This is a genomic window from Novosphingobium sp., assembly GCF_039595395.1.
Taxonomy (GTDB): Bacteria; Pseudomonadota; Alphaproteobacteria; order Sphingomonadales; family Sphingomonadaceae; genus Novosphingobium.
The window spans coordinates 4,106,519-4,220,140 of record NZ_JBCNLP010000001.1 but is presented as its reverse complement, the minus strand read 5'-3'; the positions used below and the strand labels follow the sequence as shown (position 1 = coordinate 4,220,140).

The window sequence follows — 113,622 nt, the reverse complement described above, 5'->3', positions numbered from 1 at the left end:
CGGCATCCATCACCTTGCCCAGCTCCACGATCAGCGCGGCGGTCAGCGAATCGAGCGTCTGGTTGGGGCGCATCAGATCGAGATCGTGATCCGGCACGATCCCCGCGATGGCCAGCACCTGATCGAGCATGCCGCGATGCTGGGCCGAGACGCAGACCTTCACCTCGAAATGCGGATCGGCTTTCAGGGCAGCCACCACCGGAAACAGCTTGATCGCCTCGGGCCTTGTGCCGAAGATCAGGAGGATTTTGGCCGGATCGGTTTGTGTCATGGATGCTTCCACTGGCGGTCTGAATTTCACGATGTATCTAGAATCGCAGGTGTTAACCACGGCATAAGAGCTTTTGACCTAAAGAACACGCCGATTCCATGGGAGCCCTCGATGGCCCCATCCGCCACCAGAGGGGGCCAGCCTTGACGTCGATGTATCCCGATCTTGCCCAGAGCAGCGCCATTCCCGTGGGGCAGGGCGCGGCCCTTCCCGGCGCTCTGGCGCAGCGCGTGGTGGTGGTGGGGCTGGGCTATGTCGGCCTGCCGCTGGCCGTGGCGCTGGCCGGAAGGTTCGAGACCGTGGGCCTCGATATCGACGCTCGCCGCATTGCCGAACTCAACACCGGCCACGACCGCACCGGCGAAATCGACCGCGACCGGCTGGAAGCCAGCACCCTTGCGCTGACCGCCGACCCGCAGGTCTGCCCGCCCGCCGATTTCTACATCGTGACCGTGCCTACGCCCATCGACGGCGCCAACCGCCCCGATCTGCGCATCGTGGAAGCCGCCAGCCGAACCATCGGCGCCATGCTGGGCGCCGCCGTGGCCGAGGGCCGGGTGCCTGTGGTGGTCTATGAAAGCACCGTCTACCCCGGCGTCACCGAGGACATCTGTGCCCCCATTCTGGAGCAGGTTTCCGGCCTGGTGTGTGGCCGCGATTTCTTCCTCGGTTACTCGCCGGAGCGCATCAACCCCGGCGACCGCGAGCACACGATCGACAAGATCACCAAGGTCGTCTCCGGCCAGACCCCCGAGGTGCTGGAGCGCGTGGCGCATCTCTATGGCGCGATCACCAGCGGCGGCGTGTTCCGCGCCGCCAGCATCAAGGCCGCCGAGGCCGCCAAGGTGATCGAAAACGCCCAGCGCGACATCAACATCGCCTTTATGAACGAGATCTCGCAGATCTTCTCCAAGATGGACCTCTCCATCTGGGACGTGCTGGCCGCCGCCCGCACCAAGTGGAACTTCCTGCCCTTCGCCCCCGGCCTTGTCGGCGGGCACTGCATCGGCGTCGATCCCTATTACCTCTCGCACCGCGCCGAGCAGTTGGGGCTGGACCCGCGCGTGATCCTCTCGGGCCGTGGTATCAATGACAGCATGGCCGGCTGGGTGGCGAAAGAGCTGCACACCGCGCGCAAGGGCAAGCCCGGCAACGTGCTGATGCTGGGCCTGACCTTCAAGGAAAACATCCCCGATCTGCGCAACTCCAAAGTGGCGGATCTGGTCTCGGCGCTGGGGCGGCTGGGCCATGGCGTGACGGTGCATGACGCCCATGCCGATGCCCATGAAGCGGTCGAGGAGTACGGCATCCCGCTGGTGGAAGACGCCTTCAAGCGGAAATACGATATGGTCGTGCTGGCTGTGCCCCATCGCGAGTATCTGGCGCTGGGGCCGGGGCATTTCCGCGCGCTGCTGAAGAAGGGCGGGACTCTGGCGGATCTGAAGGGTGTGTTCGGGCAGGCTGCCGACTGGAGTCTGTAAGAAAAGGAAGATGCGAGGGTGTTACACCCTCGCGCTCCCATGACGTCTTCCGGCGATAAGGCAGTGGCTCCGAAACGGAGCGCTTCAACTCTCCACCAGCGCGGCCTAAGGCGCCGCAGGCAGTGAATCCATGCTCGTTGGGCTTTTAAAGCCTGCGGCACGGCAAATTGAGCGCAACGCCGAACCCGAAGCGCAACGCAGACAGTAAAGGGAGCGCGAGGGCGATGGCCCTCGCATCTTCTTCCTTCCAACCCTTTACCGAACCAGCATGGCCTCCAACTGGGCGAGCTTCTCCCCATAGGGCGCTCTCAGCTTGCCGGGCGCATCCCCGCCCTGCACCGCCACCGCGCGCGCATGGCTGAACCGGCGGAAGCCATGGATCCCATGATAGGCGCCCATGCCCGAAGCGCCCACGCCGCCAAATGGCAGCCCTTCGATCCCGACGTGAGTCATCACATCATCGAACACCAGCCCGCCGCTGGACGTCCGCGCGGCGAAGCTCCGACGCGCGTCCTTGTCGGCGCCGAAATAGTATGCCGCCAGCGGGCGCGAACCGGCATTGATATGCGCCATCGCGGCGTTCTGATCCGCCACGGTCATCACTGGCAGGATGGGGCCGAAGATTTCCTCGCGCATCACCTGCATCGCGGGGGTCACATCGCGCAGGATGACGGGCGCGATCTTGTGGGTGGCGGGGTCGTGTGGCGGCTCGCCCAGTGGGGTGAGCGGCACGAGGGTCGCGCCCTTGGCCAGCGCATCGGCGATCAGGCCGAGCAGGCGATCGTAGTGCCGCTGGCTGATGATGGCGGTGTAATCGGGGTTGCCCTGGATGGTGGGCCAGCTTGCGGCGGCGGCCTCACGCGCGGCGGTCAGGAAATCGCCCTCCTGATCGGCGCCGATCATCACATAGTCGGGGGCGAGGCAGATCTGCCCGGCGTTGAAGCTTTTCACCGCCATCACGCGCTGCGCGGCGCGGGTGATATCGGCGTCAGGCGCGATGACGACCGGGCATTTGCCGCCCAGCTCCAGCGTGACGGGCACCAGATTCTCCGCCGCCGCGCGCATCACCTGCCGGCCCACGGCGGTGCTGCCGGTGAAGACGAGGTGGTCGAGCGGCAGGCGGGAGAAAGCCTCACCCACCGCGGCATCGCCCAGCACCACCCCCAGCTCGTCGGGCGAGAAATAGCGGCCCGCCAGCTCGGCCAGCAGCTCGCTGGTGCGCGGGGTCAGTTCGGAGGGCTTGATCAGCGCGGTGTTGCCCGCCGCGAAAACCCCGGCCAGCGGAGAAAAGGCCAGATTGACCGGGAAATTCCAGGGGCTGATGATGCCCACCACGCCCAGCGGCTGGTATTCGATGCGGCCGGTGATGGCGCTGTCGGGCGTTTCCACCGTTTCGGGCTGCATCCATGCGGCGACATGCTCGGCGGCGTGGGAGAGCGAGCGCACGCTGGCGCCGACATCGGCGGCGAGGGACTGGAAGCGGCTGCGCGTGCCGAAATCGGCGTTGATGGCGCCGGCCAGCGCCTCTCCATGGTCCAGCAGCAGGGCCATCGCCCGGCTGAGCCGGTCGCGCCGCAGGGCCGCATCGGCGGGGCCTGCGGCAAGCTGGGCACGTTGCATGGAACGGACGATCGCGGTCATTTCGACCGAGGCGTCGAAAGGGGTCATTGCTTGCTCATCGCTGAAAGGAAGAGCGGCGAGGCATCGCTTCGGGGGTGGGGGGAAGTGCGATGCCTCGCCGCCATGTAGACCGCGGATCTGGGGGGGGGGAATGATCCAGCGGTCCGACAGGGCAGAATTTCTTGGGCAGAATTTCGTCTGACACCTCTCTAGCCGATCAGGTCCGGTTTGGCCCACAAGCAGGCTGGCGGTGATCCATAAAATAATTTATGGGTTGATGCATGTCCCTGCAGCGCCTGCGCACCTTCATCGAGGTCTATCGCCAAAGGTCGATCAGCGCCGCCGCGCGCAGCCTCGACCTGACCCAGCCGGCGGTGTCCCAGCATATCGCCGGGCTGGAATCCTCGATCGGGCGGCAATTGTTCGAGCGGCAGGTGAAAGGCGTCACCCCCACCGCCGCCGCCGACGAACTGGCCGCCGACATCGGCGACCGGCTCGATGTGGCCGAGGCCGCGCTCTCAGCCGCCCGCGCCCGCTCCAACGATATGGTCGGGGCGATCCAGATCGTGGGCAATGCCGATTTCATGGCCGAGGTCGTCACGCCGCAGCTTATCCCCCTGCTGCGTTCGGGCATCCGCGTGCGCCTGCAGACCGGGGCGCTGGATCTGGTGATCCACAACCTTGTCGAGGGCCATGCGGATCTGGGCATCTCCGCCTTCCCGGTGAATGACCGCCGCCTGCGCACTGACGCTTTCCGCGACGAGCCCGTCATGGCCGTCGCCGCTCCCGAGGTCGCTGCGCGCCTCAACGCCGCGCCTGACCTTGCCGCCGCGCTGGCCGAGGAGCCGGTGCTGGCCTACAATCTGGAGCAGCCGCTGGTCGATGGCTGGCTGAGGCACAATGGCCTCTCCACCACCCCGGTCAGCCCGGCGCTCTCCGGTCAGGACATGCGCGCGCTGCGCCGCCTGCTGACCGAGGGCTTCGGCTGGGCCGTGCTGCCCAATTACCTGTGCCAGCCGCGCATCGCCCGCGGCGAATTGGCCGAGATCAAGGCCCCCGTCGGCCCGGTCCACTACACCTATCACCTGATCTGGGCCCCCACGGCGCTGCGCCATCCGCGTGTCGCTCACGCCCGGCAAACCCTGTTGTGGAGCCTGCGCGCCACCGCGCCGCATCTCTCCGCCCCCGTCCTGTCCGAAAGCCCCTTTGCATGAGTTCCGACACCACCCTCTACGATGCCGTCGGCGGCGCCCCCGCGATTTCCGCGCTGGTCGACCGGTTTTACGCCAACATGGAGCTGTGGCCCGAGGCGCAGGCGATCCGCGCGATGCATCCGGCAGACCTCTCGCACACGGCGCAGGTGTTCAAGGATTACCTCTCCGAATGGCTGGGCGGGCCGGCGCTGTATTCGCCGGTGAAAGGGCATCCCCGGTTGCGCATGCGCCATATGCAGGCGCCCATCGCTTCGGCGGAGCGCGACGCCTGGCTGGCCTGCATGAAAGAGGCGCTGGACTTCGCGGTCGAGGATCGGGCGGCGCGGTTGCAGGTTTATGGCAATATGGAAAAGCTTGCCGACTGGATGCGGAATAAGGAGGATTAAGGGAGAGAATGCGAGGGCCATCGCCCTCGCGCTCCCGTTCATGTCTGCGTTGCGCTTGGGGTTCGGCGTTGCGCCCAGATTGCCGCGCCGCAGGCAGGAATTATAGCCTGCGGCGCCCTGGCTTGTGCAGGTGGATAGCTTATGCGCAACGACGCGGGACCGCTGCCCATGCGTCGGAAGACGTTATGGGAGCGCGAGGGGATAATCCCCTCGCATCTTCTCTTCCTTCCTCCCCGCCCCCGTCCCAAATCCCGACAGGCTGCGCAAAACGCCCCTTCCCCCCGCAACAATACATCTTTACGGAGACAGACTTGTGCCTGCCGGGCGAGTTGAGGCGCGCACGCCAAAGGGGAACTGATGCATATTGTTTTGAGCCTGGCCGGAATCGCGTTGATTCTGGGCGTTGCCTTTGCCCTGTCGAGCGACCGTCGTGCCATTCGCCCTCGCGTGGTGGGTGCGGCTTTTGCGCTTCAGGCGGGTGTCGCGGCGCTGGTGCTCTATGTTCCCGAGGGCAATGCGGCCTTGCAGATGGTGGCCGGCGGCGTCTCGAATCTGCTGGGCTATGCCCATGCGGGGATCGAGCTGCTGTTCGGCCCGCTGGCCGCGCCCGATGTGGGCGGCAAGAGCTTTGCGATCTCCAGCCTGCCGGTGATCATCTTTTTCGCGGCGCTGATTTCGGTGCTGTACTACATCGGCGTGATGCCGCTGGTGATCCGCTGGATCGGCGGCGGGCTTGAGAAGATCACGGGCATTTCGAAGCTGGAATCGCTCTGCGCCGCCTCGAACATCTTTCTGGGCCAGTCCGAAGCGCCGCTGGTCATCAAGCCCTATCTGGCCGGGTTGAAGCCCAGCCAGCTCTTCTGCGTGATGACGGTGGGCATGGCCGGCGTGGCCGGCACGATTCTGGCGGCCTATGCCGGGCTTGGCATCCGCATCGACTATCTGGTGGCGGCCAGCTTCATGTCGGCGCCGGGCGGCATCTGCATGGCCAAGCTGCTGATGCCCGACCCCAAGAACCAGCCGCTGGATTCCGAGGACACCGTCACGCCGCTGCCCGGCGAGGGCCATGACGAAAAGCCCGCCAACATCATCATGGCCGCCAGCGAAGGCGCCCAGACCGGCGTGCGCCTGGCGGTCGCCGTGGGCGCCATGGTGCTGGCCTTCGTGGCGCTGGTGGCGCTGGCCAATGGCATCATGGGCTGGTTCGGCCATTTCTTCGGCTATCCCGACCTGTCGTTCCAGAAGCTGCTGGGCTATGTTTTCGCAGGGATTTTCTACCTGCTGGGCGCCCCCGACTGGACCGAGGCGATGCGCGCGGGCGGCATGTTCGGCACCAAGATCGTGCTCAACGAATTCGTTGCCTTCATCGATCTGGGCCACGCCACGGACCTGTCCAAGCAGACCGTCGCGCTGGTGACCTTTGCGCTGTGCGGCTTTGCCAACTTCTCCTCCATCGCGATCCAGATGGCGGTGACGGGCAGTCTGGCCCCCAACCAGCGCGCGCTGATCGCCAAATTCGGCCTGAAGGCGCTGCTGGCCGGCAGCCTCTCCAATCTGATGAGCGCCGCTTTGGCGGGCCTGTTCCTCTCGCTGTAAGCGATGCGCGACTGGGACGAGGATTGGGAAGCCCTCGTCCCCCGCCGGAAACTGCGCGAAAGCTGCAGCGGCCATATCGCGATGATCTTCGCCGCCGTGCTGGCGCTGATGCTGGCCATGCTGGCGGCGATCAACTGGCGCCAATGGCGCGCGGATCACTCCCCGCAAGCGCTGCCCCTGGCCAAAGCCGCCCCGCATGACACGCTGCGCGCGCGGTTCGCGCTGTGCCGCCACAAGCGCGTGAGTTGCGTCGTGGATGGCGACACCATCTGGTTTCAGGGCGAGAAAATCCGCGTGGCCGATATCAACGCCCCCGAAGTCTCCGAGCCCCAATGCGATTTTGAACAGGAACTGGGCGAAAAAGCCTCCGACCGGCTGGTTCTGCTGCTGAACGCCGGGCCGTTTTCCCTGACGCCGCCTGCGGATCGGGATGCCGATGTCTATGGCCGCAAGCTGCGGGTTATCTCACGCGGGGGGCAATCTCTGGGGGCGGTGCTGGTCAGCGAGGGGCTGGCCGAGCCATGGACAGGGCATCGCAGGGATTGGTGCTATTGATATCCACCTGTTCGCCCCCGGAGCAAAGTCACTGCGCTTCAGACCTTAATTCCATGAAGAAAACTGCCCGCGACGCAGTATCGTAGCGCTAAAAGAGAGTTCGCCCGCAACAATCGGGCGCCACTGCCTTTTTGTCGGGAGACATAATGGGAGCGCGAGGGGGTAACTCCCTCGCATTTCTTCTTAAATCCCTTCTGAAAACCCCAAAATCGCCCATGGGGCGTTTGCCCCGTTGCCGCCGTGCCCCCGGTGTTAAATCCTGCGTGGCAATGAGCGACTCCACACCTGTGTCACCGCGCCCCGCCTTGCCGGGCAGCGTCACGCTCCCCGCCCGGCCTGAGGGTTTGACGGTCAATCCCGCGCAGACGGCGGTGGTGGTGATCGACATGCAGAACGCCTATGCCAGCGAGGGCGGCTATGTCGATCTGGCGGGCTTCGACATCTCTGGCGCGCAGGGCGTGATAGGGCGCATCGCCAAGGTGCTGGACACAGCGCGCGGCGCGGGCATGCCGGTGATCTTCCTGCAGAACGGCTGGGACGCCGATTATGTCGAGGCGGGCACGCCTTCCTCGCCCAATTACCATAAATCCAATGCCTTGAAGACGATGCGCGCGCGGCCCGAACTGTCGGGCCAACTGCTGGCGCGCGGCGGCTGGGATTACGAGCTGGTCGATGCGCTCACGCCCCAGCCCGGCGACATTCGCGTGCACAAGACGCGCTATTCGGCCTTCTTCAACTCGCAGCTCGATTCCATTTTGCGGGCGCGGGGGATCACCACCATCGTCTTTGTCGGCATCGCCAGCAATGTCTGCGTGGAATCGACGCTGCGCGACGGCTTCCACCTCGAATATTTCTGCCTGATGCTGGAGGATGCCACCCATCATCTGGGCCCGGACTTCATCCATCAGGCCACCATCTACAACGTCGAGAAGTTCTTCGGCTGGGTTTCGACCACGGCCGAGTTCTGCGGCGCCGTCAGCCAGATCGCTCCCTAAACCTCCAGCACCATAAACGGAGAGGCCCATGCCGTTCGAGCCGATCAACCCGCCCCAGTTTCCCGCCCCCATCGCCCCCTATTCGGCGGCGGCGCGCGCGGGTGATACCATCTATGTCTCGGGCATGCTGGCACTGGGGGAGGGCGGCGTGGTGCTCTATCCCGGCGATGCGGCGGCGCAGACGCGCCATATTCTGGGCATGATCGCCACCACGCTGCAGGCGGCGGGGGCCAATCTGGGCGATGTGGTGATGAACCATATATTCCTGAAACACATGGCCGATTACGCCGCCTTCAACGCCGTCTATGCCGAACATTTCCCCGGCGCCAAGCCCGCGCGCTATTGCATCCGCGCCGATCTGGTGAAGCCGGAATGCCTCGTCGAAATCGCCTCCGTGGCGCATCGCGGGGGGGCGGTCGTCCTGTGACGCTCACCACGCTTTGCGGCCTCTATCACGAGGAACATGGCCCCCCGGCGGGCGAACCGGTGATCCTGTCGGCCGGGCTGGGCGGATCGGGGGCCTATTGGGCGCCCAATCTGTCGGCGCTGGCGCAGTCGCACCGGCTGGTGGTCTATGACCATCGCGGCACGGGGCGCTCCTCGCGCTGCCTGCCGGACAAGGTGTCGGTCGAGGATCTGGCCGACGACATCCTCATGCTGATGGACGAACTGGGCCTGAAGCGCGCCCATATCATCGGCCATGCGGCGGGCGGCATGGCGGCGCTGGCGCTGGCGCTCAAAGCGCCCGAGCGGGTCGGCGGCATCGTCATCGCCAATGGCTGGATCACCCCGGACCCGCATTTCCTGCGCTGTTTCGAGGCGCGGCTCAACCTGCTGCGCCACGCCGGGCCCGAGGCCTTTCTGCGCGCCCAGCCGATCTTCCTCTTCCCCGCGCCATGGATTTCGCAGCATCACGGCGAGCTGGACCATGAGCTGGACCACCAGATGGCCGCCTTCCCCGGACGCGAGACGATGGAAAAGCGCATTGCGGCGCTGGCCTCTTTCGACATCGCCGACAGGATCGGGCAGATCACCCATCCCATCCTGGCCTATGCCTCACGCGACGACATGCTGGTGCCCTTCACCTGCACCACCGAGGGGCTGAAACGAGCCCCCAATTGCGAGGTCGAGCTGGCGCCATGGGGCGGCCACGCCTGCAACCTCACCGATCCGCTGCGCTTCACCGGCGCGGTGCGCGATTTCCTGTCCCGTCACAAATTGTAGGAGGTTTGGCCCATGCAGGTCGGCGTGTTCGTGCCCATCAACAACAATGGCTGGCTGATCAGCGAGAACGCGCCGCAGTACCTGCCCTCCTTCGACCTCAACAAGCAGATCGCGCAGAGCGCCGAAAAGCATGGGCTGGATTTCCTGCTCTCGATGATCAAGCTGCGCGGGTTTGGTGGGAAGACGCAGTTCTGGGAGTATGGCCTCGAAAGCTTCACGCTGATGGCGGGCCTTGCCGCGGTGACCGAGCGGATCAAGATCTTCGCCACCTGCCCCACCCTCATCATCCCGCCCGCCTTTGCCGCGCGCATGTGCAACACGGTGGATTCGATCAGCCATGGCCGCTTCGGGCTGAACCTGATCACCGGCTGGCAGCCCCCCGAATACACGCAAATGGGCCTGTGGCCGGGCGAGGAGCATTTCCGCAGCCGCTACAAGGTGCTCGGCGAATATGCCCGCATCCTGCGCGAACTCTGGGAAACCGGGGTTTCGGATTTCAAGGGCCAGCACTACCAGATGGACGATTGCCGCGTGCTGCCCCAGCCGCAGGCCGATATGAAGATCATCTGCGCCGGCTCCTCGGACGAAGGGCTGGCGTTTTCAGCGCAATGGGCGGATTATGCTTTCTGCCTCGGCAAGGGTGTGAACACTCCCACGGCCTTCGCCTTCAACAATGAACGCCTCGCCAAGGCGCTGGAGAAGACCGGGCGCGACGTGCAGATCTTCGTGTTGATGATGGTGATTGCCGCCGAAACCGACGAGGAAGCCCAGGCCAAATGGCAGAGCTACAATGCCGGAGTGGACGTGGAGGCCATCTCATGGCTGGCCGAGCAGGGCGCCAAGGACACCGTCAACAAGGACACCAATGTCCGCCAACTCGCCGCGCCCGAGGGGGCGGTGAACATCAATATGGGAACGCTGGTGGGGTCTTACGCCTCGGTCGCGCGGATGCTGGACGAGATGGCAGAAGTGCCGAACACCGGTGGCGTGCTGCTGACGTTTGACGATTTCGTCGAGGGTGTGGAGGCGTTTGGTACACGCATCCAGCCATTGATGAAGAGCAGGCAGCATGTTCAGGTAGAAGCATAAAAGAGAATGCGAGGGTGTTACACCCTCGCGCTCCCATGAATGTCCACCTTGCGCACAGGGTTCGGCCTTGCGCCCAGTTTGCCGCGCCGCAGGCTTTAAACGATAGCAAAGATGCCGAAACTTTCATGCCTGCGGCGCCACAGGTAACACTGGTGGAGAGCCTGAGCGCAACAATGCGGCACCACTGCCCGAGCGTCGGAAGATGTCATGGGAGCGCGAGGGGGTAACCCCCTCGCATTTCCTCTTTAATTCCCTGCCGCAATCACCTGCATGATCTTGTCCATCACCGGCAAAACGGAGGGAGCATCCCCCGGCCGATCGTTGGAATAAATCGCAAAAACCAGTTCCCGCCCACTCGCGGCCGTCACGTAACCGGCCAGAGCATTGCCCGCCAGCAGCGTACCGGTCTTGGCGCGCAGATTGCCCGCCAGCGGGGTGTTCTTCATGCGCCCGGCCAGCGTGCCGTCCACGCCCGCGATGGGCAGGATCGCGCGCCATTGCTGGCCCCAGCTCTGCCCATCGATCCAGTGCAGATAATGCACCATAGCGCGCGGGGTGATGCGATTGTCGGGTGACAGGCCCGATCCGTCATAGAAATCGTGGCTCCAGCGCGGCAGACCGGCGCGATCAAGCTGGGCGTTCAGCACCACCAGCCCGGTGGGGGTGGAGGGTGCCAGCCCCTGCGACAGCGCCAGCTTCTTCAGCCAGAGATGGGCATGCAGATTCTGGCTGCGCTTGGCGGTCAGCGTCAGATCCTCGACCGGATCGGGCGGGGTCAGGCTGGCCAGAGCGGGGGTCTCGGGCGCGGCGGGAGCAGTGCCCAGCAGCGCCTGAGCCGTGATGGCAGCGTGGCGAGGCCTGACCTGACCGCTCACCGCAATGCCCCGTGCGCGCAGCAAGGCGGCAAAGCGGATCGCTGCGTAATCGGCCGGATCGTCGAGATCGAAGCGCACCACCTGCGCCTTGCCGCCCAGCGGCAGCGTGCCAAACAGGCGGATGCTGCGCTGGCCGGGCTCGATCTCGGCATGGATTTCGGCGGGTGTATCGGCGGGGGCGGTGGTCACCTCGTCGATCAGGCGCAGCTCGGGGAAGGGATCGGTCAGGGCGGCGCCTGCCGGAGCGCCCGCCGCGGCGCCGGGGGTGACGGTGATCGCCAGCTCATTGTCGTTGATCGTCAGCGCGGAGATGATGGTGCGGCTGGCGGGGCGCAGGCGGCCCGAGCGCACCCAGCGCTCATCGGGCATGAAGCTGTCGTCGCCGATCACATCGCCCACGCGCTTCACCCCGCTGGCCGCGACGGCATCGGCAAGCTGGCTCAGGCAATCACGCTGGCAGTTGGCGCGGTCGGTCAGCGCGGCGTCGCCCTTGCCGATGAGCGCCACGTTCTGCAGGCCCTTGGCGCCCGGCTCCAGCCTGACCTGCGTGCCTGTGTTGGGCAGGGCGCCGCGCGACAGGGCCTCGAACGCGGCGGCGGTGACGAAGATCTTGGTGTTGGAGGCTGGCTGGAATCGCTCGTCCGGCGCGATGGAGATGATCGGCTGGCCATTCTTGTCCTCCACCTGAAGGCCCCAGTGCGTGCCGGCCAGATCGGGCTGGGCCAGCAGGCTGCGGACTTGGATTTCCATATCGGCAGGCGCGGCGGCGAGCGGCATGGGGAGGGCGAGTGTCAGCCAGAAGGCGGTATTTCGGAGCAGGGACATAGAGGGAGCCTAAGGCAGTTTAGGTTGGAGGAACAAGGGGGAAGAAGGAAGATGCGAGGGGGTTACCCCCTCGCGCTCCCAGAACGTCTTCCGACGAGGGGGCGGGGATGCCGCGTCGTTGCGCCCCGGCTCTCCACCTGCACCACCTAAGGCGCCGCAGGCTATAATTCCTGCCTGCGGCGCGGCAAACTGAGCGCAAGGCCGAACCCTGTGCGCCACGCTGACATTAAAGGGAGCGCGAGGGCGATGGCCCTCGCATTTCCTCTTTCTCCCTAATGAAAATCCCGAGAAGGCGGCAACAACCGAGCATCCCTTGGATGATGCCCCAGCCTCGGCGGCGCGGTGGCGAGGTTTTGCGCCATCCCTTCTTCCAACTGCGCCAGCAAGACACTGGCGTCCACCACCCGGTCGATCATCAGGTGGACGACGCCCTCCTTGCTGTGCTGCACCTTGCCGTGGAGCACCATCAGCCTTGCGGCCATTACGGCGCTGCGCTGCTTTTCGAACGCGCGGGCCCAGAGCAGGCCGTTGACGATGCCGGTTTCGTCCTCAATCGTGATGAAGATGGCGTTGCCTTTGCCGGGGCGCTGGCGGACCAGCACGGCCCCGGCGCAGGCGACGGGCGCGCCATCCTTGGCCGCATTGACCTGAGCGGCGGTGATGATCCCGCGTGCCTCCAGCCGCGCGCGCAAAAACTGCAGCGGATGGCCGCGCAGGGAGAGGCGCTGGGTCTGGTAATCCTCCACGACCTGTTGCGAGAGCGGCATGGGCGGCAAGGCGGGATCGGGCTCTGCGGCGAGTTCGGGGGCATCCATCGCGGCGAAGAGCGAGAGCTGGCGTGGGGGCAGGCGGCGGACTTCCCATCCGGCCTCACGCCTTGCGGCTCCCAGCGACACCAGCGCGTCGGCATCGGCCAGCAGTGCCATGGCGCGGGCGGGCAGGGCGGCGCGGTGGGCCAGATCCTCAAGGCTGGCGAAGGGGCGCTCCTCGCGAGCGCTGACCATCGCTTTGGCCCATTCCTCGCGGAAGCCGTCGATCTGGCGCAGGCCCAGGCGCAGGATGCGCGGGCCTTCCAGCGTGTTGTCCCATGGGCTGATGGTGGCATCGGTGGGGCGCACTTCCACGCCATGCGCGCGGGCGTCCGCGACCAGTTGCGCGGGGGCGTAAAAGCCCATCGGCTGGCTGTTGAGCAGCGCGCAGGTGAAAGCGGCGGGGTGGTGGCATTTCATCCAGCTCGACACATAGGCCAGCCAGCCAAAGGCCTGTGCGTGGCTTTCAGGGAAGCCATATTCGCCGAAGCCCTCGATCTGGGCGAAGCAGCTTTCGGCGAAGTCCAGTGTGTAGCCGTTCTTGACCATGCCCTCGATAAACTGGCGCTTATGGGTCTCGATCTTGCCGTTCTGACGGAAGCTGGCCATGTCGCGGCGCAAGCGGTCGGCCTGAGCGGGGCTGTAGCCCGCGCCGACGATGGCGATGCTCATCGCCTGCTCCTGAAACAGCGGCACGCCCTCGGTGCGTTCGAGCAGCTCTTTTAAGGCGGGGCTGGGGAAGGTGACGGCTTCTTCGCCGGTGCGGCGGCGCAGATAGGGGTGGACCATGCCGCCCTGAATCGGGCCGGGGCGCACGATGGCCACCTGAATGACCAGATCGTAGAACACCTTGGGCTTCATGCGCGGCAGCATGGCGATCTGGGCGCGGCTCTCGACCTGAAAGGTGCCGATGCTGTCGGCCTTTTGCAGCATCTCGAAGGTGGCGACCTCCTTCTCCGGCGGCGTTACCGTGGCCAGCGTGTAATCGCCTTGCCCCACGCCCCGGATCAGATCGAAGCCCTTGCGCAGCGCGGTCAGCATGCCCAGCGCCAGCACATCCACCTTCATCAGCTTCAGCTCGTCGATATCGTCCTTGTCCCATTCGATGAAGGTGCGATCCGCCATCCCCGCCTTGCAGATCGGCACGATCTCATCGAGCCGCTCCTGAGACAGCACGAAGCCCCCGACATGCTGCGAAAGATGGCGCGGCAGATCCAGCACCTGTTCGATCAGATCGCGCAGCCGGGCGATGGCGGGGTTGTCGGCATCGAAGCCGGCCTGCGCCAGCCTTTCCTCGGGCACCGGCCCGCCCCGGCTGCCCCAGATCAGTCCGGAGAGCCGCGCCGTCACATCCTCGGTCAGGCCCAGAGCGCGCCCCACCTCGCGGATGGTGCTGCGCTGGCGGTAATGGATGACGGTTGCGACGATCCCGGCGCGCTGGCGGGTGTAGCGCTCATAAATATACTGGATCACCTCCTCGCGCCGTTCATGTTCGAAATCGACGTCGATATCGGGGGGCTCGTCGCGTTCTTCGGAGAGAAAGCGCGAGAACAGCAGCTTTTCGCGCACCGGATCGATCGGCGTCACGCCCAGAAAATAGCAGACCAGCGAATTGGCCGCACTGCCTCGCCCCTGACACAGGATCGGCGGTGAGAGGCTGCGCGCATAATGCACCACATCGTGGACGGTGAGGAAGTAATGGGCGTAGTTTTTGTCGGCGATGAGGCCGAACTCGACCGCCAGCGCCTCTTCATACTTGGGCGGCAAGCCATCGGGAAAACGCTCCTTCGCGCCTTCCCGCACCCGGTGTTCCAGCCACGCCTGCGCTTCCCACCCCTCGGGCACGGGTTCGTGGGGGTATTCATAGACCAGCTCGTCCAGCACAAAGCCGATCCGCGAAAACAGATCGCCCGTCGCCTCCAGCGCCTGAGGGCAGGCGGCAAACAACCGCGCCATTTCGGTGGGCGGCTTGAGATGCCGCTCGGCATGCGCGGCCAGCAGACGCCCCGCGCTGGACAGCGGCACCCCCTCGCGAATGCAGGTCAGCACATCGTGCAGGGGCCGCTGCGCTGGCACGGCATAAAGCGGATCGTTCGTCGCGATCAGCGGCACGCCGCAGGCTGCGCCCAGCGCCATCCGCTGCGCCAGATCACGCGCATCGCTGCCCCCGCGCGGCATGGCGGCACTCAGCCAGAGATGGGGCGTGGCGGCGCGCAGCCGTTCCAGCAAAGCGGCATCGCCATCCATGGCAATCAGCGCGAGCCCTTCCACATGCGCCAGCAGATCGTCCAGCGTCAGATGGCAATCGCCCTTCTCGACCTCCTTCTTCAGATTGCCATGGCTGAGCAGCCGCGTCAGCCGCCCCCAACCCTTGCGGTCCAGCGGATAGGCGACGATGTCCGGCGTGCCGTCGATAAAACACAGCCGCGCCCCCACGATCAGGCGAAAGCCGCTGCCGGGGCCGCCCAACTCCTTCCACACCTTATACGCGCGCACCACGCCCGCCACCGTGTTGCGGTCGGCGATGCCGATGCCACCCATGCCCAGCGCATGCGCCCGCGCCACCATCTCGCCCGGCTGGCAGGCACCGCGCAAAAAGCTGAAGGCGCTGGCCGCGACAGGTTCGAAAAAGCTCATGAAAACAGCCCGTGGAGATACCATTTGGGATGCGTCCGCTCCTCGAACAGACCATGGCGGAACAGCCAGAAGCGCGTCCCCGCACCATCCTCCACCCGGTAATAGTCACGGGTCAGCAGCGGCGTTTCGGGCAGATGGCCCAGCGGGTGGCGCCACCATTCGGGCGCGATGCGCTCGGGCCCTTCGGCGAGGCGCACCTCATGCGCCCGCCCGCGCCAGGTGAAGCGCAAGGGCGGCCCGTCCGGCACGCCCGCGATGGCGCTGACCTCCTGAGGCGGGTCGAAGAGGAACAGCGGGCGGGGCAGGGCAGGTGGCTGCGTGCGCGTCGCTAGGCCCCGCGCGGCGGGCAGCAGCGCCTGCGCCTTTTCCGGGCTGTGCCGGTCGCGCGGATGGAGGCGCAGGATCGCGCCTTCCCCCAGCCGCGTCGCCAGCCGGTCGAGCAGGGCGGCGATGCTCTCCTCCTCGCGCTCGTCAGCTTGCGTCGAGGTCTGGCGCGCCGCCAGCGGCTCATGGCGCGGCACGGCCAGCGCCACCGCGTCGAAGCCGAAGCCGGGGTCGAGCGGATCGGCCAGCGACTCCAGCCTTTCGCGCAGCAGGCGCACCACCGGCGCCGCCTCACGCGTGGGCAAGGCGGTCTCGATCGCCAGATCGCGGATGGCACCATCGGCGCGCTCCAGCCGCAGCACGAAGCGGCGGCCGCCGATGCGTCGCGCCTCCATCTGGCGGGCGGTGTCCTCGAGCAGGGTTTCGGCGACCTCCAGCACATCCTGCGTGCGGCCGATGGGCTCGGCAAAGCGGGCCTGGGCGCGGATCGGCGGCGGCGCGGCACGGGGGGCGAGCGGACTGCCCGCCTCGCCCAGAATTGCGCGTAGTTTCGTCACCGCCTCCTCGCCGAAACGCGCGGCCAGAGCCCCCATCGGGCGGCTGGCCAGATCGCCCAGGGTCTTCAGGCCCGCCCGGCGCAGGCCGGAGAGCGAGGCTTCGGAAAGCTCCAGCGCGGCAATGGGCAGGGCGCGGATACGCAAGGCTTCATCCCTGCCTGCCTGCCCGCGTTCATACCGCGCCAAAGCGCGCGCAGCAGCGGCATGGTCGGCCAGCGCGGGGCGAGCCGTCAGCCCGGCTTCGGCCATCGCCAGCCGGGCCAGCGCCGCCTCGCCGCCGAACAGATGCGCGCAGCCGGTGATATCCAGCACCAGCCCGTCGGGCGGATCGAGCGCCACCATCGGCGTAAAACGCCCCATCCGCCGGGCCAGCACCGCCAGCAGCTTCGCATCCTCATGCGGATCATGCGGCGCGGTGAGCAGATCGGGGCAGCGCGCCCGCGCATCGGCCAGAGTCATCCCCACCGCCAGCCCGTGGCCCGCGCCATCCGCCGTCAGTGCGGCAAGGCGCAGCGCCTGCCCGACCCTGGCCACCAGCGCGAAGGGCAGGCCCGGTTCAGGCGGCGCGCTCCTGATCGTCCGCTCGCAGGGCAGGAAAGGGAACCACAGCGCCAGACAGCGGCGTCGGCTGCTCTGCATCTTCTGGTTCATGGAAGGCTCCTTCCCATGCCGGGCGTCGCAAGGCCCAGCTCTGCCCCGAAGCGCCGCCGCGCTGGCGCAGCAGCGTGGCGCTCAGCGCGGGATAGCCCGGCGCCTGTCCGGGCAGCGCCAGCGAAGGGCCCGGCTCGATCTGCCAGCGGGTCTGCGCGGCGCTGGCGTGCTGGGGCGCATCGCCGCGCAGCACGATCACCAGCGCGCCCGAACGCTCCGCCGCCAGCACCAGACGGCGGCTGGCGGTCAGGTCGTAGTCGGGCAATGGCCCCCATGTCTCCAGCACCACGGCGGCCAGACCCGGACAGCGCGCGGCATCCAGCCCGGCGCGCAGCAGGCCCAGCGCATCGGGCGCCTCGACCACTACCAGCCGCCGCGGATCGAGCCCGGTCTGCGCCCAGCCCGCGCCGCAAGGCAGCAGGCGCGGGCCGGAGCGTTTCGCACGCACCAGCATGACCGGCTGTTCCCCGGCTGGCCCGAGCGCTGAAAGCACAAAGCCCAGCGCCGCCGCCCAGCCATCGGCGGTGGCGTGAATCTCGTGCAGATGGCCGCGCGCCAGAGAGGGCAATCCGCCGGTCTGCGGGGCAGGAGAAGGCCGGGAAAGGGCAGCTTGGGGCATCATGGCAAGAGTCCTGCGAATCGCATTTCATGTTCCCATTATGTTCTCATGAGGGGCGCCTGTCCATCGCGCCGCTTGATCGCAGTCCCACAGCCTGCCTATAGCTTGGAGCCATGAGCCTTTTTTCTAAGCCCCTCGCTTCGGCGCCTGCCGCCGTCCTTCTCGCTTTGCCTTTGCTGATGGCGCAGATGCCTGCCAGCGCGGCGCCGGTGCGCAAGGCGCCTGCGGCCCACGCAACGGCCCCTGCGGTCGTCAAGCCGACGAGGGACATCATTCCGCTGCCGCTCAATCCGGTGCTGCCCGCCGGCCAGCGTCTGTGCGAGGCCAGGACCGAGGCCGGGCTGGGCTACACCATGCTGCGCCCCGCCGCCGGGCCGATGCCTGCCGAGGCCGATTACGTGCTGGTCAATTACATCGGCTATCTGGCCGCGACGGGCGCCGTGTTCGATCAGGGCAAGGCCGCCAAATTCCCGGTCAATGGTGTGATTCCGGGCTTCTCGAAGGGCCTGCAGATGCTGGGCAAGACGGGGATCGCGCGGTTCTGCATCCCCGCCGCGATGGGCTATGGCGCTCAGGAGTCCGGCCCGATTCCTGCCAATTCCGATCTGGTCTTCCAGGTCGAGCTGGTCGATTACAAGACCGCCGCCGAGATCGACACCATGCGCAAGGCCTATGAGGCCGCCGCCGCCAACGCTGCGCCCGAGGCCAGCACGCCTGAGGCCGCCGCGCCCGAGGCTGCCGCCAAGCCGAAGCAGTAAGGATCGGGACGGGGCGGTCTGCTGGCCGCCCCGTCTTCACCTTTATCACGGCTTGTTAGGGTTTCCCCCTTAATCGCCAGTGGCGATGATACAGAAGATCGACATCATGCGGGAAACGGGGCGCGGCGCCAGCGTGCCCGTTGGTGCCGATGCGGTCTTGATCTTGTCGCCGCTCAGGCGGGGATCGGCGCCTGGACCTGCAATCTGGCCGACAGCGCGCTGAGCTGGACGGCCGGGGTCTATCAGCTTTTCGGCCTGTGCCCCACGCATCGACTCGACCGGCGCGAGGCCGCCGGTTTCTACGCCGAGGAATCGCGCGTGATGATGGAGCGTCTGCGCGCCGAGGCCGTCACCCATGGCCGCCCCTTCGCGATGGAGGCGCGGATCATCCGCCCCGACGGACAGGAGCGCTGGATGCGGCTGAGCGCCGATGTGATCCGCGACAATGGCCGCATCGTGCAGCTCTATGGCCTGAAGCAGGATATCACCGAGGAAAAACAGCGCTGGGAGGCGCTGCGTCAGCGCGCCGAGCATGATGCGCTGACGGGGCTGGCCAATCGCGCCCTCTTCGAGGAGCGCTTTCTGAACGCCCCGTTGGCCCGGCCCGGCCTGACGCCGCTGGGCGCGCTGGTGCTGGTGGATCTCGACAGTTTCAAGCAGGTCAACGATCGCTTTGGCCATGGCGCGGGCGATGCCTGCCTGAAGGCGGCGGCGCAGCGGATCGCGGCCTGTTTCGCCGATGCTCTGCTGGTGGCGCGGATCGGCGGCGATGAATTCGCGGTGCTGACCGGCGCGGACCTTTCGCCCGCGATGCTGGAGGCGCGGGTGGGCCGGTTGCTGGCCGAGCTGAACCGGCCGATTCTGTGGCGCGGGCACCGGCTGACCATTGGCGCTTCGGCGGGCATGGCCATGGCGCAGGATGCGCATCGCTATGATGCCCAGGCGCTTTTCGCGATTGCCGATGAGGCGCTCTATGCCGTGAAGGCCTCGGGCAAGGGGGCGATGATCATGGGTGATCCTGCGTGCCGGGCGATGCGGCAGGCGTCGAGCTTCTGACCGGCAAAAGGGCCGTTTCGGCAGGAAAATGCTTTCGGATCAGGTGTGATCAGCCCTATGGTCGCCGCCATGGACAAGATCGACACCGCGCTCGCCCCTTTCGAAGGCTTTCTCTTCGACATGGATGGCACGCTGCTCACCTCCATCGCCTCGGTGGAGCGGGTGTGGACCGCCTGGGCGCAGCGGCATGGCGTGGATGTCGAGCATCTGCTCAGGCATATGCATGGCGTGCAGGCGATCGAGGTGGTGCGGCGGCAGAATCTGCCCGGCATCGATGCTGAAGCGGAGGTCGAGCAGATCGTCCGTGCCGAGCTTGAGGATCTGGAAGGAACCGAGGCGATTGCCGGCGCGGCGGATTTCCTTTCCAGCCTGCCGGTTGGCCGCTGGGCGATCGTCACCTCGGCGCATCGGCGGCTGGCTCTGGCGCGGCTTCGGGCTTCGGGCATTCCTCTGCCCGAGGTGTTGATCTGCGCCGAGGATGTGGCGCGCAGCAAGCCCGCGCCCGATGGCTTCCTGCTCGCGGCGCAGCGGCTGGGCATCGCGCCCGAACGCTGCGTGGTCTTTGAGGATTCGCCCGCCGGTGTCGCGGCCGGGGAAGCCGCCGGGGCTGGTGTGATCGTGGTCAGCGCGACGCATCGCGAGCCCTGGCCCGCCGATCATCTGGTGATTCGCGATTATCATGATCCGCGTCTGCAAGCGGCGGGGAGTCCGTTGTTTTCCGTTTCGTGACGGGCGGATCGTAAGCGCGAGCCTGCTTTTGTTGCTGGGCGGCAAGGCGATCTGACACTGTCAGGCGGATTGTTCACCGTGATACACGATTTACCATGCGGTCATTGACAGGCCATCCCCATCCACGCATGCCTATGACACCGGTATCAATGTCCTTCTGCCGCAGTGCTCTGCCTCCAGGGGCTGACTGGACCATGAAGGCGGGTGCGGATGCGGTACGTCGCAACAGGATCTCATGCGCTGCGGCTGGCGCTGATCGCGGCCAGGCAGTGCGCCTATGAAGATCGGCACACCGGGCGCGGCATCATCTTTGGCGCGCGCCGCAAGCTGTAAGGCAGACGGGACGGTAAAAACCGCCCCGTAGAACAGGGGAAGAGGACGATCATGACCGGACTGACGCGACGCGGATTGCTCGAAGCGGGAGGCAGCGCCGCATTGGCCGCCGGCATCAGCGGTGAGGCCAGGGCGGTGTCCGTGGGCGCGGCGGGCAGCGCGCCCACCCGCTTCCCTTGGCGGCGCGGCCTCGACGGGCAGCGCATCGCGGATCTGGGCGACGGCACTTTCCTCAACCCGATCCTGTCGGGCGACCATCCCGATCCGGCCATTCTGAAGGATGGCCCGGATTATTACATGACCTTCTCCAGCTTCGATTCCTATCCGGGGCTGCTGATCTGGCATTCGCGCGATCTGGTGAACTGGCGTCCGCTGAAAGCCGCGCTGCACAGGAACATCGGCGCGGTCTGGGCGGTGTCATTGGCCAAGCACGGCAGCCGCTATTACCTCTACATCCCGGTCAAGAGCACGCCCAACTCGATCTATGTGATCTGGGCCGACCATATCGAGGGCCCGTGGAGCGACCCCATCGACCTTGAAATGCACGACCATATCGACCCCTGCCATGTCGAGGGCGAGGATGGCACGCGCTGGCTGTTTCTCTCGGGCGGAGACCGGGTGCGACTGAGCGCCGATGGCCTTTCCAAAGCCGGGCCGGTCGAGCATGTCTATGACCCCTGGCATTATCCTTCCGACTGGATCGTCGAGGGCTTTTCGCCCGAGGGGCCAAAAGTCTTCCGCCGGGGTGACTATTTCTACCTTGTCACTGCCGTGGGCGGCACCGCCGGACCGCCGACCGGCCATATGGTGATCGCGGCACGCTCGCGCTCGATCGACGGGCCCTGGGAGAACTGCCCGCACAACCCCATCGTGCGCACCACCAGCGTGGACGAGCGCTGGTGGTCACGCGGCCACGCCAGCCTGTTCGAGGCGCCCGACGGGGCCTGGTGGTCGGTCTATCACGGCTATGAGAATGGCTATTACACGCTGGGCAGGCAGGCGCTGCTCGATCCGGTGACATGGGATGCCGATGGCTGGTTCCATATGACCGGGGGCGATCTGTCGCGGCCCATCGCCAAGCCGAAGGGCGGCACCGCGCTGACGCATGGTCAGAAGCTGTCCGACGATTTCGCAAGGCTGGAACTCGGCACGAAGTGGAATTTCTTCAAGCCCGGCCCGCAGGAGGCCCAGCGCGCCAGCGTGAGCGGCAATGCGCTGCATCTGGCGGCCTCTGGAACCGCGCCGCATGATTCATCGCCGCTGCTGCTGCTGGCGGGCGATCAGGCCTATCGTTTCGAATGCGATATCGAGATCGACCCCGGCACCACAGCCGGGCTGCTGCTGTACTATGATGAAAAGCTCTATGCCGGGCTGGGCTTCAACAAGGAGCATTTCGTCACCCACCAATATGGCATGGAGCGGGGCAAGCCGCGCAATCCCTTCGGCCAGTCGATGCGGATGCGGGTGACCAACGACCGGCATATCGTGTGGTACGATATGAGCGGGGATGGCGGCAAAAGCTGGTCGCGCTTCGACCGGGGCATGGAGGTCTCGGGCTATCACCACAATGTGCGCAATGGTTTCCTGATGCTGCGACCCGGCCTTTATGCGGCGGGGCAGGGCGGGGCGCGCTTCCGCAACTTCCACTTCGAGGCGCTGTAAGAGTCAGTTTGAAAATCCGGCGGAAGAGCCGGATTTTGCGGCACCGGCCCTCTCGCGTCACCTGCGTTCTTGGCCCGGCCACCCAGAGGATACCACCGCAGGGTAGCCGGGCGGGGGAGAGGGCCGGCGCCGCTGCTGGACAGGCCGGGCGGGGTGCCTATAGGACAGCGCCAACACGCGCGGTTCAGGAAAGGTAAGACAATGGCGTCATCGACAGGGCACAGTCCGCAGGACCATTTCGCCCATTGCATGCAGGTGTTCGGCGGGGTGACCTCGGCCTCGCGCCGGCTGGGCATCGATGAGCGGGCGCTGCGCCGCTTCGTCAATGGTGAGCGCCCGATCAGCACCGGCCTGCTGGAAGACACCGCCAAGGCCCTGCGCGACCTGATCGCCGAGGCGACCGAGGCCGAAGCCGGTCTGGCTGCGGTGCTGAAGGCCGAGCCCAAGGATCAGTAAGGGATAGAGTCCATCGCCGGGTTGCTGCGGCGCCCGGCGGTGACTTCTGCGCGCGCAGCTGAAGTGTGCTGGCTTGCCGCCGTCAGAGCCATATATGTGGGGAGGTTGGTGCCGCAACACTCTGACCGATGCCTGGGCCCCCAAAGGGGAAGGTATGGTTTGTCAGATTGTCCGGGATTTGTCTGGTGCGGTCGAGAAGACTCGAACTTCCACGGGCTTTCGCCCACAACGACCTCAACGTTGCGCGTCTACCAATTCCGCCACGACCGCATCAAGACAACGATGAGGCTGGGCCCCTTCGCTCGGTAGGAGCGGGCCACTAGCAGAGGGTGCGGCACCCTGCAAGCGCTGTTTGGCAAAATTCTTACAAGCTGAAAAACAGCGCGAAAAACGGGCGCTCTTATTCGGCTTTCCAGGTGGTTTTGGTTATTCGGCTTTCCAGCCGATGTCAGCCGAACGTGCCGAGCGGGGGATATCGGTCATCGCCTCGCTGACGGCCAGTGCCTCGCCGGGGGCCAGCACGCGCTTGGCCGGGGTGATCTCCCAGCTATAGACCTTGCGGCCGCCCGCATCGCGCAGGACGACGATCAGCTGGGGCACATTGCGCCGCTGCTTGCCGACATTGGTGATCGAGCCGCTGATGCCGAAATACTCGCCGCCATTGGCCAGCGAGCGGCGATCCTGCCGGTTGGAGGGGAAGGTCAGCACCAGATCGGGCTGGCCCGCCGCGAAGGGCGAATGGCCGAAGGGCAGCCAGCCGGGCAGGCCAAAGCGCCACACCGCGCCCGCCGCCACCAGCGCCAGCAGGCCGAAGGTGACCGCCAGCATCGTCCACATCCGCGCCGGATTGCGGCGGGGGCGGAAGGGCGGCTCATGCGCGAAGCTGGAGGGCGCATCGTCGAAATCATCGGCGGCGCTGGCGGGCTGTTCTTCCGCCACCGGCCTGCCGCGCTCGAAAGCGTAGGTGGGGGCCGGGGCGGCAGTGTCTTCAGCCGGCACCGGTGCGGGAACGGCGTCAGCCCAGCTCTGCGGCACGGCATCCTGCGCAGGCACGTCTGGCGCCACCGCGACGGGTGGCGGAGGCGGAGCGACGGGGGCAGGTGCAGAGGCCGCGGCCATCGCTTCGGCCATCGGCCTTGCCGCCGTTTCAGCGGGCGCTTCACTCAGCCCATGGCCATCCTGAAACCAGCTATGGCGGCATTTCGCGCAGCGCACCGTGCGGCCCTTCGCTCCGATGGCAGTATCCGGAACGGCATAACGTGTCGCACAGGCTGGACAGGCGATAATCATCGTTGCCTGTCATGCATGGCTGTGGCCAGCGCCGCAAGATGGGGGATTCCGAAAGAAGACAGCAGCAGGCTTTTTTCCACCGCCCTTTTTTCTGAGGCGCGGCGCGGTTATAGCAGGAGGGTGATGATATGCCCCTCCGCTGAACCGAGCGCCTTTTTTGCGTCTGCCCGGAACGCCTCTGCTGCGTCAGGTCTTCGCGCATGACCCAGATGGATGGCGAGATCGCCCGCTTCGACAAGGTGGGCCTGCGCTATGGCAATGAGCGCGAGGTGCTGTCCGATGTGGGCTTCACCCTTTTCGCGGGCCGCTTCTATTTCCTCACCGGGGCGAGCGGCGCGGGGAAAAGCTCGCTGCTGCGGATGCTCTATCTGGCGCAGCGGCCCAGCCGGGGGATGATCAGCCTGTTCGGCACCGATGCCATCACCCTGCCGCGCGAACGCCTGCCCGGTTTCCGCCGCCGCATCGGCGTGGTGTTTCAGGATGTGCGGCTGGTGCCTCACCTCTCGGCCTATGACAATGTGGCGCTGCCGCTGCGCATCGCGGGCCTGCCCGAGAAAGAGATCGCCGCCTCGGTCAACGACATGCTCGAATGGGTGGGGCTGGAGGGGCGGATGCATGCGCGCCCGGCCTCGCTCTCGGGTGGTGAGCAGCAGCGCGTCGGCATCGCCCGCGCCGTCATCGGCCGCCCCGAACTGCTGGTCGCGGACGAACCGACGGGTAACGTCGATGCCGATATGGCGGTCAAGTTGCTGCGCCTGTTCGAGGCGCTCAACCGGCTGGGGACCACTGTGGTGGTGGCCACCCACGATATGCATCTGCTGCAGAAGGTGCCCGATTCCCTGATCATGCGGCTCGATCGCGGCAAGATGAGCGACCCCACCGGCGCTCTGCGCTATCCGCCGCGCAAGACCCAGAGCCAGAGCCGCTTCCCGGATATGCGCGATGGCTGATGAGGCGAATCCCGATCTGGTGGAAGCCGCCGCCGCCGAAAAGCGCCTGCTGCGCCTGCCCGGCTTCGGCAACATTCGCGGGCGCGGCGCCGACAGCGAGCTGGTGCCTCAGGCCCGGCTCTCGGGGCCGATGCCCTGGGTGATCGCCATCATGGTGGCGCTGACGGTGATCGCGGCGGCCACGGGCCTTGCGCTGCGCAACATCGCGCTGGCGGCGGCGGCGGATCTGTCGGGCGGGGTCAGCGTGCAGGTGCTCGATGCGGGCGAGGGGCGTGACCGGCAGATTGCCGCCACGGTGAAAGCGCTGCAGGGCGCGCCCGGCGTCGCCTCGGTCAATCTGGTTTCCGCGCAGGAGGTGAACAATCTGCTCGCCCCATGGCTGGGCGGCGCTCAGGAACAGGGCGTCAATGCCGCCGATGTGGTGCCCGTCCCCGCGCTGATCGATGTGAAGACCAGCGGCCCCGCCGATGAGGCGCAACTGGAAAAGCTGCGCAAACTGCTGGGCCGGGTGGCGCCCGCCGCGCGGGTCGATGCGCAATCACACTGGCTGAGCCCCGTGTTCGGCGCCATCGACTCGCTGCAATGGCTGGCCGCCGCCATGGTCGGCCTGCTGGGCGTGGCGATGACCGCCGCTGTGCTGCTGGCCACGCGTTCGGCCTTGGGCCAGCACCGCGAGACCATCGCCATCGTGCATATGATGGGCGGCACAGACAGCCAGATCGCCCGCATCTTCCAGCGCGCCATCGGCCTCGATGCCGTGGCGGGCGCGGCCCTCGGGCTGGCGGTCGCGGTGGCGGCGGTGGTGGTGCTGGGGCAGCGTTTCGCCGGGCTCGGCGCCGGGCTGATCGCGGGCGGGGCGCTGGGCTGGCTCGACTGGGCGCTGATGGTGCTGATCCCGCTGGCCGCCGTGGTGCTGGCGGTGGTGACGGCGCGTGTCACCGTGCTCTCCGCGCTGCGGCGGATGCTGTGAGATGCTGAGGCGTGTGCTCGCCCTGTTGCTGATGGTGTGGGCGCTGGGCTTTATCGCCTTCGCCGCCTTTCTGCCGCGCCCGGCCGGAGACGTGCATGCCGATGGCGTGATCGTGCTGACCGGCGGCGACGGGCGCATCCAGCGCGGGCTGGAAACCCTGCGCAAGGGATGGGCGCGCCAGATGCTGGTCTCGGGCGTCGATCAGGAGGTGACTCAGGCGGAGTTTGCCACGCTCTACAAGATCGAGCCGGCGCTGATGCGCTGCTGCATCACCATGGGCTATGACAGCGTCGACACCCGCAGCAATGCCTCTGAATCCACGCAATGGATCGCCAGCCATCACCTTTCCAGCGTGCGCCTTGTGACGTCGGACTGGCATATGCGCCGCGCCGCTTTTGAACTGACCCATCCTGTGCCAAAGGGCGTGACCATCATCGAGGATGCCGTGCCCACGCGGCCCAGCCTGCGCATCCTCTTCACCGAATATTGCAAATGGCTGGCGCGCCAGGCCTGGTACTTCTGGAAAAAGACATGACTCCCGACCGGGGCTACACATTGGAAGAGAGGCTGCGCAGCATCCTCTTCGCGATTTTCTTCTTTGGCGGCTCGGTGCTGCTGGGCCTGCTGACCCCCATCACCCGCAACTGGAGCGAGGCCGTCAACCGCTGGATGTGCGAGCACTGGTCCGCCTGGCAGCGCTGGTGCACGCGCCATATCCTCGGCATCCGCGTGATTGTCGAAGGCACGCTGCCCACCGGCGCGGTGCTGATCGCGGTGAAGCATGAAGCCATGTTCGAGGCGGTCGACCTGCCCAACCTGCTGGACCACCCTGCCATCTTCGCCAAGGTGGAACTGATGAAAGTGCCCGGCTGGGGCAAGTCCGGGCAGGTCTACGGGCTGGTGCCGGTCGAGCGCGACCAGGGCGCCAAGGCCTTGCGCGCGATGATCGCGGCGGCACGCAAGTTTTCGGCCATTTCCCGGCCTCTGGTGATCTTCCCCGAGGGCACGCGTGTTCACCACGGCAACAAGCCTGAGCTGCAGTCGGGCTTCGCCGGAATCTACAAGCTGATCGGCCTGCCCGTGGTGCCCATCGCGGTGAACAGCGGGCCTTTGTTTCGCGGCTTCTGGAAGCGGAAGGGGACGATTGTCTATCGTGTGGGGGAGACGATCCCCGCCGGCCTGCCGCGCGAGGAGATCGAGGGGCGAGTGCATGCGGCGATCAACGCCTTGAATGATTGAAATTTAGGGGAAAGAAAGATGCGAGGGGGTTACCCCCTCGCGCTCCCATAACGTCTTCCGACGCGCGGGCAGTGGTGCACGATCCTTGTGCCCAGGCTCTCCACCTGCGTGACCTAAAGGCGCCGCAGGCTTTAGACCTGCCAGCGCTGTGCGTGGAATATTGCCTACGGCGCAGCAAGCTGAGCGCAAGGCTGAACCCTTGGTGCCAAGGTCGACATTAAAGGGAGCGCGAGGGCGATGGCCCTCGCATCTTCTCTTCTTTCTTAAACCCCTTACCCCTGCCGCCCGAAATTCGGCGTTGCATCATCCTGACCCTGCTCGATGATCGAGCGGCGGATGGCGCGGGTGCGGGTGAAGTGGTCGAACAGTTTCTCGCCGTCCCCGAGGCGGATGGCTTTTTGCAGTTCGGTCAGATCCTCGGTGAAGACCTGCAGCATGGCCAGCACGGCGTCGCGGTTCGAGAGGAACACGTCGCGCCACATTGTCGGATCGCTGGCGGCGATGCGGGTGAAGTCGCGGAAGCCGCCTGCGGAATATTTGATGACCTCGCTCTGGGTCACTTCCTGCAGGTCGTCCGCGGTGCCGACGATGGTGTAGGCGATCAGGTGCGGCAAATGGCTGGTGATGGCCAGCACGAGGTCATGGTGCGCGGCATCCATGATCTCGACCTTGGCGCCGATGGCCTGCCACAGGGTGGAGAGGCGCTCGACCTTGGCGGCGTCCGTGTCTTCGGGCGGGGTGATGATGCACCAGCGGCCCTGAAACAGGCTGGCAAAGCCCGCATCCGGTCCGGAGTTTTCCGTGCCCGCGACGGGGTGGGCGGGGATCACCAGATGGCGGGGCAGGGCCTCGCCCAGTGCGCGGGCGACGGTCACCTTGCTGGAGCCGACGTCGGAGATCAGCGCGTCGGGCGACAGCGCTTCGGCGCATTCGCGGGCGGCATCACCCATGGCCATCGGGGGGACGCAGAAGATCACCAGATCGGCATCGGTCACGGCCTCGGCGGCGGTGTCCGCGACATGGCCGACCAGCCCGCGCTCGGCGGCGCGGGCGCGGGTGTCGGGGTTGTGGTCATAGCCGGTGGTGGCGATGGCGGGCGCATGCTCGCGCAGGGCCAGCCCAATCGAGCCGCCCTGCAGACCCAGCCCGATGATCGCGACTTTGCGAAACGGCACGTCGCTCATGCGTTGGCCATGGCGCGGATCGCGGCGGCGATCTCATCCATCTGCGCCGCCGTGCCGATGGTGATGCGCAGCGCATCGGGCAGGCCCTGACCGGGCAGCCAGCGGGTGATATAGCCGTGCTCCATCAGGCCGTTGTAGACCGTTTCCGCCGTCAGCTTGCCCTGGAACAGGATCAGCACGAAGTTCGCCTGACTGGGCAGCGGGCGCACACCATGGTTCGACAGGGCATTGAGCTGCTCCACAAAGCGGGTGCGCTCGGCCAGATTGTGGAGGCGCGAGCTTTCCACGAATGCCTGATCCGTCACCGCCGCCAGCCCCATGGCCTGCGCGCTGTTCGACAGGTTGAAGGGCCCGCGAATGCGGTTCAGCGCATCGACCAGCGGCGCCGCGCCGGTGGCCCAGCCAAGGCGCTCACCGGCAAGGCCGTAGATCTTCGAGAAGGTGCGTGTCACCAGCACGTTTTCGTGAGCCTCGGCCAGCGCCAACGCGCCATCCTCGTCTTCGGGCGCGACATATTCGGCATAGGCCTGGTCGATCACCAGCAGCACGTCGGACGGTAGGCCCGCATGCAGGCGGGCGATCTCGCCCTTGGGCAGATAGCTGCCGGTGGGGTTGTTGGGGTTGGCCACAAAGACCACGCGGGTCTTGTCATTCACCAGCGCCAGCAGCGCATCGACATCGGTGCCGTAATCGAGATCGGGCGCCACCACGGGCACCGCCCCGCAACGCCTTGCGGCGATATCATAGACCGAGAAGCCGTAGCGGACATAGATGATCTCATCGCCCGGCCCGGCATAGGCCTGCGCCGCGATATGCAGCAATTCGTCCGAACCGGTCCCCATCACGATGCGTGACGGGGCGATGCCGTTCAATTTGCCCAGAGCCTCGCGCAGATCCTTGCTGTCGGGATCGGGATAGAGCGCCGGGGCGGCGGCATTTGCGCGTGCCTCCAGCGCCGCATGGCTGGTGCCCAGCGGGTTCTCATTGGCCGACAGCTTGATCAGCGGCTTGCCATCTGCGCCCTTGGACTTGCCGGGGACATAGGCGTGGATCGCGCTGATCCATGATTTGGGTTCGGGACGCTTGTTCATGATGCGGGGGCTCTAGCGCAGCTTTGCCACGCTCGCAATTGACAGGGCGGGGGCAAAGTCCCAAGTCGTGCGCCATCATGTCGGACAACAGCGCGATCCTGCCCACCGAGACCAACCCGCTTCACGCAGTCGGCGCAACCTATGACCTCGACCAGCCGCTGGAGCTGGACGGCGGCCAAGTGCTGCATGGCGTGCGCATCGCTTACGAAACCTATGGCAGGCTCAACGAAGCGCGCGACAATGCGATCCTGATTTGCCACGCCACCACCGGCGACCAGCATGTGGCGACGCCGCATCCCATCACCGGCAAGCCCGGCTGGTGGAGCCGCATGGTCGGCCCCGGCCTGCCGATCGACACCGACCGCTTTTATGTGATCTGCCCCAATGTGCTGGGCAGTTGCATGGGCACCACCGGGCCGGGCAGTCTGGCGCCCGATGGCCAACCCTATGGCCCGCGTTTTCCGGTGATCACGATCCGGGATATGGTGCGTGCTCATGTGCTGTTGCTGAATGCTCTGGGGGTGGAGAACCTCTATGCGGTGATCGGTGGCAGCATGGGGGGCATGCAGGCGCTTTCGCTCTCGGTGAACTGGCCCGATATGGCGAAACGCGTGCTGGTGCTGGCCAGCACGGCGGCGATGCCGGTGCAGAACATCGCCTTTCAGGAGCTGGGCCGTCAGGCGATCATGGCCGATCCCCACTGGCAGGGCGGCGCCTATCACGGCACCGGCAACAGCCCCGATGCGGGTCTGGCCGTGGCGCGGATGGCGGCGCATATCACCTATCTGTCGGAAGCCAGCCTGTCGGAGAAATTCGGGCGCCGCTTGCAGAACCGTGAGGCCAAAAGCTTCGGCTTCGGCGCGGATTTTCAGGTGGAAAGCTATCTGCGCTATCAGGGCGAAAGCTTCACCGGGCGTTTCGATGCCAATTCCTACCTCTATATCACCAAGGCGATGAGCTATTTCGACCTCGCCGAAGGCCATGGCGAGGACGACCATCCGGGCCGCCTGGCCGAGGCTTTCAAGGGCGTGCATTCGCGCTTCTGCCTTGTGTCGTTCGACACCGACTGGCTCTATCCCACCAGCGAATCGCGCAGCATTGCCCATGCGCTGAACGCGGCGGGGGCGGCTGTGTCCTTTATGGAGCTGTCCGCGCCTTTCGGCCATGACAGCTTCCTGCTCGACGTGCCCGCGCTTGACCGGGTGATCGAAGGATTTCTGCTGCGATGACGTCTTCCGAAGTTCTCCGCCCCGATCTGGCGGTGATCGCCCAGAATGTCGCGCCCGGCGCCCGCGTGCTCGATGTGGGCTGCGGCGACGGCACGCTGATGGCCGCTCTGCGCGATGGCCGCGAGTGCGACGCGCGCGGGTTGGAGCTGGAACCGGCCAATGTCGCGGCCTGCGTGGCGCGCGGCCTCTCGGCAATTCAGGGCGATGCCGACACCGACCTGTCCTTCTATCCCGACGACAGTTTCGATTACGCCATCCTCTCGCAGACCCTGCAGACCACCAAGCGCCCCGATCTGGTGATGGAGCAATTGCTGCGCATCGGGCGCCGCGCTTTTGTCAGCTTCCCCAATTTCGCGCATTGGCGGGTGCGGGTCTCGCTGCTGTGGGGCGGGCGCATGCCGGTGACGCGGCTGCTGCCGGTGGCCTGGTATGAAACGCCCAACATTCACCATCTTACCGTTGCCGACTTCCGCGATTTTGTCGCCCAGCGCGGCATCGCCGTGGAGGGCGCATGGTTTCTGGAAGGTGACGCGCTAACCGGAGCCGCCGCCGCCAACTGGCGTGCCGAACATGCCGTGTTCCTGCTCAAACGGCATGGCGACTGACGCGGCCTTATTGGTAAGTTGCGCAAGATGATTGCGAATGGGGACTGAAACTCTGCGATAAACCGCAGGCGCTCTATGTAATTTTTATTGATTCTTAGCTTGTGCTTCTGGCATCAGCGCTCCCCAGAGTATTATAGCCGGTCTTCCCCCAAGGCCGGCGACCAACGGGGGTTTCATGCACAAGATCCTGAACGCGGTGACGGCCTTTTCGGCCGCTGTTTCAACGCTCGCGCTGATGGCGCCCGATGTGGCGCTGGCTCAGGCCGCGCCGACCAAGGCGGAAAAGGCCCAGCGTCAGGCGCTCGACGATGTGCCGCATTGCACGCGCAAGCTGGGCACCATCTCGATCGTCGATGGCGACGATGCGCGCGGCTGGACCCAGTACAATCTGGCCCCGCCGCAGAAGCTGCTGAAAGTAATCGTGCAGCGTTCGGGTTGCTTCAACCTGGTCGACCGCGGCTCGGGCCTGCAGGCCGCCCAGCGTGAGCGCGACATCGCGGGCGATCTGGGCCATCAGCGCGGTTCCAACGTCGGCCAGGGGCAGATCAAGGCCGCCGACTATGTGCTTCAGGCCGAGGTGCAGGCCGCCAACGGCAATGCCTCGGGCTCGCGCGTGGGCGGCGGGCTTGGCGGTCTGGTCGGCGGCGGCTTCGGCGCGGTGCTGGGCAACATCCGCACCCGCAAGATGGAGGCCAACACCGTCCTCTCGGTCACCAATGTGCGCACCACCGAAACCATCGCCACCACCGAGGGCTATGCCGTCAAGAACAGCGTCAGCTTTGGTGCTGGCGGCGGCGGCTTCTTCGGCAGCGGCGCGGTGGGTCTGGTCGGCGGCGGCTATGACAACACCGACATCGGTCGCATCGTGACCATGTCCTTCCTCGATGCCTATGCCAAGCTGGTGAACCAGTTGGGCGGCATCCAGCAGGGCGCGACGGGCACCGCCGAAGCCACCCCCGCCAAGACCTTCCAGGCGCTGGCCCCGGTGGTGATGCACAAGACGCCCGCCGCCAACGGCCTGACCGTGCGCAGCCTAGCGCCCGGCGCGATCCTCTATCCCACCGGCAACAAGCAGGGCCTGTGGTGGGAAGTGGCCGACGAGAACGACAATGTCGGTTGGGTGCTGAACACCAAGATCGGGCCGACGCCCTCGGGGCAGTAATCTGTGCCGCCTTCGTCTGACGGCGAAGGCGGCACCGGCCCGCTCCCCCGGCCCGGCCACCCACAGCATACCACGATGGGTAGCCGGGCCGGGGGAGCGGGCCGGTGCCGTGCTATAAAAAACATGCGGGCGGGGTGCGTTAAGCATTCCCGCCCGCAGCTCTTCTGCAATCCTGTGCAAATCCGCTGCGCGTGTTAGCTTGTCATTCAGCGCCGGGCTCCTACATTGGGCTTCTGGAAAGGACCGCGCGATGAATGAAGAGCAGCCCAATGGTAACCCCTGGATGAAGAACCTGTTGGTCTGGGGAGGTATTTTCCTGGCGCTGGTCTTCGCCGTCTCCCTTTTCGGATCGCGCGGCGACGTTGGCGCGACTCAGCTCCAATATTCCGAATTCCGCGCCAAGGTGGCCGACGACCTCGTCGCCGACGCCGCCGTGGGCGAGCAGCGGATTTCCGGCCATTTCAAGAATGGCGACAGCTTCACCACCGTGCCCGTGCCCAATGACGTGTCGCTGCAGCCCCTGCTTCAGCAGCACAATGTGAAGTATGCGGGCAAGGCGCCCGATGATGAGCACAATCTGCTGCTCTACATCATGGCGCAGGCCCTGCCCTTCCTGCTGATCCTGGGCGTGGCCTTCTTCGCGCTGCGTCAGGTGCAGAAGGGCGGCGGCGGCAAGGGCGCGATGTGCTTCGGCAAGAGCAAGGCCCGCATGCTGACGGAAGACCAGATCAAGACCACCTTCGCCGATGTCGCCGGTTGCGACGAAGCGAAAGAAGAGGTGAGCGAACTGGTGGAATACCTGCGCGAGCCGAGCCGTTTCCCCAAGCTGGGCGGCAAGATCCCGAAAGGCGTGCTGATGGTCGGCCCGCCGGGTACCGGTAAGACGCTGCTGGCCAAGGCCATCGCCGGCGAAGCGAAGGTGCCGTTCTTCACCATCTCCGGTTCGGACTTCGTCGAAATGTTCGTCGGCGTGGGTGCCAGCCGCGTGCGCGACATGTTCGAGCAGGCCAAGAAGCACGCGCCCTGCATCATCTTCATCGATGAAATCGACGCCGTCGGCCGCCAGCGTGGCGCCGGCCTGGGCGGCGGTAACGACGAGCGCGAGCAGACGCTGAACCAGATGCTGGTCGAGATGGACGGCTTCGAGGGCAACGAAGGCATCATCGTCATCGCCGCCACCAACCGTCCGGACGTGCTGGACCCTGCGCTGCTGCGTCCGGGCCGTTTCGACCGTCAGGTCGTGGTCGGCCTGCCGGACGTGCGTGGCCGCGAGCAGATCCTGAAGGTGCACATGCGCAAGCGTGCCGCTGGCCGCCGACGTCGACGCCGCGCGTCATCGCGCGCGGTACGCCGGGCTTCTCCGGTGCCGACCTGGCCAACCTGGTCAACGAGGCGGCGCTGTTCGCCGCCCGCCGCAACAAGCGCGTGGTCGCGATGGAGGAGTTCGAGAAAGCCAAGGACAAGATCATGATGGGTGCCGAGCGCCGCTCCATGGTCATGACCGAGGAAGAGAAGAAAGAGTCGACCGCGTATCACGAAGCCGGCCATGCGCTGGTGTCGCTGAACGAGCCGGCATCCGATCCGGTCCACAAGGTGACGATCATCCCGCGCGGCCGTGCGCTGGGCATGGTGATGCGCCTGCCGGAGCGCGACAGTTACTCGTACCATCGCGACAAGATGCACGCCAATTTGTCGGTCTCGATGGGCGGCCGCGTCGCCGAGGAGATCATCTTCGGTTACGACAAAGTGTCCTCGGGCGCCTCGGGCGACATCCAGTATGCCACCGGTCTGGCCCGCAACATGGTCACCAAATGGGGCATGAGCGACAAGCTGGGGCCGCTGCAGTACGAAGACCAGCAGGAAGGCTACCTCGGCATGGGCGGCTCGCAGCGCCTGCTGATGTCGGACGAAACCAGCAAGCTGATCGACAGCGAAGTGCGCGCTCTGGTCGACAATGGCTATGCCCGCGCGATGGATATTCTGAAGTCGCAGGAGGACAAGCTCCACCTGATGGCGCAGGCCCTGCTGGAATACGAAACGCTGACCGGCGACGAGCTGAAGGAGCTGATCGAAACCGGCAAGCTGGACCGTCCCGAAACGCCCACCGGCCCGGCCAAGCCGATCCCCGTGCGCGGCGTGAGCGTGCCCAAGGCAGGCAAGCGCTTCGGCATCGGCGGGCTGACCCCGACGCCGGCGATCTCGGCGAGCTGATTTTCAAGGACAGCGAGGGAAGGCGCTCCGGGAGGTTTCTCGGGGCGTTTTCTTTTGTTCGCGTTTCAGGGGATTAGAAAGGAAATGCGAGGGGGTTACCCCCTCGCGCTCCCATGACGTCTTCCGGCGATAGGGCAGGGGCGCCCGATCCGTTGTGGGCCACCTCTTCGTGGATGAGACTCCCGAAGAATGTATGGCGAGCCTTTCGCTGTGCTGCCATGCTGCTTTGATGAAAACATATGGCTGCTTGAGTTTAGTCATGCTTTTGGGGGCATGCGATCACGATGAGCGGCGGGCTTGCTCACCGCCCAGGGATTACTGGCGCGACCCTGCCAAAGTTGTTCCACTCGAAACATTGAGGAACAGGGTGGCCTTGGGGCGTAATGGCCAGGTCTATTGGAACGGCAACAGCGTCACGCAGGCACGACTTGGCGAGCTTCTAAAGGCTTCCCGAAAGATGAACCCGATGCCAGGCATCTATCTTGAGGCTGAAATGGGCGTGTTATGCAGTGATCTCGATAAGCTTCGGGATCAGATGGACATGGCGCTCGAATGCCACACGGATGGAAGGCATTGCCTAGAGGGATTGCCGGACGGCTTTCCTCATCCCGTGGGGGAATGAAGGCGCCGCAGACAAGTCAATTCACGGATCACAAACTGGGCGGACGATTTAAAAGTCTGCGACGCCACGAGCGCGTGCGGAACGCTTAGTCAGGGCGCAACGCAGACATTAACGGGAGCGCGAGGGCGATGGCCCTCGCATCTTCCCTTTTCTAAACCTGCCAGGAAACCAAACAAAAACCCCGCCAAGGCCAAAGCCCGGCGGGGTCTTGTACAACCACAATCGGCCAAAAATCAGCCGTCGTAATCGCCACCCAGCGAGGTGTTGCGCACCGGTGCGGCAGCGGTGATGCGCAGGGCTTCGGCTTGCTGCGACAGCGAGCCGATGTCATCGACCTCATCGTCGTCATCGGGCAGCACGCGCTGCAGCGAGGTGACGAGGGCTTCCTTGAGCACCTTGGGGGTGACGTTCTCTTCGGCGATTTCGCGCAGGGCGACGACGGGGTTCTTGTCGCGGTCGCGCTCGAGGGTCAGCTCGGCGCCGCCCGAGATTTCGCGGGCGCGCTGGGCGGCCAGCAGCACGAGATCGAAACGGTTGGGAATCTTGTCGACGCAATCTTCGACGGTGACGCGTGCCATAGAGCACTCCGTTAAAAGGGCTGCGAGAATCTCTCGGGAATAGGGCAGCTAGGCAGCGAAGCGCCAAAAGTCAAGGATTCGCTTGGGCCCAGCCCTTACTCATCGTCATCCGGCCCGTAACCGGCCATATCCTCGGGCGCCAGATCGCTGAATTTGGTGATCCGCGCCTCGAAGCGCAGGCGTACCTTGCCGGTCGAGCCGTGGCGCTGTTTGGCCACGATCAGCTCGGCCAGGCCGTTCAGGCGCTCCATTTCCTGCGCCCATTGCATATGCTGTTCGTGCACGGCGGGCGGATCGGTGGGGGTGGGCTCCTTGGGCTCGCGGGCCTTGTGGTAGTAATCCTCGCGGAAGACGAACCACACCATATCGGCGTCCTGCTCGATCGAGCCCGATTCGCGAAGGTCCGACAGCAGGGGGCGCTTGTCCTCGCGCTGCTCGACCGCACGGCTGAGCTGCGAGAGCGCGATCACCGGCACATGCAGCTCTTTCGCAAGCTGCTTCAAACCACGGCTGATCTCGGAGATTTCGTTCACGCGGTTGTCGCCCGCCTTGCCCGTGCCGGACAGAAGCTGAAGATAGTCGACGATGACAAGGCCGATGTCATGGCGCCGCTTCAAACGGCGGGCGCGTGCGCGCAGGGCGGCAATCGTCAGGCCGGGGGTGTCATCGATAAACAGCGGCAATTGCGCCAGACGCTGGCTGGCGAAGGAGAGCTGCTGGAAATCCTCGCGGCTGATCTTGCCGGTGCGCAGGCTTTCGGAGGAAATGCCCGATTGCTCGGCCAGCACACGGGTGGCGAGCTGGTCGGCGCTCATTTCCAGCGAGAAAAACGCCACCGGTGCGCCCACCGATTTCTCGGGCGCGACGCCGATCGCCATATCGTTCTGGTAACGATCCGCCGTGTTGAAGGCGATGTTGGTCACCAGCGAGGTCTTGCCCATGCCGGGACGGCCCGCGAGAATGATAAGGTCGGAATCGTGAAGGCCGCCGATCTTGGCGTTCACGCTGCTCATGCCGGTGGTCTTGCCCGAGACATGGCCACCCGAATTGAACGCCTTTTCAATCGAGAAGATCGCGGTGCGCGTCGCCTGCGAAAAGCTCTGCGCCTCATTCACCGATCCTGCGCCCTCGGCCACCTGATAGAGCGCGGCTTCGGCGCGTTCGATCTGGGCCAGCGGCTCGATCTCCTGCGAGGTGTCGATGGCATTGTCGACCAGCTCGCGGCCCACGCGCACCAGCTCGCGCAGCATGGCCAGCTCATAGATCTGCTCGGCCAGCACGCGCGGCGCGACAAGGCCCTGCCCGTCGGCGGTCAGGCGCGCCAGATAGGCGGTGCCGCCCAGCGCCTTCAACGCCTCATCGGTCTCGAAATAGGGGCGCAGCGTGACCGGCGTCACCACCGCCTTGCGGTCGATCAGTTGCAGCATGCGCTCATAGAGGCGCTGATGCACCGGCTCGAAGAAATGGGTCGCGGCCAAAGGCGTGGAGAGTTCCTCGACCACGCGGTTGTCGATCAGCACCGCGCCCAGGAAGGCCGCCTCGGCCTCGAGGTTGGCGGGCATGGCGCGGCCGGGGGCTGCCGAATCGCCTTGCGACTCAGGATTGGCGGCAAAGGGGAAAAGAAGGTCTGGAGAGGGCATTCACCGGCTCATGCGCGCCTTGATGGCTGCTGTCCATAAGGGCGTAAGACCCTGCCCCTGTGGATATCGGGGATGCAATCGTGGCCCACAGGGCGGATCGCTCCGATTGCGCAGCGTTTGCCTCTTGCGGGGGGGCAGCGCATTTGCGACAGGCTGATATATGGACCAGCCCACCGGCCAGCCGCGCATCAGCCATATCGAGCTCGACGAGACGAGCATCCTCAAGCGCAACGCCGATATCGAGCAGGAACGGCGCGTCGCGATCTTCGACCTGATCGAGGAGAACAGCTTCAAGCCGTTGCGCGCCTGGGATGCCGGGCATCAGGGCCCCTATCGCCTGCGCATGGCGGTGGATGACGGGCGCCTGTCGCTGGAGCTGTCGGATGAGGGCGGGCAATTGCTCGAAACCTTCATTCTGGCGCTGGGGCGCCTGCGCCGCCCGATCCGCGATTATTTCGCCATTTGCGAAAGCTATTACCAGGCCGTGCGCCGCGTCTCCGCCGAGGAGATCGAGACCATCGACATGGCCCGCCGCGCCACCCACAACGAAGCCGCCGGCCTGTTGATCGAGCGGCTGGAGGGCAAGGTGGAGACCGATTTCGCCACGGCGCGGCGGCTCTTCACGCTGGTCTGCGTGTTGCATCTGCGGAGCTGAGCGATGGCCCGCACCGTCACCAGAGCCCGCCAGCGCAAGCCCGGCGGAAAAAACGCCCATAAAGGATGGGTGGGGCGCTGGTTCAGTGCCCGCATGCTGTGGCGCTGGGCGGGCGCGCTGGCGCTGATCGCCATGGTGGGCGGCGCGTGGAGCTGGTGGACGATGCGCCACTGGATGCCGCCACGCACCACCTATGGCGTGCAGGGCGTCGAGATCGGCCAGGGCGACGGCGACATCGACTGGACGGCGGTGAAGGCCATCGGTGCCGATTTCGCCTATGTCGATGCCTCGGCCAGCGCCTTTGCCCGCGACCCCAATGTGGTGCATAATCTGGATGGTGCCCGCGCCGCCGGGCTGCAGGTGGGGGCGGTGCACCGCTATGACCCCTGCCAGCCCGCCGACAAGCAGGCCGCCAATTTCGTCACCGTGGTGCCGCGCGATGCGAAAATGCTGCCCCCCGCCGTGGCGCTGGACGATGTGGCCGACAATTGCCCGGTCAAGGTCAGCGATGCCGCAGTGGTCAGCGAACTGATGACCTTCATCAACCAGATCGAGACTCACACCGGCAAGCCCGCGATCCTCAAGATCGGCTCGGCCTTCGAGGCGCGCTATCATGTCGCGCGCGGGCTCGACCGCAATCTGTGGGTCGAGGGTGACCGTTTTGCCCCCGATGTGGGGCGCCCCTGGGCGATCTGGACGGCCAATCACGCACTGGCCAACAATGCCGGTGACGCACCCCTGCGCTGGGTGGTGGTTCAGCAATAGGAATGACGAAGATGAAGCATGTTCCCCTCACGGTCGATCAGGCGACGCTGATCGCCGCCGCGCGCGATGCCTCGGCCAAGGCCTATGCGCCCTATTCGAAGTTTCATGTCGGCGCGGCGCTGGCCTTTGCCGACGGCAGCGTCGTCACTGGCGCCAATGTCGAGAATGCCTCCTATGGCCTCGCGCTCTGCGCCGAGACGGTGGCGGTGTCCAAAGCCATGGCCGATGGCGTGCGCGGCGGTCTGATGGCCGTAGCGGTGATCGGCGGCGCGCCGGGCGAAGATGGCGCGGCCAGCCCCGGCGCGGCCCCTGTCACGCCCTGCGGCCGCTGCCGCCAGGTGCTCAACGAGATCGCCCAGCTTGGCGGCACCGACCCGGTGGTGTGGAGCCTTGGCGCTGACAGCGTGGTGGAGATGCGCCTGTCAGCCCTGCTGCCCCATGCCTTCGGGCCTGCCAATCTGGGGTGATTCCGCACCCCGATCGGGTAGCTTGACCATGCCGCGATTCACGCTCAATCCCTTGGCAGGCAAGCATATGGGGTGGGCCTATGGGGCGTTTTCTTGCGGGCATGGTCGGGGGCATGGGCTTGCTGGCCGCGACAGTTGCGGGCGCTCAGCCTGCCGTGGACACTCAGGCGTCCGATGCGCGGCCTGACGGCAAGCGCCAGTCCGCCACGGCCCCCGACAGCATCGTCGTCACCGGCAACCCCCAGCGCAAGGCCATCATCAAGCGGATGACCAGCGCCATATCCCGGCCGCATGACCGGCAATTGGCCCGCTTCGACGGCAAGGTCTGTTTCGAGGTCGGCGGGGTCTATGCCCCCTATGACCGGATCATGGCCGAGCGCATGATGCAGGATGCCCGCGACGCCGGGGTGGAGGTCGGCAAGCCCGGCTGCCGCCCCAACATCGTCGTCGTGCTGGCGGACCATGTGCAGGCCGAACTCCAGCGGCTGGCCAAGGAAGGCCACACGGCGAGCAGCCTTGGCCTTGAGGACAAGGCTCTCGATCAGGCGGCACAGGGCCCCGGCCCGGCCTATGTGGTGACCGTCACCGAAATACGCAGCCGCGATGGCCGCTATATGCATCCGGGCAAGATGGGCGATCTGGGCGACAGGCCGATGATGATCGTCGACGATGCCTCGATCATCAATCCGCCCACCCGGCAGGATATCGTCACCGTGCTTGTCGGGATCGAAAGCGCCGCCACCATGGGCAAGACCCTGCGCCAGCTCGCCGATTATGCCGCGCTGCGCTCACTGGCCGACATCCGGGGCACGCCCGCGGTGGCGGGGGCCGAGCCCACGATTCTGGGGCTTTTCGACGGATCCCCACAGATCACCGAGCTGACATCCTATGACCGGGCCTATCTCAAGGGGCTCTATCACGGCCCCGCCGCGGTGACCGCCGCAACCCGCATGAATGAAATTGTGACGAAGGCCACGCACAAGGATGCTCCGTAGAGTTACCTGCCCTGGCCATCCAGGCTTGGTTACGCTTCCTGCCTAGGTCTGAAACGGCTTAATTCCGCCGTTTTTGCGCCGTTCTGACCTCCTGCGAAAGGAGTCTTGCATGAGCTACGCCGTCAATGCCGTCACTGCTGACGGACCGGTCAATTATCAATCCTCCTCGGTCGCCGCGGTGCGGGTGGATCTGGTGGCGGTTCGCCAGCAAGGTGCCACTGCCATCAACCTGTCGCAGGACGGGAAGCCCATCGCCGAAGCCCAGCTCGCCGAACTGGCCAGCAGCACCGCCGCAACCACCACATCGGTGGCCAGCGCTGTTGCCGCCAGCCCGGCAGCCGCCGCACTCGGTGGGACCGTGACAACCTACGCCTGAGGGGTTCAGGCGGCGTTCGCGCGTCGCCTGAACCTTTCCGGTTTTTCGCAAGATTGTTAAGGGAATAAAGTGCGAGGGGGTTACCCCCTCGCGCTCCCATAACGTCTTCCGGCGAGAGGGCAGCGGCGCCCGATCCTTGTGCCGGAACTCTCCACCTGCGCAGCCTAAGGCGCCGCAGGCATCAAATTCCCTGCCTGCGGCGCGGCAAACTGGGCGCAAGGTCGAACCCTTGGCGCAACGCAGACATTAACGGGAGCGCGAGGGCGATGGCCCTCGCATCTTCACGTCCTTCTTAAAACCCCTGTCAGGCCGAAGCCGGAACGTTATGCACCCACTCGGCCAGAGCGGCGATGCATTCCTCGCCCAGCCGCATCGAGCGTTCCGCGCTCCAGCCCTGCAGCATATCGGGCAGGGGGTCATGCTCCTTGAAGGGCATTTCCAGCGTCATCGACACCGCGCCATAGCGCTGCGCGAGCTGGTTGGTGGACATGGTGAGGTTGGCCTTGCCCGCAGGCGCCTTGGGATAGCCCAGCCGCGTCTGGAAATCGGGCGTGCGGCGGTCGAGCAGCTCGATATAGCGGTCATAGCCCGCCTGCTGCCCCGGCTTGAGCGCGGGGATGCCGTCGAAGCCCGCCATAAAGACGGCGGCGATGGCCTCGTCGCCATGGACATCCATGGCGAAATCCACGCCGGTCTCGTCCATGGCGTTGCGGATCGCCAGAACCTCGGGGCTGCGTTCGGCCGAGGGCTCGTGCCATTCGCGGTTGAGGTTCACGCCCACCGCATTGGTGCGCAGATGGCCGCGCACCGAGCCGTCGGGGTTGGCGTTGGGCACGATATGGAAGCGGCAGCGCTGGCGCAGCAGGCGGCCATGCGGATTGGCGGGATCGACCAGCGCTTCGAGCGCGCCTTCCATCCACCATTCGGCCATGCTCTCGCCGGGGTGCTGGCGGGCATAGAGCCAGACTTCGAGCGGGCCCTCGCCCAGTTCGAGGCAGTCGATCGGCTGGCCGTCGAGGCTGCTGCCCAGGCAGCGATAGCTCACGCCCGGCTGGCTGGCCATTTCGGCGATCAGATCGTGGTGCCGCTCCATCGAATAGGGGGTGAAATAGGCAAACCAGGCGATGTTGCTGTCGCTCTTGTAGGTGATGGTCAGTGTGCCGCCGTCTTCGGTGGCGTCATAGCTGGTGTCGGCGCGGGTCCACAGGCGGCGGTCGGTCGAGACGCAGGCGCGGTAATGCGGCCAGCCGCCGGGATAGGCGCTGGTTTCCAGCCCGCGGATGCGCAGGGTGACGGTGCGCCCGGCGATGCCGCTGGCGCGGAAGTGAAACCATTGGAAGAACTCGCTGTCCTCATCGTGGCGGATGGCGAGGGTGAGCGTGTCACCATCACGACCGAGCAGCTCGATGTTGCCGGAGTCGAAATGGGAGTCGATCTGAATGGGCTGGGTCATGGCACTCTCGATAGATCGCGCCCGACCGGCTGTGAAGGGGGTCATCCCACCGCGAGGGTGGATGGTGCCGAAGGCGCGGGCGAGGGATCTGCCACAGGCGCGGGTGCCGGAGCTGAAGGGGCGCGATGCGGCACTTGCGGGAATTTGGCGAAGATCGCGGCGGCCAGGCGGTTGGCGATCTTTTCATCGGTCCAGCGCGAATCGCCTTCGCGGGTGGCGATGCGGGCACGGCCCTCGAACAGGGGCTTGCCGGTGGCGCGGTCGCGGATGCGCAGGTCCAGCCGCGTCTCGATCAGCGCGCCGCGCGGCTTGCTAGCATCGTAATTGAGCGCCACGCCAAAGGCCGAGCCGTAATTGGAGACGCCCGCCGCCACTTCGCCCGAGATGGGGCTGTGCTTCTGCTCGGCGGGGACGAGTTCGTCATGGATGATGCCGATCTCGGTGATCTGGCCGCCATTGGGATCGCGCGTCACCGTGTCATAGCCCGATTTGGCGAGCTGATCGATGACGGCGGCCTCGAAGGTGGCTTCCTCGCGGCCCTCGCCCATCGAGCCTGCCATGGAGGCGACCGTCACATGGCCGTTGCCCAGCAGGTCCCCGGCATCGGGGGCTGGGAAGCCCTCGGCGTCGAGCTTGCCCTCGCGATCGTCGCGGGGAGAGGCGGAGGCATAGCTGCGCCCGAAGCCGCCGCCGTAACCGCCGAAACCACCGCCATAGCCACCCCAGCCGCCGCCATAACCGCCCCAGCCGGGCTGGGCACTGGCCGATCCAGCCGAAAACAGCAGCAGCGCGCCGCCAATGCCGAGCATCAGGCGGGAAGGGGTTCGGTTGGACAAGGGCATGGGAAACTCCGTGGGGCGCGAGGGCATGTGGAGCATGGCTCAGGCGCGCTTCCAGCGCTAGGCCGCCGGGGCTTTCTGCAGAATGAACCGGCGTGGATGCAGAACATGCCGCAGCGCGGCATAAGCGCTGGACCGGGCGGCTGGTCGGTTTATGAAGATGACAACTGGGCAGGCGAAGGGATGCGTATGAGCAAGAAAGTTCCGGTGCTGGTGACGGGCGGGGCGGGCTATATCGGCAGCCATGCCGTGCTGGCGCTGAAGGATGCCGGTTGGGATGTGGCGGTGATCGACAATCTGGTCACCGGTTTTGCCTTTGCCGTGCCCAAGGGTGTGCCGCTCTATCAGGGCGATATCGCGGATGGCGATCTGCTCGCGCGGATTTTCGCCGAGCGCGGCATTCAGGCGATCATGCATTTCGCCGGATCGGTGGTGGTGCCCGAATCGGTCGAGAACCCGCTGAAGTACTATCACAACAACACCGCCAACAGCCGCGCCCTGATCGAGGCGGCGGTGAAAGGCGGGGTGAAGCATTTCATCTTCAGCTCCACCGCCGCGACCTATGGCATCCCCGAGGTCTCGCCGGTGACCGAGGACAGCCCCAAGCAGCCGATCAATCCCTATGGCATGTCCAAGCTGATGACCGAGATCATGCTCAAGGACGTGGCCGCGGCGCATCCCGTCAATTATTGCGCGCTGCGTTACTTCAACGTGGCGGGCGCCGATCCGCAGGCGCGCACCGGGCAGAGCACGGCGGGCGCCACGCATCTGATCAAGGTGGCGGTGGAAGCCGCGCTGGGCAAGCGGGAGAGCGTCAGCGTCTTCGGCACCGATTTCGATACGCCCGATGGCACCGGTGTGCGCGACTATATCCATGTCAGCGATCTGGCCGCCGCCCATGTGCTGGCGCTGGAGGCCCTGACCGAGGCACCCGGCCAATCGCTGACGATGAACTGCGGCTATGGCACGGGCTTCTCGGTGCTCGATGTGCTGGACGCGGTGGACCGGGCCACCAACATCAAGATCAGCCGCGTGCTGGAGGGCCGCCGCGCGGGCGACCCCGATTCGCTGATCTCCGACAACAGCCGCATCAAGGCCACCCTGCCATGGGTGCCGCGCTATGCCGATCTGGATCTTATTGTCGCCCATGCCCTGGCGTGGGAGCGCCGTTTGGGCGAGATTCGTGAAGGATGACGCCATGCAGGGCCGGCGAATTGCCTGACCGGCCTTGACTTCCCCCGCCGCGCCCCTTATCGGCCCGGCTTCAATTTCCGGCGGACAGAATCAGCAAGACTGGTCGCCCCACGACAAAGAGACGACCCATGAAGATTCGCAACAGCCTGAAGTCGTTGAAGGACCGTCATCGCGATAACCGCGTGATCCGTCGTCGCGGCCGCACCTATGTCATCAACAAGACGCAGCGTCGCTTCAAGGCCCGCCAGGGCTGAACGCGACAGGCAGGCGCCATGCCTGCCTTTGCCGTCTGATGCGCTTCACCAGCCCGCTGTTGCCCTACCAGGGTGACAGCGGGCTGGCGGCGTTTGGGCTGTCCTCTCTTCCTCCCCAACACAGCAAGGCGATTCCATGACTCAGCAAGCCCCCGCCACCCAGCCCCATGTGGTGGTGTTCGACATCGGCCATGTGCTGATCGACTGGGATCTGCGTCTGATCTACGAAAAGCTGATCGAGGATCCCGAGAAGCTCGACTGGTTCCTGACCCACGTCGTGACCAAGGACTGGCATTTCGAACACGACGCCGGCAAGCCCTTCGCCCAGATGGTCGCCGAGCGCAGCGCGCTCTACCCCGCCGAAGCCACGCTGATCGAGGCCTATGCCGACCGCTGGATCGAAAGCATCCCCGGCCCGATTCCCGGCACCCCCGCGCTGGTCGACCGGCTGGCGGCTGGCGGCGTGCCGCTCTACGCGATCACCAATTTCGGCGATGAGGCCTTCGAACTGTTCCGCCCGACCCTGCCGCAGCTCGGCCATATGCGCGATATCGTCGTCTCCGGCGTGGAGAAGATGGTGAAGCCTGACGACGAGATCTTCCATCACGCGGCAGCGCGCTTCGGCCATGCGCCGGAGGAGATGCTGTTCGTGGATGACAACGCCGCCAACATCGCCACGGCGCAGCGGTTGGGGTGGCATACGCATCATTTCGTCGGCGGTTCGGAGGCTCTGGAGGCGGATCTGGTGGCGTGGGGATTGTTGAAGGGGTGAAAAGGAAGATGCGAGGGGGGAGTCTTTGTTGGTCGCATTCCTCAAGAGGAATGCTCCGGGCCCTCGCGCTCCTATGACGTCTTCCGGCGATAGGGCGGGGGTGCCGAAATGGTGCGCCTTGGCTCTCCACCTGCATCACATAAAGCGCCGCAGGCAGTGGTCCCATGATCGATAGGCTGCGCTGGCATTTCTAAAGCCTGCGGCGCGGCAAGCTGAGCGCAAGGCTGAACCCGAAGCGCTGAGGTTGACAGTAAAGGGAGGGCGAGGGCGATGGCCCTCGCATCTTTCTCTTACTATCTTCCCTGAATGCTGAAACGAATCGCCCTTCTCACCCTGCTCCTGACCACCCCGCTCACGGCAGCCCCCGTGAGGCACGCAGCCGCCCCGGCAGCAGCCCAGCCCAAATACGCCCCGCCCCCGGCAATCCAGCTTCAGGACACAGAGCATGTGGTCCTCACCACCACCGAGGGCGAGATCGTGCTGGAGCTGGACGGCAAGCATGCGCCGATCACCACGCTCAATTTCCTGCGCTATGCCCAGAGCAAGCGGCTGGACGGCATCTTGTTTTACCGCGCGATGCATCTGCCCTGGGGCGATCCGCCCAGCGGTCTTATTCAGGCGGGCACGCAGGGCGATCCCCGCCGCTTGCTGCCGCCCATCGCGCATGAGCCGACCACGGTGACGGGTGTGCATCACAAGGCAGGGGCGATCAGCATGGCGCGCTATGCGCCGGGCACGGCGACGGGGGATTTCTCGATCCTGCTGTCGGATATGGACGGGCTGGACGCCAACCCCAAGGCCGAGAGCGAGGATGACCGGCAGGGCTATGCGGCTTTCGGCCATGTGGTGAAGGGGATGGATGTGGTGCGCCGCATTTTCGATGCGCCGCTCGACCCCAACAAGGGCGATGGGGTGATGAAGGGGCAGATGCTCAGCGTGCCGGTGAAGATCGTCACCGCGCGGCGTTGGGAAGGGCCGTGGGAGGCCCCTGTTTCCGCGCCGACGCCTGCTGCCGCGCCGGCTCCGGCGCCGTGACGGTTCGGGCGTTTTTCATGCTGCACCTGCTCAATCTACGATGAGCTGAGGGGCCGCTGCTTGGCAAGCCCCTATTATATCGCTATGATTTCTTTACCGCTTGTGCATGTTGCGCATGCGGGCTGGCCGCATGGGTGTTTGAGTGCGGGCTGTGGGGTGAGCGCGTTGCATGTCCGGGGAGCAGATATGAAGGCGCCCACATTGACCATCGGCGGCCTGCCCGTGACCAGGGCGACGCGCGGCGATCTCTGCGCCATCATGCTTGCCGATGTTCGCGCGGCGCGGGCCGGGGAACTGCCTTTTCCGCGTTTTGTCACCTCGGCCAATGGCAGTGTGGTGGCGGTCTATCATTCCGATCCGTTTCTGCGCAGCGCCATCGACCGGGCCGATATCGTCGATGCCGACGGCATGCCGCTGGTCTTTGCCAGCCGCCTGTTCTGCCGCGATCCGCTGGTGGAGCGCACGGCGACCACCGACTTCGTGCTCGACGCCTCACAGATGGCGGCGCGCGAGGGCATCCGCTTCTATTTTCTGGGCGCCCGGCAGGGCGTGGCGGCGCGGGCCGCGGAAAACATGCGCAGCCGCTATCCCGATCTGCAGGTGGTGGGGGTGCGCCACGGCTATTTCTCGGATGGCGATATTCCCGCGATCTGCGCGGCGGTGCGCCGTTCGGGCGCCGATGTGCTGTGGGTGGGCACAGGCACCCCGCGGCAGGAGCATTTTGCGGTGAAGGCGCGTGAGCATCTGGCGGGGGTGGCCTGGGTGCGGACCTGTGGAGGGCTTTTCGATTATTACGGGGGGGGCGTGTCGCGTGCGCCCGAGTGGATGCAGGCGACGGGGCTGGAATGGCTCTATCGCGCCGCTCGGGAGCCCTTGCGGCTGGGGGTGCGTTATCTGGTGACCAATCCACGCGCGGCTTACCACCTCGCGACCAAGACGCACGACTGACGTCGGCCAGGCCGATGTCATGATTGTTCCATCAAGCTGCCTCAATGTCAGGAATATTATGCCGACATCCAGCCGCCGCGATATAAGTTATGCCCAATTCGTCAAACCGCGCAGCCGTCGTCGGCCGTGGATTTTGCTGGGCCTGCTTGTCTTGGAAATCGCCGGGGCCGGGACGCTGTTCTACAACACCGAGCAGGTCCATGCGCGTCACGCGCCGCCAAGCCCCCTGTCGAATGCTGGTGGGCCGGTGGCAGGCGAAACCTATCAGTGGAGCCATGTAGCGGTGGGCGGCGGCGGTTTCATCACCGGCCTGTCGCAGGATGCGGGCGGCAACACGCTGGTGGCGCGCACCGATGTCTATGGCGCCTATATCTGGTCGCCGGAGGGCAATCGCTGGGTCCAACTGGTCAACGCCGATGCCATGCCCGCGGGCGACCGCGTGCAGGGCGGGCTGGCGGCGGGGGTCTATGAGATCGCCGTGGCGCCCTCGAAGCCCGACCGCATCTATATGGCGATCAAGGGCCGGGTCTATCGCAGCGATGATCGCGGGGCGCATTGGGTGGCGGCGGGATCGGGCAGTCCCTTCCCGCTGACCTGGAACGCCAACAGCGATTTCCGTCTGGGCGGCCCCTATATGGCGGTCTCGCCAGAGAATCCCGATCTGGTGCTGCTGGGCTCGCCCGAGGCGGGGCTCTGGAAGTCGAGCAATGCCGGCGCATCGTGGAGCCGTGTCGATTCGGTTCCCGCCAGCCTCGATCGTGATCCCGGCACGCCCGGCATTCAGGCGCCCGGCGCGATGATCTGGTTCGAAAGCGGCGAGAAGGGCAAGGCGACGGGGCGCATCTGGGCGATGTCCTCGGGTCATGGCATGTATGTCTCGCAGGATGGCGGCAACAGCTTCCATCCGCTGACCGCCTCGGGCCTGCAGCCGATGATGCTGAAGCGCGGGGTCTTTGATGCGCATGGCAATTTCTTCGGCGTGGACGCCGCCAGCAAGTCGGCCTGGCTCTATCGCGATGGCCAGTGGCGCGATCTGACCAGGGAAGCGGGCCTGCCGGTGACCGACTGGTCGGCGGTGGCGGCCGATCCGCACGGCGATCTGGTGATGGTCTTCGATGCGGGCGGCAATGGCTTCCAGTCGAGCGATCAGGGCAAGAGCTGGAGCCATCTCTCGCACAGCGCCGCGGTGGGGGCGGGCGATCCGCCCTGGCTGCATCTGGGCGATTCCTCCTATTTCCCCACCGCCGACGTGCATTTCGACCCCAAGGTGGCAGGGCGCCTGTGGGTGGCCCATGGCATGGGCGTGTTCTATGCCGATGTTCAGCCGGGCAGCACGGTAACCAACTGGATCAGCCAGGCGCGCGGCATCGAGGAGCTGGTCGCCAATGACGCGATCCAGGCCCCCGGCCAGTCGCCGGTCTTTGCCGGCTGGGATTTCGGCATGCATGTGAAGGACAATCTCAACGCCTTCTCCACCACCTTCGGCCCCAATGAGCGCGCGCTGATGTCGGTGCAGCAGGTGGACTGGACGCCCGCCGATCCCTCCTTCCTGGTGACCAATGCCTCCGATCAGCGCCATTGCTGCGCCGAGGACGGCAATGCGGTGATGGCCGGATACAGCACCGATGGCGGGCGTAGCTGGACCAAATTCGCCAGTTTACCGACCCCGCCGGGAACCAAATCGGATGATCCATGGCGCATGGCCTATGGAACCATCGCGGTTGCCTCGGGCGACACCAACAACATCGTCTGGGAGCCTTCGGAGAACCGCAAGCCCTTCTACACCACCGATCGCGGCCAGACCTGGCAGCCGGTGCAATTGCAGGGCGAGGTCGGCGATAACACCGGTTCCTTCGAACACTCATGGTATCAGCGCAAGACGCTGACCGCCGACAAGAGCGAGAGCCGCACCTTCTACCTCTATCACAGCGGGGAAGGGGCCAATGCTGCACTGCAGGGTCTGTGGCGCAGCGGCGACGGCGGTGCGAGCTGGAGCCGCGTCTTCGCCGGAGAAATCGCGCCCGACAGCAAGGCGGCGGCCAAGCTGCGCTCGGTGCCCGGTCATGCGGGGCATCTCTTCTTCACCTCGGGCACGCAGGATGCCAGCGACACCCGTTTGCGCCGCAGCATGGATGGCGGCAAGAGCTGGCAGATGGTCGACCACGTCGATCATGTCGACGACGTGGCCTTCGGCAAGGCGGCGAAGGGCAAGGACTACCCGACGATCTTCATCTCGGGCCGGGTCTCGGGCCAATATGGTGTGTGGCGCTCGGTCGACAATGCCGCCAACTGGCAGCAGATCGCCCAGTTTCCGGCCGGTTCGCTCGATCAGGTCAGTGTGATCGGCGCCGATCCGGATGTCTTTGGCCGTGTCTATCTTGGTTATGTCGGGTCCGGCTGGATCTGGGGTGAGCCCGCGCCTTGTCGGACGCCGAAACCGGTTGATGGCAAGATCTGCCAGAAGATCCGCTGAAGGTTGCCGAAGGCGTCATCGGCGCCTCGGTATAAATTCTTATCTCATTGGCCCATGTTGCGACTGCGAAGGGCATGAAGTCGCCTTGGTGGCTTTGTGGCCATGAATGTGGGCGGGATTAAAAGATGAAGAGAAGTAAACGATGAAAGGCGATATGGGTATTTATTTGATCATTACAGGATGTAATGAAAAAATATCGAAAGTCGTCTCGATTTAATTGACCTGTTAAACGGCGTTATCGAAAAGTCATGGCTTGAAAATCGATAGATCTCTTCATTTTTTGCTCCTTGTTTTCTCATGATGTATTGGAGTCTTGCGCCTTGATTGGATTGCTGCACTGCGATACGGTTGAGTGGTCTAACTTGATAGATGGGGTGATGGCGGGTGAGTAAGCGGTATCTTCTGAGCTTGTGCCTGATTCTGTCTTCTCAGATGGCCCTGTCCGCATCTGCCCCGGCCTATGCGAAAGGCGCGGGCAAAAGTGCGACCATTAGCTCTGGCGAACGTTTCAGCGCCGGTGACACGGTGGCCGAGCATTATCGGCTGGGCGCCGGCGACAAGGTGCGGCTGACCGTCTTCAACGAGCCGCAGCTTTCCGGGGAATTCCAGGTGGGGGCCGATGGTTCGGTCTCGCTGCCGCTGGTGGGCACGCTTCAGGCGCTGGGCAAGACCCCGGCCGAGGTGGCCGATGGCTTTCAGCAGTTGCTGGGGCAGGATTACCTGCGCGACCCGCATGTTTCCGCCGAAGTCACGCTCTATCGCCCCTTCTTTATCGTGGGTGAGGTGCGCCTGCCCGGCCAATACGCCTATTCGGCGGGGCTGACGGTGTGGAATGCCGTGGCGCAGGCCCAGGGCATGACGCCGCGCGGACGCGAATCCTACGTCTTCATCCGCAAATATGGCAAGGCCGAGGAGGAGCGCTTCCTGCTCACCCCCGATCTGCGTGTCTGGCCCGGCGATACGATCCGGGTGGCCGAGCGATTCTTCTGAGCTGACGACGCTTGGCTCGGAACATGGTCTTGAAGAGAAGGGCGCTGTCTCGGATGACGCTGTCACGGGCCATGGTATCGCGGCCGGTGATGGTGCGGGCCGCGCGCGCTTTTCCGTCGCTCGCCGCGCCCTCGGGCGTGATGCTGGGCGTGGCCTGCGCGCTGGGCCATCCGGGCACGGCGCTGGCACAGACCAGCGTGCTGGGCCGCCTCGCCTCGACCGCGCCGGGGTTCAACACGCTGATCGAGCCGGTGCTCGCGCCCGATTACATGCGCGACCACAACATTGGCGTGCTCGATGAAGAGCATCCCGATTACGATGCGGTGGGCGCGGCGATCGGCTCTTTCACCCTGAAACCTCAGGTGACCCTGGGCGTGGTGGGGGATAACAACGTCTTCCTCACCGACATCGCTCACAAGGGTGACGTCAGTGCGGTGCTCAAGCCCGGTTTTTTGCTGGCATCGGACTGGTCGCGCCACTCGCTGCAGTTGCAGGGCAACGCCGATCTGCGGCGCTATGCCAGCCAGACCGTGGCCAATCAGAATGCGTGGGACATTTTCCCCTCGGGCGAGATGAATCTGGGCCGGAATTTCGTGCTGCATGCCGAAGGCCGTGTCGGCAATTACGGCGAAAGCCCCTACAGCAGCGACCAGAATCCCGAGGCGCAGGTGCTCTCGCGCTTTTTCCGCACCGGCGAACTGCTCAAGGGCACCTACACGCGCGGACGGGTCCGGCTGACCGGCGCCTATGACCATTCGGCCTATTCCTATGCCACGCTGCGCTACCCCGACGGGCGGACCGCCGACCAGCGCTATCGCAACCGCAACATCGATCGCGTGTCCGGCCAGGTCGAGGTGGCGCTCTCGCCCAGCCTCGCGCTTTATTCGGCGGTCTCGGCGGACAAGATTTCCTATCCGGTGGTGCAGGCCGGCAGCGTGTCGCAAAACTCTTCGGGGCAGCAGATCCTGGCCGGGGTCAGCTTCGATCTGGCCGGGGTGATGCGCGGCATGATCGGCGCGGGCTTTACCCATCGCGACTATCAGGCGGCGGCCCAGCCCACGGTCAGTGCCTTTTCGGCGCAGGCACGGGTGGATTTCTTCCCCCTCAAGCGCACCACCGTCACCTTTACGGGGCAGCGGCTGGTGCAGGATTCGACGCTGGGCTCCGCGCCCTATATCGACAGCCGCGTCACCGCCGAGGTCGACCAGTCGCTGCGCCAGAACCTGATCGCCAGCCTGGAAGTCATGGCGGTGGACCAGAGCTATATCGCCTCTTCGGCCAGCCGCACCTCCAAGCAGGCCCATGCCACGCTGCGCTATCAGGCGTCGCGCTGGCTGGGGTTCCAGGCCGAGACGATCTACCGCACCTCCAAGGTGAACAGCCTGGCGGTGGGCGCGGGCTACAGCGACATCACGATGGGTTTGTCGATGACGGTGAGGCGCTGATGGGCCCCCGTTCCGATCATTTCCGTCTCGATCATTCAACCGGGCATGCAGGTCTTTCCCAAGGGCAAGGGTTCAAATCATGAAAGTCTCGACAGCCTCCTATGAAGCCCGCCTGGCGGATGTGATCGCCAAGGGAAAAGACGTGCTGCAGCGGCGCTGGAAGATGCTGCTGGCGGTGACGCTGCTGGTGACGGCGCTGGGCGTGGGGGCGACCTTCCTGCTCAAGCCTTATTATCAGGGCATTGCCCGCCTGCAGATCGATCCCAAGCAGAACCCGCTGAACCACACCAACAATGATGCCCAGGCGCAGCTCGGCAGCGAGGCGATCGAGACCGAAGTGTCGGTGATCAACTCGCTGGACACCGCGCGGCAGGTGGTGCGCCGGCTGAAGCTGGATCAGGACCCGGAATTCTTCAAACCCGCCCCCAGCGGCCCGCCGCTGACGGCTGACCAGAAGCTGGACGCCGCGGCCACCCAGCTCTCGCAGGTCACCGATGTGGCGCGCGAGAAGCTGACCTACATCATCGCCATCAAGGTCGCTTCGCTCAATGCCGACAAGGCCGCGAAGATCGCCAATGAATACACCTCGGCCTATATGGACGGCAAGGTGGGCATCGATATCGGCACCGCTGCGCGTCAGGCCGCCTTCTTCGACCAGCAATTGACCAAGATGGGCGACGATGCGCGTCAGGCCGACGAGAAGATCGCCAAGTTCGAGGCCGATAATGGCATCGTGCGCAGCAACAACAAGGATGGCGAAACCATCACCGACCAGCAGATTGCCCCGCTGGCGATGCAGTTGGCCACCTCCGAGGCGCTGTCGGCCGAGATGCGCGCCAAGCATGTTGCGGCGCAGCGTCAGCTTTCCGCGGGCAAGCTGGACGCCATCACCGAGGTTCGCAATTCGGTGACCATCCAGGATCTGCGTCGCCAGCGCGCCCTGCAGGTGCAGACGCTGACCGACATGGCGAACCGTTATGGTCCGCGCTATCCCGATTACATCAAGGCCAGCAAGCAGTTGGCCGACATCGACCAGCAGTTGCAGCAGGAAGAGATCCGCGTGGTGCAGTCGCTGCGCGCCGATGCCGACGCCGCCGACGCCCAGGCCGGCAGCCTGCGCGGCAGCATGGCCCAGTTGCAGGCCAAGCAGACCGCCGACGCCCGCGCCTCGGTGACGCTGGCCAGCCTGCAGCGCGACGCCGACAGCAAGCACGCCGCCTATGACCGTATGGCCGCCACCACCATGGATGCCCGCCAGGCGGCGCAGAACTCCATGGCGCAGGCGCGCGTTATCGATGTCGCCAAGGTGCCCATGAAGCCCTATTGGCCGCGCCGCGACCTGATGGTGCTGGTTTCGCTGGTGCTGGGTCTGGGCATTGGCGTGGGCGTGATCACCGCTCAGGAACTGATGGTCACGGGCATGATGACGGTGGCGCAGGTGGAGGATGAGCTGGGTCTGCCGCTCATCACCGCCATCCCGCTGCTGCGCGGCAACGACATGCCCGCCGACATGCTGATGGACAAGCCGACCTCGCAATTCGCCGAGGCTCTGCGCAACGCCCGCGCCACGCTGATGGGCGTGAAGGGCGAGCTGCAGCCCAAGATCATCGCCATGACCTCCTCGCTGCCCAGCGAGGGCAAGACCACCACGGCGCTGGCTCTGGCCCGCACCATGGCGCTCAACGGTCAGCGCACGATCATCGTCGACGTCGACGTCCGCCGCGCCCAGATGCGCAACATCATCGACGCCGATGTCTCGGGCCCCGGCACGGTCGAGCTGCTGCGCGGCGAGACCACGCTGGACGAGGCGATCCAGCCCACCCGTCTGGAGCTGCTGCATTCCATCGCGGTGCAGAAGCCCTATTTCACCTCGGACAATCTGTTCGGCACCCAGGCCATCCACGACATTCTCGAAGGTCTGTCGGCGCGTTACGACGTGGTCATCCTCGACCTTCCGCCGCTGGTGGGTCTGGCCGACGGCCGCTTCCTGGCCGCGCTGGCCGATGCCACCGTGCTGGCCATCCGCTGGAGCTACACGCCGATGAATGCGGTCAGCTCGGCGGTGGGCTGGCTGCGGGCCGATGGCACCAATCTGGTGGGCGCGCTCTACACCATGGTCGACCAGAAGTCGCAGGCCTATAACTCCTATTATTACTATTCCAACAAATACACCGACTACTACGAAGGCCCCGCAACCAAGGGCTGACCGGCAGGATCAGGGCGGGGAACGGCTGTTCCTCGCCCTTTTTCCTTGCTACGCGCGCCATGCGCCTCATGCGGCGGGGCGCTGATCGCAACCATGGTTGGAAGGGGCGGTCTCTTCGCGTTATTGTTGTCGCATCGTTTTTGCAAAAAACCGGTTCCCACTTTTTTGCACGATGCTCTGAAAGGATAATCGGTGCATCATGGCTGACACGAAACCGGCGCTGAACCTTTTCGAGCAGTTCGGGCAGACCGAGGCGGAGGAGTCGTTCGACCTCGTCGCCTGGTTCAAGCAGGATCTGCGCTGGCGCACGATCAGCCTGTGCTTCTTCATGCTGGTGCAGCTGGGGCCCTTTATCGCCCTCGTGACCTCGGGCGGCGCGGATGAGGGCAGTATCTTCCGCCAGTTGGGCTATGTGGCCTTGCTGGGCTGGGCCCTCTGGGCGGCGGCGCCCTGGCAGAACGGCACGCGTACCGTGATGCTGCCGGTGCCGCTGATCGTGGCGCTGGCCTGGTTCCTGCTCAGCCTGACATGGTCGGCGGTGCCCGGCATCGGCCTGCGCCGCCTGATTCTGACCGTCAGCGTGGTGTGGTCTGCGGTCATCATCGTGCGCAACACCGGCTATCGCATGACGATGGACAATCTGCGGCTCGCGCTCAGCGTCGGGCTGGTGCTCAACATCATCACCGTTTTCGTCGCGCCCTCGATCGGCATCCACTCGCTTGAGGCGGATCGCGGCTGGTCCTCCGATCAGGTGATCGGAAGCTGGCGCGGCATCATGACCGACAAGAATCTGGCCGGCGCGGCAACCGCGATCTGTTTTCTGGCCTTCTTCTTCGATGCCAAGCAGATCAGGCTGCCGTTTCGCCTGGGCGTCCTGCTGCTTTCCGCGCTGTTCCTCTACAAGACCCATTCCAAGACCTCGATCGGTCTGGTCGGGGTGGGCTGCGTGCTGGGGCTGGCCTATGAGCGGGTCAGCTATCGCTTGCGGATGTATCTCATCCCGGCGGGGCTGGTGATCGCCAGCGCAGCCTCGATGGCGCTGCGCGGGTTGAAGGGTGACACGGGGGGTGAGGGCGTGAGCGCCAGCGCCTTCACCGGGCGCGGCAGCATCTGGCAGATGCTGTTCCATTATGCGCAGGACCATCTGTGGACCGGCGCGGGCTTCGGCTCCTTCTGGAACGTGGGCGATGAGAGCCCGGTGTACAAATATGGCCAGGGCTTCTCCACCCTCGTGGCGGTGGGGCACAATGGCTATCTCGATCTGCTGGTGACGGTGGGGCTGCCCGGCCTGATGCTGGCGGTGATCGCGGTGTTCATCTGGCCGATGATGCGCATGCTGACCACCCACAGCCTGCGTCCGGCCAAGGGCGGTTTGATCTGCGCGCTGCTGGTCTTTTGCATCGGCCATAATTTCACCGAGAGCAGCCTGCTCGACCGCGACGCGCTGACCGGCATGGTGGCGATTCTGGTGGTCGGCTTCATCCTGTATGCGACGCAGGGCCGGGGTTCCTCCTCGCGCTCGCGCAAGCGCAGCCGCAAGCAGAGCGAGGCGGGTGACGAATTGCTTCAGACGATGAAAACGCGCCGGCGGTCACGAAACAGGGCATAACGCCCCCCGGCGTTCTTTCGCCCATATGGACGCGGCGCGGCGCTTGCGTTTAGAGGCGGCCGCCAGACATGACCGCAAGCAAAGACAGGAGGCCTCGTGGACAAGACCATCACCCTGAAGCTCACCGAGGATGAAGCTGAAATCATCATCGACGCGCTCGAAGAGGATATGCAGGGCTACGTCGATTCCGCCAAGGAAGCGCGCGGCAACAACAACCGCGAGGATGTGAAGACCTTCGACGAGGCCGCACAGCGCATCAACAGCCTGATCGAGCGCATCCGCACGCTGATCGACTGAAGGCAGGCAGCATGGCGGGGCGGGAGAATATCCCGCCCCCGGCTCCTGCTGCCTTTCCCGTCCCATGACCCCGGACGGACAGGAAGGCGTAAAGGCGGGCCGAACGGATTGATCCTGCAGGCACGCAGGCTTGCCGCGGCCCCTTTTCGACAGTATCGCAGCACCCGCGCCGGGTTGTTCTTGCCGTTTGGAACGCTGCGGAACTTACCGGGCAAGATCTCACGCAGCATCGCGAATGCCGGGCCATGTGCTTGCCGCATCCGTGGTCTTTTCGTTTCCATCGCATGATTTGGGTCTGAAGCGTCATGAAGGGACTGGCATATATCGATCGCGGCGCGGTGCTGTTCGTCGGCATCGCGGTCGGAGCGGTGTTGCTCTATTCCTTCCAGCATGACGGCAAGGTGCTCGAACCCCTGTTCGTGAGCGGCAATGCCCCGCTGGCCAGCCCGGCCGTGGCGGCGGCGGTGCCGGGCCCCGGCGTGCCCCAGCAGGCAGCGAACCCGGCGACGCCCGCGAACCCTGCGAACCCCGCCAGCATCCCGGCGGCCAATCCGGCCCGATGCACCGATGATTTCCCCCGCTCGCCCCGCGTGATGGCGGCTTTGCGTGAGAACCGCCCGCTGCGCATCGGCGTGCTGGGCGACAGTTTCGGTGATGGCATCTGGGCCGTCACCAACCAGAATTTCCTCGGCAAGAAGAACTTCGCCGTCTCGAAATGGTCGAAGGAGGGGATCGGCTTCACTCGCTATCGCAGCCTCAATCTGCTCGATGACGCGAAGGCCCGCTTTGCCGATCAGCCGATCGACATCGCCATCATCGACTTCGGCGCCAATGACACGCAGGGCGTGTGGGACGGCGGCCATGGCTCGGCCTATATGGCGCCGGGCTGGCAGAAGGTGATCGGCGGCCGGGCCGAGGCGCTGGTCAGCTATCTGCAGGGCGAGGGTGTGGCCGTGGCCTGGATCGGCCTGCCGCGTATGCGCAAGCCTGACTATGACAGTCAGGTTCAGGCAATGAATGGCTTTTATAAGGGCCTGATGTGCCGCCTGCATGTGCCCTTCACCGACCCGGTGAAGAACAGCGAGGACAAGGATCATCACTTCTCCAAGGAGCTGATCGATCCGGCCACCAACAAGAGCTACAACGCGCGGGCTGAGGACGGAATCCATATGACCTTCCATGGCTACAGCGTCATCGCCCGGCCGGTGTGGCAACGCATCGAGGCGCTTGCCGCCCAATCCGGCGTTGCCCAATCCGGTGCCGTTCCGTCCGGCGCTGTTCAGTCCGGTAAGGCGAAATGAGGGTGCGGCGCGGCATGCACAAACTCTCGCGCGAAGATATGGGCCACCGCACGCTGGCACAGCGGCTGGCCGCAAGGCGCGGGCTGCGCCATCTGCTGCTGACCCCCGCCGCCATGCTGTTGGGCACCTGCGTCTATGGGCAGACGATCTACAACCTGCCGCCGGGCACCTATGCCTCGCCGGTGGTCCAGCCGCTGCCCGCCACCCCGGCGGCGCCGGTCGCGACGATCAGGCCGATGCAGGGGCAGTTGCGCAACCCTGCCGCCATCGCCTCCTTTCTGGTCAAGCTGCCCTTTGCCACCGGCTCGGTGCCGCCGCTCTCCATCGTGCAGATCGGTGACAGCCATACGGCGGGCGACATGCTCACCAATGGCTGGCGCCAGCGCTGGCAGGCCGAATATGGCGCGGGCGGACGCGGGGCTCAGGCGGTGGGGCGGCCCTATCCGGGTTATCTGAGCTGGGGCGTCACCGCGCGGCAGAGCCCGGAGTGGAGCGTGAATGCGCTCTTCGGGCGCCAGCGCACCGGTGACACGCCGCTGCTGGGCATGGCGGGTTTCACCCAGACGGCGCAGCATGCCGGCGCCTCGCTGAGCCTGAGCGCGGACAGCGTGGCCTATCAGTTCGATCATTTCAGCCTCTGCGGCCTGACCGGCCCCGACAAGGGCGTGGTCCATGTCGCCATGAGCGGCACCGAGCGCGACTGGTCCTTTGCCGCCGCCACACCGGGCGCCGCCTGTTTCGACCTGACGACGCCCTTGCCGGTGCCAGGCGTGACGGTGACGACGGTGGACGACCGCCCGGTCAGCCTCACCTCATGGGAGAGCCGGCATCAGGCGGGCGGCATCACCCTGGCCAATCTGGGCGTGGTGGGCGCGCGGCTGCTCCATTTCACCCGCAATGACGACAAGGTGCTGGGGGTGGAGCTGCGCCATGCCCATCCCGATCTGGTGGTCATCGCCTTTGGCACCAATGAGGGTTTCGATCCGGGTCTGAAGCTGGATGAGGCCGAGACGACCATGCGCAGCCAGATCACGCGCATCCGCGGCCTGCTGGGCCGCAATGTGCCGATCCTGCTGCTGGGCCCGCCCGATGCCGCCAGCACGCGCGCCGATGTGGCTTTGCCGGGGATGAGCGACACCGCGACCTGCGGCAATGGCTGGATGGTGCCGGGCAATCTGGCGCGGATCAGGGCGATGCAGATCCGGTTGGCGCAGGAGATGAACCTGGCCTTCTGGGACTGGCAGGGCGCGATGGGCGGACGCTGCACCACCATGAACTGGGTGGAGCAGGGGCTGCAGCGCGGCGACCATGTCCATTTCACCGCCGAGGGTGGCAAAAGGCTGGGTGAGGCGCTGGCCGCCGATCTCGACCGCGCGCGGCTCGATCTGACGAAGTAAGCCCGCCCCATGCTGTTTCCCACGCTGGTCTTCCATGGCTTCTTCATCATCGTCTTTGCCCTCAACTGGCTGATGCGCCGGGCGGGGGACTGGCGGCAGATCATGCTGCTGGTCGCCTCGTGGATTTTCTATGGCTGGTTCGATTCGCGCTTCGTGCTGCTGCTGCTGGGCAGCGCCTTCCTCAACTGGGGCGCGGCGCGGCTGATTCTGGCCGATCCGGCACGCGGCAAGGCCTGGCTGAGCGCGGGCGTTGTCGCCAATCTGCTGATTCTGGGCTTCTTCAAATATTACGGCTTCTTCACCCATGAGGTGAATGCCGCGTTCGACAGTCTGGGGTGGAACGCCAGCCTGCCGGTGGTGGATGTGATCCTGCCGGTGGGCGTGTCCTTCTTCACCTTTCAGGGCATCAGCTATGTGGTGGATGTCTACAAGGGGCGCAGCGAGCCCGCGCGCCTGCTCGAACTGACGGTGCTGATGAGCTTCTTCCCGCATCTGGTGGCGGGGCCCATCGTGCGGCCAGGCCATCTGCTGCCGCAATTGCGCGAGACGCCCTGGCTGAGCCGGGGCGCGGCCTCGACCAGCCTGGTGCTGATCGGCTGGGGTCTGGTGAAAAAGGCGGTGATCGCCAATGAGCTGGGCATGCAACTGGTCGATCCGGTGTTCAGCGATCCTTCCAGCCATTCCGCCCTCGATCTGGTGATTGCCTCCTATGGCTATGCCATCCAGATCTACTGCGATTTCTCGGCCTACAGCGATATGGCGATCGGCTTTGCGGGGCTGCTGGGCTTCCGCTTCCCGCGCAATTTCGACCAGCCCTATCGCGCCGCCACGCTTCAGGATTTCTGGCGGCGCTGGCATCTGAGCCTCTCGTTCTGGCTGCGCGACTATCTCTACATCGGCGTGTTCGGCGGATCGCGTCAGGCGCTGTGGCGCACCTGCCTTGCCCTGTTCGGCACGATGGTGCTGGGCGGGCTGTGGCATGGCGCCAGCATCAATTTCGTGATCTGGGGCGCGCTGCACGGCGGCATGCTGGTGGCCGAGCGCCTGTGGCAGCAGTTCCGCCCCGAGGGCTGGCCGCGCCTGCCCGCATGGGCCGGGTGGTTCGTGACCTTCCATATGGTGACGCTGGCGTGGATCTTCTTCCGCATGCCCCAGTTTCAGGATGCGACGGCGCTGATCGGGCGCATCGCCACCTGGCAGCCGGGCGCGCTGATCGCCTCGCCATGGACTGTCGGGATGATCGTGCTGGGCATGGCCTGCCAGTTCGGGCCGCCCGACGCGATCCAGCGGTTGGGGCGGCGGTTGCAGGTTCTGCCCTTCTGGGCGGTGGGTCTGGTCGGCACGCTGCTGCTGCTGCTGGTCGAGGGTCTGCGTGGTGCCGGTGTGGCGCCCTTTATCTATTTCCAGTTCTAGGGATGGTGCAATGAGCCAAGGATTGCCCTGGGGAGCCTCCCCCATCGATCTGCCCGAGGAAGAGCCCGGCGAGGTGAAATTCCTGACGCCCGAGGAAGCAGCCGAACTGGAAGAGCTTGAGCCCGAGCATGACGCCGATATGGGCCCGCATGAGCGCAGCCACGTCTGGCAGGTGCCGGGGGTGAGGGCTGGGCTTGGCTGGGTCTCCGGCGCGGTGGTGGTGAGCACGCTGGCCCTGCTGGGGCTCAATTCGCATGCTCTGGCCAATTGGGCCGATCAACTGCCCGTGGCGTCGGTGACGGCGCCCGTGGTGAACGCCGCCGACGGTTGGCACGATGCTGCGGGGCCGCTGGGCCTCAACGCCGTGGTCGATGCTGTGGAGGGGGCGGCCAAGGCCATGCGCAAGGCGCCATGGCCCGGCCAGAAGAAGCCAGGCGGGGATTCTGAAACCCCCGAACCCGAATAGTGGTTTAGCGCGTTTTCGGACGTCACCGGGTGTTTCACCCGGCTTGAAAACGCTCAGCGATAGAAGATGTGGTCGTCGATCTGGGCGACCTGGGTGCGACCATGCATCGGATGGCCGACGGTGTGGAAGAACATCGCGCCGGGGACGACCTCTTCGCCTTCACCCTTCAGGGTCTGCGTGGCGATGACCACCGCGTCGTGCCAGACTTCGCTGGTGCGGGCGGGGTTGTAACGGTCGACGTTGAAGAACTGACCGGGCTGCTTCACGGTTTCGCAGGCCTGGGTGCCGGCGGCCTTCATGCGGGTGCGGATGACCTGGGCGACGGCGATCTGGCCGCGGCGCACCTGGTTGCCGGCTTCGTGAACGATGACCTTGGCCACGCATTCGACCTGACGCATGTTCGGGCCGTCTTCGGCCGAAATGGTGTCGATGGGGGCGAGGGGGCTGACGGCAGCCGCAGCGGGCTGATCACTGTCAGACTGGACTTGAGCGGAAGAAGGTTCCGTCTGCTGTCCTGCGGCATGAGCCACTGAATTGGCCGGTATGAAGCCCGTCAGAAGGGCAATCGCCGGCAGGGCGAACATGGCGCGGGATACAGTAAGAGACTTCATTCCATCTTGTCACAGGGGCGCGGGGTCACCCTGCACACGCGGAAACGCAAACATGCGCGTGCAGACTTCACTCACGTCTCGCTTTGAACCGGCGGGGTCGGACGACCTTGCCATGTGCTTGGCTATGCCGGGCATCTGGCGGCAATCCGCCGATGAGTCAACCGCGATAAGCCCAAACGAGGCTGGGCCAAGGGGACCGGTGGAACCTTATTGGCCCGGCGCAAAGGCGAATCGCGGGGCGTCGAGAGGGCCGTTGGAAGGGCCACCAGATCGGTTCAAGCTGAATCAAGGATTTGGGAAGCAAGCATCGCTTTGCGCGGTGAGAATCACCGCGGGTTCGAAGCATGGTCCATGTCTGGCGGGGGTTCCCCCTTGGGGGAGTGTCTCAATGTTGAGATGATGGTGCCCAGGAGAGGACTCGAACCTCCACGCCCTTGCGAGCGCTAGCACCTGAAGCTAGTGCGTCTACCAATTCCGCCACCTGGGCAACCTGTTTGGCTTGGGGCGTTTCCGCGTCCGCGCCGGGTAGGAGGGCGCCTCTACGGGTGAAGCGTGAGCATGTCAACGCGAAAAATGCGCCGCGCATGCGCGCTGGCATCGCAGGTAAGTCGTCTGATTTCAGGGATTTGTTTCCCCCTTGGGGGAATGTCTCAACGTTGAGATGATGGTGCCCAGGAGAGGACTCGAACCTCCACGCCCTTGCGAGCGCTAGCACCTGAAGCTAGTGCGTCTACCAATTCCGCCACCTGGGCAACCTGTTTGGCAAAGGTCACGTTTCCGTGTCCCCGCCGGGTAGGAGGGCGCCTCTAAGGGGGATGCGCAGAGGTGTCAACGCGAAAACATGGTGATGTGAAAAGTTTTTGACAGTTTGGAGGAAAAGGTCGGGAAACAGGGAAAAGGAAGGTGCGAGGGGGGAGTCTTTGTGGATCGCATGTCTCAAGAGACATGCTCCGGGCCCTCGCGCTCCCATGACGTCTTCCGACGCAAGGGAAGTGGTACCGCATCGGCCCGCTGAGGCTCTCCACCAGCGCAACGAAAAGGCGCCGCAGGCAAGAAGCTCGGCGCCTTACACTGGCCTGCAATTCAAAGCCTGCGGCGCTGCAAGCCGGGCGCAAGGCCGAACCCGGGGCGCGACGTAGACATTAACGGGACCGCGAGGGTGTAACACCCTCGCATTTATCCCTTCTTCAAACCTTCAGGCATTCACATCCGCATAATGCGAAGGCGGCTGGATCACCTCCATCCGCTCGGCGAGCAGGGGCCGGAAGGATGGCCGCGACTTGAACACCGAGTACCACGCCCGTGCCTGCTCATGGCCCGACCAGTCCAGCCCGCCCAGATAGTCCGCCACGGAGATCTGCGCCGCGGCGGCAAGGTCAGCCAGACTCATCGTGGGGCCCGCTAGCCAGGGGCGGTGATCGACAAGGTAGTCGATATAATAGAGATGCTCATGCGCCAGCTTCATGGCCTCGCGCAGCATCCGTGAATCGGGCGACTGGCGATAGACCAGCCGTTTCATCATGCGCTCGTGGATCAGCGGCCCGGTGACATCGGCATAGAAGTTCTCGTCGAACAGCGCGACCAGACGGCGAATCTCCGCGCGGGTGGTGGCGGTGCCGCTGATCATCGGCAGGCGGTCGACCGTTTCCTCCAGATATTCGCAGATGGCGCGGCTGTCGCAGAGGGTGATGCCTTTTTCCGCATCATGCATGGTGGGGGTGCGCGCGGCGTGATTCATCTGCGTGAAGCCCTCGCGCCGCTCCCACGGGTTTTCGCGCCAGAGTTCGTAGGCAATACCCTTTTCGCTCATCAGCAGGCGGACCTTGCGGGAAAAGGGGCACAGGGGAAATTGGTAAAGCTGCCACATGGCCTTGTTCCTTGCGCCTTGGCGCGGGTCGCGTCCACCCGGCGCGGCGGGCGCGCACGGGCTTAGGGGTGGAAAACTGCGATTTGGCGGCTTGCGGCGAAAAGAGCCTGCGTCAGTCGCTGTCGATTTTGCGATAGATGGCGGCGATGTCCTCGGGCGGGTCGACATAGCCGGGGGCCAGCGGGCGGCCCAGTTGCAGCGACCAGCGGCCGATCCAGTCCAGCCCCTTGGGATTGGCATAGGTCTCGGGCGTCTTGTAGGCCGGGTCGCGCATGGCCTTGGCCAGCGGCACGGTGCGCAGCCCGGCGCGGCGATAGATCGCCACCAGATCGCCGATCGTGTCGGCATTGAGGCGCGAGGCATGGAGCAGCGCCACCAGCGGAATATCGCGCCCGAACACCGATTGCGCGCTGGCGCGATACCATTTCACCATGGTGGTGGTGTAGGTCAGATAGGACTGGCGGATATGGTTGGCTTCGGCGGTGTCATGGCGGGCGAGGGCATCGTCATAGGTTTCCGAAAAGACCCAGTCCTGACTGACCAGCGTGATCGGCGCGACGCGATAGCGGTGGTCGGCGAGGAACTGGTTGACCTTGTTGACGTCCGCAAGGGTCGATCCGGTTTCCAGATAGGGATGGCGGAACCAGAGCGGCGTTTTGGGCGGGCAGCGGGTCAGGCTGCAGAGCAGGGTCTGCCCTTTGAGAATATCGGCGTTGTAATCGTCGACGGGGATGCGGCTGGGCGATTCATGGCTGTAGGTGTGGTTGCCCAGCGTGAAACCGGCATGCACCCACAGCGAGAGCGCGCGGCGCATGCGGCGCTCGTCGAGATCCTCCAGCTTGCCCGCGACGATAAAGCCGGTGGCGGGCACGCGGTGGCGTTTCAGCCCATCGACAAGCTGGCGGTTGAAATGGGCGATATAATTGCTGTCGTCGCTCAGCATGATGCCGGGCAGGTCGTCGAAGGTGAGGGCAATCTGGCCGGGATGGGGCGCGGCCTGCGCCTGTGAGGCGAGGGTCAGGGTGAGGGCGGCAAACAGGAAGCAGGAGAACGTGGAGCGCAAAGACATCGTGGGCAGGAAACCGCATCTGGATTGGAGTGGATGAGACTGTATCGCATGGGGCCGGCCGATACAGTGGTAATTCTCGCAGATGCAGCAAAAGGCGCGTGCTGTGGCCCCGGTGCCACCCCGATCCGTGCCGGTCCTTCAGGCGGTGATCGCCGCCGGAATGGCGCCCAGCAGATCAACGGCATCGCGTGGCGCCAGGCGCACCTGCAGCCCGCGCTGGCCGCCATTGATATAGACATGGGGCTGCTTCAGCGCGTCGGCCTCGATGGCGACGGGCACGCGCTTCATCTGGCCGAAGGGGCTGATCCCGCCGACCTTGTAGCCCGAAATCCGCTCCGCATCGGCGGGTTTCATCATCTGCGCCGATTTGCCGCCCAGCGCGGCGGCGAGCTTCTTCATCGCCACCTCGCGGTCGGAGGGGACGATGGCGCAGGCCGGTTTGCCGTCGAGCAGCAGCATCAGCGTTTTCAGCACCCGTCCCGGTTCTTCACCCAGAGCGGCAGCGGCGGCCAGACCGATGGAGTCCGCATCGGCGTCATAATCATAGCTGTGGGTGGTGAAGGCGATGCCTGCCTTGCTCAGGGCCATGGTGGCGCGGGTGGACTTGGACATGACAGACTTTCCGGAAGCGAAACGGCGAAGATCATCGGCAGGGCGAAGGCTTGGGCAGGCTGATACGATCTACAAAAATGTATCGTCAGCGCGACAGCTTATTTCGAAAATTCATATATCTTATCTATTATTCGGATTGATATCGGAAAATCCGGGGCTAGGCCCTGTTTTTCGCGGCTACGCTGTTCGGGCACCGCCTCTTTCGCAGGCGCGGCATCGTGCTATGTAACCTGCGGACAATGCATGTTAGTGGAGATTTCCATGCGGTCGATCAAATTGCTGTTGAGTGGCCTGGTTCTGGCCGGGGCTGTTGCGGTGCATGCCGCCACGCCTGATGATGCGGTCAATGCCCGCAAGCAGAATTTCAAGCAGATCGGCGGCGCTGCCAAGGCCGTTGGCGACACGCTCAAGACCCCGGCCCCCGATCTGGCGACCATCAAGAAGAGCGCGGCGACCATCGCCGGGCTGGCTCCCAAGGTTCCCGGCTGGTTCCCCGCCGGCACCGGCCCCGACAAGGTGAGCGTCAAGACCGGCGCCAAGGCCGAAATCTGGAGCGACAACGCCGGTTTCAAGCTGGCCGCCGCCAATTTCGCCAAGGCCGCCGGTGAGTTCAAGGTTGCCGCGGATTCGGGCAATCTCGATGCGATCAAGGCCAAGATGGGCGCGCTGGGCGGCACCTGCAAAGGCTGCCACGAAAAGTATCGCAACAAGGACTCGTAAGAGCCGTCTGGAACATGCGCGAAAGCGCATGTTCAGAGCGGCACCAGCCCTCTCCCCCGCCCGGCCACCCTTGGAATACTGCCGTTGGGTGGCCGGGCGGGGGAGAGGGCTGGTGCCGCAAAATCCGGCTCTTTCGCCGGATTTTCAAACAGACTCCTAAAAAACCAACGATCAGGGCCGCTGCATGACCGGGACTCAGACCACCATCCGCCTGTGGGACTTGCCTTTGCGCCTGTTCCACTGGGGCGTCGTTATCCTGATCCCGCTCATGTGGTGGACCTACAAGCAGGGCAATATGGAGCGCCATGCCACCTTCGGCCTGGCCCTGCTGTTTCTGGTGATCTTCCGCCTGATCTGGGGGCTGATCGGTAGCGAAACCTCGCGTTTCATCCATTTCGTGAAGGGGCCCTTCACGGTCTTCGGCTATCTGACCGGCAAGCACAACGGCAAGGTCGTCGGGCATAATCCGCTCGGCGCGCTCAGCGTGGTGGCGCTGCTGACGGTGCTGCTGGCGCAGATCGGGCTGGGCCTGTTCTCGCAGGACACCGATGCGCTGTTTTCCGGCCCGCTCAATCATTACATTCCGGCGGACAATCTCGATCTGGGCGATCAGGTGCATCACTGGCACAAGCTGGGCTTCAATGTGATTCTGGCGCTGGTCGGCGTGCATCTCGCCGCGATCCTGTTCTACACGCTGGTGAAGAAGGACCGGTTGGTGCCGCCGATGGTCACCGGCCGCAAGACCTATGACGAGCCTGTGGCCCAGCCTGACATCGCCCCGCTCTGGCGGCTGATTCCGGCGCTGGCGATTGCCGGGGCCGTCACCTGGTGGGTGGCGCATGGGGCCAATTGGCCGCCCTTTGGCTGAAGGCCGAAAAAGCGGTGGGGAAGCCCGGCTTTGCGGGCTTCAATAAACTCTACTGATCTTCTGGGAATTAGGCCTTGTGGGTTTGGCGGGCCTTCCTGTATCGCCAGCATGACGGCGCCGTGCTTGCGCCATCTGGCCGGAAAGGAGCACCCCCATGGCTCAGGATACACGCCCGCAGACCCCAGTGCCGCATGCCACCTTGCAGGACGAAGCCCGCGCCGGGCAGCCGCCGCTGGTGCTGACCGTGCCGGGGCTCCACAATTCCGGCCCCGGCCATTGGCAGACGCTGTGGGAGCAGCAGCGCCACGATTGCCACCGCGTGGAGCTGGGCATGTGGGACCAGCCGCATCGCAACACCTGGGTCAACCAGCTCAATCTGGCGATCCGCGCCGCTGGCCGACCTGTGGTGCTCGCCGCGCACAGCCTTGGCGTGATCGCCGTGGTGTGGTGGGCGCAGCTCGAGCGCGAGGCCGCGCAACTGGTCAAGGGCGCACTGCTGGTCGCTCCGCCCGAGGTCGATTTCTTCCCCCGCGACCCGCGTGTGGGCACTTTTGCGCCGGTGCCGACCGGTCCGCTGCCATTCCCCTCGATTCTGGCCGCCAGCCGCAACGATCCATGGATCGGCCTGCATGCCGCGCGCCGTCTGGGCAAGGGCTGGGGATCGCGTTTCGAGGATCTGGGCGAGGCGGGCCATCTCAACGCCGAATCCGGATTGGGCCTGTGGCCGCGCGGACAAATCTGGCTCGATGAGCTGATCGCCCGGCCTGTTGGCGCCTCTCTTGATGGCAGCCCTCTTGACGCGCCCGCCGCGCAGGGCGATTCCCGCTCCGATCCATCGATATCCCGCCTGCGTCCCTGATCGGAGAGACCCATGACGAAAGTGCAATCCGTCCTCGAAACCATCGGCAACACGCCGCATATCCGTCTGGCGCGCCTGTTTCCCGACCACGAGGTCTGGGTGAAGAGCGAGCGCACCAATCCGGGCGGCTCGATCAAGGACCGCATCGCGCTGGCGATGGTCGAGGCGGCGGAGGCTGATGGCATCCTCAAGCCCGGCGGCACGATCATCGAGCCGACCAGCGGCAACACCGGCATCGGCCTGGCGCTGGTGGCGGCGGTGAAGGGCTACAAGCTGATCCTCGTCATGCCCGAGAGCATGTCGATCGAGCGCCGCCGCGTGATGCTGGCCTATGGCGCCAGCTTCGATCTGACCCCGCGTGAAAAGGGCATGAAGGGCGCGCTGGAACGCGCTCAGGAACTGGCCGCCAGCATCGAGGGCGCGTGGATTCCCCAGCAGTTCGAAAATCCGGCCAATGTCGATGTGCATGTGAAGACCACGGCGCAGGAAGTGCTGGCCGATTTCGCCGATGCGCCTTTCGATGCGCTGATCTCGGGCGTGGGCACCGGCGGCCATCTGACCGGCACCGCGCAGGTGCTTAAAGGTGCATGGCCCGAGCTGAAAGCCTTTGCGGTGGAGCCCACCCTCTCGCCGGTGATCAGCGGCGGTCAGCCGGGGCCTCACCCCATTCAGGGCATTGGCGCGGGCTTTATTCCGGGCAATCTGCACACCGAACTGCTCGACGGCGTGATCCAGGTCGAGGCGGAAGACGCCAAGAACTGGGCCCGCAAGGCCGCCAGCGTGGAAGGCCTGCTGGTCGGCATTTCGAGCGGCGCGACGCTGGCCGCCATCGCCAAGAAGCTGCCCGAACTGCCCGCCGGCGCCAAGGTGCTGGGCTTCAACTATGACACGGGCGAGCGCTATCTCTCGGTGCCCGATTTCCTGCCCGAGCCCTGATCGATGATTCCGGAGCGGCGCGGGGCCGGACCCCGCGCCGCGCCATGATTGAACATTGCATCGCGCATCGTATGGCCTCGGCGGCTTGTCGCGGTGATATTCCATGCTAACATAAATCATGCCCTTGACCGATCTGATCGACCACAGCGCCGTGGCTGCCATCATCTGCGATGCGCGCGATCCGGATATGCCCATCATCTCCTGCAATTCGGCTTTCATCGCGCTGACGGGCTATCCGCGCGAGGAGGTGGTGGGGCGCAACTGCCGCTTTCTGCGCGGCCCCGACACCGATCCGGCGGTCTCGCGCCAGTTGCGTGAGGCGATCCGCGCGGGCCAGCCGATGATGGTGGAGATCCTCAATTACCGCAAGGATGGCACGCCGTTCCGCAATGCGGTGATGGTGGCGCCGATCTTCGATGCCGAGGGCAGGGTCGAGTATTTCCTGGGCAGTCAGGTCGATGTCACCGACCGCGGCACCGTGCCCGAGGTGCGCGAGAGCATGCGCGCCGCCGCGCAGGACATCATCGCGCGGCTCTCGCGCCGCCAGCACCAGATTCTGGTCGAGATGGCGGCAGGCAAGCTGAACAAGCAGATCGCCTGGGACCTCGACCTGTCGGAGCGCACCATCAAGATGCACCGCTCGGCCATGTTCCGCGCGCTGGGGGTCAAGACCAGCGCCGATGCCATCAGGCTGGCGGTGGAGGCGGGGCTTTAGAGCATCGCGCGGAAAAGTGGGCACCGGTTTTCCGCGAAAGCGATGTGACAACAAAAACCGAGGCCCCTTTCCATCCCCACGCTCTGTCGTAATCGGGCTCTTGCACCCTGCGTTTCACGCTTGCCTGATACGCCAGATCGCTTAGAGCGCAGCGTCCGAAATGGGGAGACGGCATGCGCCATAGACCGGAAAGCTGGGCCTGGGCGCTGGGCCTGATTGCCCTCTGCGCCTTTTTGCTGCGGCTTTATGCGATCAATTTCGGCCTGCCGGGCCTTTATGATCCCGATGAGCTGATGTTCGAGCTGGGCGCGATCCGCATGCTCAGCCATGCCACGCTCAATCCGGGCTGGTTCGGGCACCCGGCCACCACCACCATGTACGGGCTGGCGCTGGTCAATGTGTCGGTGTTTGGCGTGGGGCACCTGGCGGGGTGGTATCCCACGCTGAAAAGCTTTGGCGAGGCTGTCTATTCCAATCCGGGGGTGATCGTGCTGCCGGGCCGTGTGCTCATGGCGCTCTTTGGCGCGGGGACGGTGTGGCAGACGGGGAAATTGGCGCAAGAGCTTTTCGACCGCCGTGCCGGACTGGTCGCTGCGGCGCTGGTTGCGGTCAGCCCGGTTTGTGTCGCCTGGTCTCAGGTGGTGCGTTCGGACATCATGGGCAGTTTCTTCGTGCTGCTGGCGCTGCGTGCGATGCTGCGCGTGGAGCGTCGGCCCGACTGGCGGACCGATGTGGCCGCGGCGGGCTGGATGGGGGCCGCCATCGCCACCAAATGGCCGATGGGGCTGGCTGCCATCGGTATGGGGACCATGGTGTTGCGGGCGGCGTGGCCTGATCTGCGGACTGGCGCGCCGATTCTGAGGCTTGCCCGTTTCGGGGCGATGATGATCGGCTTTACCTTGCTGATCTCGCCCTATTTGCTGCTGGCGCATGATGTGGTGGCGAGCAACCTGCATGGCGAGGCGCAACTGCATCATCTGGGCGCGACCGGTGGTACGCCTCTACAGAATCTGGTCTGGTATCTGCGCGGGCCTTTTGTCGATGGTTTAAGCGCCCTGGGGCTGGCTTTGGCCGGTGGCGGGGTGATTCTGGCCTTGCGCGGCGCGGATCGGCGAGCGGCATGGCTGCTGGGCCCGGTCATGCTGGGCATGGGCGTGGTGATCTGTTTCCAGCATATGGTTTGGGAGCGCTGGGCGCTGCCCTTGCTGCCGTTCCTGGCCATTCTGGCGGCGCGTGCCCTCACTGGACTATCCCGCCAACTCCGCGATCGGTTGGGAGGCTGGCAGGGCGAATCGTCGATGGGTTTGATGCTTGTTGCGGTGCTGTTGCCACTTTTGTGGCAGGATCTGGCCCAGGCACGGGCGCGCATGCATGACACGCGGGCCCAGGCCTCGGCATGGGCTGTTGCTCATGTGCCACAGAATTCGACCATTATGATCGAACATTTCGGATTCGATCTGTATCGACAGCCGTGGCCGGTGTTGTTTCCGCTCGGAGATGCGGGCTGTGTCGATATACGAGCCTTGCTGCAGGGCAAGGTGAGCTGGAGTGTGATTGATGCCGTGCGCGGTTCACGCGCCAACATCGACTATGGCACCATGGGTGTGGCGCGGGCCGCTTCCTGTCAGGTCGATTATGCCATCATTACCCAATTCGACCGCTATGCGGCGGAAAAGAATTCTTTTCCGGCTGAATATGAAGCCTACAAGCAAATGTTGGCACGAGGCACGCAGGTCGCTTCTTTCTATCCTCAGGCCGGGGTCAGTGCCGGACCGGTGGTCAGGATCGTCCGTTTTCCGCGGCCTGTGCGGCGGCGGGGAGGGCGAGATGACGGAGATTTGTCGCCGGGATAATCCGCAATTTGATAAATTGACCATTGTGTCGCGCTGCCATAAGAGCACTGCCGAATGCGTCCGGGCGCTGGATATTGCCATTTCATCGCTCATTCAGGTCGCACGTATGATTGTATCCGGCAAAGTTTGGGCGGAATTTGTAGGTTTGCGACAGGCCTGAGCGGCCATGATGGAATAGCGCGTTTGCCATAGCGGGCGTTTCTTGGAATCCTCTAAATCGAGTTTAGGACTGACGTTGACCAAGGCAGTATTATTGGCGGGCGGTTTGGGCACGCGGCTGGGCGAAGAAACTTCGGTGAGGCCCAAGCCGATGGTTGAGGTCGGCGGCATGCCGATCCTTTGGCACATCATGAAGATTTACGCCTCGCACGGCATCACGGACTTTGTCATTTGCCTTGGCTACAAGGGCTATGTGATCAAGGAGTTCTTCGCCAATTACTTCCTGCATCTGGCCGATGTGACGATCGATCTTGGTGCCAACAGCATCGAGGTTCATGCCGCCAAGAGCGAGCCCTGGCGCGTCACCCTCGTCGACACCGGTGCCACGGCGCAGACCGGTGGACGTCTGCGTGCGGTGCGGCAGTATCTGGATGAGGGTGAGCCCTTCTGCTTCACCTATGGCGATGGCGTGGCCGATATCGACATCACGGCCCAGCTCGAATTCCACCGCGCCCATGGCAAGCGTGCGACGATCACGGCCGTCTCGCCTCCGGGCCGTTTCGGCGCGCTGGAGTTCGAGGGCGATCTGGTCCGCAGCTTCAAGGAAAAGCCGGCGGGCGATGGCGGCCTGATCAATGGCGGCTTCTTTGTGCTGGACCCCAGCGTGGTCGATCTGATCGACAGCCCCGACAGCATCTGGGAACAGAAGCCGCTCGAAACGCTTGCGCATAATGGCGAACTCGTCGCCTGGCATCACAAGGGGTTCTGGCAGCCTATGGATACGCTGCGCGACCGCCAGCATCTGGAAAAGCTGTGGGTGGACGGGGCTCCCTGGAAAGTATGGTGACCTCTGTGGACAGCGTGAAGGACGCGGCGGCAGGTCTTGCCGGCGCGGAGGTGCTCTCGGCTGATTTCTGGCGTGGTCGCCGGGTTCTGCTCACCGGGCACACCGGTTTCAAGGGAAGCTGGCTGGCGCTCTGGCTGGTGGGCATGGGCGCGAAGGTCACCGGCCTTTCCCTGCCCGCCGAAGAGGTCAGCCTGTTCCGCCAGGCCCGCATCGACGAGCTGGTGACCCATATCGAGGGCGACATCCGCGATCTGGCGGCGGTTGAGGCCGCTTTTCAGGCCGCCGATCCCGAGGTGGTGTTTCATCTGGCGGCCCAGCCGCTGGTGCGCCTGTCCTATGAGACGCCGGTCGAAACCTATGCCACCAATGTGCAGGGCACGGTTCACGTGCTCGACGCCTGCCGCCGCGCGGCGGCGCTGGGGGTGACGGGGCTGCGCTCGATCATCTGCATCACCTCGGACAAGGCCTATGAGAACCGCGAATGGGTCTGGCCCTATCGCGAGAGCGATCCGATGGGCGGTTACGATCCCTATTCGAGCAGCAAGGGTGCTGCCGAGCTGGTGATCGCGGCCTATCGCCGCAGCTATTTCGGCGGTGAGGGCCAGCCTCTGTTGGCCTCGGTGCGCGCGGGCAATGTCATCGGCGGTGGTGACTGGGCGCTCGACCGCCTGATCCCCGACATCGTGCGCGCGCTGGTCGACGGTCAGCGGCCGTTCATCCGCAATCCGCATGCTGTACGCCCTTGGCAGCACGTGCTGGAGGCGTTGGGTGGCTATCTGATGATCGCGCGGCATCTCTTCGAGGGGCATCAGTGGGCGGCTGAAGGCTGGAACTTCGGCCCGGCCGACGATGATACGCGCGCTGTCGACTGGATCGCTGATCGCATGGCCGCGCTGTGGCATGGTCGAGAGCCGACCGAGGCCGATCGCGGCTGGGACCGGCCCGAGGGCCATGTGCCCGCGCTGCATGAGGCCACCCTGCTCAAGCTGGATTGCGCGAAGGCGCGCTCGATTCTGGGCTGGCGCCCGGCCTGGGGGCTGGGCGAGGCGCTGGACCGCATCGTGACCTGGCATCGCGCCCTGGCCGATGGCGGAGACGCCCGTGCAATCAGCCTGCAACATTTGGATGATTATCGGGCCGCCATTGCGCGGGCCCTGGCAAAGTAGGAATGACGATGACTGGCGATGACACTCTGATTGACCTCCAGCATCTTTCCAAGGATCTGGACGAGGCCGGCATGCGCGATCTGATCGTGTCGCTGACCGGCGAATATGCCAAGCGTTTCCATGGCCCCCGCACTTTCGTCCCCGGCGAGAGCGCCGTGCCGGTGTCGGGCAAGGTCTATGGCCCGCAGGACATGCAGAATCTGGTCGATTCCAGCCTGGACTTCTGGCTGACCACCGGGCGCTACAACACCGCTTTCGAAGAGCGGCTGGCCAAGCGCATCGGCGTGCAGCACTGCCTGACCACCAATTCGGGTTCTTCGGCCAATCTGCTGGCCTTCTCGACGCTGACCTCGCATTATTTCCGCAGCGAGGCGCTCAAGCCCGGCGACGAGATGATCACGGTCGCCACCGGCTTCCCCACCACCGTTAACCCCGCGCTGCAGTATGGCGTGAAGCCGGTGTTCGTGGATGTCGACATCCCGACCTACAACATCAAGCCCGACGCCATCGAGGCGGCGGTCAGCGACAAGACGCGCGCGATCATGGTCGCCCACACGCTGGGCAACCCCTTCGACCTCACCGAGGTGATGCGCGTCGCCGAGAAGTACAATCTGTGGGTTGTCGAGGATTGCTGCGACGCGCTGGGCGCCACCTATGAGGGCAAGGCTGTCGGCACCTTCGGCCACATCGGCACGCTGTCCTTCTACCCCGCGCACCACATCACCATGGGTGAGGGCGGCGCGGTGTTCACCGACAAGCCCCGTCTGAAGCGCGTGATCGAATCGATGCGCGACTGGGGCCGCGACTGCTGGTGCGCGCCGGGTGTGGACAACACCTGCGGCAAGCGCTTCTCGCGCAAGCTGGGCACGCTGCCCGAGGGTTACGATCACAAGTACACCTATGGCCACGCCGGTTATAACCTGAAGATCACCGACATGCAGGCGGCTGTGGGTCTGGCCCAGCTCGACCATCTCGATGGCTTCATCGCCGCGCGCCGCCGCAACTTCGACACGCTGACCGCGCTGCTCAAGCCGCTGGAAGACGTGTTCATCCTGCCGCAGGCGACGCCGAAGTCGGAAGCCTCGTGGTTCGGTTACCCGATCACGATCCGCCCCGAGAGCGGCGTGAACCGCGAGGCGCTGGTCCAGTATCTCAACGAGAAGAAGGTGGGCACCCGCCTGCTGTTCGGCGGCAACCTGCTGCATCAGCCCTATATGAAGCGTTACGATGTGCGCGTGTCGGGTGATCTGACCAACGCCGATCTGGTGACGACCAACACTTTCTGGCTGGGTGTCTACCCCGGCCTGACCGAAGACCACCTGGCCTATATGGTGGAAAGCCTGAAGGCGTTCCTGGCTGGCAAGGCTCTCTGATCGATGGTCGGGGGGATGATCCTGCAAGGTCGTCTCCCCGGCACCACCGCTGCGTTGCGCGGTCGGTCGGAGATATCCATGCCGATCCGGCGAAACCGCGGGAGAGTAGACGCGTTAAGCGATTGATGCATGGAAGCAGCGGGGGAGCTGCAGGGGGCTCCCGCGGGACTGCATACGATAACACTGGTGTTCGGGCCCAATGCAGAGCAGACGATTCTGCGCCGAATCCGGTCGATGAGGACCATGGCCAATGGAAGTTAAATTTGTTCTCGATTTTGACGGCGTGCTGTTCAACAGCGCATTCGAGGCCTATTCGGTGGCGAATGCGGCGGTAGCAGGCAGGCCGGGCTTTCGCCATGACGTGACCTATGAGCAATTCCTGGTCTTCCGTTCGGTCGTGACCGATGCATGGCAGTACAACCGGCTCTACAGCCTGGCGAACCCCACCGAACCGGCTCAATTGCCCCAGGAAAAGCCCAATGATGATGACTGGGCTTTCTCGGCTGACTTTTTCGCGGCGCGCAAGGTCATCATGGCCGATCCCACCTGGCCCAAGGTCATGCCGGCCTATGACTTCTTCTTTCTGCTGAAGCCGCTTTTCCTGAAGCATCCGGACCGGTTTGCGATCCTGTCGACGCGCAATGTGCAGTCCATCCGGGAGGCACTGGCCTATCACGGTGCCGATGTGGTGCCGGTCTTCGGCCAGGAGGACATCCGGCGCCATGGCAACAAGATCAACGTCGCACAGAGTCAAGGCTGGCTGGAAGCGAACAAATGGTTCATCGTCTATGTCGATGATATGAACAGCCACCTCGAACCGTTCGAGGGACAAGTCCATCTGCCACTTCATGCGGATTGGGGCTATGACGCGGTTCATACCGAAAGCATGACGTTCAAACAAATCTACAACATCATTTCGTCATTGCTGGCGATTGCGAGGTAATCCGCCATGAAATACAGCGATCAGATTGGCGCCTGGCTCAAGGCAGCGGGCTATACCCATTACTTTTACGTCGGCGGGGGCAACATCATGCACCTGACGGAAAGTCTGGACCGTTATCTCACAGGCGTGCCCGTCGTGCATGAGGTCGCCGCAGGGATCGCTACGGAATATTTCAACGAGATCGCCGCGCCGGCCAAGGCGCTGGCGCTGGTGACCGCCGGGCCGGGGCTGACCAACATCGTCACGGCCATCAGCGGCGCCTGGCTGGAAAGCCGCCAGTTGCTGGTGATCGGCGGCCAGGTCAAGACGGCGGATCTGGCGCGCCAGAAGCTTCGTTCGCGCGGCATTCAGGAGGTCGACGGGATCGAGCTGGTGAAGTCGACCGTGAAGCTGGCCAAGCGGCTGGAAAAGCCGGTCGGTGCGGCGGAGTTCCTCGAAGCCATCGAGCAGAGCTGGACCCCGCGCAAGGGCCCGGTTTTCATCGAGATGCCGCTCGACGTTCAGGCCGCCGATGTGGTCGAACAGCCGCTGCCCGCGCTGGCGGCGCCGGTGCTGCCGACCGCCAGCGACGATGTGATCGACCATGTCGCCGCGCTTTACGCCAAGGCGCAGCGCCCGATCCTGCTGATCGGCGGCGGCATTGAATACAACACCGCGATGCGCCTGCATGACCGTCTGGCCAAGCTGCGCATTCCGGTGATGACCACCTACAATGGCGCGGACCGTTACGATGGCGATGCCCCCAACTATCTGGGCCGTCCCAACACCTGGGGTCAGCGCAGCTCGAACATCATCATCCAGCGTTCGGATCTGATCATCGCCCTGGGCACGCGCCTGGGCATGCAGCAGACCGGTTTCAACTGGCAGGAATTCGGGCGCGACGCGCAGGTCGTGCAGGTCGAAATCGATGCTCAGGAGCTGAACAAGGGTCATCCCCGCGTCGATTTCGGCTATCAGGTCGAGGCCAATGATTTCCTCCAGCGCCTGCTGGAGCATGACCTGCCCGCCAAGGACGAATGGCTCGATTTCGCGCGCAGCGTGCGCGCCGCCGTGCCGCGCGTCGAGGCGGTGAACAACACCGGCGAGGGTTACCTTTCGCCCTATGACTTCATTCTGAAGCTGGAGACGGTGACCAGGCCCGACGATCTGGTGATCCCCTGCTCGAGCGGCAGCGCCTTCACGCTGTCGATGCAGCTCTATCGCCAGAAGCTGGGCCAGCGCATGCTGACCGACAAGTCGCTGGCCTCGATGGGCTATGGCCTGTCGGGCGCGATCGGCGCGGCGATTGCCGGCGATGGGCGCCGCACCATCCTGATCGAGGGCGACGGCGGCTTTGCCCAGAACATGCAGGAGCTGGGCACGGCGGCGATCAACAACCTCAATCTGAAGATCTTCATCTTCGACGATCAGGGCCATGCCTCGATCCGCATGACCCAGCGCAGCTATTTCAAGGGCAAGTATCTGGGCTGCGACACGCGTTCGGGCCTGGGTCTGCCGCGCTGGGAAAAGCTGTTCGCCGCCTGGGATCTGCCGGTGATGCGTCTGCCGCTCGATTTCCTCGATGATGCGGATTTCCAGAAGAGCATGGCCGCGCCGGGCGTCAGCGCCTTCCTGGTGCCGATCGATCCGGAACAGACCTATTTCCCCAAGATCAGCAGCCGCATCACCGCAACCGGTTCGATGGAATCCAACCCCATCGATCGCATGAGCCCGGAAATCGATTATCTGGAAGAGATCAACGCGCTGGCCGACGAGCGCATGTGATGCCTGCCCAGACCTGGAATGATGGGCGCAGCATGCGCCTGCCCGATCATGTGCGCGCCGCATTGCTGCGCAGCGAGCGTCGTATCGTGATCGTGGGCGGGCGTGGCTGGATCGGACGCACGCTGCTGGATCTGCTCGACGAGGCGCTCGAGGGGGATGCCCTGCATGAGCGGCTGGTCGTGTTTGGCTCGGGCGATGCCAGCATCACGCTGGCATCGGGGCGTGTGGTCGAACAGAAAGCTTTGTCCGGCCTGGGGGATTTGCCTCCCCGGCCCACCATGCTGTTCCATCTGGCCTTCCTGACCAAGGACAAGGTCGCCGGGATGGCGGAGGCCGACTACGTGGCGGCCAATCGGGCGCTCTCGCAGCAGGTGATCGATGCGCTCGATCCGCTGGGGGTGGACAGGGTTTTCGTCGCTTCTTCCGGGGCGGCCGCTTTCGCGCAGGATGCCTCTGCCGCGCATGACTTGCGGCTGTATGGGGCGCTCAAGCAGCAGGACGAGGATCGCTTTGCTGCCTGGGCCATGGCCGATGAGGCGCACCGCCGGGCGATTGTCACCCGCATCTATGCCGTGTCCGGGCCGCATATCAACAAGCATGAGACCTATGCCCTGGCCAATTTCATCCTCTCCGCCTTGAAGGGGGAGACGGTCGAGGTTCGCGCCCCCATTCCGGTCTATCGCGGATATGTGGCGGTGCGTGACCTGCTGTCGCTGCTGATTGCCCTGATGGAATCCTCCGCCGGAGCGCCGGTACAGCGCTTTTCCACCGGCGGTGAGGTGCTGGAGCTGGGTGATCTGGCGCGGCGCGTGTCAGCCTTGTTGCCTTGCTCCGTCACGCGTCGCCCGATCACGGGGGAAGGCGAAAATCGCTATGTCGGCGATGATGCCGCCTGGACTGCCCTGATGGCGGCGCAAGGCATTGCAGGCCTGGCGCTGGACGATCAGATTCGTGAAACCGCGCGCTTTCTTGCGCAGCAGGCCGGACTTGGCGTGGATCACGCTGGTCTTGCCTGACACCGGCTGCTAGGGGCTGATCCCGAAAGCCGGTGATTGGCTCATTTTATGAAAGTAAGGTTCCGGAAAGGGACCAAAATCCGTGAAGGAACCCATGTTGAAGAGCTCTGCCCACCTGCGTGGAACCCTGCGCTGCGCCACTGCAGCCCTGGCCCTTGCGCTGACCTTGTCGAGTGGTGTTCACGCCCAGACGCTTGGCAGCACCACAAGCGGGAACGACAATCGGCAGAACTCGAACAACAATAACAACAACAACCAGGGTAACGGTACATCCGACCCGAGCATGTCGGATTCCTCCTCGAGCGATACCGGGTCGAACCCTTTCGGATCGCTTCAGACGTTTCAGCCAAAGTCGCTGGGCGGGACAGCCGCGGACGGCATCGCGCAGGAAGAAATGCTTCGCCTGCAGCAGAGCCTGCTGTTCCGCGCGCAGGGCAATGGCGAGAATGCCAAGCCCACCCCTCCCGGTGAGTTCGAAGTCTATGTCGCCAGCGTGCTGGGGCGTCCCCTGCCGCGTTACGGCGCGAATTTGCTGGTGACGGCCGCGCGGGACTTTTCGCGTCCCGCAACGGTCACCGTGCCGCCTGACTACATCATCCAGCCCGGTGACAAGGTGGTGATCGCCCTGAATGGCTCGGTGACGGGCAGCGTGCAGCGCGAAGTGGGCACCGACGGCAAGATCTATCTCGAGAGCGTCGGCGCGATCAAGGTCGCCGGCCTGCGCAACGCCGATCTGCATGAAGCCATCGCCCGCGCGGTGGGCAAGCAGTACAGCGGCTACACGGTTTCGGTGAATCTGCGCGAGCTGCACGGCATCCGCGTCTATGTCACGGGGCTTGCCGCGCATCCCGGTGCGATCAACGTCAACAATGTCACCTCTTTGGCCAATGCCGTGCTGCAGACCGGCGGTCCGGCGGCCGGAGGCAGCTTCCGTTCGATCAAGCTGTATCGCAATGGGCAGGAAGTCGCCGACTTCGATCTGTACAAGCTGATGCGCGGTGGCAGCCGCCTGGACGATGTGGTGCTGCAGAATGAGGATGTCATCTTCATTCCGCCGGCTGGCCCCCAGGTCGCGGTGATCGGCAGCGTCAATGAAGAGGCGATCTACGAAACCCGTCCGGGCGAAAGCGTTGCCGACATGCTGGCGGCGGCAGGCGGCCCCAACACGCTGGCCGATCCGGCCCGTATCGTGGTCTATCATCAAAACGATCCGCAGGGGCAGGGCCCGACCCAGTTGAGCCGCGCCGAAGCCGCGGGCGTACCCGTCCGCCAGGGCGACATTCTCCAGATGGTTTCGGTGGGCAGCCTGGCCATGCCGACCGATCACCAGAAGGTTCTGGTGCGGGTCGAGGGCGAAGTCCGCAATCCCGGCGTCTATTACGTCGAGCCGGGCACGAATTCGGGCGCGCTGCTGGCGATGGCCGGCGGCCTGACTGCCAATGCCTATCCTTATGGCACCAAATTCACCCGCCAGAGCGTGAAGATCCAGCAGCAGGATGCCTTCCGCGAAGCGATCCATCAGATGCAGGTCGTGGTGGCCGGTACGCCGCTCACCTCGGATTCCTCGGTGGCCGTCGATCAGAAGAATTCGCAGCTCGCCGCCGCGAAGGAACTGATCAGCCGGCTTGAGGAAAGCAAGCCCGATGGTCGCCTGGTGCTCGACGTGGCGCCCATGGCCACCAATCTGCCCGAGGACATCGTGCTGCAGAACAACGATGCCCTGATCGTGCCGCGCCGTGAAAACACGGTGGGCGTGTTCGGTGCGGTTCCGCGTCCCACCTCGTTCCTGCTGGCGGCCGATCATCCGATGGAGGCGCGCGATTACATCGAGCGTGCCGGCGGTGCCTTGCGGATTTCCGACCTTCGCAACACCATCATCGTGCGCGCCAATGGCGAGGTGCTGTCGCGCCATCACCAGGCGCTCAAGACCAAGATTCTGCCCGGCGATGTCGTTTTCGTGCCGGTGCGCACCCAGGCCAGCACGTTCTGGCCCAAGTTCAAGGATATCGCGCAAATGCTGTTTGGCCTCGGCCTGTCGGCGGCGACGATCGCGGTGCTGGCGAAATGACCCCGCCGCGTTCGATCATCGGCACGCTGGCCGCTCTTCCGCAATTGCGCAGCTTTCGGCGCCGGGCCCTGATCTTTGCTCCGGTGATCGCCATTGCGGCGGTGCTGTCTTTCTTTCCGGAGCGCTATCGCGCGGCCGAAACCCTGACGCCTGCCGACCCCTCCACCCTTGGCCTGAGCGGTACGCTGGGCCAGTTGGGGGCCATGAACAGCGTGTTCGGCAGCCAGGCCGCCGTCGAGGTCGCCCTGCGTATCGCCAACAGCGTCTATGCGCGCGATCTGGTGATCAAGCGGCTGCATCTCGAACAGCGCACCGGCAAGGACCGTATCGAGCTGCAGCGCTGGCTGTCCAGAAGGGTCGATATCCGCTCGCTGCGCGGCGGTATCATCCAGATGGAGTTTGAGGATCGCGATCCGAAGTTCGCGCGTGACGTGATCGATGCTTTCGGCGCCGCCATGAAGGAGCGCCTTGCCGAGATCAGCCGGAATCAGACCGCCTACAAGCGCGACGTGCTGGTCGAGCTGGCCGAAGGCGCGTCCAAACAGTTGGCCGAGGCGCAGGGCCGTTACGACGCCTTCCGTATGACCAACCGCGCCCCGCTGCCATCGATGACGGTGCAGACGGTCAGCCAGCGCATTCCCGCGCTGGAATCGACGCTGAAGGTCAAGCAGGTGGAAATGGCCTCCGCGCGCGAGATGCTCGGGCCTGACAACCCGATGATGCGCCAGCAGGCTGCCGAAGTCGCGGCGCTGCAGAAGCAGCTCGCCGAAGTGCGCGCCACCGCCGATACCGATGAGTTGAGCGTCGGTCGCGCGGTCGACACCTCCAGCAAGCTCTTCAAGCTGGAGCGTGACCTGACCATCGCGCGCACCCTTTACGACAATTACCTGCGCTATCTCCAGGGCACCACCGCCGAGGATATGACCTCCACGGCGAATATGCGCATTCTGGAACCGGCGTTTGTCGATACCGAGCGTCAGGTGAGGTGGCCGCTGGTGGCTTTCGCGGCGGCTTGCGCGCTGTTGTGGCTGGCGATCGAATTCTATCGGCTCCGTCCGCCGGTCGGCGTTCATTTCGTGCAAGAGGGCAAGCATGACTGATCGTCCCGACGTCTCCGTTGTCATTGCCTGCCGCAATGAAGAGGACAATGCCGAGGCCATCGCCGCAGCCGTGATCGAGCAGCTCGACACCACCGGTTTGCGCTTTGACATCATCTTCATCGACAATGAATCGCAGGATCGCACGGTCGAGATCATTCGCGGCATGTGCGCCCGTGATTCGCGTATCCGGCTGATCGTGAACACCCGCAATTTCGGGCAGATGCGATCGCCCACCCATGGCATCTATCAGGCCGGTGGGCGCTCGATCATCTCGATGTGCGCCGATTTCCAGGATTCGCCGGCCCTGCTGCCCGAATTCGTGCGGCGCTGGCAGGCGGGCACGGACATCGTTCTGGGGGTGCGGGCCAGCGAGAAATCCGGCTTCATGCTCAGCGTGATGCGCGACATGTCCTATGCGCTGCAGAAGCGTTTCGGCGATTACCAGATCATCCCCAATGCCACCGGCTTCGGCATTTATGACCGCCGCGTGGTGGATTCGATCCGCCAGCTGAACGAGCCGCAGCCCTTTTTCCGGGGGCTGCTGGTGGAAACCGGCTATTCGATCGAGACCATCGAATTCCAGCGCCCGCCGCGGGCCGGGGGCCGCTCGAACAACAATTTCTTCACCCTGCTCGATTTCGCGCTCAGCGGCTTGGCGGGCTCATCCAAGAATCTGTTGCGTGCGCCCTTGTACATCGCCTTTTTCATCGGCCTGCTGACGGCGATTTCGCTGATGGGCGCCGTGGCGGCCGCTTTTACGGGCCATTCGGTGCAGCTCTGGCTGTTTTCGGCGATGCTGGAAGGGCAGTTTGCGCTGCTGTTCGCCGGGCTTGGGCTGCTGGGGGTGCAGGTCGCGCTGATTTCGGAGCGAACCCGCAACCAGCCGCTGGTGCTGGAGCATGAGCGCATCAACTTCCCCGAGGATTACTGACGTGCTCGATTGGCGCTCGCCTGCCGAATGGAAGCGGATCTTTCGGTATTACCAGGCCGGTATCATCAATACCCTGTTTGGTTATGGCGCCTTTTCGCTGTTCCTGGCGCTGGGCATGAACATGTATGCCGCGCAGATCGTCTCGACGGTGGTTGGGGCCATGTTCAACTATGTCACCTACAGCCGCTATGCATTTGCCGGGCATGCCACGTCGAAATGGCGTTTTTTCCTGTCCTATGTGGTGAACTATCTGCTGAGCCTGGGCATTCTGTTCCTGGTCGCCAAGGCGATCGCTTCACCCTATGCCGCAGGGCTGGTTACGACGGTGATCGTCTCGGCCTTCAATTACCTGATCCTGCGTAATCTGGTGTTCCGGAGCGAGCAGGCATGACCATGCCTGCCCCTCCGGTGCGGCGTGAAGGTTTGTGGATCGAATGGACCTTTGCGCTGATCACGCTGGGCAGTGTCATCTACAGCCTGTGGTTCCTCAACCATAACAACTACCTCCCGCAGCCCTTTTTCTACGAACCGAACGACATTTTTGCCGATTGGTTCAACACCGCCTATTGGGCGCGTGACAAAGGCACCTACGATGTATGGACGGCACTCTATCCGCCGGCCTCCTTCGTGTTCCTGCGCCTGCTGGGGGTGGACCGCTGTTATGTGGTCAACCGCTTCACCGACACCAGCCTGGGCTATGATGCCCGCGATTGCGACTGGCTGGGGCTGGGCAGCATCTTTGCCCTTTATGTCATCGATGTGGCGCTGATCTACATCACCTTCCGCAAGCGCGACAAGGTGACGGCGCTGCCCCGCACGATCTGCCTGGGCCTGGGATGGGCCCTGCTGGATGGGGTGGAGCGCGGCAATCTGGTGCTGGCGGCGTTTCTGTTCCTGATGCTGGCGGTTGGGCCGCTCCTGCGCTCCAGCGCGGCGCGGGCAGGCTTTGCGGGGCTGGCGATCAACTTCAAGATCTATCTCATCGCGGCTTTCGTGCCCTTGCTGCTCCAGCGCAAATGGCGTCGCTTCGAAGGCATCGCGATCGCAACGATCCTGATCTATCTGGTCAGTTATGCCATTCTGGGCCGTGGCTCGATCTTTGAAATTATCCGGAATGTCAGCAGTTGGGGCTCCGCGGCATCGGGCGATCCTCTCGATCTGTGGACGGCGACGAGCTATGCTCCCTGGCTGGCCCTGCTCAATGGCGGCAGTTTTCCGACCCTGCTGCTGCTGGGGTCACGTCTCACGGAGACTTTGGCTTTCTGGATTCCGCTGCTGCTGAACACGGTGCGGGCGATGATCGTTTTCGCTGCATTCCTGTCCTGGTTGCGGCCGGAGGCTGTACCCACAACGCGTGTGATCAATCTGGGACTGATGATGGCACTCATCACCTCGGATTCCGGGGGCTATACGCCGGTTTATTTCACCTATCTGGTGTTTATGGAGCCGTGGAAGCATTGGGAGCAGAAGGTGGCCCTGTTGATCTGCATGATCATGGGGCCTTCGCTGGACATCCCGCTCGAACGGGTCATGACGGTGGTGCGCGACACCTATGTCAGGCACTCCACCACCGTGGTGGATTTCCATATTTCGGTCTGGCCGCTGATACGCCCCTTCGTGATCCTGATGGTCGCCGCGATGATTTCGCTGCGCACGATCCGTCAGGTTCTTGCCGATATTGACAAGGATGGCTGGGCGCAGCGCTGGCGTTTCCGGGATGACGTGGCCTTTGTGCCCTGGGCCCTGTCGCCCCGCGCGCTGCTGCAGCGCCGCAAGGCCATTCCTGCGCCGCCGGCCACCGGTGAACCGCTGGGAGACTAAGGGGCGCACGCTCCGCACCGTGGAGCGTGCCGCCAGGTTTCAGCCTGTCACGCCGCTGGCGATGCAATGCCGGCCAAATGTGGCGCCATTCACGGCACTGCCGTTGAAGGACAGCCTGGCCCCACCGCCGGTCAGGGCGCTGGCGGCGATGGTGGTCAGATGGCACTCCGTGCGCTCGATGCCGTTGCCGCTCAGGGCAATCCCGGTGCCGAAGGTCTGGCCGACCGCCTGCACGATCGGCGCGATCAGACCGTCGGTGATCTGGCCGGAGGCGGCAACCGCATTCCCGGCCTTGACGAAGCGGTTGAGGATCGAGGGACGCAGGCGAAATGCGCTGACGTCCTGAAGGACCGCCGGATAGCTGCAATCGCGAATGCGCAACCCATCGACATCGAAGCCCGACGAGGCGCGGGCCTTGAAGCCGGTCGAACCGGTCGGCCCCAGGATTTGGCCACCGGTGACGGTGAGCGCCGCCGCGCACAGATCCAGCCGAATGCCCGCCGCCGAGCCGGTCGGCGCGATATAGGGATCGACGATCCCGATGCTGGCGGAAGCGTTGAGCCCGCGCAGATCCATCCCCGCAAACGAGCAGCCATCCAGAATGGGGTGATGAATGCTGATATCCTGCCCGGCCTCCTGATCGCCCCGCCCCTGTCCGTCGATGCGAAGCCCCGTGGCCAGCAGCGCGGTTTCCATGTCGGCCAGAAAGGTGTCGCCCAGAAAGTCCTTGAGCAGGATGCCGACCGTATCAGTCAGCGCATTGTTGCCCACGGCCAGACAGCGCCGCGCGTAGATCGAGGCATTGGCGCCGATATAGCCGTAATTGGCACGCGGGCCGCCGAAGAGAAAACCGATGTAGGTGTCAGCGGCGGGATTGGCCCCATTGCCCTTGATCGAGCGGTTGACGATGCAGTCGTCCAGTGTGGAATGCACCGCGCCATGGGCCCAGATGCCCACCTGGCTTTCCGCGACATGCACACGCGACAGGCCGGAATGCACCACGCCGCCGAAGATCACCCCGGCCACGCAGCGATAGTCGTCGCGCGGTTCGGGCGGGGTTACCGGATAGAGGCCGGCGTCGCGGATGATGGCGATGTCCTCGATCCGCAGGAACCAGACGGCCTGTGTCTGACTGGCGGGCACCGGCCAGGTGCCTGCGATCAGCTGCGGCGCGGTATGGGCCGCGGGGCCGGTCAGCACCAGGCGGGTGCCGCGGCCAGTATCGCTGTAATCGCCGTAATGGCCGCGAATGGTGCGATAGGAGACGTTGGCGACCCAGGTGTCGTGGAAGAAATAGTCGGCATTGTGCAGCCGCATCAGCGGGCAGGCCTGAAGACAGGCGGTGAAGGCTGCCCGATTGTCGGCGTTGCCGTCGTTGGTTCTGGCGCCCCACCATTCCGGATAGCCTTCCAGCGGGGCGGCACCGGTTGGGAAGGCGATGCTGCCGGGGCCCTCGAAAATCTGGAGCGGCGCGGCGCTCAAGCCGCCCGCCAGCGTGACCGTGACGCCAGCCGCCAGCCGCAGCCGGGCACCGGGCAGAAAGCTCAGATGGTGGGCGATGGTGATGCTGGCGTCGACGCGGTAGGTGCCGGGTCCCAGGGTGACAGGACCGGCTTGCCCCGCTCTGGCCAGGGAAGCGCTGCTGTCGCGCTGGCCGCTGGCGTCCGCCTGATCGCCCGGCAGAGGCGCCGCCTGGGCAACCGAGGGGGACAGGATGGCCATGGCACCCGCTTGTGCCGTGGCCGCTGTCAGCAGGTAGCGTCGGCTGATGATATCTCCGGGTGAGGGCTGATTCTCTTGAGATTCATGAGGAAATTTGGTCATGCCTGTCCGCTCGCTGCAAGGCCGGTGGGGGAGGTTGAGGGGGGCGTTATGAACCTTCGCTGACAGTTTCGGGATTCGCCCTCCTGATCAGCGCCGGGCCTGCGCCGCGAACCAAGGCACCATCAGCGCGATGGCTTCCTCCACCAGAGCGGTCGAGACCGCGAAGGAAAAGCGCATGAAGCGGTGCCCTTCGAGCGGGTCGAAATCCACCCCCGGTGCGGTGCAGACGCCGGTGTCCTCAAGCAGGCGGGTGCAGAAGGCGATGCTGTCATCGGTCAGATGGGCGATGTCGGCCCAGATGTAGAAGGCGCCATCGGGCGGAGCGATGCGCGCCAGCCCCATCGCGGGCAGGGCGGCCAGCATCAATTCGCGGTTCTGCGCATAGGTGGCGATATGGCCTTCCAGCTCGTCCTTCTCGTCGAAGGCGAGCAGGCCCGCGTGCTGGCTCAGCACATGGGGGGTGAGGAACAGGTTGCTCATCCGCGCATAGGCGGCATCGACCAGATCGAGCGGCGCCACCAGCCAGCCCAGCCGCCAGCCGGGCATGCTGAAATATTTGGAGAAGCTGTTCACCACCAGAGCATCTTGCGTATGCGCCAGCATGGTCTGCGTGGGGCCGGTGTAGGACAGGCCATGGTAGATCTCATCCGAGATGATGCGGATGCCGCGCTTGTGGCAGACCTGCGCAATCGCTGCCAGCTCGGCGGGCGGGATGATCGTGCCGGTGGGGTTGGCGGGGCTGGCAATGATCACCGCATCGGGGGCCGGCTCCAGCGCTGCAAGCGCGGCGGCGCTGATCTGATAGCCTTCATCCGCGCCGCAGGGCAGTTCGACCGCCTCCATATGCAGCGTGCGCACCGTGTTGCGATAGGCGACATAGCCGGGCCGCGCCATTGCCACGCGGGCGCCGGGGGCCAGAGCGCTCGACAGCGCCAGCACTAGCGCGGGCGAGGCGCCGCTGGTCAGGATCACCTGCTCCGGGCGGATGGTGACGCCTTGCGTTTCGGCATAGTGCCGGGCGATGCGTTCCTTCAGCGGGCGGCTTTCCCAATAGCCCAGCGCGTCGCTGTCCAGCACGCGATGCGCGGCGGCGATGGCGGCGGCAGGGGCGCTGGTGGAGGGCTGGCCGAACTCCATATGGATGATGCGGCGCCCCTGCGCTGCCAGTTCATGAGCACGCAGGCTGATCTGCATGGCGCGGAAGGGTTCGATAAGGGCGGTCATGCCCGCGCCCTAGCACAGCGGTGACACGCCCCCAAGCGGCGCGGAATCAGGCGGGTGTTCTAATTTTGCGGCGACATCGCGCATCAGATTGAGGGTTGACGCTTGGGCTTACCCTGTCCAACCGAAAGCATCTTCTGACCGGAACACTCTCCCCTATGTTCGCGCGCATCAAATCTGCCCTTGATCCTTATATTCTTGCGCTGCTGGCCACTGTGGCGCTGGCCAGCCTGCTGCCTGCGCGCGGCGCGGCGGCGACAGGGTTCGAATGGGCGGCCAATGCGGGCATCGTGCTGCTGTTCTTCCTGCATGGCGCCAAACTGTCGCGAGAGGCCATTGTGGCGGGCGCCGGGCATTGGCGGCTGCATCTGGCGGTGATGGCGGTGACCTTTGCGCTCTTCCCGCTGCTGGGGCTGGCGGTGAAGGCGATTCCCGGCCTGCCGGTGCTGATCGCCAGCGGCATGCTGTTTCTGACGCTGCTGCCCTCCACAGTGCAGAGTTCGATTGCCTTTACCTCCATCGCGCGGGGTAATGTCGCGGCGGCGATCTGCTCGGCGTCGTTTTCGAACATTCTGGGGCTGGTGATCACGCCGCTGCTGGCGGGTGTGCTGATGGGCGGAGCTGGGGCGCAGCTTTCGATCGGCTCGGTGGAGAAGATCATCGCGCAATTGCTGCTGCCCTTTGTGGCGGGCCATCTGCTGCGCCCGGTGGTGGGCGGTTTTGTCGCGCGGCACAAGCAGTTGGTGGGCTATGTCGACCGCGGCTCGATCCTGCTGGTGGTGTACACGGCCTTCTCGGCGGCGGTGGCGCCTCCCGGTGGTGGCCTCAGCATCTGGCACAAGCTGCCGCTGCCGCAGTTGGGGCTGATCCTGTTGCTCAATGTGGCGTTACTGGCAGTCGCGCTGGCCTCGACCTGGGGGCTGGGCAGACTGCTGGGTTTCAGCCGCGAGGATCAGATCGTGCTGCTGTTCTGCGGCAGCAAGAAGAGCCTGGCCAGCGGCGTGCCCATGGCGGGCGTGCTGTTTCCGCCCGCCGCTGTCGGCGTGGTGATCCTGCCGCTGATGCTGTTCCACCAGATCCAGCTCATGGCCTGCGCGGTGATCGCCAAGCAACTGGCGGGGAGCCATCCGGGCGAGGAAGACTGAATGTCCGTTGCTTTGTGATACCGGTGTCATTATTGGTGAAACAAAGCGACGTCTGCATGGGCCTGAACATAGGGTAAGGCCTGTTTCGAAGCATGTTCACGGGAGAGTTAGGAATGCGCGTTCGCAAGGGCCATGTGGTCTGCTTTGGTGAGGTGATGCTGCGTTTGGCCACGCCGCCTGGGCGAGTGATTGCAGCAGCTCAATCGCTGGATCTGACCATTGGCGGGGCGGAAGCCAATGTCGCCGTGGCCTTGACCTCCCTGAGCCATGAAGCCTGGTTTCTGGGCCGTGTGCCCGACAATGCGCTGGGCGCCAAGGCGCGCGCCGCCATTGCCGCGACGGGGGTGGACGTGCGCCATTTCGGCGCGGGCCCAGGCCGTATGGGGCTCTATTTCCTCGAGATCGGCGCCAGCTTGCGCCCTTCGGCCATCACCTATGATCGTGCGGGCAGCTCCTTCGCGGTTGCCAAGCCCGAGGACTTCGATTTCCGCGCCCCGCTTGAGGGCGCCAGCCTGTTCCATATCTCGGGAATCACCGCCGCGCTCAACGAAGGGGGCGCTCATCTGCTGCGCGCGGGGATCGATGCTGCCGTGGCGCTGGGCGTGCCGATCTCCTTCGACTGCAATTTCCGCGAAAGGCTGTGGGGGGCCTGGGACAGCAATCCGCGCGATATTCTGATGGACCTGATCGCCGATGTGAATGTCCTCTTCGGCAATCATCGGGACATGACGCTGCTGCTGGATCGTCCTTTCTCGGGCGATGGGCCGGAGCGGCGGCGGGAAGCGGTTCAGGCCGCCTTCGACACATTCCCCAAGCTGGAAGTCATGGCCTCGACCGCGCGCACGGCCCTGACGCAGACTCACCACCGTCTGGCCGCGCGCGTCGATACGCGCGATGAACAGTTCCAGACGCCGGAAATCGAGATCACCGATATTTTCGACCGGTTGGGCACGGGCGATGCCTTTACCGCCGGTGTGCTGGCCGCATGGCTGGAGGGGGGTAACACGCAGCGCATGGCTGAACTTGGCCTGGCCTGCAATGCGCTGAAGCATTCCTTGCAGGGCGATTTCTTCCGCCTGCCGCGGGGGGAGATCGAGGCCTTTACGGGCATCGGCGGCGACGTTCGCCGCTAACGACAGACACCGGCGACGTTCGCCGTTGATGTGAAAACCGGCGCCTCCTGGTAGAGGCGCCGGTCTTTCCGCTTAAGGGCAGGGGTCGGGCAGGATCTGATAGACCTCGGCGATGGCCTTCAGGGCCTCTTCGGGCAGTCTGGTCAGGCTGCCCTCGATGTTTTCCTTGAGCTGCTCCACGCTGGTCGCGCCGATGATCGAGCTGGTCACGAAGCCACGCGAATAGACAAAGCCCAGCGCCAGTTGCACCGGCGTTAGCCCCAGCGCATGGGCGATGCCGACATAGCGCGCGGTCGCCTCGCGCTCCTGCGGCACGACATAGCGCAGGAACTGCTTGGCCACGTCCAGCCGTGATCCAGCGGGCACCGTGCCGCCCAGATACTTGCCCGACAGATAACCCGCCGCCAGCGGCGAATAGGCCAGCAGGCCCACATCCTCACGCAGGGCGAACTCCGACAGGCCCGCCTCGAAGGTGCGGTTCAGCAGCGAATAGGCGTTCTGGATCGAGGCCACGCGCGGCAGACCCGCATCACGCGCCAGACGCAGCGCCTCACCCACGCCCCAGGGCGTCTCGTTCGACAGGCCCACGGCGCGGATCTTTCCGGCCTTCACCAGATCGGCCATCACGCTCAGCGTCTCTTCCAGCGGGACCACCTGCGCGTCATCGTTCAGCCCCTGCAGCCCGCGCGCGCCGAACATCGGCACGCCGCGATCGGGCCAGTGAAGCTGATAGAGGTCGAGGTAATCGGTCTTCAGCCGCTTCAGGCTGCCGTCGATGGCTTCCTCGATGTTGCGGCGGTCCAGCCGGTTGCCGCCGCGCAGCTCGTACCAGCGCGCCGGGCCCGACACCTTGCTGGCCAGCACGATCTTGTCGCGCTTGCCGCTCTGCGCCAGCCAGTTGCCGATCATTGCCTCGGTATGGCCGAAGGTGTCGATGCTGACCGGAGTGACCGGATACATCTCCGCGGTGTCGAGGAAGTTGATGCCGTGATCGAGCGCGAAGTCGATCTGGGCATTGGCTTCATCCTGCGTGTTCTGCGAACCCCAGGTCATGGTGCCAAGACAGACGGCGCTGACCTGCATCCCGGTCTGGCCGAGAGGACGGTATTCCATGGAAATGCCTCATAGATAGGGGTGGGGGAGCAATTTATACCGCTTGGTATAGCCAGCGGAGATCGCCCCCGCAAGCCGCCCCCAAACTGCTCACGCGCGCCCCTTCTCAGGCGCCCCTCTTCAGGCGGTGGCCAGCAGCTTGCCGGGCAGGGTGGCCTGCCGCCGCAACCATGTGTTCACCGCCGCGATGGCCAGCAGCGCCACCCCCGCGCCCAGAATCATGTCCGAGAGATAATGCACGCCCTCGATCGGCGTTGCCATCAGCATGGCGATGTTGACCGGCACCAGCAGCCAGCGCAGCCGGGGCGATTTCCATGCCCAGGCGAGGTAAAGCACCGCGCTCACCGTATGGAAGCTGGGCGCGCAGACCAGACCCTGCAGCGCCCCCAGATCGATCTTCAGGATCGAATGGGCGCGCAGTTCGGGGATGATCAGCCCCTGCCAGCGCCCGCTGGTCGGCATATAGGGCACCGGCCCGTCGGTCAGGAAATCCAGCGCGCCCTTGGCGGGCATCAGCGGGAAGACCAGCAGGGTCATCACCACCGCCACCCAATAGGTCAGCAGGAAATGGCGCGCGCTGGCCTTCTCGCCATGCCACGCCATCGACAGGAACAGGATCGCCGGGGTGATGTAGATGTTCGAATAGGCCGCCTGCCCCAGATGCTGAAGCAGCGGAGAGGCCGCGACCAGATGGTACAGCGCCAGCCAGTCGAAATGCAGCATCCGGTCGGCATGATAAAGCTCGGCATCGACGAAGCCCTGCGACGACCCCGCCAGCGCATAGCTGGCCAGCACGCCCAGCAGGCTGATGCCCATGAAGGTCAGCACATATTCGGCGAAATCGCGCAGCTTCTCGGCCCCGCCGCCCACTGCGTCGCGCAGCAGCCAGCGCAGCACCGCCAGCCCCACGAACCATGCCGACAGCGTCCAGAAACGCGGCACGGCCGGATCGATCATCAGGTCGATATGGATCAGCAGAGCGGCCACCACCATCACGCTGGCCCCGATCGCGCCCACCATCACCCTGCCGGGAATAAAGGGCGCCGACAGCAGAGGCAGGCGAAGCTTGGCGAAACGCGGATCGTAAGGCTGGTCCATGGGCCTCGGGAATCACTGGATGGAGCGGCCTGCTTCATGTGACGTTTTCATGAAAATGCAAGCGGCACCGCGACGAAACGAGGGGCAGGCGGGCTTCCCGGCGCGCTTTCATCAGCAAGTGATGCAGCAAATCCCCGTCCGTTGGTCCCTCAACCCCGGCCCTAGGGATTTTCCCGGTATGCCACTAACCGTTTTTGCGCGGGCTGCGGGCATAAGGGGCCCTACATGCCAGCGACAGGTTTCCTTCGAACGTGAATCGCCTGATAAGTAGCTTGCGCGGGCTTTCGGACCTCTACCGACTGCAGACACGCGATGCCGACCTGATGCGCGCCCAGTTCCGGGCGCTGATCGGGCAATTGCCGATTCTCTATTTCGTGGTGGCCTGCAGCACGCTGGCGCTATGGCTCAGTGTCACCGGGCCGGGGCATGGCGTGGTCGACGGCATCTTTCCGGTGATGCTCTGCCTGATCTGCCTGTCGCGCGGCGTATGGTGGTCGCGGCGGCGCCTGACCTATTTCTCCGACTCGCAGATCCGCCGCCATATCCGCAACACCGGCCTGCTGGCGGTGGTGATGACCACCGCCTTCATGGCCTGGGGCGGGCTGCTCTATCCGCCGGCCGATACGGTGCAGCGCGGGCAGATCGCCTTTTTCGTGGCGCTGACTCAGGTGGCCTGTGTGATCTGCCTGATGCCGCTGCCCTCGGTCGCGCTGGGGCTGGCGACGGTTTCGACGCTGCCCTTTCTCACGTTTTTCCTCATCGCCTATCCGCAGGGCATGGTGGTGCAGGCGATCAACTTCGCGCTGGTGTCGAGCGCCGTCGTGCTGATCATGTTCCGCCAGCATCGCTCCTTCGTGGCGCTGGTCCGCTCGCGCCGCGACCTGCGCCGCCGCCAGAGCGCGATGCGCCAGCTCTCCGAGGAAAACCGCCGCATCGCGCTCACCGATGCGCTCTCCGGCCTGCCCAACCGGCGCGCGCTGCTCACGCGGCTGGATGCCTCGCGCGGGAAGGGCGCCGCCAGTCAGGCGGTGATCTTCATCGACCTCGACGGCTTCAAGGACATCAACGACACCCACGGCCATGATGTGGGCGACGCGCTGATCCGCGAGATCGCGCTGGTGCTGGGCAAGGTCTGCCGCGACCGCGCCATGCTGGTGCGCCTTGGCGGCGACGAATTCGCCGTGCTGGTGCAGGGCACAGACGCGGCAGCCACCGCCAACGCTTTGGCGCTGGAGGCGCTCACCGCGCTCACCCGCACCATCGTGCTCGACGCGCATGAGGTCCATATCGGGGCCAGCATCGGCGTCGCCCATGATGAGGGCGGCGCGATCAGTTCCTATGAGCTGATGCGTCGCGCCGACACCGCGATGTATCGCGCCAAGAGCGACGGCAAGGGCGGTATCCGCCACTATCACGCCAATTTCGACGCCGACCGCCGCCACCGCCGGCAGATCGAGATCGACCTGCGCCAGGGCCTGGCCCGCGGCGAGTTCGATGTCGCCTACCAGGGCCTGATCGACGCCGACACCGGCCGCCTGCTCGGCGTCGAGGCGTTGCTGCGCTGGCCCGGCCGCCCCGAGGGTATGCTCGGCCCCGACCATTTCATCGAGATCGCCGAGGCTTGCGGGTTGATTCACCCCCTCGGCCAGTTCGTGCTGCGCCGCGCCTGTCAGGAGGTTGGCCCGCACGGGCTGATGCTCAGCGTCAATGTTTCGCCAGCCCAGTTCCGCCAGCCCGGCTTCGAGGCCGATGTCGCGCAGGTGCTGGCCGAAACCGGCTTCGATCCCACCCGACTCCAGATCGAGATCACCGAAACCTACCTCATCGATCACCCCGAGCGCGCCCGCCACGCCATCGCCGCCTTCCAGAAGATGGGCGTGGCCGTGGCGCTGGACGATTTCGGCACCGGCTTTGCCAGCATCGGCTATCTGCAAAGCTATGGCTTCGATTGCGTGAAGCTGGACCGCACGCTCAGCGCCGGGCTGGGGCGCGACAGGCGGGCGGCGATGCTGGTTTCGGGCATGGTGCAGATGGCGCGCGGGCTCGACATGCGTGTGGCGGCGGAGGGTGTGGAGAATGAGATGCAGGCCAGCATGTTGCGGCTGGCCGGGTGCGATGTGTTGCAGGGGTACCATTTCGGGCGACCTGCTCCTTTGGCGGTGCTGCTGGAGCGGGGGATGAGCGAGCCCTGGGTTCGGGTGAATTAAGAAAAGAAAGATGCGAGGGGGTTACCCCCTCGCGCTCCCAGACCGTCTTCCGACGAAAGTGCAGCGGCACCCCACCCTTGCGCCCAACCTCACCGCGCCGCAGGCAGAAATTACACCGCTTCGCGGGAGTTTACGCGGCACGATGCGGCACAACCAGCGCTTCGCCGGGAGACGTAACGGGGGTGCAGGGGGCGATGGCCCCCTGCCTTTTAACCTTCAATCTTGCCCCGACCATCGATTGCCCATGGCGGAATGCCTCGTTTTCCGCTAGGGGGCGCGCACTTTCGCTGTTGGTCCGCTGTTTCGGGGGCCGTTTTGGCGATGCCCTTTCCTTAGCGGCGTTCATGGCGTCCCTCGTCCCGAGGGGCTGCTACGCCCGTGCAGACCAGTAGAGATAGATGCCTTTTTCTTCACTTCCCAAAGCCATTGCCGACGCCCTTGCTGCCAAGGGTTATGAGGCCCCGACTCCGGTTCAGGCCGCCGTCATCACCGAGGAGGCCATGGGCCGCGACCTGCTGGTGTCGGCCCAGACCGGTTCGGGCAAGACGGTGGCCTTCGGCATGGCCATGTCGCGCGACCTGCTCGGCGAGAACGAGCGCCTGCCCTATGCGGGCAAGCCGCTGGCGCTGGTGATTGCCCCTACGCGCGAACTGGCCCTGCAGGTCAGCCGGGAGCTGGAGTGGCTGTTCCAGCAGGCTGGCGCGCGTATTGCCACCTGCGTTGGCGGCATGGACCCGAGCCGCGAGCGCCGCACCCTGTCGCAGGGCGCGCATATCGTGGTGGGCACGCCGGGCCGCCTGCGCGACCATCTGGAGCGCGGCGCGCTCGACCTCTCCAGCCTGCAATTCGCCGTGCTCGACGAGGCCGACGAGATGCTCGACATGGGCTTCCGCGAAGACCTTGAGCAGATTCTCGACGGCACGCCCGAGGGCCGCCGCACGTTCCTGTTCTCGGCCACCATGCCCGCGCCGATTGCGGCCCTGGCCCGCCAGTATCAGCACAATGCGCTGCGCATCAGCACGATCGACACGCGCGAATCGCACAGCGACATCACCTATAACGCCATTGCCGTCAGCCCGTCTGACATCGAGCATGCCGTGGTGAACCTGCTGCGCTTCCACGAAGCGGAAACCGCGATGCTGTTCTGCGCCACGCGCGACAACGTCCGCCACCTGCACGCCACGCTGGTCGAGCGCGGTTTCTCCGCGGTGGCCCTCTCGGGCGAGCACAGCCAGAATGAGCGCAACCACGCGCTTCAGGCCCTGCGCGATGGCCGCGCCCGCGTCTGCGTCGCCACCGACGTGGCCGCGCGCGGCATCGACGTCGCCACGCTGAGCCTCGTCATCCACGTCGAGCTGCCGCGCGATGCCGAAACGCTGCAGCACCGCTCGGGCCGTACCGGTCGCGCCGGTCGCAAGGGCACCGCTGTGCTGGTCGTGCCCTATCCGCGCCGCCGCCGCATGGAAATGCTGCTGCGCTCGGCCCGCATCAACGTCGAATGGGTGCCCGTGCCCAGCGCCGAGGCGATCCGCGCCAACGACCATGACCGCCTGCTGGCCACCCTGCTCGAGCCCGTCGAGGCGACCGAGGAGGACAACACCCTGGCCGAGGCCCTGCTGGCCCAGCGCACCCCGCTGGAAATCGCCGCCGCGCTGGTCCGCGCCCATCGTGCCCGCATGCCCCAGCCCGAGGAAATGATCGAGCAGAGCGGCAATGCCGCCGATGCCAACCGTGGCCCGCGCCGCGAAGGTTTCGACGATGTGGTGTGGTTCCGCATGGACATCGGCCGCCGCCAGAACGCCGATCCGCGCTGGCTGCTGCCGCTGCTGTGCCGCCGTGGCCACATCACCCGCGGCGAAATCGGCGCGATCCGCATCGGCGCCAATGAAACGCACTTCCAGGTGCCCCGCGCCGTGGAAGCCCGCTTCCGCGACGCCCTCGCCAAGACCGCCCGCGAAGGCGCCGAGGACGAGAGCGGCATCCGCATCGAAACCGCGCCCGAGGCGCCGCGCGAAACCGCGCGCCGCAACGCGCGCTCTGGCAATGACGGCCCCCGCACCCCGCATCGCAAGGGCCCGCGTCCGCCCCATGCCGGTGGTGGTCATGCCGGTGGCGGCAACCGCGAAGGCGGCTGGCAGGGCAAGAAGGGCCCGCGCGAGCGCTATTGATGCTTCAGCCCGCCGCGCCTTCCGATCCGCATGATGTCATCGTGCTGGGCGGCGGCGCGGCGGGGCTGATGTGCGCCCGCGTCGCGGGCCAGCGTGGCCGCCGCGTGCTGCTGGTGGACCACGCCGAAGCTCCTGGCGCCAAGATCCTGATCTCTGGCGGCGGGCGCTGCAACTTCACCAATCTGGCCACCGCGCCCGACCGCTATCTGTCGAGCAACCCGCATTTCGCCCGCTCGGCGCTCAGCCGCTACACCCCGCGCGATTTCCTCGAACTGGTCGAGGCCTATGGCATCGCCTGGCACGAAAAGACGCTGGGGCAGCTCTTTTGCGATGGCTCAGCCAAGCAGATCGTGGCCATGCTGCTGGAAGAATGCGCCATCGGCGAGGTCGAGATCGCCTGCGGGCGCGGCATCGGTGAGGTGCGCCATGCCGATGGCCTGTATCACGTCACCTTCGGCGACCGCACCGCCAGCGCATCCTCTCTGGTGATCGCCACCGGCGGGCCTTCGATTCCCAAGATGGGCGCCACCGGCTTTGCCTATGATCTGGCCCGCCAGTTCGGCCTGAAGGTGGTGCAACCCCGCCCCGCGCTGGTGCCCCTGACGCTGAGCGGCGAGGAAGCCCTGTTCCGCGACCTTTCCGGCGTCGCCACCCCGGTGATCGCCGAGGCTGGAAAAGCCAGCTTCCGCGAGGCCGCGCTCTTCACCCACAAAGGCCTTTCCGGCCCGTCGATCCTGCAAATCTCCTCCTATTGGAAGCACGGCGAGGCGATCTCCATCGACCTGCTGCCCGATGCCGCCCCCGGTGCGCTGGTCGCCGCCAAGCAGGCCAGCCCCCGCGCAGGCTTCGCCCGTACCCTGTCGCAGCATCTGCCGGAACGTCTGGCCGCCGCTCTGGCCGAAAGGCTGGCGCTGACAGGCGAACTGGGCACCATGACCGACAAGGTGCTGAACGCCGCGCAGGATCGCCTCCACGACTGGCGCTTCACCCCCAACGGTACCGAAGGCTACGCCAAGGCCGAAGTCACCGCTGGCGGCATCAGCACCGCCGAACTGTCGTCCAAGACGATGGAGGCCAAGAAGATGCCGGGCCTGTACGCGATTGGCGAGGCCGTCGATGTGACCGGCTGGCTGGGCGGGTATAACTTCCAATGGGCCTGGGCCAGCGGTTGGGCTGCGGGGCAGGTGGTTTAAGGTTTAGGTAAAAAGGGAAATGCGAGGGGGTTACCCCCTCGCGCTCCCATGAATGTCTACCTTGCGCCACGGGTTCAGCCCTGCGCTTAGCTTGCCGCGCCGCAGGCAGGTAACTCTTTGAGCGATAGGCTGCGCCAGCAATGTTAAAGCCTGCGGCGCAGCGACCTTGCTCTTTGGCCGAACCCGAAGCGCAACGCAGACAGTAAAGGGAGCGCGAGGGTTATGACCCTCGCATCTTCACTTCACCTTCTTAAAACCCCTTCCGCCAGGACCATGCCATCCCGCTGTCATCCGGCATTCCGGCATAATTCCCCGGCTCCTTGCGCCAGAACACGCTGATCGACCCGTCGCCCCGGAACATGGGCGCATGCCACGCCAATTCAGCGGCGATCTCCCGCCCGGTAGGGGCCAGATTCAGCCGATGCATCGACCACAGGCTTTCCTGCGTGGCGTAATCATAGCTGTCCGGCAGATACAGGTTCACGCCCCCGCGCGCCACGCGCAGGGGCTGGCTGACGCGCAAGGACAGGCTGTCGCCCCACATCAGCGCGTTGATCATCCCGGCATCCAGCGCCCAGCCATAGGAGGTCAGCCGCGATCCCGAACCGATCAGCGTGCCGCCTCGGGCGTGGGTGAAGGCCTGCCGCCATGCCGCGCCCAGATACCAGCCGCCCTCGGGCCGCCAGCCCAGCGAGCTGTCGAGGAACAGCGAATCGGCCCCTTGAGCGCCGAAGGTGTCGGCAAGGCGGGCGCCCAGCAGCGTGTGGTCCTCGCTCATCCAGCTTGCGCCGAAGCTGGTTTCCACCGTGCCGAAGCGGCGGTCGACGGCCATGGCGAGGCGCGTCGCATTGTCGCGCTTTTGCAGGGCGGCGGGGATGGCGCCCTGGTGCCATGGGGTGGAAAGCTGGGTGCGCCCGTTTTCCGCCGAGACGGTCAGGCCCCAGGCGCCGAGCTGATGGCGCACGGCAAGGGCGCTCTGGCCGGTGCGGACGAAGCCGGTGTCCTCCAGCGGGTTGGTGGCGATCAGGAAGGCGGGGCGGCTCTGGCCTTGCAACTGGGCGGTCAGGCCATCGGAGCCCTGCGCGAAGGCCATGGCCAGCGTGGCGCCGGGCGTCAGATGCGCGACGACGCGGGCGGCCAGCACGCGGGCGGCATTGCTGTCGCCGGGCGTCAGCCGCATCTGGCGGGCAAAGCCCGAGAGGCTGGAGGGCAGGTGCTGTCCGTCGATGGTGAAGGCCAGCGACAGGGCGTCGGTGCCCAGGGTTGTGGCGGTGCGGTTGGTGTCGAGCGCGCCGAGCAGGCGCGGCTGGACCATCGCCTGCCGCATCGAGGCCCCTAGATTGACGCTGAAGGCCCGGTTGTAGCTGTCGAGCACCACGGCCTGCAGGCTTGTGCCGCGTGTGGCATCGCCCATGGCGGGGGAGGTGGCGATGGTGGTGTCGCCCAGCGCGACCTGCGATGTGGAGGTGCCCATGGTGGTCTTGCCCTGGGCGGTGAAGGCGGTGGCGATGTTGAGCACGCCCGCGCCATAGGTGGTGTCGCCCGCGCCGGAGCCTTCGCGCGTGGCGGTGTTGAGCAGCAGGGCGACCGCTTGTTTCGCGGTCAGATTGGGGAAGTACTGCATCAGCAGCGCAACGGCGCCCGCGATCTGCGGGGCGGAGAAGCTGGTGCCGGAATAGACGGTGACATAGGTCGCGCCATTGGTGGTGGTCGTCTTGATCGCGCCATTGGCATATTGGCAGCAGATGCCCTCGCCCAGCGCGGTGAGGTAGTTGGCGGCCTCGGTCCCGGCCTTGTCGGAGAAGCTGGAGATCACATTGCTGCTGTTCACCGATCCGGCGATGATGACATTGCCATTGCCTGCCGCACGCACGCCCGCGGCGAAGGGATCGGGGTTGGCGGTGCCGTCATTGCCGGCGGCGACCACCACGACCACGCCCGCGCTGGCGGCGCGACTGATGGCGGAGGTCACCGCGCTGCTGGGAGCGCCGCCGCCCAGCGAGATGTTGACCACCTTGGCCCCGGCCGTGATCGCGGCGTTGATGCCGGTGGCGATGTCGGTGTCGTTGAAGGTGCAGCCGCCACTGCTGGCGCAGCTTCCCGCGCTATCGGCGCGAAAGGCGGCGATGGTGGCGCCATAGGCGATGCCCATGATGCCCGAATTGTTGCGCGCCGCCGCCGCCACCAGCGCCACCATCGTGCCATGGTCGCTGTCGGAGTTGATGAGCCCGCGCGTGCCCGCGACATCGGTCGAGGCGGCCGAGATGCGCCCGCTGAACTCGGGGTTGGAGGTGTCGATGCCGGAATCGACGATGCCGATCGTCACCCCGGCGCCGGTCGCGCCCATCGTCCAGGCGGTGATCGCGCCATGCTGCGAGGGGCCGGTCGAGCGGTTGTATTCCGCCGTGATGAAGGTGGAGGTCGGCGTGGTCGTCGGCGTGGCGGTCGGCGTCGGGCTGGCGCTGGTGGTGGGTGTCGGCGTGGGGGTGGAGCTGGGCGCGGGGTTGCTGCTCACCCCGCCGCCGCCATCGCTGCCGCAGGCCGCCAACAGCGCGATGGCCGAAAGCGCCACGCCGCCCAGCGCCAGACGCTGGATCAGCGAGCCGGGCAGAGCGGCATCGGCTGGGTGGTCGTTCCGGCTGGTGGTGGTGCCCTCAGGATCGTTGTGCATGGATGTTCGTGTCCCCCGCATGGCGGGCGGTGCCCTCTGCCCGGCCAAGCGCGGTTCTTATGGCATGGTTATGGTCGCCAAGTGGTGAAGGCGCCGGCGGGCGCGCCTGCGTGAAGTTACGGTATGCGGCGGGAAAGAAGGTTAGGGGGCCGATGAGCCAGAGCCCCGGTTGCGCTTGGGGCCAAGTGGCGATAGGCGGGTTCGCGAAACGGGCGCTCGCTTGGCGGTGGCCCGCCACGCTGTTCAGCTTTGCAGGAAGAAGACCCATGACCACCGATGTCGCCACGCTTGCCGCCACCATCGAAGCCGCATGGGATGCGCGTGACACCGTGACCCCCGCCAGCGCCGATGTGCGCGTGGCCGTCGAGGCGGCCTTTGCCCTGCTGGAATCGGGCGAGGCCCGCGTCGCCGAGAAGATCGACGGCGAGTGGGTGGTCAATCAGTGGCTGAAGAAGGCCGTGCTGCTCTCCTTCCGCCTGAACGACAATGGCCTGCTGGAGAACGGCATGGGCGGCGCTCCCGCCTGGGACAAGGTGGCGATCAAGACCCAGGGCTGGGGCGAGGACGATTTCCGCGCCGCCGGTTTCCGCGCCGTGCCGGGCGCCGTGGCGCGCGTCGGCTGCCACATCGCCAAGGGCGTGGTGCTGATGCCCAGCTTCGTCAATCTGGGTGCCTTCGTCGATTCGGGCACGATGGTCGACACCTGGGCCACGGTTGGTTCGTGTGCCCAGATCGGCAAGAACGTCCATATCTCGGGCGGTGCGGGCATCGGCGGCGTGCTGGAGCCGCTGCAGGCCGGCCCGGTCATCATCGAGGATGGCGCCTTCATCGGCGCCCGCAGCGAAGTGGCCGAGGGCGTGATCGTGGGTGAGGGCGCCGTGCTCTCGATGGGCGTCTATCTGGGCGCCTCGACCAAGATCATCGACCGCGCCACCGGCGAGGTCCACATTGGCCGCGTGCCGCCTTACGCGGTGGTCGTGCCCGGCTCGCTGCCCGGCAAGCCGCTGCCCGATGGCACGCCCGGACCGTCGCTGTACTGCGCCGTGATCGTCAAGACGGTCGACGCGCAGACCCGCGCCAAGACCGGCATCAACGAACTCCTGCGCGACTGATCGCGATGCGCGGGTCTGTGAAGCAGGCGCTGCTGGGGCTGGCTCTGACGCTGGTCCCGCTTGCGGCATGTCATGCGGCACAGCCCGCGCCTTCCAGTGCCTCGGCGGAGCTTCCGGTGGTCAAGCCCGTGGTGGTGCGCAAACTGCCGCACGACCCCAAGGCATGGACCGAGGGCCTGTTCTTCGATTCCACCGGCCAGATGTTCGAAAGCACCGGCGAGCTGGGCCGCTCGACCCTGCGCCGTGTCAATGTCGAGACCGGCGAGGTGATCGCGCGCGCCGATGTGCCCCTGCCGCTCTATGGCGAGGGCAGCGCGCCGGTGGGCGACGAGATCTATTCGCTGAGCTGGCGCAACGGCATCGGTCTGGTCTGGGACAAGGCGACGCTGAAGCGCAAGGGCCAGTTCTCCTATATGGGCGAGGGCTGGGCGCTGACCCGCCTCGGCCCCAGCCTGGTGATGAGCGACGGCAGCAGCAATCTGCGCGTGATCGATCCCAAGAACTTCCGCCTGGAGCGCGTGATCCATGTGACCGCGCAAGGCCAGCCGGTCGATCAGCTGAACGAGGTCGAGCTGGTCGATGGCGAGATCTGGGCCAACATCTGGCTGACCGACCGCATCGCCCGCATCGATCCGGCCACCGGCAAGGTGAAGGGCTGGATCGATGTGTCCGACCTGCATAAGGCCGCGGGGACGACCGGGCCGGATCAGATTCCCAACGGTATTGCCTATGATCCGGTGCATCACCGGATCTATGTCACAGGCAAGGAATGGCCGGTGATGTTCGAGATCAAGGTGCCGGGGGTGAAGTAAGGATTATCGATGCCGCCTGCTGCCATAGGATTGGCGCAGGCGGGCGCGCAGCGGTTCGTCATAGGCGAGCAGGGTTGCGTAGGACAAGGCGGCGATCAGGGCCATCTCCAGGCCGTACAGGCTCCAGCCGGGCATGAGGCCCAGATGCAGCAGCCATGGCGTCAGCAGCCCGGCCAGCGGCACATGCAGGATATAGAGCGGATAGGACAGGCCACCGCTGAAGCGTGAGAGGCGGGGCGAGAGCGGTTTGCTGCCCGCCGCGGCCAGCAGCAGCAGCGGAAAGCCCAACACGATCATCGCCATATCGTAGAGCAGGCTGACGATCCCACCTGCGGGGAACAGGAACAGCGCGACAGCCAGCAGCGGGGCGATCCACCAGCGGATCCCGCCATGGCGCAGCAGGCCATCGCGATGCAGCCGCAGCAGCACGATGCCCAGCATAAAGCTGAAACCCATGCGCGGCCCGGCCAGCGGGAGCTGCTTGGTCCGTCCGCCCATATCGATGTTGTGGCGAAGCGCGGCGATGGCCACCATCGCCAGCAGGCACAGCCCCGCGCCCATCAGCAGGCGCCGCGTGGTGAGATAAGGCGAGGCGCAGGCGAAGAGGAGGTTGAGCACCACCTCCCAGAACAGCGACCATGTCGGGAAATTGACCGGGAAGGCCGAATCCATGCCCGGCAAGGGCAGGGCCAGTGCTCCGGCCACGGTGTAGGCGGCAAGGCGTGGGGAGGAGACGGCGCTCCACGCGGGCGAGAGCAAGGCGGCCAGCGCTCCGATGATCGCGCCCAGAACCAGCAGCGGATAGAGGCGGATGATGCGGTCGCGGATAAAGCCCGGTCGCGCGCCGGGCAGGGCCAGCCTCGCCTCATAGGCATGGGCGATCACAAAACCGCTGAGCAGCAGGAAGAAATCCACCGCGAGATATTGATGCCGGTCGATGATGACGCCCTGATCGCCGGCCAGCGCGAAAAAGCGCAGGTGGAGCGAGACGACGCAAAGGGCCGCGAGGCCTCTGAGCCCGTCAAGTTCCAGATAGATATGGGGGGAGGCGGCGGTTGGGGGCGGGGAGGCCGTCAGCGCTGGGGTGTCGATGCTGGCCATGGTGGGTCCCGTCCTGTGTTGCGTTGCAGCGTATGTGTTCGGGAGGGGAGGGGCAAGGAAGGAAAAAGGGATAATGCGAGGGTGTTACACCCTCGCGCTCCCATTAGTGTCTACGTTGCGCAAAGGGTTCGGCCTTACGCTCAACTTGCCGCGCCGCAGGCCTTAAAAATTCACTGCCTGCGGCGCCCAAGGTGGCGCAGGTGGAGAGGTTGGGCGCACCGATGCGGTGCCACTGCCATGTCGTCGGAAGACGTTATGGGAGCGCGAGGGGGTAACCCCCTCGCATCTTCCCTTTATCCCTTAAAACGCAGTCGCACTTTCAATCGGCTTGTCGTCCTTATGCGCCGCCGCGTAGACTTCGGAGGCCTTCAGAACCCGCAAAGTGTTCAGGCTGGCGACCTTTTCCAGATCCAGCTTGGTGTATCCACGCTTGGCCAGTTCCAGCAGCAGCGCCGGATAGGCCGACACATCCGGCATCCCCTGCAGCCCGATCGAGCCGCCATCGAAATCGCCGCCCACGCCGACGTGATCGATGCCGATGCGCTTCACCACATAATCGATATGGTCGGCGACCTGCTGGATGGTCGCCACCGGCTTGGGGTTGGCTTTCTCCCATGCGTCGAGCGCGGCCTTGGCGAGGTCGGGGCGGTCGGGGTGCAGGGCTTTCTGCTCGGCCTGCTGGCCGGCGCGGGCGGCGCTCCATTTGTAGAGCGCGTCGGAGACGTAGGTGGGGTAGAAGTTGCACATGACGATGCCGCCGTTGGCCTTCACCTTGTCCAGCACTTCATCCGAGACGTTGCGCGGGTGGCCGCTGACGCCCTGAGCGCCGGAGTGGCTGAAGATGATCGGGGCCTTGGCCACTTCCAAAGCATCCAGCATGGTCTTCTGGCTGACGTGCGAGAGGTCGACCAGAATGCCCAGGCGCTGCATTTCGCGCACGACATCCTTGCCGAAGGGGGTGAGGCCATTGTGCTCGGGCGCGTCGGTGGCGCTGTCGGCCCAGGCGTTGTTCTTGAAGTGCGACAGCGTCATGTAGCGGGCGCCCAGCGCATAGAACTGGCGCAGCACGCCCAGCGAATTGCCGATGGAATGGCCGCCCTCCATGCCGATCAGCGAGGCGACCTTGCCGGCCTTCCACGCCTTTTCGACGTCGGCGCTGCTGGTCGCCAGCACGAGGTCATTGGGGTATTGCGCGACGAGGCGCTTGACCACGTCGATCTGCTCCATGGTGGCCTGCACGGCCTGCGGCTCGGGCAGGCTGGCCGAGACATAGACCGACCAGAATTGCGCGCCGATATGGCCCTGCTTCATGCGGGTGAGGTCGGTCTGCATGCCGGTGGGGGTGCCCGCCGGGAAGAAGGCGGCCATGCGGCGGTCCGACAGCGGCTCGTTGACGGTGTTGTGGAAGTCGAAACCGGCCAGCACATCCTTGCGGCGGTCGCGGAGCTGTTCGGGCACGTCATTGTGGCCGTCCCAGACGGGGGCTTCCTTCAGCGCGGCGGCGACGGTCTGCTCGGGGGTGAGCGCCGGGGCGGCAAGAGCGGGGGCAGCCAGCGCGGCAGTGGCGCAGACAGAGAGCAGGCGGGCAAGGTGACGTGACGTCATGAGGGGCATTCGTCCTGTGCTGTTTGGCCACAACAAAGGACGAGACGCGCCCCCATGCAAGGGGGTGAATGGCGGTAAATTATGAGTTCCCCTCAAGATTCGGCATCAGCCGAACTCTTGAGCACGTGATGGGCTCTCAGGCTGCGGCGTGGCGGCGCTCGACCAGGCTTTCGTAATCGGCGAAAAGCGCCTCGAAATGGCCCTGTGTGCTGGCGGGCAGGGCAAAGGGCCCGCGCGGCGGATGATGCAGCAGCCGCAGCGTGGCCTGCGCCGCCGCCAGGGCCGAGCCCGAGCGATAGGTGAGCCCCGCCCCGCCACGCGCATGGTCGGCGGCGCCGCCCCGGTCGGGCACGATCACGGGGACGCCGCTGGCCCGCGCCTCGGCTGCGGCCATGCAGAAGGTTTCGGCTTCGCAGCCGTGGATCAGCGCGTCGGCGCTGGCCAGCAGCGTGGCGAATTTCTGGCGGTCCTTCTCCACACCCAGCAGGCGGATATGGGGGTTGCCCTGGATCTGCTTCTCGATGCGCTTGCGGTGCCCGCCCTGGCCCACGATCACCAGACCGATGGGCAGCGACTGGCTGGCGGCGGTGACGGCATCGACCACCATGGGCCAGCGCTTTTCACCGGACAGCCGCCCCACGCCGATCAGCAGATGGGCGCTTTCGGGCAGGCCGCAGGTGGCCAGCAGGCGGCGGCGCAGCACGGGGTCGCGCCGTTCGGGGCTGAACAGGCCGGCCTCGATCCCCATGGGGTGAAGCACGGTGTTGGCCACGCCACCCCTGGCGAGGCGGTCGCGCAATTCGCCGCTGGCGCAGACGACGCGGTCGAAGCTCTGGCCCAGATCGCGCAGATGCTTCCAGAAGGGTTCGAAGCGGCGGTCGATGGCCTCGCGGCTCATCATCGGGCGCAGATAGCGGTAGGCATAGGCCGACAGCGGATCGGCATGCATCACCAGCGAGCGCGGCGCATCGCCCTGCCAGCGCGCCACCATCGAGGGGCTGCGCCAGGGGCTGGAAACCTCCACCAGATCGGGGTTCAGCCGGTCCAGCTCGGCATGCAGCGCGGCCTCGTCGCCGAAATACCAGTATTTGCGATCCAGAGGAAAGCGGGGGGACGGCAGGGTGATGAGGCGGGCACCCGGGCCTTTCTCGATCACCTGATAGCTGTCGCCGGGGGCGAGGATGATGATCTCATGGCCCAGCGTGGGGCCGATCTTCAGCTTCTGCTCGACATAGGTTTTCACGCCGCCGCCATGGGGCGTGTAAAAGGCGCAGACGTCAACGATGCGCATGGCTGTCCCCCGAAAGCTCGCACACGATCCTGGCGCGCGACATACCCTGTTCGGGGGTGGCGCGGCAAGTATCATGCGCAAGGGAAAGGGCAGGGCGCATCGTCATGCTCAATGCGCCGCGATCGGCCCCACGCTCATCAGGCCATTGCGATAGTTCATGACGATGGTGGAGCGCGTCAGGCCCGCCCCGGCATCCAGCCGGGTCGCGGCGGCCTTGGGCTTGGACCAGCCCAGCTTGGGGTTGGCGGTGAAGCCGATGCCGTCGACCGAGAGGCCGAACTTGCGGTTGCCGTCACGATCATGCAGCACCATCACCGAATAGGCGCCGGGGCCGGGAATGCGCGCGCAGATCACGACAGGACCGCTCTGCGGCACAGCCTCTTCCACGCGGCGGAAGGTTTTGCCGTAATAGATCAGCGCATTGTCGTCGCGCAGGAAGTCCTCATCGTTGCTGGGGTAGATCTCCAGCTTGATGTTGCCCTTGCGGTCCTTCAGCCCGTCGATGGTCAGCAGCAGGGCGGGGCCCTGTTCGCCGGGGCGGCAGCGCGCCTCGGCCTTGCCCAGATCGGGGGTGGAGGGGATCGGCACCCGCTCGCCCGCCTGTGCCGGAGCGGCCACAGTGCAAGCCAGCGCGCAGGCCAGACCCAGCCCCGCCGTGAATTCCGGCAGCCTGCGGAGGGGGGTGGCACTCATGCATCGGTTCCTTCTCTGGATGCGAAAAGGTCGAGGGTAGCAAAGATCGTGCCCACGACAATATGCGAGACGGGCAGCAGCATGGCCATCATCGCCATCAGATTCTGCACCTGCGTGTCGCGGCCCAGGATGAACACGGCCAGCCCCGCGAAGATCACATCCTTGTTGGGCACCAGCGGCAGACGCGACACCAGCATGCGCAAGGTGGCCAGCACCAGCCACAGGTCGAGGCCGACATCGGGCAGCACCACATGCCACAGCAGCGCCGACAGGCCGATAAAGCCCAGCGTGCGCGCGAAATGGATCAGCGTGATGATCACCAGCTCGCGCCGGGGCAGGGTGAACAGCTTCTGGCGGAACAGCAGGATGATGAAGGAGGTGAACAGCACCACGCCCAGCGACAGGAACGTCGTGCGGCCCTCCATCCCGAAAGCGCCGGAAGAGATCAGCCGCCACGCGCCCGCCAGCATCACCAGCGTGACGATGTTGCCGGTCAGCGCCGAAAGGATCGTCACATCCTTGATCGCGCCGAAGGGCGCCGCCACCATGTTGAGCCGTGCGCGCGCCCAGGCGTAGAACTGCACCTCGCCCAGATAGCCCAGCAGCAGCTCGTTGGAGACCAGCTTGCGCAGCAGCGCGCCCAGCCCGGAGAAGGGAATGCGCCAGAGATGGCGGTAGATCACCCATTCGGAGACCGGCCCGACCATATAATAGGCAACAAAGACCATCCAGAACAAAGGCTTGTGCGGGATCAGCTCGATGATTTCGCGGAACTGCAGATGGCGCACTTCCAGCACCACGGCGGCCAGCATGGCGATCGACACCATGGCCGAGAACAGCTCGCCCAGCTTGGCAGCGGTGCTCTTGCGGTTCTTGGGCAAGGCCAGTTGCATATCGGGGATCGGTTCGCCGGGGGCAAAGACCGTGGTGACCATCGGTTCAGAATCCATGCGGCCACCGCGGTTGCCCGGCTGGCTCGAATCAGTGTGGGGCGATGCGGCGCCGCTGCTTGTGGAAGGCTGGCCGCCGCTGTCCTGTTCGCTCATGCCGGTCCCTCCGCAAGGGCGTGGAAAGAGGCAGGAAACATGGGAAAAATAGCGGGGCGAATCATAACCATTGCTGAACCGTTCACGCCGCGGCTCCTCTCGCAGGGCCGTGCGCGGTGTGTGCGCTGTCCAGCAGATCGGCATAGCGGGCGATGCGCCGCCCGCGCGCGAAAGCGGCATAGGTGGCGTGGATGGAGGAAATCAGTGCAGGCACGGTGACATCGCCGGGATGCACCGCCACACGCGCCTTGGGCAGGAAGCCGAGCGCATGGCGCGCCAGCCCCGCGAAAAACCGCGAGGAGCGCTGCCGCCCCACGCTGCGGCTGGCCCATGTCACCACCGGGCCGCGTGCGAGAATCTCGCCCGTGTCGGGGCGCCAGACCTTCATATGGTCCTCGGCCAGCTTGAAGCCGCTTTGCGCCAGCGCCTCCTGAGCGCCCGCGCCATAGAGCCACGCCGGGGCGATAAAACCCGCGCTTTCGCGGCCGATGATGTCCTCGATCAGCTTGCGGCCGTCGGCCATGCGGCGCGCGGCCTCATCGCGCGACAGGCCGAGGAACTCGCCCTCGCTGGCGGTCATATGCTTGGCCTTGATGGCGGCCATGCCGGTGTGCTCGGCCAGATCCTTGTGGAACCAGCCGTGGACGAACATCTCCACGCCCTGGTCGGCCCAGCCACGCAGTTTCGCCTGAAACGCGGGATTGCTGGCCAAGGGCGCCTCGCCCCAATGGTCGGGCACCACCAGCATGGCGAAGTTGAGCGCGCCCAGATGGCTGCCCAGAATATCGCACAGCTGATCGACCGCAGCTTCGCTGCGCGGGCCGACATCGTGGATCGAGGCGAGAAGCAGCTTGCTCATTCAGCGCGCCTCGCCTTTCCGGCGGGCACGGGGCCCAGCAGCGCAGGCTCGAAAATCAGGGCGCAGACCAGCGTCCAGATCAACGAGATCATCAGGATCAGACCCATGCTGGCTGTGCCGGGGTGATGCGAAAACCATAGCGCTCCAAAAGCGCTGCCTGTCGCCAGCGCGCTGCAAACCACGGCGCGGGCCAGGCTGGTCTGCAAGAGATCACCCACGCCGCGGCGCCACGCCATCACGAAATAGATGTGAAACGCGACACCCACACCGAACAGCAGCGGAAATGCGATGATATTTGCAAAATTCAAGGGCTGGCCGATCAGAACGCAGGACCCCAGCGTGAGAAAGCCCGACAGCACCACCGGCGCCAGCGTAAAAGCAACCTCGCGCACGCTGCGCAGCACCAGCCACAGCAGCAGGCTGACCAGCGCCAGCGCGATCACGCCCGCCTTCACAAAAGCCCCGGCGACGGTGCGCGCGGCCTCCTGCGTGGCCACGGGAAGCCCGGTGGCATGCGGCGCCTCGGCGCGGACGGCCTGGGTGAAGCGGGCCAGCACCGCATTGTCGGTGCTGTTGCCGGCGGGGGTGACCTGCACCAGCGCCTTGCCGTCCTTGCTCACCCAGTCGGCGGCGATTTCGGGCGGCAGGCTGGCGCGGGTCACCTCGGTGGCGGTCAGCGAGGCGCGGATCGTGTCGAGCGTGACCGTCAGCGGCGGGATCAGCATGGCTTCCACGGCGGCGCGCTGGGCGGGGCTGGCGGCGGCCAGATGGTCGAAGCTGGTGGCCAGACCCTGCGCGGCCTGCCCCAGATCGCCGCCCTTGGCGACCAGCAGGCGCAGCGAGGTGGCAGCCTTGGTCAGCGCGGCGCGGGTTTCGTCATCGCCATGCGCGGCGGGCATATCGAAGGGATTGACCGCCGAATCCAGCAGCAGCGAGGCGTTCTGGATATAGGGCAGCTTGGCGGCCTGATCCTCGGGCACGAAGCTGTCCACGGTGATGGCATGGGCCACCTCCGGGTGCTTTTCCAGCTTGGCCGCCAGCGCATGGGCGGCGTCGGCGTTCGGCGTGAGGATGGTGATGGTGTTGGGGGTGCGGTCGGCATCCTTCATCAGCCCGGCCAGCTCATGCATGGCGGGTGCATTGGGATCGCGCAGATGCAGCGGGTTGAAATCGAACACCACCCATTTGAGCAGCGCGATCGAGCCAATCATGGCGACCACAAAAGCCCAGAGGATCGTCTTGCGGCTACGATGCAGCCAGGCGTCGAAGGGCGCGGCGCCAGCCCAGCCCACACGGGCGGCGGGCACGGCGGGGCGCATCAGGATCAGCAGCGCAGGCAGCAGCGTGATGTTGAGCGCAAAGGCCACGATCATGCCAAGGCCAGCGATCACGCCCAACTCGGCGATGCCGGTGTAATCGGTGGGCAGGAAAGCCCCCAGCGCGAGGAAGATCGCCGCGGCGGCCAGCATCAGCGGCTCGCCAATGGCAGAGCCCACGCCTTTCAGCGCGCCCATGGGATCGGCGCCGCCATGGCGTTCGGCGTTGAAGCGCACCGCGACCTGAATCCCGAAATCGACGCCCAGACCCACAAACAGCGGAATAAACGCCACCGAGATCACATTGAGCCGATGCACCGCCAGCAGCCCCAGCGCCAGCGTGATCACCAGCCCGGCAACGATGGTCACCATGATCGCGGCGACCATCCGCCCGCTGCGCGTCGCCAGCCACAGGCAGACCAGCATCGCCAGCGCCATGGCCGCGCCGATGATGCCGATGTTGTCCTGAATGGTGGCGAATTCCTCATCCGCCAGCGGCACCTCGCCGGTGATCCCCATGCGAAGCCCATGCGCCGCATCCAGCCCCAAAGCCTTCGACTGCGCCTTGATCGCATCGACCGCCACGCCGCCCGGCTCCAGATCGCCGAAATGCAGCACGGGGTGGACCATCAGCAGACGGCGCGTCGGCGGGGCCAGCGGTCCCTTGGCGTCGGAGAACAGCCGCTGCCACGAGAACCACGTCGCCTTGCCCGAAAGCTTGCCATCAATCGCCGTGGAGAGCGCGCGCAAGGGCGCGGCCAGACGCGAGGCATCCTGCGTGCCATTGGCCGCGCCGCTGGCCATGGTGTCCATGGTGGTGGCCAGGCCATGCAGGCTGGGATCGCCCGCCAGACCGCCGAGCAGCGGCTGGGCATCGACCAGCTTCGATGTGGCGTCCTTCACCTCATCGGGGTCGGCGAAGAGTAGGCCGTTGGTGTCGAAGAAGGGGCCGCCATCGGGGCGTTCGACCGATCCGACATGGGTCTTGTCGGCCTGCAAGGCCTGCATCAACCGTTTCGCGCCATCCTCGGCCAGCTCGGGGGTCTGGCCGTCGATCACGACGATGATCGAGTCCTTCTGCTGCGGGAAGGCCGCCTCCACCGCCAGACCGTCCTGCCGCCACGGGGTTTTCGCGCTGATCAGCTCGCCCGTGTCGGTGGTCATGGTGAAGGTGAGGGTGATGCTGACCACGGCTGCCACCACCAGCACGGCGGCCAGCGCCACCATACGCCAGGGCGCCCGCGCGGCGGCGAGCAGAATCGCCGTCAGGCGCGCGGGAAAGGCAGAGGTCGGCTCGTTCATCTTGTCGGTCCTCTGGCGGAAAAGCGCGCGCGCGGCAATGCCCTCTTGGGCTGGTTTCGGGGAGCCGTGTGCCAGGATGGACACACCGTAACGCCACCTGTTTGACCATCCGCCATCGGTGAGCCTAGAGGGGCGCCATGGATCAAACGCTTGCCCCGCCCGCCAAATCCGCCAGCCCCGCCAAACGCTGGGCCGCGCTGGCGGTGCCCTTGCTGATTCTGGCCGGGCTGGCGGCAGGCGTGCTGGCCAACCCCGGTCTGCGAGAGCTGTTCGTCGATGCCATCCATCGCATCGACCCATGGGCGGTGGCGGTGACGCTGCCGGTGCAGTTCATCGCCATTCTGGTCTGCACTTGCGCTCAGCAGGCGCTGAAGGTGGGCATTCCCTTCCGCGCCAGCCTGATCGCGCGCCTGACCCGCGATGCCGGGCATAATCTGCTGATCTTCCCCCCCCGGCCTTGGCGAGGCGATCGGCGCGCGCGTTGTCGTGCTGCTGGGCGGGCGGGGGCGTTCGGCGGTGGCGCTGCGCGTGCTCGATGTCGCCGCCGAGGTGATCGCCGAGATCCCCTATATGGCGCTGGCGGGCTGGGTGCTGTGGGGCTGGTGGCATCGCGGCGGCGCGAAGCAGGGCCTGGCGATCGGGCAGGCGCATCATGGCGGATCGGGCGCGCTGTGGGTGCTGGGCGCTTTGGCGGTGCTGCTGCTGGCATGGCGCCTGTGGCGGCGCAGCGACCATCACACCCGTTGGCGCAAGACCCGCATGGGCCGCCGGGCTGCTGCCGAGATCCATCTGATGCGCCGCGAATTGCAGCGCCAGCGCATGGGCCTGCCGATGGCGATTGCGCTGCATGTGGTGGGCTGGGGCCTGTCGGGCGTGCAGGTGTGGCTGGCGGCCAAGGTGATGGGCGTGCCGCTGCCCTTGTTCAACGCGCTGGCGATCGAGAGCGCGGCGACCTCGGCCCGCGTGATCCTGTTCTTTGTACCCGGAGGCCTTGGCATGCAGGAGGCAGGCGCAGTGCTGGCGGGTCTTGCGGTGGGCATCGACCCGGCGACGGCGCTGGCGTTCAGTCTGGTGCTGCGCCTGCGCGATGTGTGCTTTGGCGCTGGCCTGCTGTTCTGGCCCTGGCTGGAATACAAGCGGGGCCAGACGGCGAAACCCGCTGCGAAGCAGCCCTAAAATCCGACGGCACCACCGCAGCGAGCAAGTCGCCAAAATAAAGGGATTGCAAAGGGCCATGGCCCTTTGCCCGCCGGAGGCTCCCTTACTTGGCTGAACTTTGATCCTTCGCCGGACTCTGATCCGGTGTGGCGGGCAGCGGATGATCAGGAGTGCTGGGCGCAGCCGGATCGGCCAGCGGATCGTCGAAAGCGGCGACCGGGGCGGCCTGGCCGTCCTTGGCCTTGATCGCGGCGATCTCGGCCTCGCGGTTTTGCAGATAGGCCTCGCGCAGCGCCACATAGGGATCGACCGCCGAGGCCTTGAGCGCCTTCAGCTCCGCATCGGCCTCCGCGCGGCGATCCAGCGCGCTGAGCGTCGCCAGCACCACGCCGAAGGTGGAGAGCGAGAGGGCGGAGCTGAAGCTGCTCACCTTGCGCGGGCGCAAGGGGTTGCCCACGGTGCGTTCCTGCCTGCTGTAGACGCGGTTGACCAGCAGGGGCTGGGCGAAGGTGTCGCCGCCCGCGCCGAGCATGTCGCGGAAGCTGCTGGGGCCGATGAAGGGCAGATAGAGATAGGGGCCGGAGGTCATGCCCAGCATCGCCAGCGAATTGCTGAAGCTGTTGGTGTGGCCCTGCAGGTGGAAGGGCTTGCGCTTGGCGATGTCGAACAGGCCGCCGATGCCCAGCGTGGAGTTGATCAGGAAGCGCCCCAGCGTGTTCAGCGCGCGCTTGGGGCGCAACTGGACGACATCGTTGAGGAAGGTGACCGGCGAATAGATGTTGGAGAGCGCATTGCGCACGCCTTCGCGCGCCGGGCGGGGCACCACTGCCTTGTAGACCATGGCGGGCGGGCGGAAGATGAAGCGGTCGATCGGCTGGTTGATGGCGTAGAACACGCGGTTCATGCCGATCAGCGGATCGCGCGTGGCATAGACCGGTCCGCAGACGTGGCAGGTGCCCAGCGGCGCGGGATTGGCGGTTTCGGCCTTGAGCGCGGTGACAGCGGGGTTGGTTGCCGGATCGGCCGGAGCGGGGGGCGCATCGGCCGGCGTTACGGCGGCGGCGGGCGGTGTCGCCTCGATCGTGGGGGCGGCCGGTGCCGGCGTTGCTGGTGATGCCAACGTCGGGGCCGGTGCCGTCACGGCGGGCGGCTCGGTGCTTGCCTGCTCCGGCAGCGGGGCGTTGGTGGGCGTCAGCATCAGGCCCAGCCCGGCGATCGGAGCGGTAAAGATCATCGGGCGGCTTTCCGGACTGAAGAGCGTTGGTCGATATCTTCCCCTTCGCCGAGCGCAACGCTCCGGGCAAGCCTCCCGTTGGTCTTGGTTGGCAGAAATTTATCCTGAAAACAGGCGAAGGGACCGATGTTTGCCCCATTGGCAGCCAGCGCCTGATGCGTCGTCGGGGCGATCAGGGC

Annotated in this window: 101 protein-coding genes, 3 tRNA genes and 2 pseudogenes (2 of these 106 only partly in view); 70 read left to right on the top strand and 36 right to left on the bottom strand. The window is 65.4% G+C overall.

Features of this window, described 5'->3' with window-relative positions:
* Positions 1-271, bottom strand: partial view of a UDP-N-acetylglucosamine 2-epimerase (non-hydrolyzing) gene (gene wecB / locus ABDW49_RS19220; protein WP_343614025.1) — the 5' end (the start) only. It extends 872 nt beyond the left edge of the window; 271 of the gene's 1,143 nt are visible here — the first part of the coding sequence; the start codon lies at positions 269-271; its stop codon lies beyond the left edge, outside the window.
* A gap of 152 nt (positions 272-423) precedes the next feature.
* Between wecB and ABDW49_RS19215 the strand changes: the two genes are divergently transcribed.
* A complete protein-coding gene (locus tag ABDW49_RS19215) occupies positions 424-1,752 on the top strand; it encodes a nucleotide sugar dehydrogenase (RefSeq protein WP_343614391.1) in 1,329 nt (442 codons plus the stop codon).
* Positions 1,753-2,007: 255 nt separating this feature from the next.
* Here the strand turns inward: ABDW49_RS19215 and ABDW49_RS19210 are convergent, their stop codons facing one another.
* Entirely contained in the window at positions 2,008-3,420 is a 1,413-nt protein-coding gene (locus ABDW49_RS19210; protein ID WP_343614023.1) for a coniferyl aldehyde dehydrogenase, read from the bottom strand.
* 233 nt (positions 3,421-3,653) lie between these two features.
* Between ABDW49_RS19210 and ABDW49_RS19205 the strand changes: the two genes are divergently transcribed.
* The 8 genes from ABDW49_RS19205 (at position 3,654) to rutA (ending at position 10,431) form a co-directional block, all read left to right on the top strand.
* Positions 3,654-4,586, top strand: a complete 933-nt coding sequence (locus ABDW49_RS19205; RefSeq protein ID WP_343614022.1) for a LysR family transcriptional regulator — start codon at positions 3,654-3,656, stop codon at positions 4,584-4,586.
* Positions 4,583-4,972 (top strand): group II truncated hemoglobin, encoded by a 390-nt coding sequence (locus ABDW49_RS19200; RefSeq protein WP_343614021.1) that lies wholly within the window; start codon positions 4,583-4,585, stop codon positions 4,970-4,972. Before ABDW49_RS19205 ends, ABDW49_RS19200 begins: the two co-directional genes overlap by 4 nt.
* A gap of 357 nt (positions 4,973-5,329) precedes the next feature.
* On the top strand, positions 5,330-6,568 hold the full coding sequence (locus ABDW49_RS19195; protein WP_343614020.1) for a NupC/NupG family nucleoside CNT transporter: 1,239 nt from the start codon (positions 5,330-5,332) through the stop codon (positions 6,566-6,568).
* A 3-nt stretch (positions 6,569-6,571) separates the two neighbouring features.
* The gene (locus ABDW49_RS19190) at positions 6,572-7,123 is read left to right on the top strand and encodes a thermonuclease family protein (RefSeq protein ID WP_343614019.1); all 552 of its coding nucleotides are present in this window, start codon (positions 6,572-6,574) and stop codon (positions 7,121-7,123) included.
* A gap of 269 nt (positions 7,124-7,392) precedes the next feature.
* Positions 7,393-8,118, top strand: a complete 726-nt coding sequence (rutB, locus tag ABDW49_RS19185; RefSeq protein ID WP_343614018.1) for a pyrimidine utilization protein B — start codon at positions 7,393-7,395, stop codon at positions 8,116-8,118.
* Positions 8,119-8,146: 28 nt separating this feature from the next.
* Positions 8,147-8,545, top strand: coding sequence for a Rid family hydrolase (locus ABDW49_RS19180; RefSeq protein ID WP_343614016.1), 399 nt, complete (start codon positions 8,147-8,149; stop codon positions 8,543-8,545).
* Positions 8,542-9,342, top strand: a complete 801-nt coding sequence (gene rutD, locus ABDW49_RS19175; RefSeq protein WP_343614014.1) for a pyrimidine utilization protein D — start codon at positions 8,542-8,544, stop codon at positions 9,340-9,342. Before ABDW49_RS19180 ends, rutD begins: the two co-directional genes overlap by 4 nt.
* Before the next feature lie 12 nt (positions 9,343-9,354).
* Positions 9,355-10,431, top strand: a complete 1,077-nt coding sequence (gene rutA, locus ABDW49_RS19170) for a pyrimidine utilization protein A (RefSeq protein ID WP_343614011.1) — start codon at positions 9,355-9,357, stop codon at positions 10,429-10,431.
* Between the two features lie 245 nt (positions 10,432-10,676).
* Here the strand turns inward: rutA and dacB are convergent, their stop codons facing one another.
* From dacB to ABDW49_RS19150, 4 genes are all read right to left on the bottom strand, one after another.
* Positions 10,677-12,131: a D-alanyl-D-alanine carboxypeptidase/D-alanyl-D-alanine-endopeptidase gene (gene dacB, locus ABDW49_RS19165; RefSeq protein WP_343614009.1), complete on the bottom strand. Its 1,455-nt coding sequence runs from the start codon at positions 12,129-12,131 to the stop codon at positions 10,677-10,679.
* Positions 12,132-12,403: 272 nt separating this feature from the next.
* The gene (locus tag ABDW49_RS19160) at positions 12,404-15,577 is read right to left on the bottom strand and encodes an error-prone DNA polymerase (RefSeq protein WP_343614007.1); all 3,174 of its coding nucleotides are present in this window, start codon (positions 15,575-15,577) and stop codon (positions 12,404-12,406) included.
* Positions 15,574-17,109 carry a DNA polymerase Y family protein gene (locus ABDW49_RS19155; RefSeq protein ID WP_343614005.1) on the bottom strand — a complete coding sequence of 512 codons (1,536 nt, stop codon included), beginning with the start codon at positions 17,107-17,109 and terminating at the stop codon, positions 15,574-15,576. The genes ABDW49_RS19160 and ABDW49_RS19155 overlap by 4 nt, the downstream gene beginning before the upstream one ends.
* Positions 17,015-17,731 (bottom strand): hypothetical protein, encoded by a 717-nt coding sequence (locus ABDW49_RS19150; RefSeq protein WP_343614002.1) that lies wholly within the window; start codon positions 17,729-17,731, stop codon positions 17,015-17,017. The genes ABDW49_RS19155 and ABDW49_RS19150 overlap by 95 nt, the downstream gene beginning before the upstream one ends.
* A 110-nt stretch (positions 17,732-17,841) precedes the next feature.
* On the opposite strand from ABDW49_RS19150, the gene ABDW49_RS19145 reads away from it, so the two are divergent.
* Entirely contained in the window at positions 17,842-18,486 is a 645-nt protein-coding gene (locus ABDW49_RS19145) for an FKBP-type peptidyl-prolyl cis-trans isomerase (protein WP_343614000.1), read from the top strand.
* A gap of 69 nt (positions 18,487-18,555) precedes the next feature.
* Here the strand turns inward: ABDW49_RS19145 and ABDW49_RS19140 are convergent, their stop codons facing one another.
* Positions 18,556-18,843: a hypothetical protein gene (locus ABDW49_RS19140; RefSeq protein ID WP_343613998.1), complete on the bottom strand. Its 288-nt coding sequence runs from the start codon at positions 18,841-18,843 to the stop codon at positions 18,556-18,558.
* Here ABDW49_RS19140 and ABDW49_RS19135 point away from each other — a divergent pair.
* The 5 genes from ABDW49_RS19135 (at position 18,742) to ABDW49_RS19115 (ending at position 22,722) form a co-directional block, all read left to right on the top strand.
* Positions 18,742-19,542 carry a diguanylate cyclase gene (locus ABDW49_RS19135; RefSeq protein ID WP_343614389.1) on the top strand — a complete coding sequence of 267 codons (801 nt, stop codon included), beginning with the start codon at positions 18,742-18,744 and terminating at the stop codon, positions 19,540-19,542. The two genes, ABDW49_RS19140 and ABDW49_RS19135, sit on opposite strands and share 102 nt — an antisense overlap.
* Positions 19,543-19,587: 45 nt before the next feature.
* Positions 19,588-20,271 carry an HAD-IA family hydrolase gene (locus ABDW49_RS19130; protein WP_343613996.1) on the top strand — a complete coding sequence of 228 codons (684 nt, stop codon included), beginning with the start codon at positions 19,588-19,590 and terminating at the stop codon, positions 20,269-20,271.
* Positions 20,272-20,481: 210 nt separating this feature from the next.
* Positions 20,482-20,604, top strand: coding sequence for a hypothetical protein (locus ABDW49_RS19125; RefSeq protein ID WP_343613994.1), 123 nt, complete (start codon positions 20,482-20,484; stop codon positions 20,602-20,604).
* Between the two features lie 51 nt (positions 20,605-20,655).
* The gene (locus tag ABDW49_RS19120; RefSeq protein ID WP_343613992.1) at positions 20,656-22,266 is read left to right on the top strand and encodes a family 43 glycosylhydrolase; all 1,611 of its coding nucleotides are present in this window, start codon (positions 20,656-20,658) and stop codon (positions 22,264-22,266) included.
* Between the two features lie 201 nt (positions 22,267-22,467).
* A complete protein-coding gene (locus ABDW49_RS19115; RefSeq protein WP_343613990.1) occupies positions 22,468-22,722 on the top strand; it encodes a helix-turn-helix transcriptional regulator in 255 nt (84 codons plus the stop codon).
* Between the two features lie 183 nt (positions 22,723-22,905).
* Here ABDW49_RS19115 and ABDW49_RS19110 read toward each other — a convergent pair.
* Positions 22,906-22,992, bottom strand: a tRNA-Leu gene (locus ABDW49_RS19110).
* A gap of 156 nt (positions 22,993-23,148) precedes the next feature.
* A complete protein-coding gene (locus ABDW49_RS19105; RefSeq protein ID WP_343613988.1) occupies positions 23,149-24,012 on the bottom strand; it encodes a zinc-ribbon domain-containing protein in 864 nt (287 codons plus the stop codon).
* Positions 24,013-24,212: 200 nt separating this feature from the next.
* Between ABDW49_RS19105 and ftsE the strand changes: the two genes are divergently transcribed.
* The 4 genes from ftsE to ABDW49_RS19085 are packed head-to-tail and all read left to right on the top strand — an operon-like array spanning position 24,213 to position 27,171.
* Positions 24,213-24,962 carry a cell division ATP-binding protein FtsE gene (ftsE, locus tag ABDW49_RS19100; RefSeq protein WP_343613986.1) on the top strand — a complete coding sequence of 250 codons (750 nt, stop codon included), beginning with the start codon at positions 24,213-24,215 and terminating at the stop codon, positions 24,960-24,962.
* The gene (locus tag ABDW49_RS19095) at positions 24,955-25,932 is read left to right on the top strand and encodes a cell division protein (RefSeq protein WP_343613984.1); all 978 of its coding nucleotides are present in this window, start codon (positions 24,955-24,957) and stop codon (positions 25,930-25,932) included. Before ftsE ends, ABDW49_RS19095 begins: the two co-directional genes overlap by 8 nt.
* Position 25,933: 1 nt before the next feature.
* A complete protein-coding gene (locus tag ABDW49_RS19090; protein WP_343613983.1) occupies positions 25,934-26,467 on the top strand; it encodes a YdcF family protein in 534 nt (177 codons plus the stop codon).
* Positions 26,464-27,171 carry a 1-acyl-sn-glycerol-3-phosphate acyltransferase gene (locus ABDW49_RS19085; RefSeq protein ID WP_343613981.1) on the top strand — a complete coding sequence of 236 codons (708 nt, stop codon included), beginning with the start codon at positions 26,464-26,466 and terminating at the stop codon, positions 27,169-27,171. The genes ABDW49_RS19090 and ABDW49_RS19085 overlap by 4 nt, the downstream gene beginning before the upstream one ends.
* A gap of 272 nt (positions 27,172-27,443) precedes the next feature.
* On the opposite strand, the gene ABDW49_RS19080 is transcribed toward ABDW49_RS19085, so the two are convergent.
* Entirely contained in the window at positions 27,444-28,346 is a 903-nt protein-coding gene (locus ABDW49_RS19080; protein ID WP_343614387.1) for a prephenate/arogenate dehydrogenase family protein, read from the bottom strand.
* A gap of 5 nt (positions 28,347-28,351) precedes the next feature.
* Positions 28,352-29,446, bottom strand: coding sequence for a histidinol-phosphate transaminase (gene hisC / locus ABDW49_RS19075; RefSeq protein WP_343613979.1), 1,095 nt, complete (start codon positions 29,444-29,446; stop codon positions 28,352-28,354).
* Between the two features lie 77 nt (positions 29,447-29,523).
* Here hisC and ABDW49_RS19070 point away from each other — a divergent pair, with 77 nt between their 5' ends.
* From ABDW49_RS19070 to ABDW49_RS19050, 5 genes and pseudogenes are all read left to right on the top strand, one after another.
* Positions 29,524-30,675, top strand: coding sequence for a homoserine O-acetyltransferase (locus ABDW49_RS19070; RefSeq protein WP_343613977.1), 1,152 nt, complete (start codon positions 29,524-29,526; stop codon positions 30,673-30,675).
* Positions 30,672-31,280 (top strand): methionine biosynthesis protein MetW, encoded by a 609-nt coding sequence (gene metW / locus ABDW49_RS19065; protein ID WP_343613975.1) that lies wholly within the window; start codon positions 30,672-30,674, stop codon positions 31,278-31,280. Before ABDW49_RS19070 ends, metW begins: the two co-directional genes overlap by 4 nt.
* Before the next feature lie 175 nt (positions 31,281-31,455).
* Positions 31,456-32,442: a CsgG/HfaB family protein gene (locus tag ABDW49_RS19060; RefSeq protein ID WP_343613973.1), complete on the top strand. Its 987-nt coding sequence runs from the start codon at positions 31,456-31,458 to the stop codon at positions 32,440-32,442.
* Positions 32,443-32,692: 250 nt separating this feature from the next.
* Positions 32,693-34,653: pseudogene (ftsH, locus tag ABDW49_RS19055) on the top strand (ATP-dependent zinc metalloprotease FtsH).
* A 169-nt stretch (positions 34,654-34,822) separates the two neighbouring features.
* Entirely contained in the window at positions 34,823-35,275 is a 453-nt protein-coding gene (locus tag ABDW49_RS19050; RefSeq protein ID WP_343613971.1) for a hypothetical protein, read from the top strand.
* 233 nt (positions 35,276-35,508) lie between these two features.
* On the opposite strand, the gene rpoZ is transcribed toward ABDW49_RS19050, so the two are convergent.
* Both rpoZ and ABDW49_RS19040 read right to left on the bottom strand, forming a co-directional pair.
* Complete coding sequence (rpoZ, locus tag ABDW49_RS19045; RefSeq protein WP_068085599.1) at positions 35,509-35,853, bottom strand: DNA-directed RNA polymerase subunit omega; 345 nt, start codon at positions 35,851-35,853, stop codon at positions 35,509-35,511.
* A gap of 95 nt (positions 35,854-35,948) precedes the next feature.
* Entirely contained in the window at positions 35,949-37,493 is a 1,545-nt protein-coding gene (locus tag ABDW49_RS19040; protein ID WP_343613964.1) for a replicative DNA helicase, read from the bottom strand.
* 160 nt (positions 37,494-37,653) lie between these two features.
* Between ABDW49_RS19040 and ABDW49_RS19035 the strand changes: the two genes are divergently transcribed.
* From ABDW49_RS19035 to ABDW49_RS19015, 5 genes are all read left to right on the top strand, one after another.
* A complete protein-coding gene (locus ABDW49_RS19035) occupies positions 37,654-38,148 on the top strand; it encodes a UPF0262 family protein (RefSeq protein ID WP_343613963.1) in 495 nt (164 codons plus the stop codon).
* 3 nt (positions 38,149-38,151) lie between these two features.
* A complete protein-coding gene (locus ABDW49_RS19030; protein WP_343613961.1) occupies positions 38,152-38,913 on the top strand; it encodes a glycoside hydrolase family 25 protein in 762 nt (253 codons plus the stop codon).
* A 2-nt stretch (positions 38,914-38,915) separates the two neighbouring features.
* Entirely contained in the window at positions 38,916-39,380 is a 465-nt protein-coding gene (locus tag ABDW49_RS19025) for a cytidine deaminase (protein ID WP_343613959.1), read from the top strand.
* A gap of 80 nt (positions 39,381-39,460) precedes the next feature.
* The gene (locus ABDW49_RS19020; protein ID WP_343613958.1) at positions 39,461-40,375 is read left to right on the top strand and encodes a hypothetical protein; all 915 of its coding nucleotides are present in this window, start codon (positions 39,461-39,463) and stop codon (positions 40,373-40,375) included.
* 109 nt (positions 40,376-40,484) lie between these two features.
* Positions 40,485-40,751 (top strand): hypothetical protein, encoded by a 267-nt coding sequence (locus tag ABDW49_RS19015; protein ID WP_343613956.1) that lies wholly within the window; start codon positions 40,485-40,487, stop codon positions 40,749-40,751.
* Between the two features lie 304 nt (positions 40,752-41,055).
* Here ABDW49_RS19015 and ABDW49_RS19010 read toward each other — a convergent pair whose 3' ends face one another.
* Positions 41,056-42,204 carry a M14-type cytosolic carboxypeptidase gene (locus tag ABDW49_RS19010; protein ID WP_343613954.1) on the bottom strand — a complete coding sequence of 383 codons (1,149 nt, stop codon included), beginning with the start codon at positions 42,202-42,204 and terminating at the stop codon, positions 41,056-41,058.
* A 41-nt stretch (positions 42,205-42,245) separates the two neighbouring features.
* Complete coding sequence (locus ABDW49_RS19005; protein ID WP_343613951.1) at positions 42,246-43,046, bottom strand: DUF4136 domain-containing protein; 801 nt, start codon at positions 43,044-43,046, stop codon at positions 42,246-42,248.
* Positions 43,047-43,232: 186 nt separating this feature from the next.
* On the opposite strand from ABDW49_RS19005, the gene galE reads away from it, so the two are divergent.
* The 15 genes from galE (at position 43,233) to ABDW49_RS18930 (ending at position 60,843) form a co-directional block, all read left to right on the top strand.
* On the top strand, positions 43,233-44,237 hold the full coding sequence (gene galE, locus ABDW49_RS19000) for a UDP-glucose 4-epimerase GalE (RefSeq protein WP_343613949.1): 1,005 nt from the start codon (positions 43,233-43,235) through the stop codon (positions 44,235-44,237).
* Between the two features lie 128 nt (positions 44,238-44,365).
* Complete coding sequence (gene ykgO, locus ABDW49_RS18995; protein WP_008069451.1) at positions 44,366-44,491, top strand: type B 50S ribosomal protein L36; 126 nt, start codon at positions 44,366-44,368, stop codon at positions 44,489-44,491.
* Between the two features lie 136 nt (positions 44,492-44,627).
* Positions 44,628-45,263: an HAD family phosphatase gene (locus ABDW49_RS18990; protein ID WP_343613945.1), complete on the top strand. Its 636-nt coding sequence runs from the start codon at positions 44,628-44,630 to the stop codon at positions 45,261-45,263.
* Positions 45,264-45,629: 366 nt separating this feature from the next.
* Positions 45,630-46,298, top strand: a complete 669-nt coding sequence (locus ABDW49_RS18985; RefSeq protein WP_343613943.1) for a peptidylprolyl isomerase — start codon at positions 45,630-45,632, stop codon at positions 46,296-46,298.
* A 186-nt stretch (positions 46,299-46,484) separates the two neighbouring features.
* Positions 46,485-47,246 (top strand): WecB/TagA/CpsF family glycosyltransferase, encoded by a 762-nt coding sequence (locus ABDW49_RS18980; protein WP_343613941.1) that lies wholly within the window; start codon positions 46,485-46,487, stop codon positions 47,244-47,246.
* Positions 47,247-47,304: 58 nt separating this feature from the next.
* Positions 47,305-49,719 carry a hypothetical protein gene (locus ABDW49_RS18975; RefSeq protein WP_343613939.1) on the top strand — a complete coding sequence of 805 codons (2,415 nt, stop codon included), beginning with the start codon at positions 47,305-47,307 and terminating at the stop codon, positions 49,717-49,719.
* A 432-nt stretch (positions 49,720-50,151) separates the two neighbouring features.
* A complete protein-coding gene (locus ABDW49_RS18970; protein WP_343613938.1) occupies positions 50,152-50,709 on the top strand; it encodes a polysaccharide biosynthesis/export family protein in 558 nt (185 codons plus the stop codon).
* Positions 50,710-50,762: 53 nt separating this feature from the next.
* Entirely contained in the window at positions 50,763-52,154 is a 1,392-nt protein-coding gene (locus tag ABDW49_RS18965; RefSeq protein WP_343613936.1) for an outer membrane beta-barrel protein, read from the top strand.
* A gap of 79 nt (positions 52,155-52,233) precedes the next feature.
* Positions 52,234-54,360 carry an AAA family ATPase gene (locus ABDW49_RS18960; RefSeq protein ID WP_343613934.1) on the top strand — a complete coding sequence of 709 codons (2,127 nt, stop codon included), beginning with the start codon at positions 52,234-52,236 and terminating at the stop codon, positions 54,358-54,360.
* Positions 54,361-54,559: 199 nt separating this feature from the next.
* Complete coding sequence (locus ABDW49_RS18955) at positions 54,560-55,969, top strand: O-antigen ligase family protein (protein WP_343613932.1); 1,410 nt, start codon at positions 54,560-54,562, stop codon at positions 55,967-55,969.
* A gap of 96 nt (positions 55,970-56,065) precedes the next feature.
* Positions 56,066-56,266: a hypothetical protein gene (locus ABDW49_RS18950; protein ID WP_343613931.1), complete on the top strand. Its 201-nt coding sequence runs from the start codon at positions 56,066-56,068 to the stop codon at positions 56,264-56,266.
* A gap of 305 nt (positions 56,267-56,571) precedes the next feature.
* Complete coding sequence (locus ABDW49_RS18945; RefSeq protein WP_343613929.1) at positions 56,572-57,567, top strand: DUF459 domain-containing protein; 996 nt, start codon at positions 56,572-56,574, stop codon at positions 57,565-57,567.
* Positions 57,568-57,581: 14 nt separating this feature from the next.
* Positions 57,582-58,964, top strand: coding sequence for a GDSL-type esterase/lipase family protein (locus ABDW49_RS18940; protein WP_343613927.1), 1,383 nt, complete (start codon positions 57,582-57,584; stop codon positions 58,962-58,964).
* A 9-nt stretch (positions 58,965-58,973) separates the two neighbouring features.
* Positions 58,974-60,377 (top strand): MBOAT family O-acyltransferase, encoded by a 1,404-nt coding sequence (locus ABDW49_RS18935; protein WP_343613925.1) that lies wholly within the window; start codon positions 58,974-58,976, stop codon positions 60,375-60,377.
* Between the two features lie 10 nt (positions 60,378-60,387).
* The gene (locus ABDW49_RS18930) at positions 60,388-60,843 is read left to right on the top strand and encodes a hypothetical protein (protein WP_343613923.1); all 456 of its coding nucleotides are present in this window, start codon (positions 60,388-60,390) and stop codon (positions 60,841-60,843) included.
* A 53-nt stretch (positions 60,844-60,896) separates the two neighbouring features.
* Here ABDW49_RS18930 and ABDW49_RS18925 read toward each other — a convergent pair whose 3' ends face one another.
* The 6 genes from ABDW49_RS18925 to ybaK form a co-directional block, all read right to left on the bottom strand.
* Positions 60,897-61,427, bottom strand: coding sequence for a cell wall hydrolase (locus ABDW49_RS18925; RefSeq protein ID WP_343613922.1), 531 nt, complete (start codon positions 61,425-61,427; stop codon positions 60,897-60,899).
* Positions 61,428-61,854: 427 nt separating this feature from the next.
* Positions 61,855-61,941: transfer RNA gene (locus ABDW49_RS18920), tRNA-Leu, on the bottom strand.
* A 178-nt stretch (positions 61,942-62,119) separates the two neighbouring features.
* A tRNA-Leu gene (locus ABDW49_RS18915) sits at positions 62,120-62,206 on the bottom strand.
* 443 nt (positions 62,207-62,649) lie between these two features.
* The gene (locus tag ABDW49_RS18910) at positions 62,650-63,321 is read right to left on the bottom strand and encodes a glutathione S-transferase family protein (protein ID WP_343613921.1); all 672 of its coding nucleotides are present in this window, start codon (positions 63,319-63,321) and stop codon (positions 62,650-62,652) included.
* Positions 63,322-63,433: 112 nt separating this feature from the next.
* Positions 63,434-64,390 (bottom strand): polysaccharide deacetylase family protein, encoded by a 957-nt coding sequence (locus ABDW49_RS18905; RefSeq protein WP_343613919.1) that lies wholly within the window; start codon positions 64,388-64,390, stop codon positions 63,434-63,436.
* Positions 64,391-64,528: 138 nt separating this feature from the next.
* Positions 64,529-65,002, bottom strand: a complete 474-nt coding sequence (gene ybaK, locus ABDW49_RS18900) for a Cys-tRNA(Pro) deacylase (protein WP_343613917.1) — start codon at positions 65,000-65,002, stop codon at positions 64,529-64,531.
* Between the two features lie 261 nt (positions 65,003-65,263).
* On the opposite strand from ybaK, the gene ABDW49_RS18895 reads away from it, so the two are divergent.
* From ABDW49_RS18895 to ABDW49_RS18810, 18 genes are all read left to right on the top strand, one after another.
* Positions 65,264-65,722 (top strand): cytochrome c, encoded by a 459-nt coding sequence (locus ABDW49_RS18895; protein WP_343613915.1) that lies wholly within the window; start codon positions 65,264-65,266, stop codon positions 65,720-65,722.
* Positions 65,723-65,906: 184 nt separating this feature from the next.
* The gene (locus ABDW49_RS18890) at positions 65,907-66,590 is read left to right on the top strand and encodes a cytochrome b/b6 domain-containing protein (protein ID WP_343613913.1); all 684 of its coding nucleotides are present in this window, start codon (positions 65,907-65,909) and stop codon (positions 66,588-66,590) included.
* A gap of 154 nt (positions 66,591-66,744) precedes the next feature.
* A complete protein-coding gene (locus ABDW49_RS18885) occupies positions 66,745-67,449 on the top strand; it encodes an alpha/beta hydrolase (RefSeq protein ID WP_343613911.1) in 705 nt (234 codons plus the stop codon).
* Between the two features lie 12 nt (positions 67,450-67,461).
* Positions 67,462-68,385, top strand: coding sequence for a cysteine synthase A (gene cysK / locus ABDW49_RS18880; RefSeq protein ID WP_343613909.1), 924 nt, complete (start codon positions 67,462-67,464; stop codon positions 68,383-68,385).
* A 118-nt stretch (positions 68,386-68,503) separates the two neighbouring features.
* Complete coding sequence (locus ABDW49_RS18875; RefSeq protein ID WP_343613907.1) at positions 68,504-69,100, top strand: PAS domain-containing protein; 597 nt, start codon at positions 68,504-68,506, stop codon at positions 69,098-69,100.
* Between the two features lie 173 nt (positions 69,101-69,273).
* The gene (locus tag ABDW49_RS18870; RefSeq protein ID WP_343613905.1) at positions 69,274-70,953 is read left to right on the top strand and encodes a glycosyltransferase family 39 protein; all 1,680 of its coding nucleotides are present in this window, start codon (positions 69,274-69,276) and stop codon (positions 70,951-70,953) included.
* Positions 70,928-71,113 carry a hypothetical protein gene (locus ABDW49_RS18865; RefSeq protein WP_343613903.1) on the top strand — a complete coding sequence of 62 codons (186 nt, stop codon included), beginning with the start codon at positions 70,928-70,930 and terminating at the stop codon, positions 71,111-71,113. The genes ABDW49_RS18870 and ABDW49_RS18865 overlap by 26 nt, the downstream gene beginning before the upstream one ends.
* A gap of 75 nt (positions 71,114-71,188) precedes the next feature.
* Positions 71,189-71,959 carry a glucose-1-phosphate cytidylyltransferase gene (gene rfbF / locus ABDW49_RS18860; RefSeq protein ID WP_343613902.1) on the top strand — a complete coding sequence of 257 codons (771 nt, stop codon included), beginning with the start codon at positions 71,189-71,191 and terminating at the stop codon, positions 71,957-71,959.
* A complete protein-coding gene (gene rfbG, locus ABDW49_RS18855) occupies positions 71,953-73,125 on the top strand; it encodes a CDP-glucose 4,6-dehydratase (RefSeq protein WP_343613901.1) in 1,173 nt (390 codons plus the stop codon). Before rfbF ends, rfbG begins: the two co-directional genes overlap by 7 nt.
* Before the next feature lie 8 nt (positions 73,126-73,133).
* Positions 73,134-74,498, top strand: coding sequence for a lipopolysaccharide biosynthesis protein RfbH (rfbH, locus tag ABDW49_RS18850; RefSeq protein WP_343613899.1), 1,365 nt, complete (start codon positions 73,134-73,136; stop codon positions 74,496-74,498).
* 250 nt (positions 74,499-74,748) lie between these two features.
* Entirely contained in the window at positions 74,749-75,441 is a 693-nt protein-coding gene (locus ABDW49_RS18845) for a hypothetical protein (RefSeq protein WP_343613897.1), read from the top strand.
* Positions 75,442-75,447: 6 nt separating this feature from the next.
* Positions 75,448-77,205 carry a thiamine pyrophosphate-binding protein gene (locus ABDW49_RS18840; RefSeq protein ID WP_343613895.1) on the top strand — a complete coding sequence of 586 codons (1,758 nt, stop codon included), beginning with the start codon at positions 75,448-75,450 and terminating at the stop codon, positions 77,203-77,205.
* The gene (locus ABDW49_RS18835) at positions 77,205-78,221 is read left to right on the top strand and encodes an NAD-dependent epimerase/dehydratase family protein (protein WP_343613894.1); all 1,017 of its coding nucleotides are present in this window, start codon (positions 77,205-77,207) and stop codon (positions 78,219-78,221) included. Before ABDW49_RS18840 ends, ABDW49_RS18835 begins: the two co-directional genes overlap by 1 nt.
* A 94-nt stretch (positions 78,222-78,315) precedes the next feature.
* On the top strand, positions 78,316-80,289 hold the full coding sequence (locus ABDW49_RS18830) for an SLBB domain-containing protein (RefSeq protein ID WP_343613893.1): 1,974 nt from the start codon (positions 78,316-78,318) through the stop codon (positions 80,287-80,289).
* The gene (locus ABDW49_RS18825) at positions 80,286-81,389 is read left to right on the top strand and encodes a hypothetical protein (protein WP_343613891.1); all 1,104 of its coding nucleotides are present in this window, start codon (positions 80,286-80,288) and stop codon (positions 81,387-81,389) included. The genes ABDW49_RS18830 and ABDW49_RS18825 overlap by 4 nt, the downstream gene beginning before the upstream one ends.
* Positions 81,382-82,320, top strand: a complete 939-nt coding sequence (locus ABDW49_RS18820) for a glycosyltransferase family 2 protein (RefSeq protein WP_343613889.1) — start codon at positions 81,382-81,384, stop codon at positions 82,318-82,320. The genes ABDW49_RS18825 and ABDW49_RS18820 overlap by 8 nt, the downstream gene beginning before the upstream one ends.
* A gap of 1 nt (position 82,321) precedes the next feature.
* On the top strand, positions 82,322-82,711 hold the full coding sequence (locus ABDW49_RS18815) for a GtrA family protein (protein WP_343613887.1): 390 nt from the start codon (positions 82,322-82,324) through the stop codon (positions 82,709-82,711).
* On the top strand, positions 82,708-84,141 hold the full coding sequence (locus tag ABDW49_RS18810; protein WP_343613885.1) for a hypothetical protein: 1,434 nt from the start codon (positions 82,708-82,710) through the stop codon (positions 84,139-84,141). The genes ABDW49_RS18815 and ABDW49_RS18810 overlap by 4 nt, the downstream gene beginning before the upstream one ends.
* A gap of 39 nt (positions 84,142-84,180) precedes the next feature.
* On the opposite strand, the gene ABDW49_RS18805 is transcribed toward ABDW49_RS18810, so the two are convergent.
* Together ABDW49_RS18805 and ABDW49_RS18800 are read right to left on the bottom strand one after the other, a co-directional pair.
* A complete protein-coding gene (locus ABDW49_RS18805; protein ID WP_343613883.1) occupies positions 84,181-85,863 on the bottom strand; it encodes a hypothetical protein in 1,683 nt (560 codons plus the stop codon).
* A 189-nt stretch (positions 85,864-86,052) separates the two neighbouring features.
* Positions 86,053-87,189: an aminotransferase class I/II-fold pyridoxal phosphate-dependent enzyme gene (locus tag ABDW49_RS18800; protein ID WP_343613881.1), complete on the bottom strand. Its 1,137-nt coding sequence runs from the start codon at positions 87,187-87,189 to the stop codon at positions 86,053-86,055.
* Positions 87,190-87,344: 155 nt separating this feature from the next.
* Here ABDW49_RS18800 and ABDW49_RS18795 point away from each other — a divergent pair, with 155 nt between their 5' ends.
* Together ABDW49_RS18795 and ABDW49_RS18790 are read left to right on the top strand one after the other, a co-directional pair.
* Positions 87,345-88,331: a bile acid:sodium symporter family protein gene (locus ABDW49_RS18795; RefSeq protein ID WP_343613879.1), complete on the top strand. Its 987-nt coding sequence runs from the start codon at positions 87,345-87,347 to the stop codon at positions 88,329-88,331.
* Positions 88,332-88,444: 113 nt separating this feature from the next.
* On the top strand, positions 88,445-89,464 hold the full coding sequence (locus ABDW49_RS18790) for a sugar kinase (RefSeq protein WP_343613878.1): 1,020 nt from the start codon (positions 88,445-88,447) through the stop codon (positions 89,462-89,464).
* A 72-nt stretch (positions 89,465-89,536) separates the two neighbouring features.
* On the opposite strand, the gene ABDW49_RS18785 is transcribed toward ABDW49_RS18790, so the two are convergent.
* Positions 89,537-90,577, bottom strand: coding sequence for an aldo/keto reductase (locus tag ABDW49_RS18785; RefSeq protein ID WP_343613876.1), 1,041 nt, complete (start codon positions 90,575-90,577; stop codon positions 89,537-89,539).
* Between the two features lie 120 nt (positions 90,578-90,697).
* On the bottom strand, positions 90,698-91,675 hold the full coding sequence (locus tag ABDW49_RS18780; protein ID WP_343613874.1) for a phosphatase PAP2 family protein: 978 nt from the start codon (positions 91,673-91,675) through the stop codon (positions 90,698-90,700).
* Positions 91,676-91,947: 272 nt separating this feature from the next.
* On the opposite strand from ABDW49_RS18780, the gene ABDW49_RS18775 reads away from it, so the two are divergent.
* The 3 genes from ABDW49_RS18775 to ABDW49_RS18765 all read left to right on the top strand — a co-directional run bounded on the left by ABDW49_RS18775 (position 91,948) and on the right by ABDW49_RS18765 (position 97,243).
* Positions 91,948-93,882, top strand: a complete 1,935-nt coding sequence (locus ABDW49_RS18775) for an EAL domain-containing protein (protein WP_343613872.1) — start codon at positions 91,948-91,950, stop codon at positions 93,880-93,882.
* A gap of 398 nt (positions 93,883-94,280) precedes the next feature.
* Positions 94,281-96,050, top strand: coding sequence for a DEAD/DEAH box helicase (locus ABDW49_RS18770; RefSeq protein ID WP_343613870.1), 1,770 nt, complete (start codon positions 94,281-94,283; stop codon positions 96,048-96,050).
* Positions 96,050-97,243: an NAD(P)/FAD-dependent oxidoreductase gene (locus ABDW49_RS18765; protein ID WP_343613868.1), complete on the top strand. Its 1,194-nt coding sequence runs from the start codon at positions 96,050-96,052 to the stop codon at positions 97,241-97,243. Before ABDW49_RS18770 ends, ABDW49_RS18765 begins: the two co-directional genes overlap by 1 nt.
* Positions 97,244-97,493: 250 nt before the next feature.
* On the opposite strand, the gene ABDW49_RS18760 is transcribed toward ABDW49_RS18765, so the two are convergent.
* Positions 97,494-99,914 (bottom strand): S8 family peptidase, encoded by a 2,421-nt coding sequence (locus ABDW49_RS18760; RefSeq protein WP_343613866.1) that lies wholly within the window; start codon positions 99,912-99,914, stop codon positions 97,494-97,496.
* Between the two features lie 266 nt (positions 99,915-100,180).
* Between ABDW49_RS18760 and dapD the strand changes: the two genes are divergently transcribed.
* Both dapD and ABDW49_RS18750 read left to right on the top strand, forming a co-directional pair.
* Complete coding sequence (dapD, locus tag ABDW49_RS18755; RefSeq protein WP_343613864.1) at positions 100,181-101,026, top strand: 2,3,4,5-tetrahydropyridine-2,6-dicarboxylate N-succinyltransferase; 846 nt, start codon at positions 100,181-100,183, stop codon at positions 101,024-101,026.
* Positions 101,027-101,031: 5 nt separating this feature from the next.
* Positions 101,032-101,838 carry a glutaminyl-peptide cyclotransferase gene (locus tag ABDW49_RS18750; RefSeq protein ID WP_343613862.1) on the top strand — a complete coding sequence of 269 codons (807 nt, stop codon included), beginning with the start codon at positions 101,032-101,034 and terminating at the stop codon, positions 101,836-101,838.
* Positions 101,839-101,841: 3 nt separating this feature from the next.
* Here ABDW49_RS18750 and ABDW49_RS18745 read toward each other — a convergent pair whose 3' ends face one another.
* The 8 genes from ABDW49_RS18745 to ABDW49_RS18710 form a co-directional block, all read right to left on the bottom strand.
* Entirely contained in the window at positions 101,842-102,939 is a 1,098-nt protein-coding gene (locus ABDW49_RS18745; RefSeq protein WP_343613860.1) for an acyltransferase, read from the bottom strand.
* Positions 102,940-103,239: 300 nt separating this feature from the next.
* Entirely contained in the window at positions 103,240-104,544 is a 1,305-nt protein-coding gene (locus ABDW49_RS18740) for a dipeptidase (RefSeq protein WP_343613858.1), read from the bottom strand.
* Between the two features lie 136 nt (positions 104,545-104,680).
* Positions 104,681-105,835, bottom strand: a complete 1,155-nt coding sequence (locus ABDW49_RS18735) for a glycosyltransferase (protein ID WP_343613856.1) — start codon at positions 105,833-105,835, stop codon at positions 104,681-104,683.
* Between the two features lie 108 nt (positions 105,836-105,943).
* Entirely contained in the window at positions 105,944-106,528 is a 585-nt protein-coding gene (locus tag ABDW49_RS18730; protein ID WP_343613854.1) for a DUF2141 domain-containing protein, read from the bottom strand.
* Entirely contained in the window at positions 106,525-107,574 is a 1,050-nt protein-coding gene (locus tag ABDW49_RS18725) for a hypothetical protein (protein WP_343613852.1), read from the bottom strand. The genes ABDW49_RS18730 and ABDW49_RS18725 overlap by 4 nt, the downstream gene beginning before the upstream one ends.
* An 82-nt stretch (positions 107,575-107,656) precedes the next feature.
* Entirely contained in the window at positions 107,657-108,433 is a 777-nt protein-coding gene (locus ABDW49_RS18720) for a polysaccharide deacetylase family protein (protein WP_343613850.1), read from the bottom strand.
* The gene (locus ABDW49_RS18715) at positions 108,430-111,051 is read right to left on the bottom strand and encodes an MMPL family transporter (protein WP_343613848.1); all 2,622 of its coding nucleotides are present in this window, start codon (positions 111,049-111,051) and stop codon (positions 108,430-108,432) included. The genes ABDW49_RS18720 and ABDW49_RS18715 overlap by 4 nt, the downstream gene beginning before the upstream one ends.
* Before the next feature lie 142 nt (positions 111,052-111,193).
* Positions 111,194-111,391 (bottom strand): hypothetical protein, encoded by a 198-nt coding sequence (locus tag ABDW49_RS18710; RefSeq protein WP_343613846.1) that lies wholly within the window; start codon positions 111,389-111,391, stop codon positions 111,194-111,196.
* 125 nt (positions 111,392-111,516) lie between these two features.
* Between ABDW49_RS18710 and ABDW49_RS18705 the strand changes: the two are divergent.
* Positions 111,517-112,227: pseudogene (locus ABDW49_RS18705) on the top strand (lysylphosphatidylglycerol synthase domain-containing protein); the annotation flags it as partial.
* A gap of 85 nt (positions 112,228-112,312) precedes the next feature.
* On the opposite strand, the gene ABDW49_RS18700 reads toward ABDW49_RS18705, so the two are convergent.
* Together ABDW49_RS18700 and hpnK are read right to left on the bottom strand one after the other, a co-directional pair.
* Positions 112,313-113,443 (bottom strand): VacJ family lipoprotein, encoded by a 1,131-nt coding sequence (locus tag ABDW49_RS18700; RefSeq protein ID WP_343613844.1) that lies wholly within the window; start codon positions 113,441-113,443, stop codon positions 112,313-112,315.
* Positions 113,440-113,622: the 3' portion of a hopanoid biosynthesis-associated protein HpnK gene (hpnK, locus tag ABDW49_RS18695; protein ID WP_343614385.1), read on the bottom strand. Its footprint extends 735 nt past the window's final position; the window shows 183 of its 918 coding nt (coding positions 736-918); its start codon lies beyond the right edge, outside the window — the gene reads right to left on this strand; it ends in the stop codon at positions 113,440-113,442. Before hpnK ends, ABDW49_RS18700 begins: the two co-directional genes overlap by 4 nt.

What these genes read in the sequence shown, in the direction of transcription:
- ABDW49_RS19215 (WP_343614391.1), top strand. Translation starts at nt 424, where the DNA reads ATGTATCCCGATCTTGCCCAGAGCAGCGCCATTCCCGTGGGGCAGGGC.
- ABDW49_RS19210 (WP_343614023.1), bottom strand. Translation starts at nt 3,420, where the DNA reads ATGACCCCTTTCGACGCCTCGGTCGAAATGACCGCGATCGTCCGTTCC.
- ABDW49_RS19205 (WP_343614022.1), top strand. Translation starts at nt 3,654, where the DNA reads ATGTCCCTGCAGCGCCTGCGCACCTTCATCGAGGTCTATCGCCAAAGG.
- ABDW49_RS19200 (WP_343614021.1), top strand. Translation starts at nt 4,583, where the DNA reads ATGAGTTCCGACACCACCCTCTACGATGCCGTCGGCGGCGCCCCCGCG.
- ABDW49_RS19195 (WP_343614020.1), top strand. Translation starts at nt 5,330, where the DNA reads ATGCATATTGTTTTGAGCCTGGCCGGAATCGCGTTGATTCTGGGCGTT.
- ABDW49_RS19190 (WP_343614019.1), top strand. Translation starts at nt 6,572, where the DNA reads ATGCGCGACTGGGACGAGGATTGGGAAGCCCTCGTCCCCCGCCGGAAA.
- rutB (WP_343614018.1), top strand. Translation starts at nt 7,393, where the DNA reads ATGAGCGACTCCACACCTGTGTCACCGCGCCCCGCCTTGCCGGGCAGC.
- ABDW49_RS19180 (WP_343614016.1), top strand. Translation starts at nt 8,147, where the DNA reads ATGCCGTTCGAGCCGATCAACCCGCCCCAGTTTCCCGCCCCCATCGCC.
- rutA (WP_343614011.1), top strand. Translation starts at nt 9,355, where the DNA reads ATGCAGGTCGGCGTGTTCGTGCCCATCAACAACAATGGCTGGCTGATC.
- dacB (WP_343614009.1), bottom strand. Translation starts at nt 12,131, where the DNA reads ATGTCCCTGCTCCGAAATACCGCCTTCTGGCTGACACTCGCCCTCCCC.
- ABDW49_RS19160 (WP_343614007.1), bottom strand. Translation starts at nt 15,577, where the DNA reads ATGAGCTTTTTCGAACCTGTCGCGGCCAGCGCCTTCAGCTTTTTGCGC.
- ABDW49_RS19155 (WP_343614005.1), bottom strand. Translation starts at nt 17,109, where the DNA reads ATGAACCAGAAGATGCAGAGCAGCCGACGCCGCTGTCTGGCGCTGTGG.
- ABDW49_RS19150 (WP_343614002.1), bottom strand. Translation starts at nt 17,731, where the DNA reads ATGATGCCCCAAGCTGCCCTTTCCCGGCCTTCTCCTGCCCCGCAGACC.
- ABDW49_RS19145 (WP_343614000.1), top strand. Translation starts at nt 17,842, where the DNA reads ATGAGCCTTTTTTCTAAGCCCCTCGCTTCGGCGCCTGCCGCCGTCCTT.
- ABDW49_RS19140 (WP_343613998.1), bottom strand. Translation starts at nt 18,843, where the DNA reads ATGGGTGACGGCCTCGGCGCGCAGACGCTCCATCATCACGCGCGATTC.
- ABDW49_RS19125 (WP_343613994.1), top strand. Translation starts at nt 20,482, where the DNA reads ATGCGGTACGTCGCAACAGGATCTCATGCGCTGCGGCTGGCGCTGATC.
- ABDW49_RS19120 (WP_343613992.1), top strand. Translation starts at nt 20,656, where the DNA reads ATGACCGGACTGACGCGACGCGGATTGCTCGAAGCGGGAGGCAGCGCC.
- ABDW49_RS19115 (WP_343613990.1), top strand. Translation starts at nt 22,468, where the DNA reads ATGGCGTCATCGACAGGGCACAGTCCGCAGGACCATTTCGCCCATTGC.
- ABDW49_RS19105 (WP_343613988.1), bottom strand. Translation starts at nt 24,012, where the DNA reads ATGATTATCGCCTGTCCAGCCTGTGCGACACGTTATGCCGTTCCGGAT.
- ftsE (WP_343613986.1), top strand. Translation starts at nt 24,213, where the DNA reads ATGACCCAGATGGATGGCGAGATCGCCCGCTTCGACAAGGTGGGCCTG.
- ABDW49_RS19095 (WP_343613984.1), top strand. Translation starts at nt 24,955, where the DNA reads ATGGCTGATGAGGCGAATCCCGATCTGGTGGAAGCCGCCGCCGCCGAA.
- ABDW49_RS19090 (WP_343613983.1), top strand. Translation starts at nt 25,934, where the DNA reads ATGCTGAGGCGTGTGCTCGCCCTGTTGCTGATGGTGTGGGCGCTGGGC.
- ABDW49_RS19085 (WP_343613981.1), top strand. Translation starts at nt 26,464, where the DNA reads ATGACTCCCGACCGGGGCTACACATTGGAAGAGAGGCTGCGCAGCATC.
- hisC (WP_343613979.1), bottom strand. Translation starts at nt 29,446, where the DNA reads ATGAACAAGCGTCCCGAACCCAAATCATGGATCAGCGCGATCCACGCC.
- ABDW49_RS19070 (WP_343613977.1), top strand. Translation starts at nt 29,524, where the DNA reads ATGTCGGACAACAGCGCGATCCTGCCCACCGAGACCAACCCGCTTCAC.
- metW (WP_343613975.1), top strand. Translation starts at nt 30,672, where the DNA reads ATGACGTCTTCCGAAGTTCTCCGCCCCGATCTGGCGGTGATCGCCCAG.
- ABDW49_RS19060 (WP_343613973.1), top strand. Translation starts at nt 31,456, where the DNA reads ATGCACAAGATCCTGAACGCGGTGACGGCCTTTTCGGCCGCTGTTTCA.
- rpoZ (WP_068085599.1), bottom strand. Translation starts at nt 35,853, where the DNA reads ATGGCACGCGTCACCGTCGAAGATTGCGTCGACAAGATTCCCAACCGT.
- ABDW49_RS19040 (WP_343613964.1), bottom strand. Translation starts at nt 37,493, where the DNA reads ATGCCCTCTCCAGACCTTCTTTTCCCCTTTGCCGCCAATCCTGAGTCG.
- ABDW49_RS19035 (WP_343613963.1), top strand. Translation starts at nt 37,654, where the DNA reads ATGGACCAGCCCACCGGCCAGCCGCGCATCAGCCATATCGAGCTCGAC.
- ABDW49_RS19030 (WP_343613961.1), top strand. Translation starts at nt 38,152, where the DNA reads ATGGCCCGCACCGTCACCAGAGCCCGCCAGCGCAAGCCCGGCGGAAAA.
- ABDW49_RS19025 (WP_343613959.1), top strand. Translation starts at nt 38,916, where the DNA reads ATGACGAAGATGAAGCATGTTCCCCTCACGGTCGATCAGGCGACGCTG.
- ABDW49_RS19020 (WP_343613958.1), top strand. Translation starts at nt 39,461, where the DNA reads ATGGGGCGTTTTCTTGCGGGCATGGTCGGGGGCATGGGCTTGCTGGCC.
- ABDW49_RS19015 (WP_343613956.1), top strand. Translation starts at nt 40,485, where the DNA reads ATGAGCTACGCCGTCAATGCCGTCACTGCTGACGGACCGGTCAATTAT.
- ABDW49_RS19010 (WP_343613954.1), bottom strand. Translation starts at nt 42,204, where the DNA reads ATGACCCAGCCCATTCAGATCGACTCCCATTTCGACTCCGGCAACATC.
- ABDW49_RS19005 (WP_343613951.1), bottom strand. Translation starts at nt 43,046, where the DNA reads ATGCCCTTGTCCAACCGAACCCCTTCCCGCCTGATGCTCGGCATTGGC.
- galE (WP_343613949.1), top strand. Translation starts at nt 43,233, where the DNA reads ATGAGCAAGAAAGTTCCGGTGCTGGTGACGGGCGGGGCGGGCTATATC.
- ykgO (WP_008069451.1), top strand. Translation starts at nt 44,366, where the DNA reads ATGAAGATTCGCAACAGCCTGAAGTCGTTGAAGGACCGTCATCGCGAT.
- ABDW49_RS18990 (WP_343613945.1), top strand. Translation starts at nt 44,628, where the DNA reads ATGACTCAGCAAGCCCCCGCCACCCAGCCCCATGTGGTGGTGTTCGAC.
- ABDW49_RS18980 (WP_343613941.1), top strand. Translation starts at nt 46,485, where the DNA reads ATGAAGGCGCCCACATTGACCATCGGCGGCCTGCCCGTGACCAGGGCG.
- ABDW49_RS18975 (WP_343613939.1), top strand. Translation starts at nt 47,305, where the DNA reads ATGCCGACATCCAGCCGCCGCGATATAAGTTATGCCCAATTCGTCAAA.
- ABDW49_RS18970 (WP_343613938.1), top strand. Translation starts at nt 50,152, where the DNA reads ATGGCCCTGTCCGCATCTGCCCCGGCCTATGCGAAAGGCGCGGGCAAA.
- ABDW49_RS18965 (WP_343613936.1), top strand. Translation starts at nt 50,763, where the DNA reads ATGACGCTGTCACGGGCCATGGTATCGCGGCCGGTGATGGTGCGGGCC.
- ABDW49_RS18960 (WP_343613934.1), top strand. Translation starts at nt 52,234, where the DNA reads ATGAAAGTCTCGACAGCCTCCTATGAAGCCCGCCTGGCGGATGTGATC.
- ABDW49_RS18955 (WP_343613932.1), top strand. Translation starts at nt 54,560, where the DNA reads ATGGCTGACACGAAACCGGCGCTGAACCTTTTCGAGCAGTTCGGGCAG.
- ABDW49_RS18945 (WP_343613929.1), top strand. Translation starts at nt 56,572, where the DNA reads ATGAAGGGACTGGCATATATCGATCGCGGCGCGGTGCTGTTCGTCGGC.
- ABDW49_RS18940 (WP_343613927.1), top strand. Translation starts at nt 57,582, where the DNA reads ATGCACAAACTCTCGCGCGAAGATATGGGCCACCGCACGCTGGCACAG.
- ABDW49_RS18935 (WP_343613925.1), top strand. Translation starts at nt 58,974, where the DNA reads ATGCTGTTTCCCACGCTGGTCTTCCATGGCTTCTTCATCATCGTCTTT.
- ABDW49_RS18930 (WP_343613923.1), top strand. Translation starts at nt 60,388, where the DNA reads ATGAGCCAAGGATTGCCCTGGGGAGCCTCCCCCATCGATCTGCCCGAG.
- ABDW49_RS18925 (WP_343613922.1), bottom strand. Translation starts at nt 61,427, where the DNA reads ATGTTCGCCCTGCCGGCGATTGCCCTTCTGACGGGCTTCATACCGGCC.
- ABDW49_RS18910 (WP_343613921.1), bottom strand. Translation starts at nt 63,321, where the DNA reads ATGTGGCAGCTTTACCAATTTCCCCTGTGCCCCTTTTCCCGCAAGGTC.
- ABDW49_RS18905 (WP_343613919.1), bottom strand. Translation starts at nt 64,390, where the DNA reads ATGTCTTTGCGCTCCACGTTCTCCTGCTTCCTGTTTGCCGCCCTCACC.
- ybaK (WP_343613917.1), bottom strand. Translation starts at nt 65,002, where the DNA reads ATGTCCAAGTCCACCCGCGCCACCATGGCCCTGAGCAAGGCAGGCATC.
- ABDW49_RS18895 (WP_343613915.1), top strand. Translation starts at nt 65,264, where the DNA reads ATGCGGTCGATCAAATTGCTGTTGAGTGGCCTGGTTCTGGCCGGGGCT.
- ABDW49_RS18890 (WP_343613913.1), top strand. Translation starts at nt 65,907, where the DNA reads ATGACCGGGACTCAGACCACCATCCGCCTGTGGGACTTGCCTTTGCGC.
- ABDW49_RS18885 (WP_343613911.1), top strand. Translation starts at nt 66,745, where the DNA reads ATGGCTCAGGATACACGCCCGCAGACCCCAGTGCCGCATGCCACCTTG.
- cysK (WP_343613909.1), top strand. Translation starts at nt 67,462, where the DNA reads ATGACGAAAGTGCAATCCGTCCTCGAAACCATCGGCAACACGCCGCAT.
- ABDW49_RS18875 (WP_343613907.1), top strand. Translation starts at nt 68,504, where the DNA reads ATGCCCTTGACCGATCTGATCGACCACAGCGCCGTGGCTGCCATCATC.
- ABDW49_RS18870 (WP_343613905.1), top strand. Translation starts at nt 69,274, where the DNA reads ATGCGCCATAGACCGGAAAGCTGGGCCTGGGCGCTGGGCCTGATTGCC.
- ABDW49_RS18865 (WP_343613903.1), top strand. Translation starts at nt 70,928, where the DNA reads ATGACGGAGATTTGTCGCCGGGATAATCCGCAATTTGATAAATTGACC.
- rfbG (WP_343613901.1), top strand. Translation starts at nt 71,953, where the DNA reads ATGGTGACCTCTGTGGACAGCGTGAAGGACGCGGCGGCAGGTCTTGCC.
- rfbH (WP_343613899.1), top strand. Translation starts at nt 73,134, where the DNA reads ATGACTGGCGATGACACTCTGATTGACCTCCAGCATCTTTCCAAGGAT.
- ABDW49_RS18845 (WP_343613897.1), top strand. Translation starts at nt 74,749, where the DNA reads ATGGAAGTTAAATTTGTTCTCGATTTTGACGGCGTGCTGTTCAACAGC.
- ABDW49_RS18840 (WP_343613895.1), top strand. Translation starts at nt 75,448, where the DNA reads ATGAAATACAGCGATCAGATTGGCGCCTGGCTCAAGGCAGCGGGCTAT.
- ABDW49_RS18835 (WP_343613894.1), top strand. Translation starts at nt 77,205, where the DNA reads ATGCCTGCCCAGACCTGGAATGATGGGCGCAGCATGCGCCTGCCCGAT.
- ABDW49_RS18830 (WP_343613893.1), top strand. Translation starts at nt 78,316, where the DNA reads ATGTTGAAGAGCTCTGCCCACCTGCGTGGAACCCTGCGCTGCGCCACT.
- ABDW49_RS18825 (WP_343613891.1), top strand. Translation starts at nt 80,286, where the DNA reads ATGACCCCGCCGCGTTCGATCATCGGCACGCTGGCCGCTCTTCCGCAA.
- ABDW49_RS18820 (WP_343613889.1), top strand. Translation starts at nt 81,382, where the DNA reads ATGACTGATCGTCCCGACGTCTCCGTTGTCATTGCCTGCCGCAATGAA.
- ABDW49_RS18810 (WP_343613885.1), top strand. Translation starts at nt 82,708, where the DNA reads ATGACCATGCCTGCCCCTCCGGTGCGGCGTGAAGGTTTGTGGATCGAA.
- ABDW49_RS18805 (WP_343613883.1), bottom strand. Translation starts at nt 85,863, where the DNA reads ATGGCCATCCTGTCCCCCTCGGTTGCCCAGGCGGCGCCTCTGCCGGGC.
- ABDW49_RS18800 (WP_343613881.1), bottom strand. Translation starts at nt 87,189, where the DNA reads ATGACCGCCCTTATCGAACCCTTCCGCGCCATGCAGATCAGCCTGCGT.
- ABDW49_RS18795 (WP_343613879.1), top strand. Translation starts at nt 87,345, where the DNA reads ATGTTCGCGCGCATCAAATCTGCCCTTGATCCTTATATTCTTGCGCTG.
- ABDW49_RS18790 (WP_343613878.1), top strand. Translation starts at nt 88,445, where the DNA reads ATGCGCGTTCGCAAGGGCCATGTGGTCTGCTTTGGTGAGGTGATGCTG.
- ABDW49_RS18785 (WP_343613876.1), bottom strand. Translation starts at nt 90,577, where the DNA reads ATGGAATACCGTCCTCTCGGCCAGACCGGGATGCAGGTCAGCGCCGTC.
- ABDW49_RS18780 (WP_343613874.1), bottom strand. Translation starts at nt 91,675, where the DNA reads ATGGACCAGCCTTACGATCCGCGTTTCGCCAAGCTTCGCCTGCCTCTG.
- ABDW49_RS18770 (WP_343613870.1), top strand. Translation starts at nt 94,281, where the DNA reads ATGCCTTTTTCTTCACTTCCCAAAGCCATTGCCGACGCCCTTGCTGCC.
- ABDW49_RS18765 (WP_343613868.1), top strand. Translation starts at nt 96,050, where the DNA reads ATGCTTCAGCCCGCCGCGCCTTCCGATCCGCATGATGTCATCGTGCTG.
- ABDW49_RS18760 (WP_343613866.1), bottom strand. Translation starts at nt 99,914, where the DNA reads ATGCACAACGATCCTGAGGGCACCACCACCAGCCGGAACGACCACCCA.
- dapD (WP_343613864.1), top strand. Translation starts at nt 100,181, where the DNA reads ATGACCACCGATGTCGCCACGCTTGCCGCCACCATCGAAGCCGCATGG.
- ABDW49_RS18750 (WP_343613862.1), top strand. Translation starts at nt 101,032, where the DNA reads ATGCGCGGGTCTGTGAAGCAGGCGCTGCTGGGGCTGGCTCTGACGCTG.
- ABDW49_RS18745 (WP_343613860.1), bottom strand. Translation starts at nt 102,939, where the DNA reads ATGGCCAGCATCGACACCCCAGCGCTGACGGCCTCCCCGCCCCCAACC.
- ABDW49_RS18740 (WP_343613858.1), bottom strand. Translation starts at nt 104,544, where the DNA reads ATGACGTCACGTCACCTTGCCCGCCTGCTCTCTGTCTGCGCCACTGCC.
- ABDW49_RS18735 (WP_343613856.1), bottom strand. Translation starts at nt 105,835, where the DNA reads ATGCGCATCGTTGACGTCTGCGCCTTTTACACGCCCCATGGCGGCGGC.
- ABDW49_RS18730 (WP_343613854.1), bottom strand. Translation starts at nt 106,528, where the DNA reads ATGAGTGCCACCCCCCTCCGCAGGCTGCCGGAATTCACGGCGGGGCTG.
- ABDW49_RS18725 (WP_343613852.1), bottom strand. Translation starts at nt 107,574, where the DNA reads ATGAGCGAACAGGACAGCGGCGGCCAGCCTTCCACAAGCAGCGGCGCC.
- ABDW49_RS18720 (WP_343613850.1), bottom strand. Translation starts at nt 108,433, where the DNA reads ATGAGCAAGCTGCTTCTCGCCTCGATCCACGATGTCGGCCCGCGCAGC.
- ABDW49_RS18715 (WP_343613848.1), bottom strand. Translation starts at nt 111,051, where the DNA reads ATGAACGAGCCGACCTCTGCCTTTCCCGCGCGCCTGACGGCGATTCTG.
- ABDW49_RS18710 (WP_343613846.1), bottom strand. Translation starts at nt 111,391, where the DNA reads ATGGCGATGAACTGCACCGGCAGCGTCACCGCCACCGCCCATGGGTCG.
- ABDW49_RS18700 (WP_343613844.1), bottom strand. Translation starts at nt 113,443, where the DNA reads ATGATCTTTACCGCTCCGATCGCCGGGCTGGGCCTGATGCTGACGCCC.